Source organism: Paenibacillus thalictri (assembly GCF_004307995.1).
Lineage (GTDB): Bacteria > Bacillota > Bacilli > Paenibacillales > NBRC-103111 > Paenibacillus_AF > Paenibacillus_AF thalictri.
In genome coordinates this window covers 57,672-173,014 of the sequence record NZ_SIRE01000017.1, presented here as the reverse complement: position 1 = coordinate 173,014, position 115,343 = coordinate 57,672, and the positions used below count along the sequence as shown (strand labels likewise).

Here is a 115,343-nt window from a genome sequence, read left to right as displayed (position 1 = left end):
TTTTGCAGCGACAAGTCGCCTTTATCGTTAAAAAAGCTGTTGATGAGCAGAGAGAACAAGGGATATACGATAAATGCGAGCATAAACAAATAGACGCCAAATGTAACCCAAGACCAAAAATCCCACCGCTTGAAGTCGAAGTACGCTCTGATTCCCCGCCGGCTGCCTGTCTGCATACCGCCGGGAGTTCCTGCCGCGGCGCTTGCTTTAGAAGGCTGCACGGTACAGCACCTCCTTGCCGCTTTCATCGAACATCGTCGTTTTGTCCAGCTGCAGATTGACATGGACACGCTGCCGTTCCTGCCGCAGGTGGTGCGGCTGTACCGCATGCTCCTGCACATCGATCCGCGTGCCGCCCTCCAGCTTAACGATATAACTCACTTTTTCACCCAAAAAGGTGACCGATTCGATTTCGCCCGGGACCGTTCCGGTTTTCTCGTTATCGGAAGCCAACCGAATGCGCTCGGGACGCAGCGCAAACAATACTTTGCCTTCGTATTTTTTATTCAGTTTTAATTTGAAGTCGGTTCCGGACAGCAGCACCGCCGCTTCGCCCGTCTCTTGCTTGTAGCCTCTGCATTCCCCGCTCATAAAATTCGAGGTGCCGATAAAGTTAGCGACAAACTGATTGGCCGGATAAGCGTAAATATCTTCGGGCGAAGCAATCTGCTGTACCCGGCCTTCGCTCATGACCGCGATCCGATCCGATACGGCGAGCGCTTCCTCCTGATCGTGCGTCACGTAAATCGTTGTAATGCCAAGCTCTTTCTGCAGACGGCGGATGTCCGAACGCATCTTTACTCTCAGCTTGGCGTCCAGGTTCGACAACGGCTCATCCATCAGCAGCAGCGCCGGGCGGATGACGATGGCTCTGGCGAGCGCAATGCGCTGCTGCTGACCGCCGCTCATATCCGAAGGAACACGATCCCGCAAATGGGTCAGCTCGACCATTTCGAGCGCTTCCATGACGCGTTTTTCAATTTCGTTTTTCGGCACGCTGCGTGCCTTCAAACCGTAAGCGACGTTTTCAAACACGGTCATATGAGGGAAAATCGCATAGTTTTGAAACACCATACCGATGTTGCGCTGATGGGTCGGCACGTCGTTGATGATTTTTCCGCCAAAATGGATGTCGCCTTCTTCTTGCCGGTAGAAACCGGCAATCGTGCGCAGCAGCGTTGTTTTCCCGCAGCCGCTTGGACCAAGCAAGGTGAAAAACTCGCCCGCTTCGATTTGGAAATGCGCGTCGTTAACCGCCTTTTGCGTCCCAAAGTATTTCGTTACATGATCAAATACGATATTTTGCATGGCCTGAACCCTCCGTTTTTTCTTAAAAAAAGCGGCGCCTTAAATTCGATTAAGGCACCGCAAGGCTTGAGAGACAACTATTCTTGACCGGTTACAATTTTGCCGAAGCGTTTAATCGTTTCGTCCTTATTGTTTGCGGCCCAATCAAAATCGTAGTTGACCAGCTTGATGTCCTTCGATTGAGCGACGCCTTGCACAACTTCCGCGTCTTTGCGAACAGAACGGCGTTTGAATTCTTTTTGAATCAGGGATTGCACGTCTTTGCTGACCAGGAAGTCGATGAACTGCTTAGCCTGCTCGACGTTTTTGCCGCCTTTGATCAGCGCCATGCCGTCCGGTACGGCTGAAGTTCCTTCAGATGGATAAATGATGCCGACTTTCGCTCCGCCGTCTACATACCGCAACGCCGCTTCTTCCAGCGTAACGCCAAGCGAAAATTCTTTTTCCGCTACGCCTTTGTACACCAGACCGGAGCCGGAAAGCACTTTGCCGTCGAGATTTTTTACGAATTTTTTGACATAATCCCAGCCTTTGTCGTCTTTGCCGAAGGCAAACAGCATGGTGACCAGCTGAGTGAAAGACGAACCGGATTTGGCCGGATCGGCGAAAGCGATTTTGCCCTTCCATTTCGGATCAAGCAGGTCGTTCCAGCTCTTCGGCTCTTCGCCCGGCTTGACGAGCTCCTTGTTGTACATAATAATCATCGGCAGCGCCGCGAACGGTGTCCAAATGTTGTTTTTGTCCACATACTCCGGTGACAGGTTATCAAATTCCTTTGTTTTATACGGTTCAAAATATTTTTTGTATGCTTCCAGCGAGTCTGCGCCGCCTGCCCAGAAAATATCGCCCAGCGGGTTGGCCGCTTCGGCTTGCACGCGTTTCAGCAAATCGCCTGTGCCCCCGGAAATGAGCTGTACTTCGATGCCCGTGCGGTCTTGGAATTCCTTGATGATCGGATTGTTCACTTCCGCCGCGTTTGGCGAATACAACGTCAGCTTGCCGCCTTTCTTAGGCGCTGCCGCCGGTGCTTGCTGCTGCGCTGCGGGCTGCGGATTTCCTGCTGCGCCCTCTTGTTTTTTCTCTGGCGCTGCCTGCTGCGATCCGCAGCCTGTAATTGTGACTGCGAGCAGTAAGGAAGCAATGATGCCGGATACGGCTTTTCTCATGATTTTACCCCTCTCGGTTCTTCTATTTGACTGGCTTGACATAACTATAACCGCTGATGGTAAGCGCCTTCAATGCGACGAAATTGCTTAGTTGTTGAAATTTTTGCGGATGGGGACCCCCTAAATCCCCCTGGAAGGGGGACCCCAGGCGCTGCGCTGGCGCTGCGCCCTGGACCCGCCTGGCGGTGGAGCAGCTTTGTGTGCTTCTAGGGCCGCGCCTTGGTTCGCCGCTTATCGCTTCGCTTAAGCTTGGCGCACCGGCGTCTTACTTTGGGCGCGACTGTGTTCCTCGGGTGCCGCGCCTTGGTTCGCCGCTTATCGCTTCGCTTAAGCTTGGCGTACCGGCGTCTTACTTTTGGCGTGGTGATGCGGGGCGGGGCTGCCTGCCTCTAGCGCCGCGCCTTGGTTCGCCGCTTTTCGCTTCGCTTAAGCTTGGCGCACCGGCGTCTTACTTTCGGCGCGGTGATGCGGGGCGGGACTATGTGACTCTCATGTCGCGCCCTTGGTCCGCTGCTTATCGCTTCGCTTAAGCTTGGCGCACCGGCGTCTCTCTTTTGACGCGATGATGGGGGGCGCGACTATGTGCCTCGGGTGCCGCGCCCTTGGTTCGCCGCTTATCGCTTCGCTTAAGCTTGGCGCACCCGGCGTCTTGCTTTTGGCGCGATTTTGCACTTGTCTTTGTTCTTAGCTTTGTTATGCCCCATTTTGCGTGTACGACACAAAAAATCCCCCGCCCTATTAAAGCGGGAGATTGACGATGCCCAGTCTTTTGCGATATTCAGTCGGCGTTTCACCGGTGTATTTGCGGTAAATTTGACTGAAATAACGCGAGTCCTGATAACCTACTTGCAGCGATACCTCATAAATTTTCAGACGGGGATTGGCCAGCAGCTCCACGGCATGCCGCACGCGTTCGCCGGTCAAATACTCCATAAAGCTCACGCCGACTTGCTGCTTAAACAAGCGGCTGAAATAGCTCTCGCTCATGTGATGTTTTCTGGCCATGTCTTGCAGCGTGATTTCTTCGCCATAGTGCTCCTTGATGTACGCTTCGATGCTCTCGAAGCCGGTAGGCGGCTTGCTGTGATGCTGCTGCACGTACCGTTGATTCAACTCCAGCAGCAGGTCTTCAAACCGCTGCAGATGCGGCTCTGCTGACTCGGTTTGATGAAGCGGTGATAAGAGGAGCGGCGCGTCAAGACCGATTTGCTGGAATTCTTCGTCCTGAAGCAGCAGCGCATATAAGGCCGTCACGCCTTCAAAAAACCGCGACAGCCGTTCAGGCCCGTCCAAAGCTTCCGGGACCCATTGCGCGTGCCACTGTCTAGCCCGCGTGCGGATGTCTTCGGGCAACCCGGTTTTGATTAGATGAACCATATCCAATTCCAGCCATATGTCGGATACGGTGCGCAAGCTCCGCTCCTCCATATCTTCATGCCAATTCAACTTTAAACCGCCGGTAATCATCGTGCCATACATCGCATTAAGCGCCTCACGGTAGGCGCCCGACACGTTCTCCGTGCCGGTGCGCTTGCCGCTGATGCCGGCGCCGATTGCAGCAACGCTGCTGCGCAGCCAAGCAAGCCGTTCCCAAAAAAGCTCCAGCCCCGCACGTTCCGTCACTTTATCGGCCAGTATCGCATAGCGGGCTTCCCCCATGCGCACAAGCGGAAACGATGAAATCAGCGCAACTTCCTCTTCGATCCGGCGAATAACTTCCGCATGTCCCGACATGGGACTTGCTTTATCATGGGCTTGCAGCAGCACGATGCGGAATTCGCGAAGCTCTCCGTCGCCCTGCGCGCAATATTCACGGAACAACTCCGTCTCCCGCTCCCCGGCGTAATCCAACATCATGTCCTGCAGCATTTTGCCCATGATGATCGGTTGTCCGAGCACAAGCCGCAGTTCCAGACGTTCCGCTTGCTTCAACCGGCTGCGCTCGTCATCTAGTTTGGAGACGACGCCGGCCAATACTTCGATCAGCTCATCCGGGTTCGTCGGCTTCAGCACAAAATCCGCAGCCCCCAGCTTAACCGCTTTTTGCGCGTAAATAAAATCGTCATAGCCGGTCAAAAATACAACTTTGATATGCGGGTACTCCGTCGACAGCCGTTCGGCCAAGCCGATCCCATCCAAGGCCGGCATACGGATGTCGCTCAGAACGATATCGAAGTGCTCCCGTCCGATCAACTCCAAGGCCTCCATGCCGTCTTCGGCTTCTCCCGCCAATTCGCAGCCGATCTGCTCCCACGCGATGGTCGTCTTTAAGCCTTCGCGGACCAGCCATTCATCCTCCACGATAATGACTTTATACATGCCGTTCCTCCCCTGCTGTCGTCATGACCGGAATTTCGATGACTACTTTAGTCCCTTGTCCCGGTTCGCTTGTGATGTCCAATCGTCCTTCCCGACCGAAATAGAGCTCAAGACGTTTTTTTAAATTGCCCAGACCGATGCCTGTTTTCTGTTCATTGGAAGACATAAACCGTCCCCCTGCGATATGCGTAACGACGTCTGCCGGCATACCTACACCGTCATCCTGAATCGTAAACCGCACATGGTCTCCCGTCCGTTCACCGGATATGACGAGACGACCTTTCCCTTTTTTCATTTCCAGCCCATGCGTAATCGCATTTTCCACTACCGGCTGAAGCAGCAGCTTCAGCGTATAAAGCCGCTCCACTTCGGGAGAAATGTCGATCTCGGCTTCAAATTTATCGCCGTAGCGCATTTTCTGGATAAACAAAAAATTGCGGATTTGCTGCATGTCGTCGCGGACCGAGACGTAGGATTGCCCTTTCCGTATGCTGAACCGCAGCAGCTCGCCAAGCGCAATGACCGTCCGGCTGATGTTGTCGAGCTTATGAATACGGGCCATCCAATTGATCGAATCCAGCGCATTGTACAAGAAATGCGGGTTAAACTGGGCTTGGATCGCTTTGATTTCCGCTTCCTGCACCATCAATTGCTTGTTGTACACCTCGTCGATCAGCTGCTTGATGCGCTGCAGCATCGTATTAAAGCTGTGTCCCAACTGGCCGACCTCGTCTTTGTATTTGGAGGGGAACGCAACGTTCATGTTGCCGCTTTCCACCTGACGCATTAAAGCGCGCAGCTTGCGCAGCGGCGTCGTGATGGTGACCGCCAGCACATAGGCGAGCCAGCAGGCGACGGCCGCCCCGATCGCCATAGCCCATATCGTCACGCTGCGGATGCTTGTGCTTTCCTTGGTCAGCACGGCCGACGGAACAACGCTGACCAGCTTGAAGCCCGTCACCTCGGACGTATCGTAAATGATCATCGACGGCTCACCGTTTACTTTCATCTGCTTGAAGAAGCCTTTACTGCCTTCCAGCACCTGTTCCACATAAGGTTCGGCCAGCTTGGTGCCGACCTGATGTTTGGAAGGTGTGCTCGAGATGATATAGCCGCTCGCATCCAGCAAAAAGACTTGTCCGCCCGGCTGCAAGCGGGCCTTGTTGTATTTATCGGCCAGACCGCTTTCCATAATGTCCAGAACGATGTAGCCAAGCGGCTGATTGGTGCCGATTTTCTTCAGCTGGCGCCCGCTGCTGAGCACGATGCCGAAGTCGTCGGTTTTTTTCATGTTGTAATGCGTGTCCCATACGACGTTGCCTTGAGCCAGCCGCATTTTGCGGAACAACCCCCAATTCGGGTTATAGTCGTCGTATTGGCCGGGCAGCAATTCCCCGGTAAAATATCTGTCGCCATTTTCACCCAGCAAATAAATCGCGATATCCCAGTTCTTAAAGCCGAGAAACGTCTCCAGGATGTCGGCGATTTTTTTCTCGTCCTGATATTTCTCGGCAAGCGGCCGCTGGTGTTCCTTGGACAACACGTCCTGAATATCTCGGCTGCTGTAAATGTACATCGTCAGCTGTTCAATATCTTTGACAAAATAGTTCAAGCTGTAATTCACTTGCGATAAGTTTTCCAGAATCGTCCGGCATACTTGATCCTGAACAACCTGGGACGACTTGTAATAAGAAAAAGCCCCCAGCACGGCAAGCGGAAGAATAGCGAGCGGCAGGAACAAAAAAAGCAGCTTTTTCTGCAGGCTTGTGCCCAGCACAGCGCTTTGCATGTGCTTCCAAATGGAGTGCAACGCGATCACATCCTCAAGAAATGAGAAAAGCTTCTGATCGAAGTTCTTTCGATGAAGTACATTCGTGTCATAGCGGAAGCTTTTCTTGCGAGCAGAAAGTTTAATTTGCGCTTAGTCCAAAACAGTCTGGCTGTTGTCATCGGCGGCAAGTTTCAGCATCAACGCGATTTGCGATTCGGTCACTCTGTCCGTCGACAGGCCTGGCAGCTGATCGGGGTCGAAAAATCCGACTCCGCTTGTTTCGATGCTTGTTGCCGCCTCCCCTCCGATCAGCTCGCAAAGGATAAACATTTTATAAATATAATTGGCGTGAGGCGGATGAGGGTGGCGGCTGCGGTCCAATACGGCGAGCAGCCGGACGGAACGGACGTCGTAACCCGACTCCTCTTTCACTTCCTTAACGGCGATTTCACGAGGCGTAAGACCGATATCGGCCCAACCGCCGGGCAAAGCCCAGCCACCATCGCTATTTTCCTTGACCAAAAGAATACGTCCTTCTTTTAATACGACGGCGCGAATATCGACCTTTGGCGTAGCGTAACCCGTATCTCCGGCGAACAGTCCCGTAACTTGCTGAATATCCAATCCGGAATAAGCAGCCATAATTTCCACACTTAACTCGCGAAGCTGTTCGAAACGTTCCAAGTCGAACGGGTCCTTTGAGTAGGTTAACCCGATTTGAGAAATCGCTTGCATTTTTTGCACCCATTCCAGCCAGCGCATGTCCATATATCCATCCCCCGTCTTATTTCTTGGCGATTGCCCTTTGTAATTTGCCTGTATGTTTGGTAGTATTTTAGTGCAGTAAATACGGATCGTCAACGAAAAAACGAAATGGTGTCAACCATTTCCAGAAACGGAGCATCAGAAATGACAGACCGATTGCTGTTTTTAGGTACCGGAGATTCGATGGGCGTGCCAAGAGTATATTGCACCTGCGGCATTTGCGAAGAAGCGAGAAACGCCGGAACTAACCGGCGTTACCGGTCGTCCGTGCTGCTCGAAACCGCAGAAGGAAAGCTGGCGGTCGATTGCGGTCCCGATTGGCGGCAGCAGATGGAACGGCTGGGACAGCGGGAAATGGAGCGGCTGCTCATTACACACGCTCATTTTGACCATATCGGAGGTTTACCGGAATGGGCCGACGCATGCCGCTGGTTGTCTAAAAAAGGGCATGTTTATGCGCCGCATGAGGTCGTTGAGACGATACGAAGCCAGTTTCCGTGGCTGCACAGGCAGTTGATTTTTCACGCGCTTGACCCTGAAGGATTCGAATTTGCCGGGTGGACGATTCATCCGTGGAAAGTATGCCACGGGAAAAACGGCTTTTCCTACGCCTACCGCTTCGATAAGACCGGCTACAGTTGGGTGTACTGCCCGGACTCCATTCGCTTAAGCGAAGAAGAAAAAAAGCCGCTGCACGGACTTAATTTGCTTGTGCTCGGCACCAATTTTTATTTGGAAGAAGCGGAACCGCTCAGCCGTTCCGTTTACGATATGACGGAAGCGCTGGGGCTGATCGGCGAAGTTCGTCCGGAGCATGTCATTTTCACCCATATGTCGCATGGCGTGGACATCAACAAATCGTATCCGCTGCCGCGCCACGTGCAGCTTGCCCGTACAGGTTTGTCCTACCCATTAAACCTTGCCGATAAGGACCGCATCGTAAAATGATGCCGGTATCCGCACAAAGCCCCCATGTCCGCTTGCCGAAGCGGTTTGGGGGCTTTAACGGTTTTATTTCAGCTTTTCAGCTTATTGGTTTGCTTGTTCCGGTTCCGGTTCAGGCTGCTCCTGAGCTTGCATCTGTGCCTGCGCCTGAGCGATTCGCGCCTGCTTTGCCGCTTCGATGCTATCGTAGAAATCGGGGCTGCCGCTAAGCAGCCAATTGCGGTGACGCTGCGCCATTTCGGTCAGCTCCGGATTACCGTAAGGCCATTCCACGCCAACGCCTTCGGCGTAATCCTTCATCAGCCACAGCATAGCCGCAGCCCAATCGCGCGCGCCGGTTACGGTCGGAACCAGCGGATAATACTGATCGTAAGCCGAACGGATCAGCATATGGGCAACCTCTTGAAGGATCGGAGCTACGTCCGTTTCGCTCATTTTGTTCTTGAGCTCTTCCGAAAGCTCAACTTCGTCCGCCGTGGCGACAGCCTCGTAATCAACCGGATCCACGAGACCGATTTGTTTGGCGCACCATAACTTCATGCGGTCAAGAGCAGGACGGTATGCAGCGGGGACAGAAATCGACAATTCCGGTTCAGGATTGTCCAAATTAATGACAAACGATTCCCCGAACTTACTGATCCGCGCGTTGCCGCGTACTCCCAGCCAGCGCAGCGCCAGCACAGCGTGCGTTCTGACCTTGGCGTCGATATCTTCGTTGCGGCAAACCCGGCGAAGCAGCTTCTCGCTGCGCGGGTCGGGCAGCATACACAGCAATCTGACCCCGTAAAGCGCGGATTCGGGATCTTCCAGCCACTTTTTCCCCTGCTCAATGACATTATCAAACGACTCTGAAACGAGCCAGTCCAGCTCCATCCGTCTGCTGGCGTAATCGGTCAAGGACAACATGCCTTGATTGGTCAACGCCTCTTCTCCATGCTGCTGCAGAAGGCCGGCATAAGCCTGCTCCAATTCTTCGGCGATCTGCTCGAATACGTGGCGGTTCTCTACGTTGGAGCCCTCTTTGGCCAGCACAGCGCGCATCCACTGGCTTAAAGCGCGGGGATCGTGCTGCCAAATCATCAAAGCAAAAGAAATCAAGTCTTGGTCAAATACGGAATTGGGCTGGAGACCGTAACGTGCGAGCGCGGTCTGCGAATCGTTCTCCTTGCGCATCAAGCTGAGCGACAGCACCAAGCCGTTCCAGCCGTTCGCGCTTCCGCTTTCCTCGTGCAGCAGACGATAGAAGCAAAATGCCGCTGCGCCGTAGGATTCCGCCTGCAAGTAATGGCGGCCAAGTCCGCCGATATCTCCAAATTGACTCATCAAAAAGCCCCCATGACGTTAGTAGTGTAATATTACAGTTCATTAACTTATGAATAGTATACCTTAACAGCCTACCAGTTTAAAACAATTAAAACAAATTATCGACAGAATCCTCCCTTCCCGCTGCGGAAAGCCGTTTCCGATACATAAAAAAATGGAAAATCGGGGCAATCTATTGATGTACTCCAAATTCTTCTAACGGGAGCATCTCATGCCGAGCAGCAAAAAAATAACCGCACTGCAGATGTACTACATCATCACACTTTCAGGCGGCATAGCCAATCATGTCCTGCTCATCCCAATATTGCTGCAAATCGCCAAACGGGACGCATGGTTCGGAGCGGTTGCAGGGCTCGTCCCTTTGTGCGCGTGGTCGCTCATCATCTTGTGGATCGTTAACCGTTCCGAAGCCGGCACCTTATCCGAATGGGTAAAAAAAAGCGCCGGGAGAATCGTGCATTTGCTTGTTGTTGCAGGGGCAATCCTGCTTTTTTTCGTCTCATCCGTTGTTTCCCTCAGGGATATTGTGACGTGGACACATGTTTCCTACCTGCCGGCGACACCCGAAACGTGGATTGCCGCAACTTTTGTGCTGATGTGTTTTTTCGCAGCTGCCTCGGGTATCCGAACCATAGCCATTACGTCCGGCATTTTGCTTCCGTGTGTCGTATTTCTTGGACTGCTTGTGATGACTGCGAATTTTCAATACAAAGACTACTCGCTGCTGACCCCGTTGTTCACTCACGGCTATACACCGTCAATGATGGCGGCTGTTTACTCCTGTAGAGGCGGCGGAGAAATGTTAACCGTGTTGTTCATGAGGCAGCACGTATCGTCCAAAATTAAAATGCCCTCCGTGCTGCTGTTGACCGCTTTTCTCACCCTTTTAACGGTCGGGCCGCTAACGGGAGCCATCGCCATATACGGACCGTTCGAAGCTGCCGATTTGCGTTATCCGGCCTTTGAGCAATGGCGAATGGTCACTTTCGGCAAGTACATATCGCACCTTGACTTTTTTTCCATTTTCCAATGGGTGGCCGGCGCGTTTATCCGCATTTCTATCCTGCAGTTTATGATCCTGGACTTGATCGGGCTGAAAAAGGGGCGGTGGAGCAACATCGTTTCCGCTATCCTGTGCATCCTGTTAGTCGTGCTGGTCAAAGCGCCTTACAGCGACATGATCTTTATGAATTGGCTAAAAAACTGGTATTTCCCCGGAACGATCGCGCTTTCCGTTATGCTGACCCTGCTCATCCTGATTGCAGTCCTTCGAAATGGTAGCAGAAAGGAGAAACAAGCGACATGAATGAAGAACTCCCTCCGGAGTATAAAGAAAAGCGATTGGAGGAGTGGTTTGCCTTATCGAGTGACGTCATTACAAAAAAATACCGTCTCGGCCAAGCGGAACATCCCGTGCCGCTATTGCTGCTTTATTGTGAAGGTCTCGCCGATGTTGAAAGAATTGATCAAATTGTGCTCCCGCAGCTGTATTCCATGCTGCAGACGGAGGCAGTCATTGATTTGGAATATTTAACCGAAAACGGCACGCTGCAGCTGATTCACATCAACGGCACTACCGCCAAAGAAACCGCCATTTACCGAATTTATTCGGGCGAGCTGCTGCTTTATTTCGGCAGCCTGTCGCTGCTGTTTTCTTTAGAACTCGCGAAACTGCCTAACCGCAATCCGGAGGAATCCAGCACCGAGGTTTCGATCAAAGGCCCGCGGGATTCCTTTACCGAATCGGTTGTAACCAATATCGCCTTGGTGCGAAAACGGCTGAAAACATCTTCTTTATGCTGCGAAAAGAGCATAATTGGCGAACGCAGCCGCACCTCCGTCGCTTTGCTGTATATTGACGACATCATCAACCAGGATGTGCTCGAAGAAGTCAAGTGGCGGCTGAGCCATCTGAAGGTCGATGCGCTCATCAGCTCCGCCCAGTTGGAAGAAGGCCTCTCCGATCAAAAAATTACGCTGTTTCCCACCTTGAACTACACCGGTCGGCCGGATTTTGTCGCGCAGTGTCTGCTGCGGGGCCGTTTTGCCATATTGGCTGACGGCACGCCGCTTGCCATCATCGCCCCCGTCAATCTGACGTTGCTGCTGAAGTCGCCGGAAGACGTTCATTTTCCGTTTCACTATGTTGCATTGGAACGGGTCTTGCGATTATTGGGTTTATTTATTGCGATCTTTCTTCCGGGATTTTGGGTATCCGTCTCGGCTTACAATTTAGATCAGATCCCATTCCCATTTCTTGCTACTATCGCTTCATCGCGGCTCGGACTGCCTTTGTCCGCTCCCGTCGATTACTTGTTTATGCTTGGCTTATTTGAACTGTTCAGGGAAGCGGGGATGCGTCTGCCCAAGGCGGTCGGCCAGACTGTAGCCGTCGTAGGAGGTTTGATCGTCGGCGACGCTGCGATTCGCGCAGGCATCACAAGTCCGGTTACGCTGGTTATGGCCTCGCTCACGACCATCTCCATGTTTACGCTGGTGAACCAATCGCTAGCCGGCATCGTGACGGTATTTCGGATTATTATTCTGCTGATATCGGCAACTTTTGGGATGTACGGATTCATGTTGTCGATGATGGGCATTTGCTTATATTTAGCTTCGTTGGAATCGTTTGGAGTACCCTATCTGGCTCCTTTGTCTCCGCCCAATTTTCGCGAAATGGTCAAAGCGCTTCTGGCCAAGCCGTGGAACTACATCACCAAACGCCCGGCGTTTTTGCATCCGAAAGACGGAACCCGAAGAGGAGATGAAGCGCAATGACTCATGTTTTTCGTGTTCTTATCGCCGCTTTGATTCCGGTGTTCCTGTTAACCGGCTGCTGGGATATCAAGGGGATCGAAGACACGAATTATTTTACTGCGGTCGGAATGGACTTCAAGGACGGAAAATATGTAGTATACGCCCAAATGCTGGACTTTGCTTACGTGGCGAAACAAGAGGGGGGAAAGATGGGCCAGTCGACCAGCGTCTGGACAGGACGGGGGGAAGGCAATACGATTACCGACGCATTTAACTATTTGAACGAAACGGCGCAGCAGCGTACTTTTACAGGCCATGTCTCCTCGTTAGTGTTGTCCGAAAGCGCGCTGGAGCATGGAATTGACGAATTTCTCGACGGTCTCAGCCGTTATCGGGAAACCCGCTTTACCCAGTGGGTATTCGGAACACGTGAGCCGATCGATAAGCTGTTTATGGTCCACCCCTTCTTTGATGTTTCGCCGTTGATTTCTATTCTCCACCAGCCCGTATCCGCATACAGGCAATATTCTTACATTCGTCCTTACCGGATGTACAAAACCAACGCTTTGCTGCGCGAACCGGGCTCAACCCTGCTGCTCCCGTCACTAACCATCGAAGATAAAGTATGGAAGCAAGAAGAACGCTCAAGCCCAAAATTAAAGCTCAACGGAGTATATCCCATTTATCAAAGAAAATTGAAGTCGTTTGTGGATGAGGAACATATGCCGGGTGTCCGCTGGCTGACCCGCAGCACAAGACGCGATTCCATCCCCATCTATAAGGATGGAGAAGCGGTTGCTTCAGTCGTCGTCACCTTTCCCAAGTTCAGCATCATTCCCAAAGCAGCCGGCCAACATGTCACATTTGACGTCCATTTTAAAGCTGTCGCTTACTTGGCCGAATTAATCAATACCGATTTTAGCGAAACGGATATCAAACAAGGAACAGCTGATCAAATCAAAAAAGAAATCAAAGAAACGTTTGATTACGCAAAGGATAAATCCATCGATATTTACCAATTTGAGCACGAGTTGTACCGTAAAGCGTTTGCGGATTGGAGCCGCCTGACTGCAAACGGCAAGGAGCCGCTGGCTTACTCCCTGGGCGACATCGATATCAATATCAAGGTGTCTCACTCCGGCATGTACAGAGCCAAAAAACATTCGCCGGATTATTAAAGAAACGTTAACGCACGAAAAAAAGGAATGGACGGCGCTTTCCCGCTGATCCATTCCTTTTTTCCGCTTCAGCTGTTTTGCGTCAAGAAGCCTTCCATTGGACAAACGTTCTACATTGGACCCAACTGCTGCAGTTGTCTTGTCCAATCGCCATGCAGCGCCGCCAAACGATCCTCCAGACGGTCCTTTGCTTCATCTACGGCATGCGCGTCGCGTTCATACCAGTCGACCATCATGTCCAAACCCGCTCTCAGCGATATTTCGGCTTTGAAGGAAGGGATGTCCCGCTTCACCTTGGTGTTGTCGAACAAACCGCAGTAGCTTTTTTCATAATATAAATGCGAGAATAAGTCGGGGTTGGCCGCCTTGAGCAGATCCGAGCTGATATGTACGATCTCGGGTTCGATGCCCAGCACTTCGCCAAACGCAGTATACAGATCCTGCCAAATATGAATCTCATCGCTTGTCGCATGATAAGCTTGGCCATATGTCATCTTGTTGCCGACGGCTCCGACAAACGCTTTGGCCAGATCGGGAGCAAACGTAAAACTCCAAGGCGTCGTTCCGTCTCCGAACATGACAAGCGGCTTGCGATTTTTAATCCGGTGCACGATATTGTAATTTTGTCTCAGCACGCCGACATTAGACGCGCCGATTCCGTAAGTAAGCGACGGTCTGATGATGGTTACCGGCACAATGCCTTCAGCGGCAACCTGCTGCAGATAACGCTCCATTTCCGCTTTACCGAAAGCATAGCCGAAACTTGGATCATCAAACAAATCTTCCGCATCCTCGCGGATCGGAACGGATTTATAGGGGCGTTTGTAAGCGGCGGAAGAGGAACAAAATATAATTTGCTGAACGGTATGCTGGAATGCGTTTACCGTAACACGCGCGTCTTGTGCATCAAAGCTGATCATATCGATGACCGCATCCACATCCAAGCTGCGGGCGATCGCAGTAAAACCTTCTGCATCGGACTTATCGCCGACAACGCTGGCTACGCTGTCGCCATAAGGCAACGGGCGTTTACCGCGGTTGAAGACGGAAACATCATGGCCTGCCTCCAAAAGGCGGACGACGATCTGGCTGCTGATAAGCCCGGTTCCTCCCAGTACAAGAACTTTCATGAGCAATTCCTCCATAGCTGCGGCATGACGGAGATCCGCCGCGGTTTTATGCAAACGTGAACAATCCTATTGTAGCGCAATTCGGGCGGCTGCTCAATCCCTATTAAAAACACAAAAGAGCGCGCATCCGCACGCTCTTGCCGCTTACTCTGAAGATGACACCTTCGTAATGATCTCCAGCATTTTCTCCGCTTCAAACGGCTTGACAATATACGATTTCGCACCATGTTTGATCGCTTCCAGCACCTGCTGCTTCTGCCCCATCGCGCTGACCATCACGACTTTCGCTTGCGGGAAAGACTTCACCAGCGACTGCAGAGCTTCAATGCCGTCCATATGGTTCATACTGATGTCCATCGTCACCAGGTCCGGCTTCAAATTAATGTAATGAGGAAGCACCTCGCGGCCATCCGCAGCTTCTGCGACGACCTCATGACCGCCACGTTCGAGAATGGTTCTGATGTTTTTACGCATGACCGACGAATCGTCAACTATCATTACTCTAGCCACATTTGCAACCTCCAGTTGTTTTTTAAGCGGGCCGGATCGCCAAAATGCTGGCAAGCTCCGCTTTGTTTTCGGCAGGAATATACAGCAATTGCAGCTTGCCGTAATCGGTGATATACGAGGCGTGCCGCATTTTGCTCCGGCATTTGCTGCGGATTTCAGCGTTCCGGGCAACAAGGGTCAGCGGCGTCCCCATATAAACGCCTTGGATTTCGCATTCCGTCAGCGCATTGCCTGCAATCACGTTTGTGATTTCGGCAACGACCTCTGTCGCATATTGGTCCGCTTCTTCATCGGTAATGGCATCCAGCATATACCTCTTGGCTAACTCACGAGCCAAACCTTCCTCCAAGGTAAACAGGAAGCCGCCCGTGATGCCTCCATTCATCTGGACAAAAGCAGTCACATCCTGCAAGAACAAAACTTCGCCCGCCTCCGCCGTCTCGGCTTCCTGCTTAAGGATGCCCAGCCGGTGAAAATATTGAACCGCCGCCCTGGAAGCCGCCTCAAAGAAGCCATTTTCCTGCTGCATGGGTTATCACGCCTTTATGTGCTTTTTTGATGTGATGTTATTAAGCATGGGGCACTGTGATCGTAAATGTCGTTCCCGCTCCAGCCGTCGTCTGCACCTTCACCGTTCCCCCGCATTTTTCGGCCTCCGCTTTAACCGCAGAAAGGCCGATTCCCCGCCCCGACCATTCCGTAACTTCGCCTGAAGTAGACAGCTGCTCGGCAAACACGAGCTGGGCGATATCCTCTTCGCTTAAGAGCGGCGCAAGTTCGGGGGCCTTTAATAATCCGACTTCCAACGCTCTCTTGAAAACGGCATCCAGATCGATGCCGCGCCCGTCGTCGGACACCGAAATGACAACCCCGCTCTCCGAGCGTTCGGCGGAAATACAGACGGAAGCATATTCATCTTTGCCTGCAGCGAATCTTTCCTCCGGCGTCTCAATGCCGTGGGATACGATATTCCGCACAATATGAACCAGCGAGTCGGTGATGCCGTGCAGCCGGTCGGGGTCGACGGGAAGATCGCTGCCGCGCAACTCCGGCGGGTGCAGCAGCAGGCCGTTCCTGTCGGCCAATTCGTGCAAGTAAGCCGGATAATGGCGAATCAGCGTTTTGATCGGCTTATACCGCCATTGTTTGATCTGGCTCATCCATTCTTGATTGGCTTCCGACGTGAAGCTGCTTTCCAGCCGGCACACCAAATCATCCCACTGTACTTTGGTCAGCTTGACGTCGAATATTTGTCCTAAATGGCTGAACGTTTCGCCCAGCGCTTCCTGCAGCACCTGCATGTCCTGCGCCATCCACTCCGTCTCGCGCAGGCACCGGATCAGCTCCGATACATCGGTTTCGGTGGGCTCTTTGCCATTTTGCAGCTCGAACATCAGCCGCGATTCCAACTCGTGCAGCAAAGCGACGGTATGGGTAAATTGCAGGTAACCGAAGTTCCCTTTAAAAGTATGTATGTTTTTGTACAACCTGAACATTTTGTCGCGGGCGGACCCGCGGGTGGCGGCCAGCTCGGGCAGCTCATGGCGCAAGAAAGCCTCGAAGCTTTGCGTAATATGCGCAAAATCCTCTTCATGCGTCACGGTGTGTACGACCAATTTTAACCGGGCGCGTTCGCGCTCCATCTGGTTTTCCAGCTTGCGTGTTTCCGTAATGTCGGTAAGCATGACCATCAAAATGTCTTCGTCGGCGTTTTGTCCGTCCGCTTGAACGATGGATAACCGCACTGGCTTGTATTCGACTTTGACATATAATCCGGCGACAACGATTTCTTCCGGCAGCAAAGAGAAAATCAGTTCTTTTTTAAGCCGGTCGCGTTCCTGAAAATAGTCCTTCATAATACATTCCATCAGCTTGCGCTCTTTGGGGTCGCCGGGATAAAACAGCTCGGGAAGTTCGATTCCCGCGATGCTTTTATTAAAAATTCGCGTGCATTCCACGCTGTATTCCCCAAGCGCCTTCAAATCGGAGCCGACAGACATGAAGCCCTGCTTGGCGTTATCTAACAGATTGCGTATCTCGGCGGTGCGTCTTTGAACGGTCCGTTCCAGCGTCTGATTCCATTCCTTGATGCGATGTATGGCCGTCACAATCTGCGCTTCCGCCTGCTGTACATGCTTTGGAACCGGAGTGATCTCTTTGCCGGCCGCCACTTCCTCCATCATTGCGGTGAAATGCCTCAGCGGCAAAAAAATCCTCTGACGCAGCAAAGTGATCACCAGCAGAACAAGCAGCAGCATAATGCCTAAAGAATAAAACCCCAGCTCCCGCAGTCCGGCGGCCGCTTCAGACCAAGACCGGCTCGGCAGCTCGGTGTAAATCACCCCGATCGGTTCGCCGGACATATCGAGAAGCGGGGCGATTGTGTTGGACACGTATGCCGGTCCGCGCTGTTCCAGCCGGAACTGTTCCGGCGATTCGCCGGATACCGCAGCCAAATAACTCTCGAGCCGTTCTTGTTCGATCCCGTCCGACGACGCCAAAAATTGGCCGTTCGTTAAAAGCACGGCGATGTCCGTCTGCAGCGTATCTTTTAAACCAAGAAAGTTGTCGTTGGTCAGCAATCTGCCGGTAATGAGCAATCCGGCGGGATCGCCTTCTCCTTTATCGCCGGTCACTTGCGAAACCGCGATCACCGCAATCCCCTTAGAGGTATTCACGAGTCCGGCAAATTTCTTCTCTTTCTCGAACCTCTGCATGATCACGGGAAATTGAATCACATCTTGAAATTCACGGACGTCTCCCGCTTGAGCGAGCACCTTGCCATTCAGATCGGTTTCCGCCACAAAATCGACGTTTGGCACCACGTCGGGCATATCGCTAATATTTTTATCCAGCCATTCCTTGTCGCCGCTTAATATCGCCTGCCGGTTATCCTCCCAATACCCGTTCGTGATCGTCACGCCCAGGATGGAGTCGCCCAGCTTGACGACTGATTTTTGCGCGGTGTGGTTGGCCAGCACCGACTTTTCCCGTTCGATTTTCTCCCATTCCGCAAGCTCATGCCGGTAAAAAAACACCGAAATAGCGGCCAACGGCAGCACAATCAGCAGCATCACCCAAACAAGCAGCTCGGTCATAAAAGACCTGCTTTTGCGGGTTTTGATCATATGAGGTTCCTCCTGCGAGATTTGGCGTTGTCTACATCCAGCCGCCAAGTGATAAATACGTGCGTGATATTCATCACAATCGATTTTATGTTACCTCATATGATCCGCCCTGAACATTAGGCAAAGCGAGACTTTATAAAAATTTTGTAGAAAATTTAGATAAAATGGCGTTATGCCTGAAACCGCGCCGGCCATTCCATCTTCGGATGAAAATTATAATGGATTGCCTGAATAAACATGACGGCGTTAGCCCAACGGGTTTTGAAAAACAGCGGTTTTCTGTCCAGACGTTCGACCGGGTCGACACATACGGAAAAATCCGTGTACTGCTCCCACGAACCGGCAAAACCGGACGGCCACAGCTTTTTAAGCGGATGTTCGGGTTTCCGGCCCCCGTTTTTCACCTGCTCATAAGTATCGCCCAACCATTCAAGAATCGTTTGTCCGGTGAGCGGCACCCGCATATGCTCCCAACCGTGCAGCAGCGAGCCGTGTTTGCCCCATTCGATGCGGATTACGGCCCGGCCCCCGTTCTGGTTGGCCTCTTCCACACCGCTTTCCGACGACAGCACTCGGGAGTGGAACCAGCAGAGCACCCCGGTAACGGACTCGCTCGCCGGATCATAGCTGATCCATACTTCCTCGTGATCGCAAGGCTCATGATCGTCCGGGAAATCGTAATCGTCTTCCCAAAACAGATGATAGCCAATAATCGGCAATTCAGGGTGGTGAATGGCGACAATATCCTTCAGCGGGAACGGCTCGTCAGCTTGGGTCAGAAGCACCGGGCAAAACCGTTTCATCAGCCGGATGTCGTCTTCGGTGACCGGCAGCGGCGGGTCTTGCTCAAGCACCTGCGAGTAAGCTTCCCCCGCTTTACGCAAGTACCCGTCGAGATGGTGGCATTCTCCGAGACGCGACTTATACAGCACATGCTCCGGCTCCGCTTTGGCCAGAAGCTCCAGCAGCCCGGCCGCCAATCGCGCATATTCCGCCGTTGTCACCCGGCCGTCGTGCATCGCATGTTCCAATGCCTCATTATATTGGCGGTACTCTTTCAGAAACGTATTAATCATTGCCAATCTCCACCATCGCTTTGATAACGCCTGTCTCCGGTTTCAGCCATGCGTCGTATACCCCGATCATCTGTTCAAAGGACGATTTATGCGTAATGAACCGGTCCGTATCGACATGGCCTCCGCGGATGCTGTCGATCACCTGCTCGAAGTTGCGCCGGGTCGCATTGCGGCTGCTCATTAAGGTGAGCTCCTTGCGATGGAATTCAGGGTCGTTAAACGTAATGTCGGATTTGACCAAACCGACAAAAACAATGCGGCCGCCGTTTGCGGCATATTGGAACGAAGCTTCCATCGATTTGGCGTTGCCCGTTGCATCCAGCACCGCTGTGGGCATATCGCCGCCGGTAATCTCCGCGATATGCCGCAGCGGGTCGTTGCCGACATTGACGGTATAATCCGCCGGCGCCCATGACTTGCAGAAGGCGAGCCGCTCTTCATTAATATCCATGGCAATGACTTTGGCGCCGGCCAGTTTGGCATATTTCATCGCGCCAAGCCCAATCGGACCTGCGCCGATCACAAGCGCGAATTCATCCTGGCGCAAAGCGGCACGTTCGACGGCATGAGCGCCGATGCACAGGCATTCCACCACTGCCGCCTGATCCAAACTAAGCCCGTCGGCTTTAATCAGATGATCGACAGGCATGACATAATATTCCTGCATGCCGCCGTCGCAATGAACGCCAAGCGTAAGCAGCGAGGTGCAGCAATTCGTCCTGCCGCTCCGGCAGGCGATGCACTTTCCGCATTCCAAATAAGGCATGACGGTCACCCGGTCGCCCAAAGCAAACCCGCTTGTCTCCGGACCAAGGCCGGCAATTTCTCCCGACAACTCGTGACCCAAAATACGCGGGTAAGTAAAAAACGGCTGGTTGCCTCTGTAGGCATGCAAATCGGTACCGCAAATACCGATCCTGCGTATTTTAATGAGCGCTTCTCCTGCAGCCGGCACGGGGGTTTCCGTTTCTTTCAGCACAAACCTGTACGGCTCTTCGCAAACGATTGTTTTCATAGCTGCTCCGCCTTTCTCATCCATTGGATTGTTTGGCTGCGAGCGCTTGCTTGCCCGCTTCCAGCACTTCGATGATTTTATCGACGTCGTAGGTACTGCCACCCCATGTGCCTCCGCTAACCGCTTGCAGCGCAGCCCATAACCTGGTGTCGTCGGGCAGCTGCGGGTCGGGAGCGGCCGCCGGATGCAATGAGCGGCCGGCAAGAATGGCTGCGCCTTCCTCCGGCGTAAACGTCGTTCCGTCGCAACCGACAAAATGGAGATGTCCCTCCAGCCGATTGCGGTCAATCAACACGTCGATCACATCGCCGTCGCGCAGCTTGCCGATCGGACCTCCCGCCAGCGCCTCCGGCCCGACATGACCGATGCATGCGCCCGTCGAGACTCCGGAAAAACGCGCATCGGTAATCAGCGTGACGTATTTGCCGAAAGGCAGATGCTTTAATGCCGAGGTAAGCTGGTACGTTTCTTCCATTCCCGTTCCCGACGGCCCGCGGCCGATCAGCACCATGATGTCGCCTTTGTCAATCTTCCCTTGCTTGATCGCCGCAATAGCCGCCTTCTCCGACGTAAACACTTTGGCAGCGCCTTGATGTCTGTATATCCCGTCCTCGCCGACTACGCTCGGATCAATGGAGGTCGACTTGATGACCGATCCTTCGGGAGCGATATTCCCCGTTGGGAATGTCACCGTCGAAGTAAGGCCTCTTTGCCTCGCTTTCTCAGGGTTCATAATGACGTCGTCGGGATCTACTCCGTCGGCTTCCAAGAGCCTTTGGCGCACAAGCTGCCGGCGTTCGGACGTTTCCCACCAATCCAGCACGGTATCCAGCTTTTCGCCTGTGACGGTCAATACGCTGCCGTCCAGAACGCCAAGCCTGCGCAGATGCAGCATCACTTCCGGCACGCCGCCGGCCAAGAACACCCGAATCGTCGGATGGTACACCGGACCGTTCGGCAGCACGCTGACAAGGCGCGGCACGTCCCGGTTGATCTTGATCCAGTCCTGCACCGTCGGCACGGCCAGCTTGGCCGCATGGGCAACGGCGGGGATGTGCAGCAGCAAATTCGTCGACCCGCCAAATGCGGCGTGAACCGCCATCGCATTGCGGATCGCGGCGTCGGTCAAAATGTCGCGCATCCGGATGCCGCGCGCTTCCATCGCGATCGCGGCGCGGGCGGACTGGCGCGCTACCTCGTCCCACACCGGCTGGCCCGAAGGCGCCAGCGCCGAATGCGGCACGCTGATGCCAAGCGCTTCGGCTACCACCTGCGACGTTGCCGCGGTGCCCAGGAACTGGCAGCCGCCGCCCGGCGTTGCGCAAGCCCGGCAGCCGAGGCTGGCCGCTTCCTCCAGCGTAATTTCCGATGCGGCGTAACGCGCTCCGATCGTTTGTATTTTCCCTGCATCCTCCCCGTCCTCCGGAGGTAAGGTGACACCGCCGGGCACAAGCACGCAAGGCAAATCATGCATGGCCGCCAAAGCGAGCATCATCGCCGGAACGCCCTTGTCGCAGGTCGCCACACCGAGAACCGCCTTGCGGGTCGGAAGCGAGCGAATCAGCCTGCGGAATACAATGGCTGCGTCGTTACGGTACGGAAGGGAATCAAACATGCCCGTCGTGCCTTGAGAACGGCCGTCGCAAGGGTCGCTGACAAATCCGGCGAACGGCACCCCGCCCATGCTGCGGATTTCCTCTGCAGCCGCTTTCATCAGCAGGCCTACCTCCCAATGGCCGGTATGGTATCCAAGAGCTACCGGCGTCCCATCCTCGGAGCGGATGCCGCCCTGGGTGCTGAGGATCAAAACCTGCTTCCCGTTTAATCGTTCCGGGCTCCAGCCCATGCCGACATTTTGGGATAAACCGAAAAGATCGCCGCTAGGCGCATGAAGCAGCATGTCCGGCGTTAGCGGCAGCGATCCTGACGGACCTTGCGCTTTTGTGGCAATATGATAAAGCTCGTTTTTGCCGATTCCCATTACTGCGTCAAGAGAAGCGCTCATCGTATTTCCTCCTGTTTGCTCATGTAAACCGAATCGTTTCTTAAGATCAATTCGACAAGAGGGAAACATTTCCTCCCTGGAAGGCAAACGGTTTCATCGCTTTAAACGCAAAAACACCGCCTGCAAACAGCAAGCGGTGCGTGTCTAACGGAAGTTTATTATTTGCCGGAAGCGGTGATTGCCGAGATAATGTCTTGCAGCGCCTGCTTTTCGAAAGCAGCGCGGTCATTGACGCCATTTAATCCGCTGCCGCTTTGCAAGTCGGTTTCCCACATAGTGAGAACCCGCTGCGCCAGTTCAGTGGCAGGGGTATGCAGAATTTGCGCCAAACTGCCTCCGTTGCGGTAAGCATCGATAACATCGATATAATCGAGATCGCCGTTGTCGGTTACCATAAATGCGCTGGATACGATCGATTGCAGCTTATTGTTCAAAAAATCTTCCGTTGCCATAGCCGAATCGTCGTAGCTTCCGCCCGGCGCTTGCACAGCGGCGGTAATGGCGCTTCTGGCCTGATCTTTCAGGTCGTCGCCTTCGCTTGCGGTAAGCACGTTTGCCTGAACTGCATCATCGATTTTTTGCGTCACAGGCACCAGCAATTCATTGATGAACGCCGACTCGTTAATGCCAGCCGCTGCAGCGAGCCCCATGCCGCCATCCAAATCGTTAATGAAATCTTCATATTCTCTGGATGAATTGCCGAAAGCTGCGGCTTTAACTCCGGACAAATACTGCTTCATAAACGTGCTGTAGTTAAAAACGTCCGAAGTCTGGAATCCTTTGTACCCGGAAGCACCAATCGCCTTACGAATTTCGGCGTTCAAATCCAATTGAAGTTTGTTCGCCTGATCAGCGGAAATGATGTAATCGTTGGAAGCGTCCGTAATGGATTGTCTGGCCAAATCAATTAAGTTTTGCGCCAGTACTTCGGTGCTGACTCCGGATGCTTGCGCAAGCGATTCTCCGCCAGCTATTCTTTGGCTGATGTATTCCATATCCTGGTCAGCAATGGTTGCCGTATTGGCTACGATGTATTTCATCCAGTCGGCAATAAACTGCTGTTCGTTAAGAGCTGTCTTTACCTTTATGTAGGCAGGCCAATCATCATCCGCAAACGCCTTTGGCGTTAATGCTGCAGCGCCGCTAAAAAGCAATGCCGCGGAAAGTACCCCGACCATCCATTTTTTACTGTTTTTGTTTCTTCTCATTTTTCTCCACTCCTCACAGTTTTACTTCACAAGTGAACATTTCTCATGCGAAATATTTCTACACGAAATATACCACTTTCAGCTGAAAATTAAAATAGTGTAAATATGAACATTATATGAACAACCGCCGGCGACCCCCTTAAAATTTTGGGATAAAGAGTAACCGTCAGGAAAAATCACGAGGCCGCTGAAAAAGTAGCGAAGTGAGCGATATTATTCTGGAGAAGCGCCAGCGTTCGCTTTTGTCTCCGAATTTCACCCGCCATGAGCGGGTATAATCTAAGAAATTCGGAGACAATTGGCGATCGGAGGAATAATTTGCTCATACAGCGTTCGCTTTTTCAGTGGCCTCAAAAATCACCCTGACGGTTCTTTTTGGTACTATGAGTTACTCTTGCGCGTGGGATGGGGATGGGGACGGGGAGTACCCCAGGAGATATTTAATTTCAAAAAAAACAGGCCCCCCACTATGCCATAGTGTGGTGACCTGCTCATATCATCGAAGTATCCCTACTCCATTAACGCTTCACGGAGCTTGGTCGACATGCTGCCGCTTTTGTTCCGTGCCCGAAGCCGTCCCAGCTCCGCTTTCAAACGGATGTTTTCGGCCGAAAGCCGCTCGACTTCTTGAATCATGTTTGCCGCTTCGTCATTCAGTGCCCCGGCAGCGGCAATCAGCCGCTTCAAGCTGTCCGCCAGCCCTTCACCGGGCGGGCGCGATTGTTCTTCCATGCCTTATCCTCCGGCAGATGCCGGCCGGGCGGCGATTGTTCATGCCGCAGCGGCGCACCTGCTGCCATTTCTCATTTTGCCTTTATTGTACAGGTTTGAGGACGGCAAGTTCAAGCTTATTTAAACACGCCGCTGATATCGGCAAAATACATATGCCTCCGTCCCTCATGCGTCGAATCAAACGAGATGCCCGTGCCTGCGCGGTTCCAGCGCGGATGCAGGTCGCAGCGGTGATCGCCTTTTGCCCCCGGATCGGAGTAAAACGAGCCAAGCTTGATGCCTTTGCGCCCCGCCAAATCATATACATACAAGTGCCTGTAGCTTTGATTGTCGGGGTAGCTGTCATAAAGCAGCAGCTGCCGGTCCGGGGAATAACTGCAGTGCCCGTCCTCGCGGAAAAACGGCTCGTCGATGCTGTTCACCTCATAGGTTTTATCTTTCAGCACGTACAGCTGACTGCCGCGGGTCGAGCCCTCCGCCCCCCTGGAATAAATCACCACATGCTGCGGATCGCGCCAATGGTAATGCGAGGCGTGATTGTAGTCGGACAGCAGGAACAGATCCGAACCGTCGCTATTTGCGGTAAGCACGGCCGTTTTCCAGTGCCCCCCTGCCTGCGGAAAATTCCGCGCGAGCAGCAGAAACCGGCTGCCGTCCGTATTAAAGTTGATATGATTGATCATTAATTTTTGCGGCGTACCGGCGAAAGCGTCTTTGGTAAAATGCCAAATATCCGCCAGCGACAGCACCAGCTCGTTTTTTCCCGTGGCCAGCTCGATGCGGTAAACTCCGTCTTCCTCGGGGTAGGGGTTGTCATAAAACGGGTCGCGGATGCCGGCATACCCGTAGCCGGGGCGGAAATCGAACATCCGGCTGAAATTGACGCTGAGCGCGTATTTACCGGTCGGATCGACGTTGACGACAGGCCGCGAAAGCAGCCGCTGTTCCTTGGTGTGCACATTCATGACTACGCCTTGGAACTCTCCGCCGCTGCGTGTATTGAAAATAATTTCATCGTTTGGAGCCAGCGGGTGCCACTGCAGCATCGCTCCCTGCTGAAAATTCCATGCGTGCGTCTGCGCAAGCGGAATGTAGCTTTTCGTCAGCATATCGATCATGCCCAGCCCGGCCTCATCCGTCTCCTCCTGCAGCCGGTTCCAGAAAGCCGTTTTATGGCATAGGTGGTACCGGTCGTCGCCGCTCCAGGCGGGATTGTCGTAATACCCGTAAAAATAGTGCCCGTCTTCACCCGTAAGTTTTTCCACCCGCACCTTGAGATCCATTTCCTGCTGCCGTTCCATACCCTCACAACCTCCATTAATCGTAATTTTTTCGATTTTATAATGATGCCGGACCGGCGGAATTCGCCTCGTCTGCACTAAATCGCTGCACCCGAAACTAATTCCACTGTCCGAAACTTGTTAACAGCTTAAACGGCGTAATATCCGGCTCTTCCTCACATACGTGTTATTCCTTTAACGCGCCGATGAGTACGCCTTTGACAAAAAAACGCTGCACAAACGGAAACACAAGCAGCAAAGGCGCAATCGCCACAACCATAATCGCAAATTTCAGCGTTAACGCAACAAGCACACGCTCATCTGTAACATCGCCCATCATATCGGTATTCTGATCGAGAATAAGCATTTCTCTCAGGAACACCTGCAGCGGATACAGGTCCCTCTGGCGAATATAAATCAGCGCGTTAAAATAAGCGTTCCAGTGCCCGGATCCATAAAACAGCGCGATAACGGCAATAATCGGCCGCGACAAGGGCAGCGCGATTTTCGTAAAAAAGGTGAACTCCCCGGCCCCATCCACTTCGGCGGCATCGCGCAGCTCCTGCGGTATGTTCGTTTCCAGAAATGTGCGTGTAATCAGCAGGTTCCAGGTCGTTACAGCCCCGGAAACGATCAACGCCCACCTCGTATCGAGCATGCCCAGCGTTTTGACGACCAAATACGTCGGAATCATGCCCCCATTAAAGAACAGTGTGATAACGATAAAAAACAGCACCACTCGTCTCCCGGCCAGCTCCTGCCGGGATAATGCGTAAGCCGCCAACAGCGTCACCGTTACGTTCAGCGCCGTGCCGCACACGGTGTAGATGATGCTGTTATAGTAGCCAAGCCATATTTTGCTGGTGGAAAGCAGTAGCTTGTAGGCCGTCAGCGTGAATTTGACGGGATACAGCAGCAGCGGGTTTTCGATAACCGAGGCCGGATCGCTGAACGATGCCGATATGATGTAATAAAATGGGTACAGAAATACGAGCGAAGCAACCGCGAGCACGGCATAAATAGCGATGTCCGCCCCGTTACGGCCGCTTTTTGCACGTTCAATCATGTCCCGTCCTCCTTCCGTATATGTGCCGGGAATACGCTTGTCACCATAAGGAATAGCCGCTGAGACGGCGGGCAAGCTGGTTAAATCCGATAATCAGCGCAAAGGTAATGGCCGAGTTAAACAAACCGACGGCGGCGGCGAAACTGTACTGCTGATCGATCAGACCCGAACGGTATACGTAGGTGCTTAGTACGTCCGCCGTTTCGTAGGTCGCCGAGTTATACAGCAGGAACACCTTCTCGAATCCGACGTCCATCACCCGGCCGAGGTCGAGCAGCAAAATCGTAATGACGGTTGGCTTGATGCCGGGCAAGCTGATATGCCACACCTTCTGCCAGCGGTTGGCCCCGTCCATATCGGCTGCTTCATACAAGCTGGGGCTGATGCTAGTAAGCGCCGCAAAATAAATAATCGAACTCCAACCCACCGTTTGCCATACGCCGGAAGAAATATACACGGTGCGGAACCAACCCGGCTCACGCAGAAAGTCGATTTTCGCTCCACCGAAAAATGTGATGATTCCGTTGATCAGCCCCGTGGAAGGGGAAGTGAACATCACAATCAATCCGGCCACAACAACCGTGGAAATAAAATGCGGCAAATAACTGATCGACTGAACCAGCGAGCGAAACTTCCGGTGCTTCACTTCGTGCAGCAGCAGTGCAAATACAATCGGCACGGTAAAGCCAAACACGATGCTGTACAGCCCGATCAGAAACGTATTGCGGATCAGCCGGTAAAAATAAATCGATTCGAAAAACTTTTGGAAATGCTTGAGGCCGACCCACGGACTTTCCAGCATGCCGCGAAACGGGTTGTAGTCCTGAAAGGCGATCAGCGTCCCGTACATCGGCGCGTAATGAAACAATATATAATACAAGGCGGCCGGCGCCAAAAAAATATACAATACGATATTGCGCTTCGCTTTGCCGCGCAGCCATGTGCTGCTCTTGCGTTTGGCTGAGATTGCTGCGGTTGCTTCCAAGCTCGCTCCCTCCTTTCGCTTGACGGCCGGGGTGGGCGAAACGCTGACGAACTGCTGCCGCCCTCGCCCCAGCCGTACTAAAGCACGGTTATTTTTTGTTTAACACGGCGATATAACGTTCGTAAGCTTTTCCGTAAAGCTCGCCAAGCCGGTCCGAGCCGATTTTTTTCAGCCCTTGCTGGAAGGCGTCGTATTCAGCGAACGGCTTTTTGCCGCGGATAAACGCATTCATATTTTCGTCCACGAACGTATTGATATCGCGCTGCAGCGCCTGCACCTCGCTTAATTCCTCAGGGGTAAAATGCAGCGCCGGAACTTTCTTTTTGCCGGCATATTGGGTGGCGAGCTGGTTGCCCTTTTTCCCTTCGTCGCTTAAGGTGGCGAGATAATGCTCGGGAATTTGCGCCGAAGGCCAGCCGCTGACATAACCGACATACGTGTTCAAATAACCGAGAATGTCAAGTTTTGGATCCGTAGTCACTTTATTCGTATACGTCGGTACGCCGTCTTTCATTGTATACGTGTCGCCTTCCACCCCGAAATAAAGCAGCATGGCGCCATCTTTCGAATAAAAATAGTCCATCAGCTTGGTCAGCTCGACCGCATTTTTCGTCGTGCTGGAGATCGATACGCCGCGTCCCGGGTCGATTTCGTTATGCCGGCCAAGAATGTTGCGCTCCCCTGTCGGTCCTTTTGGCGGAGCCAGCGCGATAATGCCGGGATTTTTGCCTGCAGCTTGCAGCATTTTGTTGTATTTGGTCAAGTACCCCGCATTCGAGCCGTAAATGAACCCGGACAACTCCTGCATGATGCGGCCGTCGCGCACGTCGGCTTTCATCTTTTCATATTCGGGATCCAGCAGCCCTTCGCTGTACAGCTTGTTTAAATACTGCAAAGCGTCCTTATAACGCGGATCGGTCGGCCCGTATTTGATTTTGCCGTCCTCAACGAAAAAGTCGTCCGTGCTGTTCGGCCCGCGGCTGCCCACGCCAAACGCCCAAATGATCGGGTTCGGATTGTCGGTAAACGGAATTTCGTCCGGTTTGCCGTTGCCGTTTGCATCTTTCTCCTTAAACGCTTTCAAAACCTGGTACAGCTCGTCGGTCGTCTCCGGCGACTTCATGCCCACCTTCTGCAGCCAATCGCCGCGGATCATAAATCCGGCAAACGCCTGTGTGCGAGAATCGAGCAGCAGCCGCGGGAAAAAATAAATGTGACCGTCGGGGGCGGTAATTTGCCCCTTCACCGCCGGATTGGCGTCAAGCAGCTTTTGCAGATTCGGCGCATTTTTCTTGATCAAATCCTCGAGCGGCTGCACCGCTCCTTGTCTGCCGTACTGATCGGCGAGCAGCGGATCGATATGGCCGATGATGTCGGGAAGTTTGCCTGAGGCCATGATGAGGCCAAGCTGCTGCTTGTAATCGTCCGCACCCGGGGCGGCCGTCGTATCCCATTTCACAGTAATGTTTGTCCGTTTGGCGATTTCCTTCCACATGATCTGGTCGCTGTAGCTGGACACGCCTTCTGAACCGGTAGCCGGTATAAAATCGGTCCAGCCGGTGACAGTCAGCGGTTTGTCCGAGATTTTGCCGTCTGCGGCGGGGGCGGCCGCCGGAGCGGCCGTTGATGTGGAAGCAGGCGCTGCGGAATCCTTCGGTTTATCCGGAACGTTGCTTCCTGCGGCATTATCCGACGAGCATCCCGCCGCGACGGAAGCAGCGGCAAGCAGCATGGAGACGATCAGAACAGACGATTTTTTTGACATAAACACCCTCCCAAAAGTTTTTTACGAAACAACTTCCCCTTCAGTGATTTTTAGGCACAACGAAAGACAGCGCTTACAAATAAGGTTGCGAATCGCCTCCTTTGACCGCTTTCCGATTTCATTTTGTAGGTTCTCTTATATTTATGCGAATGCCCGAATGAAGTAACAATTTGATTATATTAAGTTAAACGGTATCCAACCATTGACAATCGAATCAACTTTTTGTATATTCTGCTCATTATTAGGCACTTGGCCAAACGAAGCAACGGGAGGAGATTCCGATCGAAAAGGACAGCAGTTACCTAGTGTTCGGTTTGCCGGAACCGTATGAGGAAGTGAATTTTTACAACCGCCGGGAGCTTTGGAGCATGGACGAGCATAATCATCCGTATTTCCAATTTATTTACGTCATCAGCGGCGTGCTGCTGTTTCGTATCGGCGGTGAAGAGTATTCGCTCAAGCGGGGCCATCTGTGCATCATTCCCCCCGGTCAATATCATTCGCTTGGCTCGCTCACCGGCTATTACCAGATGGGCATCAACATGCAGCAGAAAAAAGACCCGCGAGGCATGATCGCTTTGCTCGAAGACTACATCCAGGACTTCACGGTGCTGGAACTTAACGAGCTGCTGGAGCAACTGCCCGCGCTGGAGAAGGAATGCAAGGAACTGACCAAGCTGGCCAAAATCAAAGCCGCCAACATGCTGGATACGCTTGTAGCTTCTTGCGCGGAAAAAGCGGTCAACGGCACCGAAGTTAATTTTAAAAACCAGCTGCTGACGTATTTAAACAAGCATTTAAGTATGCGGGTCACATTAAGTGAGGTGGCCAAAGAACTCAGCGTCAGCCAGTCGCATCTGGAAAGGCTGGTCAAAAAAGAATTCGGCTGCGGCGTCATCGAGCTGTTCAACCAGCTCAGAATCGGCAAGGCATGTTCGCTGCTCAGCAATTCCACCGACAGCATCGAGACGATTGCGGAGCATCTCGGCTTTTACGATACGTCGCATTTTTCCCATTATTTCAAGCAGAAAATCAACATGAATCCGACCCAATACAGGAAACATAAAAATTGGACGAAATAACGTCTCCGAAAAAGAGCCCTACTCCGGCTGGAGGCCATTGAAAAAGTGAACGCTGCATGAGCGAATCATGCTTACGATCCCCAATTGTCCCCGAAGTTCTTGAAAATATCTGTTTGCGGCGGTGAAATTCGGGAACAAAAGCGAACGCTGGCGCTTCTCCAGCATGATTTCGCTCACTCCGCCACTTTTTCAGCGGCCTACTCCGTACGGCTCTTTATCAACTTTTTCGCTTACCCCTTAATCCCCGTATAAACGCAAATCGCATCCCGCAAAAACTCCGCCGTCCCCGGCTGATCGGCATCGTAATACGCCTTAAACCGCTCATCGTCGACATACATTTGCGCAAGACCCGCATGGGCTTCTTTGCTGTATTCGCTCCAATAGCAGATCAGCCACCGCTTGTGCAAATCAGCCGCCTGCTGCGCCAGCCGGCCTGCCGGATCGCCGTCCTGAAAAGCCGCGGCTAAAGCCGCCTTCACTTCCTCAGCGAGCCGGGCCGCTTCTTCGTATTGCGTTTCCGTCATGTTTTTCAGCTTATGGTTCGAACTGTCGATGGTTTCATCTCCGTATTTCTCGCGTATTTCTTTACCGTATTTGGCTTCGTTTTCGTCAATCAACGATTGCTTGAACCCTGCAAATTTCTCTTGATCGCTCATATCGATTCTCCCTTCATTAGCCGCTATCGTTTTGTCCACATTGGCAATTAACGCATCAAGCTGCTTGCGTTTGTCAAGAAGCTGCTCCCGGTGCTGCTTCAGCGTCTGCTGCGCATGAAATGCAGGTGAATTCACAATCTCCTTGACCGTTTCTAGACCAACGCCCAGCTCTCTGTAAAAGAGAATTTGCTGCAGCTTGTCGACTTCCTCCCGGCCATAGATCCGGTACCCCGACGAATTGATCCTTGCCGGATTCAACAAGCCGATTTCGTCGTAATAACGCAGCGTTCTGGTGCTGATTCCGGCCAGATGCGCCAGCTTCTGCACGGTATATTCCATCTGCCCGCCTCCTTCGGATTTAATGTACTCCTTTACGCAACGTGAAGGTCAACTGGTATCCGCTTAGTATTTTTTGGCGTGCGGATTATGATTCCTCGGGGACGCTGTACCTCAATCCAATTGAAAAAAAGGAAGCCGGCGCCGGGTACTCCCGGTCCAACTTCCTTTCATGTAACGATGCTGTTTAGCGCATGTTCACGCTTGAATAATATTCACCGCATTGTCGCGCAGCCGCTGCAGCACCGATTCGTCGGCAGCCGCATCGGTGATCAAGCTGCCGATCCGGTCCCAACCCGCAACCTGCGCAAACGACTGCTGGCCGAATTTGCTGAAATCGGCCAGCACATACGTGTGATCGGCGATTTCCACCATTTTTTGCTTTACCAGCGCCGTTTGTTCGTTGGCCTCGCTGATGCCTCGTTCTCCGTGCAGCCCCGTGCACGAAATAAACGCCTTGTCGACATGGTACGTGCTAAGCGATCTTTCGGTGAGCGGACCCACAAACGAAAGCGACCGCGGCGACAGCTGGCCCCCGGTGGAAATGACCTTCACATGTTCCTTGCCGCTGAGCTCCAAGGAAACTTTAATCGAATTGGTCAGCACGGTCAGCGGAAAATCCGGCATGATCTGCGCCATATACCAAGCTGTCGTGCTGGCGTCAAGAATGATCCGCTCTTTCTCCCGGATATGCCCGATCGCCAGTTGGGCGATTTTCCGCTTCTGCTCGGCGTTGGTCGTCTCCCGTTCCGGGTAAGGCACCTCCGGCGCATCGTCTTTGACGCTCACCGCTCCGCCATGGCTGCGCAGCAGCTTGCCTTCGTTCTCCAGCTTATCCAGATCGCGGCGGATCGTTTCCTCCGTCACCTGAAATATGTCGCTAAGCTCCGTCACCCTGCTACTACCCCGTTCATTGACGAGCTGCACGATTTTTTGCCATCTTTCCGCTGCCAACATGCAATTGTTTCCCCGCTTTCCCGCTCATTCATTTTTAGACCATTTTACAACAAGAGGGGCTTATTGCGCCAGACTCGCCGGCTTAGACCTCCTGCGAATAGCCAAATGCCGCGCAAAAACGCGAGTACGCCGTCTCCCAAATGTCCGGCTGCGCCGGCGTGTACGTTTCCGGCGGGAACGACTGCCGCAAAATGCGGCGCCCTTCCTGCACGTCCGCAATAACACCCAGCGCAATAAACTGCACGATCAGGTTGCCAAGCGCGCTGCCTTCGGCAGGCCCTGCCCATACCGGGCGGTTAATCGCGTCTGCCGTAAACTGGCAGAGCAGCCGGTTATGCATGCCGCCGCCTACAAGATGCAGGCCGCCGAACGTTTTGCCGGCCAGTGCTTCCGTCCGCTCCAGCACAAGCCGGTACTTCAGCGCCAGGCTTTCCAGTATGCAGCGGATCAGCTGGCAGTCGGTTTCCGGGACAGGCTGGCCGGCAGCCGCGCAGTAGCTGCGGATCGCATCCGGCATATTCGCGGGATGCAGGAAAGCATCGTCGTCCGGATCGATCAGCGAGCGGAACGGCTCGGCTTCCGCCGCTTCGTCCACCAGCCCGGCAAACGACTTGGCGTTTCCGGCTTTGTCGAACGCCCGCTTGCATTCCTGCACAAGCCAGAGGCCCATAATATTTTTGAGCAGCCGGTATGTGCCGTAAGCGCCGCCTTCATTTGTGAAATTCCAGTCGAGCGCCTGCTTGCCCAGCACCGGCCGGTCCAGCTCGGTGCCCAGCAGCGACCACGTGCCGCAGCTGAGGTAAGCGAAATCGCCGCCCTCCGCGGGCACGGCAATCACTGCCGAGGCGGTGTCGTGCTCGGCTACCGCAACAACCGGAATCGGGCCAACACTGAGCTCCGCGGCGATATCTTCCGTCAGCTCGCCGACCATTGTTCCCGGCTGCACCGGCGTGAGGAACATCGCTTCCGAAAGCCCCAGCTTGCGCAGCAGATCGCTATCCCACGTCTTTTGCTCGGCGCTGGCGAGCTGCGTCGTCGATGCGTTCGTCCACTCGCTGTGACGCCGGCCGGTCAGGAAATAACGCAGCAGATCGGGAATCATCAGCAGATGGTCGGCCTGCTTTAGGGCGAGGCTATCCCGCTTCTTCAGCGCCGCCAGCTGGTAAATCGTATTAAACGGCAGAAACTGAATGCCCGTGCTGGCAAAAATCGTGTTTTTGCCGAGTTCGCCGGACACGGCCTCCATCGACCCGTCCCACTCCGGGTTGCGGTAGTGATACGGATTGCCGAGAAGCTCGCCGTCCGGGCCGATCAGCCCGAAGTCTACCGCCCATGAATCGATGCCCAAACTGCCGATGTCACGATATCCGCTTAGCGCCGCGCGCGAGATGCCTGTTTTGATCTCGTGAAACAAACGCAAAATATCCCAGTAAAGCCGCCCGCCGACCCGCACCGGGTCGTTCGGGAAGCGGTGAACTTCGTCTACGGTAAGCTCGGGCAGCCCGCCGCCCGGCTTTTCCGTCAGCTTGCCGACAACCGCCCTGCCGCTGCTGGCTCCCAGATCGAAAGAAAGCGCGACCGTCGTCCGGCTCACCAGCTGGCACCTCCCTTGCCGCGGGACAAGATGCTTTCGCCGTAACCGCTTTGCAAATATGCTTTCATCGGATCCGCCGGCAAGCCCGCTTCTTCGCGGAGCGCCAGCAGCAGCGGCGCAACGTCCTGCTCGTAAGCCTCGCGAACCGCCTGCTCAGCTCCCAGCACATCCTGCTTGCTTTGCGCCTCGCGCACCTCTTCGTGATTGACCAGCAGCGCTTTCGCATATTGCGTATGCACGTTCAGCACCGAACGGATCATCGCCGGAATTTTCGGCTCGATCGCATGGCTTTGGTCAATCATGTAAGCGATATTGTCCGCCGTCTTCCGCACGCCGGCATCGGCATCTAGGGAAGCGTCGAGAATTTGATAAAAGATCAGGAACAGCTCATACGGATTGTGCGCGCCGACAATCAGATCGTCATCGGCATATTTGCGGCTGTTGAAATGGAAGCCGCCGAGCTTTTGCTCATCCAGCAAATAAGCGACGATATGCTCAACGTTGGTGCCCTGCGCGTGGTGGCCGGTATCGACCAGCACTTCGGCCTGCGGCCCCAACTTATTGGCCATATTAAACGCCATGCCCCAATCGGCCAAATCCGTATGATAAAACGCCGGCTCAAAAAATTTATATTCAATCAGCATCCGCATATTCGGCGTCATCGCGTTGTACATTTCGGTAAGCGCTTCCTGCATCCAGCCCTTCCGTTTGCGGATATCCGCTTGGCCCGGATAGTTCGTGCCGTCGGCAAACCACAAGCTGAGCGCTTCGGAACCAACCGTTTTGGCGATATCCACGCATTCCAGCAGATGATCGGTCGCCTTGCGCCGCACGGCGGGATCGGAGTTGCAGACGCTCCCGAATATGTACTCGTCCTCTTGGAACAAGTTCGGGTTCACCGCGCCGATCGACAGGCCTAGCTCCGCTGCATGCTGCTTCAGCTTATCGTAATCTTCCACTTTATCCCACGGAATATGAATCGCTACGGAAGGGCACAAGCCGGTCAGCTTGTGAACTTGCGCCGCATCCTCGAATTTTTCGAACGGATTGCGGGGAATGCCCGTCTGCTTGAACACTTTAAACCGTGTGCCGGAATCTCCGTACCCCCACGAAGGAGTTTCGATCTTAAGCGCCTTCAATTTATCCTTTACCTTGCCCAGATCAATACCTCTGTCACGCTGGCGTTCCTCAAATAATGCATAAGCGCGATCGTTCATATGCAGTTCACCCTTCCTTTACGTTTGCAAGATTGGTATTGATACCGTGTCAGCCACACGGGAGCTCGTCGTTTTATGATGAATCTATGATTGCAGCGGATAAGCCATGACCGACATCAGCGCATTGGCCGGCTGCGTGGAATCAAGCCGGCTGTATTGCACGATGACCGGAATGCTGCTCTCCACTTCCATCGCGTAAGGAACGCCCTTCGGAATCGCTTCGCCGTCCCGCTGCAGCAGCGCCGTGCGGAGATGCTGGGTGCGCCGTCCGGGCACAATCGCCGGAATCCGTTCAATCGGCGCCCGGTCTTCAAAAAACACGGTGATCGCAAGCTGCGCATCCTCATCGCTTGTGTTCAGCACGCAGATGGATTCGTGGCTTTCCAGCGATCCGGAGCTTTCCGGCGGAATGTATCCGTCGGGAATAAACCATACATGGGAACCTCTGGCTTGATGAGACGATTGTTCGGACATTTCGCTTGCCTCCCTGATTCTAAAGTTCCGTATTTAAGGGACGGTTGTCCCGCGGCGCATCCGCGGACGCGGGCCTCACCATCCGACGCAACGGTGTATTATCTTGTAAACGCGGCGGGTACGCCTCCGTCTACGGTAATCATGCAGCCAGTCGTTTTGCTCGACTTGGAGGAAGCGAGGAAAGCGATCGATTCGGCGATGTCCTGCGGGAAAATGTTGACCAGCAGCGTCGTGCGCTTGCGGTAGTATTCCTCCAGCTGATCCGGCTCGATGCCATACGCCGCGGCGCGTTCGTTGCGCCAGCTCGAATTCCAAATTTGCGAGCCTTGCAAAATCGCGTCAGGCAGCACCGAGTTGACGCGGATGCCGTATTGGCCGCCTTCGGCCGCAATACAGCGGGCGAGATGTATCTCAGCGGCTTTCGCCGTACTGTAGGCCGACGCATTTTTCCCGGCATATACCGAGTTTTTCGAGCCGACAAATACCATATTACCGCCGATGCCCTGCAGTTTCATCGATTTGAACGCTTCGCGGGCAACGAGGAAATAACCGGTAGCCAGCACGCCCATATTGAGATTCCACTCTTTCAGCGATGTGTCCTCAAACGGGCTGGAGGTGGCAAGTCCCGCATTGTTGACAGCGATATCGAGGCCGCCGTAAGCGAGCACGGTATCCTGCAGCGCGGCGATCACTTCCTCTTCTTTGGTCACATCCATCTTCACCGCGGTGACACGGCCTTCGCCAAAAGTAGCGTTTAGTTCTTCGGCCAGCTTCTGCGCGCCTTCCAGATTCAAATCGGCGATCACCACATGAGCGCCTTCCTTCAGCAATCTGCGGCAGGTTGCGCTGCCGATGCCGCCTGCGCCGCCGGTGATAAATGCAACCTGGCGAGAAAATTCCGCTTCGGCCGGTGCCAACGTCAGCTTGTAAAGCTCCAGCGGCCAATATTCCACGTTATAGGATTCATTTTCGCTGAGTGAAACAAACTTGCCAAGCGACGTAGCGCCGCGCATAACGGCGATTGCGCGGTGGTAGAGCGCGCCGCTGACCTTTGACATGCTCCAGCTTTTACCGGTGTTCAGCATGCCGACACCCGGAATCAGAATAACTCGCGGCGCCGCTTCAAACATCGTGTCGCCTTCGTTTTTGTTGCGTTCGAAATAAGCACGGTATTCGTTTTTATAAGCTTCAATTCCTTCTTGCAGTGCCGCAATCAACGTTTCTACGTTTTGAGTGGAAGGATCCCAATTGATAAATAGCGGCTTCATCTTGGTATGCACGAGATGGTCGGGACATGCCGCGCCAACCTGCGACAGCTCGGCCGCCTGCTCGCCGCCTACAAATTGCAGCACATCGTCCGCATCGTCGAACGTAACGAGCATCCGCTTGCCGTCGCTGACCGCTCCGCGGACTACCGGCATCACCTGGGCTGCGATATCACGGCGTGTCTGTGCATCCAGCGCCGCATATTTGCTGCCGCCGTAAAGCGCCGCTTCATTCACACGCGCTGCGATAAAATCTTCCGCTTCCTGAATGATCGCAAGCGTCTTCAAATAACTTTCGTGTGACGTTTCGCCCCAAGTGACAAGCCCGTGTTTCTCCATCAGCACCAGTTCGGCTTTCGGATTGCTGAGCACGCCTTGCGCAATCAGCTTGGACAATGTGAAGCCAGGACGGACATAAGGCACCCATACAAACCGGTCGCCGTAAATTTCCTTCGCCAGCTCTTTGCCATTGTCCGCGCAGCACAAGCTGATGATCGCATCCGGATGCGTATGATCGACATGTTTGAACGGCAGGAAGGCATGCAGCAGCGTTTCGATCGAAGCGCGCGGATGTTTGCCGTCGATCATGCAGTTCGATAAATAAGCGACCATTTCCTCATCGCTCATCGCTTCGCGTTCGAACAACGGGCGAATGTCTTCCATGCGCAGCGCCGTGAAATTGCCCGCCTTCATCGTAGCCAGGTCGGAGCCGCTGCCTTTGACCCACATAACCTCAACTTCGCGGCCGCGGAAATCCGTTTCCGTCGTCTTCATCGACGTATTGCCGCCGCCCCAGTTCGCTACCGAACGATCCGTGCCGAGCAGATTGGAGCGGTAAACCAGTTCGCCGAGCCCTTTGCCGGCTTGTTCCGCCTTACTTGAATCCCATAAATTTGCAACCATGTCCGTTTCCTCCCGAAATCGATGTGATTCATCTGTGTATGTTCGCCCTCATTGTATCATATGTCCGTTTATTTTTGTATATGTTTTTTTATGTCTGTTTATCTGTTTTTTTATCAATGTCCGGTTTATGGTACAATAGACAAGATTACATGACGAGATCACATTCGGAGAGGATGCTGCGCATGAAGCTGCTTAAGCAATTATGGAGCTGGACCGGGACGTTTTTGGTAGCTCTTGTTTTTGCTCTGCTGATCGGTATATTTATCATTCAGCCCTACAAGGTGGACGGCCATTCGATGGACCCGACCTTATACGATAAGGAAAGGATGTATGTTTCTAAGCTGCCGCACACCTTCTCTTATATGCCGGATTACGGCGATATTGTCATCATCGACAGCAGGGTTGACCGAACACGCACGTTTAAAGACGACATTTTGGAAAATCCGTTGTTTCAGCTGATCGTCAACACGACGGACCGCGCTTTTTTTGTCAAAAGAGTGATCGGCAAGCCGGGGGATACGCTGGAATTTAAAAATCATAAAGTGTACCGGAACGGCCAAGCGCTGGACGAGCCATATCTGAACGAACAGATGAATTACGAATCCACCCAGAAATGGGTCGTGCCGGAAGGCCATGTTTTCGTGATGGGCGACAACCGCAATCATAGCGAGGACAGCCGTATGATCGGCTACATTCCGCTTGACCACGTCATCGGCAAAAAAATATTTTAAAAGCAATAAAACGGCTTTGCCCGCACAGGATCGTGCCGGACAAGGCCGTTTTATTATGAGGCCAAACTTATTCTTTCCAAAAACGCACGCAAACCCCTCTATCGGCTTCGGCACGATAACCGGTATCTTGCGGCACGCCGGTTTCCGAATCGATTTTGAAAACGACCAGATTGCCTGTGTCCTGATGTGCGGCGATCAAGAACCTGCCGTCAGGCGATAACGAGAAATTGCGCGGCACGGCGCCCAGCGAAGGAACGATGTCGATCAGCGTCAGTTGGCCGGTTGCGGCATCCGCCGCATAAACGGCAATGCTGTCGTGGCCGCGGTTGGAGCCGTACACGAACCGCCCGTCGGGTGTGATCGCCACTTCGGCGCACGTGTTTTCGCCCTGGAAATCGCCGGGCAGCGTAGAAATCGCTTGAGCCGCCGCAAGCCGGCCGCTTTCGGTATCCTGATTCAGCACGGTAATCGTGCAGTCCAGCTCGCCAATTACGTATGCGACCGGCAATTGTGGATGGAAGGCCATATGCCGCGGTCCCGAGCCGGCAGCAACGACGGTTTCACCGGCAGGAATCAGCTTCATGGCTTCAACATCCGGTGTGTACACCTTAATCCGGTCAATCCCCAGGTCCGGCACATAAACGAGGTTGTACCGGTCGTTTACGTAAGCGGAGTGCGGATAGGAACGGGTTTGTCTTTCCGGGTGAACGCTGCTTCCCTCGTGGGCATGAGAATCCGCCAAAACCCCTAAGCTGCCGTCTTCACGAACCGGCAGCATGCCGATCAAACCGTTCCTGTAGCTTGTGGCGACGACAAACCGCTTCAGCGGATCGAGCTGGATATGGCATGTTCCCGTGCCAACCGTAGCCTGGCGGTTGATGAACGACAGCTTGCCCGTTTCCGGATCAAACGAAAATGCGGACGCCACCGCCTTCGACTCCTGCTCCCCCGGCAGCACCGCCTCACCGATGGCATACAACCTTTTATTCTCGTGATCGACATCCAGAAAACTTGGATTTTTCGTATCGCTATAGCTGTCCAGCAGCGTGAGCTCACCTGTTTCATTATTCATGGAGTACACATATATGCCCGGATTTCCCGGTTCCGCGTAAGACCCGATAAATACGATTTGTCTGTTCGCATGATTTGCCATGCAGATCAGCCTCTCTTCCGTTTCCAATTTTTAACCGTTTACATGATCATGACCAGTGTATCCCATAGGGGTCGTACCGTCAATCGATTGCCTGTCAAAAAACCATGCGTATCGCTTATTGTCAGAGTATCCGTATATATGATAAATTTCGATTATTCTAAAGATTAAGAAATTGTGGAAGGAGCGCCGCCCGCCATGTCAAACGGACAACGCAGCAATCATACCAACGATACAAATCAACCGAAGGAACAACCGCTTTCGCAAGGAAATCTCGACGCTTCAAGATGTCCTCTTGGCGTTTGGGATCACCGCTGCTCTCCTGCCGAAATCGAAACAGCCGTCAATGCGGGTCTGTTGAGCCGGGACCTCCTGAGCCGCTCGGGATCGCACATCACCAGAGAGCAATTTGCCGCCATCATGGCCAGATCGCTTGAATTGGCCGGATTTTCGTTAAAACCCGCAGCATCTGCATTTTCTGACGCCCCGTATCGCGCCGGCATGGCCAAAACTCCGGTAGCAGATCTGTTAGATACCGAGCCGGGCAAAATGCAGCCAAGCGAACCCCTCACTAGAGATGAGGCGGCTTCCATCATCCAACGGGCACTCATGCTTTTCGCACGTAAGACGGCTGCATTCGAGGAGAATGATGTATCGCTTACCGACGATACGGCTGTCCCGCCGTGTTCGAACGATCCCGTTACCGTCGAGGAGGCGGCCGCCGCTGCCCTCCGCGTCTACAATCAGCTGCCGTTTGTGCTTGTCGAATCCACAATCCCGGCGCTTCAGGCGGCGATGACAACCGGAAAAATCACCTCCCGCCAGCTGGTGCAAATGTACCTTGACCGTATCGAAGCGTACGACCGTCAAGGTCCCAAATTGAATTCCCTGCTGGCCGTCAGTCCGACCGCCCTTGAAGAGGCGGCCCGGCTTGACGAGGAACGTGTGCGGCAAGGCCCTCGCGGTCCGCTTCATGGCATTCCGATCGTTCTCAAGGACAATTTTAATACAAAAGATATGCCGACAACCGGCGGAGCTGCCGCTCTGGAAAGTTTTATTCCCTCCGAAGATGCGGCCGTGGTGGCCAAGCTGCGCGCAGCGGGGGCAATCATTTTAGCCAAAGCCAACATGCACGAGTTGGCCATTACCGGAACTACCGTCAGCTCGCTGGGCGGCCAGACGCTGAATCCTTATGACCTGACGAGAACGCCGGGTGGTTCCAGCGGTGGCACCGGTGCCGCAGTTGCAGCCAGCTTCGCAGCCGCGGGAACCGGTTCGGATACGGTCAACTCGATCCGCTCACCTTCTTCGGCGAACAATTTGGTCGGCATCCGTCCTACAAAAGGATTGATCGAAACCGACGGCATCCTGCCCGTCTCCTTCACCCAAGATATGATCGGCCCGATAGCCCGAACGGTGGAAGACGCGGCAATTTTATTGGAGGGCATGATCGGAGGCGGTAAAGAGGCGGCACCGGGCACGGCCTGCTCCTCAGCCTCCCTTACGGATTCACTCGCGGAAAACGGACTGCGGGGAGTGCGTATCGGCGTTTTTCACAACTTTTTCGGAACGCTGCCGATTCACGAAGAGGTCAACAGGGTTGCTAATCAAGCCATACATGCAATGGAAGCCATGGGTGCGGAGATCGTCCCGATTACCATTCCAGGGCTGGATTCCGATAGGCTGATCGCCGGCGTGGACGTTCAGAAATACGAGCTGAAGGAGGAATTGAACCGCTACTTCGCCGCTTACGGCACACCGGTCCAATCGTTAGAACAGTTCATTGCCATGGATCTTCACGACAAATCCATTCGGGAAGCGCTGGAATCGGCACAAGCGGTGGAACGTCCGGCTGAGCAGATGGACTACCAGGACAGGCTTGCGCGCATTCAACAGCTCAAGGCACAAGTGCTCGACGCCATGGAAAGCAGCGGCGTTGAGGTACTGCTGTATCCGCTGCAAAAAAGACTGGTCGTCCCGATCGGCGAGTTTCAAGCCGACCGCAACGGCATCTTGGGCGCGCTAACCGGCTTCCCGGCCATCACATTCCAAGGCGGTTTTTCCGCACCCACGCCAACCGCGCCGATAGGCGTTCCCGTTGGGATTGAATTTTTGGGCAGACCTTACAGCGAAGCTTTTTTGATCAAACTCGCTTATTCTTTTGAACAGCAAACCCGGTACCGTACCACACCGCCTTCTACGCCGGAACTGGGAACAAGGGACTAACCGGGCAGCAGCCGGACAAAAACGCCAAAAATGTACTAGCCACCTAAACTTCTATCCAGAAATAAGGGCAAGTATACAGGAAACCTGAGCGAATGGTGCGTATAATGCTCATGCAACCTACCACAAAGGAGCTGAAATGAAATGAGTGATTTTTGTCCGACATGCCCAGCGCAAACCGTTGTCGACCCGCCAGTTACCTACTATCAGAACTACTTTCATCCGCAAGTCGTGACGGTCGTTCATCCGATCGAAGTCGTCAACCAACATCATTGCGTTCCTGTACCGCATCACGTTTACGCCTATTCGGAAAAAGACGTTATGTGCAGCAGCGTACGCTCGCGTAAACATGCCAAAAAAACCGGCGTTTCCTCCCGTAAAAGATCCGTAAAATAATATTCCGCACACATCGCATCAAACGATTAGACACGCATGCAAAGGGCTGCACCGATGACGGGCAGCCCTTGCAAACCGTGTTGTATTGGGTTGTTGTATTGGTGGAGTTCTACCGACCGCCGCACAGCGCCACGACCCAAGCTTGGGATCGCGCACGTTGTTCGTGAACAACCCGGCGCTCGCAGCCGGTCAGTCCACCACCGGATGCACGTATGCCGCCTTCTTCTCTTTCGTGAGATGACTTGTGGGGCATTCTGCGGGGCATTGCCGCTCATCTGGCTGCTGCCGGGACAAGCCTGGTACATCCCATGTTGTCAGGATAAGAAGTCAATTGACCAAAGTATCGTTACAGGAATCAAGTTTCTTTTATGCGTCGCGACCCGTTCTGAACATGGCCCCCTTCGGATGGATAACGGACTGAGGGGTGAGACTGTCGATTCATGGTACAACCCCCAACGTTGGAGCAACTCCTCTCTAACGGACATCAGCGCTGCAATGTAACCCAAATCCGAGGTTGGCTGCACGTAACGGACACCGGCGCTCTTAATTGGCCTACCATCGCGGTCTCCCCGACTTTTTTGGGCAAATAAGGTCGCGCCTGTCCGTTAAAAATGATAACCTCGATTTTTTAGCCAAATAGCGGCGCGCCTGTCCGTTAGCGTTAGAGCATGACGTTCCCAAGCATAAGGCCAATCTAGCGACGCGGATGTCCGTTACAGACAGCTAGCCAAAGATCAACTTACTTCAAGTTGAATCGAAATGGCTTTATTTGCTGCGTTCAAGCATGTTATGGTTCTGCTTCTACATAAACCCGATATGATTGCGCTGTTGCAACCCATACGCGATCCGAATACCAGCCATTTATCGCTAACCTGATAACATTGCCGGTTTGTCCCAAGTTCCCCGGTACCTATCCCTCACTCATTGACCGCGGCCCAAGGCTGCGTAATGGTCTGAACCGTCTCTCCGCTGAGAATCGCCTGCTCGATGCACATTCCGACATAATGATCCTGCGAAGCTTCCGGCAGCCCGTAGAAGCTAGGACCGCCCGCCGCATAATCGGCCATCTTCTGAAGACAGGTCGCGATGGCGATTTCGTCGTCGTACAAGCGCGCCGGAGCAAACGGATTCCGGTACACCCAGCTCTCCCCCGCAAGAATGCCTTGAAGGAAGTACCCTTCCAGATTTTCCGCTTCGCCTTTGTTGATCCGCTTCATTTCCAAATGCAGCGGAGTGGAGAAGTCGGCCAGCGTGCTCAGCCGCGTATCGAACAATTCGCCGCGTTCGCCGCGGACGGACAAATGGTTCGAGCGTGTCCATGAACGGTGCTGATTATTTGTGAAATCGTAAATGCCCAGCTTCCCTTCAAAATCAAGCCAAGCGATGTCGCGCGGCGCGGAGATCCGCTTCTCTTCCTTTGGCGGTCCGCTGCGGTCGGGACCGGCCAGCATCGGCGATTCGAAGCGCATACCTCGAATTGAAGCGTTCTCAAAAGTAACGCCCAGCATCGTCCGCATTAAGCTGACGGCATGATACGTTTGAGAAATCGATACCGTCGCCTCCGACACCGGTCCGAGCCGATCTGCGCTAATGATGCTCCGGCGGGCTGCATGCATCGGCTGGAATTGATACTGCTCCGCTACCTGGATGCGTGCGCCCTTGCGTGTCAATCGCTCATGCAGCGTATGCAGTCCAGCCAAGTCGGACGCCGGCGGCGTCTCTGTCAGTACGGGGATCCCGCGTTCGAAAAGCTCAAGCAAATAGTCCAAGCTCGCAGCTTTGCTGACGGACAATACGACATAGTCCATCTTCACCTTGTCTGCCAGTTCATCCAAACTTCGGTAGGTCGGAACACCCCAGAGGCGTTCCATTTCCAGCCCTTTTTGCTCGTCCCGCACCACCATCCCGCCGACCTGAAACCGTTCGGGAAGCGCTTTGGCTATCCGCAAATAAAATTGTGCGCGAAAACCGCTTCCTCCAATAATGCCAAATACTGTCGGTGCCGACATGCGCTCATCTCCTATTCGTTATCTTTTTCATTCCCCGCGGCCGCATAAAGACTGCGGATTCCCGCAAGAAATGTATCCAACAGCAGCTGAAAGCTGACTTCCGAATCAATCGCCATACCAAAACCGCCCTGCTGCTCAAGCGAAGCAAAGCCGTGCAGCAGACTGCGGAAACCGCGAACCGTATGAATCGCCATTTCATCCTTCAAGCCGTAAGGTTCCAGCACCCGCAGCACAAGATCGACAACCGTTTTCGAGACACGCTGCAATTCCTCATCCCGCTTCCAATCCGCGCCGCGCGAAAGCGCCTCGTACAAGCCGGGATGCCGCCGCACAAATCCAATGTATGCAGCAGCAATCGAGCGTACCGCATCGTCCTCCGACTTGCCTACGGCGGCCATCGTCAACGCTTGGGTCAGCCGTTCGGTGCCATAAATAGCCAGCTTCTTGCGAAGTTCGGGCAGTCCGTTGACGTGATTATATAACGAAGGCGTACGAATGCCCAGCTTTTTCGCTAGTTCCGCCAACGATACATTGTCAAGGCCGGTTGTATCGGCCAGTTCGGCTGCGGCTTGCAGCACGCTGTTTGGATCCAATCCCGCTCTTGCCATCATCATTCCTCCTAATTTAACTTAAACGATTTGAAAAGCTGTATTGATGCAAGTTTCTTCCTCTCCTGCATGGCTGAAAAGGCTTATCGCTTCTGCAGGTTACTTTCCGCCTCCGCAATCGCCCGGTCAAGCGCCGCCCCCGGCTGGCGCAGCATCGTTCCGTGACCGACGGCAAGCAGCTCCGGATGATAGCCGCGCAGCTTGCGTGCGCTGCTGCAAGCCGCTTCTTTATTCCAGGTCGCCCACGCCGGAAACGGGAACCAAAACTTCACTTGCCCCGATACGGCTATACCACCCCGCAGTTGCAAGGCATCTCCGGCAATAAGCGCTCCGCTGCGCGTATCAAGGAACGCCATCGATCCCGGTGTATGTCCGGGCGCCGACAAGGCCAACAAAGAACCGATGCGGTCGCCGTCCTCAAGCAGCACGTCCGGCCGCGTCTTTACGCCCGTAGGAACGCCGCCGCGAATCGGGGTTTGCGGTTCATCGCGGTCAAGCGATCTGTCTCCGGCGAGCAGCCGGGCATCTCTGCGCGAGATGTAGACGGGAACATCGGGAAGCGCCGCCTTGAGCCGGTCGAGCGCTCCGATATGGTCGCTGTGGGCATGCGTCAGCACGATACGCGCGAGCGGTTTGCCCATGTTCCGCGCAGCTTGCAGAATCGCATCGGCACTGTTCGGCAGCGCCGCATCAATCAACGTCAGCCCGTCTTCTTCTTCAACAAAATAACAATTCACCGGAAAGATTCGCGGCATAAAAGCCAACTGGATCAAATGGTTCTCCCGAGTCATTCGCATAACTAACCACTCCTTATAATTAACTAATGTCATTAGTTTTATGATAACTAACGACATTAGTTTTGTCAATCACCAATTTCCACTTGCTGCCGATTTTCATTTTTACGGCAAAGTACAACGACAAGCAGGCGACCTTCGCTTATACTCGCATGGCCGGCAGTTGCTCAGGCGGGCCGGTCTTAATCTGGCAGAATGCGCCTCGGGCAAGTTCAGAGGACAAATTAAGCTCTCCAAGCGCGGGGATAGCATGCTGCGTAACTATTTATTCCTGGGCATACTCAACCTTGTTCGACACAATGAAGATTTCAAACCATACATGCACAGAAAACCGAATTTCGTGTCCGTCAGGGCAATAAACCGTCAACTAAGCGCGGTCAGTCTCTACACCTTTGGACAGGGGGAACGAAGAAATGTAAGGACGAAGACCCCTCGAGTCACGGGAGGGTGACCCTACAGAGGCATAGCGGAGTCGTGCAGAATAGGGTAACACTGAAGTGTTATAAAATATCCACCTCCATTTTCAGAGTTTGTTCTCTTTTCGTAAGGCAACCAGCTCATTTTTTTCGAAAAAACGATTGTCTTTCTCCTTGAAGGAACGTCCTTTGGACTTGTTTGATCCAGCAGTCTAAAGCGGAGGCTGTGATCTCATATTCCTCCACAATTGCTGCTCTGGATTTTCCGTTTTCATATTCAGCACTACATGCCCTGGCCGATGCGCTGCTGCGCAACAACCAAGGCACAGAAGGAGACCTAGCCCCCTTACTTCCATCTCACTAAAAATGTTTTGATTTCGTACGGATTGAAATTTGTGGTGATAGACTCTGAGCTTCGCTGATCATCTATCGGTTGCTCCAGCAGATCGCATTCCTGCCACGATGCCAGAGGTAAGTCGCTTCGTATGGCCACCTCACCACGGCGTCCGGCGAACTCGTGAAGTCTGACAACAAAAGCGTCCCCTTCTTCGGCGAGTTTAACCGCATCAATCATGACGTTTTCGGTATCGGCGTGGAACAACGATAACCGATTTGACCCCGCATCGCAGCCCTTGACTGCAATAAACGGATTGTTGAGCGACCAAGCTGCTTGTGGCGTCCTTCCTTCGTACCAGTCGCCTTGATGCGGAAACAACGAATACGTAAACGTATGCTCACCGAGATCGGCCGTAGGATCAGGAACGATTGCCGATTTGATAAGCGTAAGCCTAATGACATTATTTTTGATATCGTATCCGTACTTGCAATCATTCAACAGACTTACACCGTAATGCCGCTCTGATAAATCCGCCCATTGATGTCCGATCGTCTCAAATCGCGCATAATCCCAGCTCGTATTCCAATGCGTCGGCCGTTGTACATTGCCAAATTGAATATCGTACGTCGCTGTAGTTGAGCGAATCGCTGTCTCGAATGCCGCCTTCAGCAGCTGACGGCGCTCCTGCCAATTCACCTGGGTCTGGAAATCGATGCGCCGGTCATTCGCGTAAACAACCATTCGCTGCTCGATGGTGGAGTCCATATAACGATAAGTAAATGTCAGTGCGGCGAACAACGGTCCAACCTCATCTGTTTGCACAGAAAGCAGCTCGCTGATTTCTTGTTTCTTCTCCTGATAAAAAATATCGATATCCCACGCATCGAAGCGGCTTGCCGGCTTATCCTCGAATACTTGCAACACATTGCCTCTTCCGCCCTTTTCCAGAACTTCCCGCATGGCTTCTTTATCGTAAATCCGTGTCAGATGCCCTTGTTTGTTCCACTCGATCCGGTAAATAGGGCTATCTACCGAGCCTTCATCGATATCGATTTGGAAAGCCGATGGCTGCATAAGCGATGTTGATCGATTTTCTGTCTTGATGACGTTATAGCCGATCGACGGCACTTTCTCGGCAAGCACCCAGACGCCGCCTTCTCCGGCCTGATTGTCCAGCTCACTTCCGTCGGCTGTGACAAAGGATTGGTCAGCAGCTGCGCCCGGAAGGAATACGAGTCCATCTTGATGCCAAGACCCTCCGTTGAACACAGTCCAACCTTGTGAAGCCGAATGGATATCACTTTCAGAACGACTAATTCCGGCCGTCGCTTCCTGAACGGCCTTAACGCCAATTTGTTCAGCCTCCGCATATTCCATACGCGAATCTTGGTACACTTCACGAATCGACGAGCCAGGGATAATGTCGTGGAATTGATTGCGTAAAATGATTTTCCAGCCTTCAGCCAGCTTCTCCGCCGGGTAGACATCAACGCCTTCTCCTTGCTGTGTGGCACACAAAAGCACAGACAGCCATTCCGCTTCACGGTACAACAGCTCCAGCTTGCGATTCATTTTTTTCGTGTAAGCTTGACTTGTATAAGTACCCCGATGATACTCTAAATAAAGCTCGCCATCCCACGTATGCACATATCCATCCGTCTCGGCAATTCGTTTCTGCAGCTTCTGAAAAAATTCGTCCGCCCGGCCCGTTTGCACATGAGGCACTCCAGGCATAGAATCCAGCCTTCGGCGCAATTCCAGCATTTCCCGATTTACACCACCGCCGCCGTCTCCAAAACCGTATGGGAGCAGCAGGTCGCGGTTGATCGCCTTGTCCTTATATTCATCCCATGAGCCCTTAACCGATCTTGCCGTAATTTTACCGTTATACGTATAACGTTCAGCACCGGCTTCGTTTTCAATCGGCGTTGTAATGAAATGCGTCAATACTTCCGAGCCGTCAATACCCTTCCAACGGAATGTATCATGCGGCATTCGATTGTACTGATTCCAGGAAATTTTCGACGTCATGAAGGAGTTAATACCGCATTTGCGGAGAATTTGCGGCAGCGCCCAGCTGTACCCGAATACGTCTGGCAGCCACAAAAAGGTGTTAACGACGCCAAACTCTTTTTGGAAAAATCGAATTCCGTATACCAGCTGCCTGACCAAGGATTCGCCGGAAGCCAAATTGCAGTCCGCCTCCAGCCACATGGCGCCGCCTGCTTCCCAACGTCCGTCCTTCACCCGCTCACTGATCTGTTTATACAAATCGGGATAATCCGATTTGAGATATTCGTAAAGCTGAGGCTGCGTCTGCAAGAACAAATACTCCGGGAACCGTTCCATCAGACGAAGCACAGTGGAAAACGAACGAGCCGCCTTCTCCCTCGTATGCTTCAATTGCCACAGCCATGCGACGTCAATATGTGTATGCCCAACGCAGGTTACGGTAACGGCATGCGTCTTCTCGCATTTCTCGAGTTCACTATGCAGCAGCGAGCACGCCTTCTCTACCGAGCGATAAAACGCCTCCGAGTGCGGCTTAGACCAGTCCAGCTCCAATACAGCCCGATCGAGCGCAGTCAATAGCGCATGTCGTTCAGGACGCGTATCGTCCAGGTTCTGTACCACTTGCAAAACAGCCCTGCCTGTAAAATACAAATCGTCTGCAGCCTTATCCAGCCAGCCGATGCGCGCCATCCTCAAACAATGCTCCATAACGCTCTGATGAAGGCCGCCCATGCCCGACCACAGCCGGAAGACTAACTTCGCCTTGGTCCCCGCCCAAAGCTCCCCAGGGAAGAACACTTCCTTATGGTTGCTGTCTACCCCTTGATAGGGCTCGCCGTTTACGAACAGGAGCGACTCGAATCCGCTATTGACGCCTCCGCCGCCGAAGTCGAACCGGCCGACAATATCTTTATCGCGCCATTCAGCCGGAAATTCCACTTCCGTTTGCAGCCACAAATACTTGTCGTGCCCTTCCCAATGGTGATCGGCGTCAACGGTACGCCATTCTCCCTCAGAAGATGGATACTGCCCAATCTCGCCACGCTCGTCATCTTTCACTTGCAATGGGAACAAGCTTTGTTCCTCGCGATACCGCATGGATTCCAATTCCGTTAACCGGGCTGATAACTTCTCCACAAGAAAAAACATGATGTGATCCCCTCTCCTCCTGGCAGCTTTCGTAATTTCACTGCCGTTTACATCTATTCTAGCAAAGCGGCTAATGATGTTTAATAGACGTAACTGACACATCGTTATCAACAATGTCATAATAATGCTATTGTTTCTCGCCAACAAACAACTAAGAAAAACTCCAATCGGAGTTTATTCTCAGATGCCAGATATCAGAATCCTTGTGCTCCGCTCAGATCAATCACACTTCCTGCTGACCAGCTGTTGCCATCCATTTATTGGACTATGAAAGGAGCTGTTGCATGGAGAAGCCGCTATTCCTAGATGTTATAGTTCATCCTTAAGCTTAGTTTTCAATCGGTCGAGCTCCGTCTTCAGCTCCATCACGATTCCCGCATACTCCGGCTGGTTATAGACATTGTTCAATTCATGAGGGTCCTTTTCCAGATCGAACAGCTCCCATTCCTTCGGCGTCGATCTGTCCGTCGTTCCGCTAGCGCCAAGAGCTTCGCCATAGTAGTAAATCAGCTTGTATTTTTCCGTGCGGACCCCATAGTGGCTGTACACACCGTGGATTTCGTCCAGATGCATCCAGTAGCGGTAATAGACGGACGTCTGCCAGCCTTCCGGCAATTCGCCTTTCAAGATAGGACGCAGGCTGCTGCCCTGCATCTCCTCAGGGATTTCCACGCCTGCATAATCGAGGAACGTCGGAGCGAAATCGACGTTCAGCGCAAACGCCTCTGAAACGGACGAAGGTGCGATCTCTTTTGGATAACGGATGAGCATCGGCATGCGCAGCGACTCTTCGTACATAAACCGCTTGTCATACCAGCCGTGATCGCCCAGATAAAAGCCCTGGTCGGATGTATAAACGACAATCGTATTTTCAGCCAAGCCTTCTTCATCCAAGTAATCGAGCAAGCGGCCGACATTCTCGTCGATGGAAGCGACGCAGCGCAAATAATCTTTAATAAACTGCTGGTACTGCCACTTCTTGCCCTCTAACGGCGAAAGCCCTTCAGGCGCGACATATTTCGCAATCCGCTTCGGCAAATCGCGGTCAATTCTCATCTTGGCTTCCCTTGCGGCTTCCGCCCTATTCGAGTAATCATCGTAGAACGTCACCGGCTCCGGAATCTCCAGATCCTCGTATAAATGCTCATGCTTCTTATCCGGATCCCATGGACCATGCGGCGCCTTATAATGGCACATCAGCAGGAACGGCTTATCTACGTCCCGATTCTTCAGCCATTCCATGGAAAGATCTGTCGTAATCGTCGTAACATAACCCGGTATCGTCTTCTTCTCGCCCATCTCGATAAATACCGGATCGTGATATTTCCCCTGCCCCGGCAGCACGCTCCAGTAATCGAAGCCTGTCGGGTCAGAATCGCCGCCATGCCCGAGATGCCATTTGCCGATCATCGCCGTTTGGTAGCCTGCACCTTGGAGAAGCTTCGGAAAGGTAACCTGCCGACCGTCAAAATGGTCCGCAAGCGTCTTCACGCCGTTCATATGACTGTATTTTCCGGAAAGAATGACCGCCCGACTAGGAGCGCAAATCGAGTTCGTGCAGAAGCAATTGTCGTGGCGCATGCCCCCCTCTGCAATCCGGTCGAGATTCGGCGTTTGATTGATTCGGCTGCCGTAGCAGCTCATCGCCTGGTATCCGTGGTCGTCGCTCATTACATAAATAATGTTAGGTCTGCTGCTCATAAGATCAATCCTCCGTTGTTGTAATGGTAGTTGGTTTACTTCTTTTGTTCGGTACAAGCTGGCAGCGAAACCACCCGCCATATAGCTGCCAGCAATTGACGTACACGGTTGTTCAACTTTGCTCTTCACTTCTCAGTTCGAATGATTCCATTTTATTCCTGTACCAATCTTTTAACTCCTGGGCCGCTTCGTTCTGTGGAACATTTTGCGCTTCAATTTGTGCGGCCTCGACGTTTAGGTGAGTGGGCGTTACTGCATCGAATAAAATAAATTGGAGCAAATCTTCCTTAAATTCACCAATCAGCTGCCGATGTTCCGGATCCTCGTACAAATTTCTCAATTCCAGCGGATCTTTAACTAGATCGAAGAACAAATGATTCGTCTGATCTCTGGAATATAACAATTTGTGAGTTTGCGATCTGATCATATACTGATTGGATGACGCGCCTTCGCAAATAATATAATCTCGATTGGCAGTCCCCGTCTTCAGATCGATGCCCGCCATATGCTTATCGGGCTGAGCATCAGCAAGCTTCAGAAGCGTAGGAGCAAGATCAATATTATTCACGAGTTCGTCCGAATAAGCCATCTTGTTCCGTTCACCCGGATATTTAATGATAAGCGGAACTTTAACAAGCGGATCGTACATATGGTTGCTCTTCAACAGCATGTGATGGAAACCTAAATATTCGCCATGATCGCTCGTATAAATAATCATCGTATCGTCATATAAACCTTTTTCCTTGAGCAGCTCCATCATTTGACCTACATAACCATCAATATGTGAAATCGAACCGTAGTAAAGTGCCATCGCACGCTTTAATGCATCGACCGTTAATTGATCATTCGGAAAATAACCGCCGTTCATCTGAAGATCGTGCTGCAGGCAGTTCTCCGTCCAGCCGGGCAGAACCGTTAAATGCTGAGCATCGTACATCTGGCTCCAAGGTGCCGGAGGATCAAAAGGATGATGGGGTTTAATGAAGCTGACCATTAAGAAATTCGGCTCTTCCCCACCCCATTCGCCAAGTGCGGCTAACGCTTGATTACCGATCCATGTTGTAGAATGATGCTCTTCAGGTAAGTTCGACTCCACCGCTCCGAACACGTCCCAATAATGCTTGGGAGCCTGCTTCCGGTATTCGGATACTTGGTCGATCAGATCGATCCCGTCAACCAAACCTTGCTGTCTCAAATACCGGTGGTAATCGTCGTCATATCTCCCGGAGCCGTCCTGCTCAGCCAGTTGTAAATGCTCAAACCCGATGTTCATATACGTGGGAGTCAGATGCATCTTGCCTACCGCTTTCGTACGATAGCTATTGCGCCGCAAAATTTCCGGAAACGCCTTGTCCGGTGCCGGAATGGTGGCATGATTCGCCCATCCCGTATGCTGATGCGGATATAACCCCGTCAATACGGAATAACGGGAAGGCGTGCATACCGGGGCCGCGCTGAAGCTGTTCCGATAGACCGTTCCGTCGCTAGCAAGCTTATCAATATGAGGAGTTTGTATTTCTTTATTGCCGTATGCTCCCAAACAATCAAACCGATGCTGATCACTCATGATTAATAGGATATTTGGCTTTCCCAATGGTTACCACTTCTTTCTGTTAAACTACTTTTCACGCAGCTATTCTTCACTCATGTTCAAATCGATTTTGCCTGTCGCAGTATCAGCAGCAAGATATGAATGCCTAGCCCTTAACTGAGCCAAGGAGCATTCCTTTATTAAAATATTTTTGCAGGAAAGGGTATACCACCAGCAGCGGCAGAGCAGTCACGACGATTGCAGCCATCTTGACCGGCGGCCCGAACTGGTAATCAATAACGGAGGATTCGAATGAAGAGTCCGTATTTGTGATCAGCATCTGTCGTAATATCACTTGCAGCGGCCATCTATGGGTGTCGTTGATATAAAGAATAGCAGTGAAATAAGTATTCCAGTGACCTACCATATAGAAAAGCGTAAACGTGGCCACAGCCGGCATCGCCAGTGGCAGGATGATCCTCACGAGCAGCCGGAACTCACCGCAGCCGTCGATGTGCCCCGCTTCATCCAGCTCTTGTGGTATGTTCTGAAAAAAACTGCGCATCACGATCAAGTGAAATGGTGCGATCGCTCCGCCGAGCCATATTGCCCAATAGCTGTCGAGCAAGTGCAAACCTTTCATAATCAGGAAAGTCGGTATAATCCCGCCGCTGAAAATCATCGTAACCAATACAAGAAAGTTGAGTGTTTTTCTTCCTTTCAGCCACGATTTCGACATCCCATAGGCCATTAAGCTGGTCAGCACAATATTAATGAAGGTACCAATTGCTGTAATATACACCGCGTTAAACAAGGACTCGACGAAATTATCATTGTTCATCAAATATCGATAAGCCCCTAGCGTCCATTCGTGGGGTATTAAGAAGAAACCACGCGTCAGCACTTCTTGTTTGGTAGAAAATGAGCTCATCACGACGTATAGGATCGGGAGAAGAACGGCGGCCAAGACCAAGATCAAGGCGCCAAGCACTGTGGAACGATACAGGATGCTGGAACCGCTCGGATCGTATTTTTTCAACTTAGTACACCCCTTCCTCGCCGCTTTTCTTGGTTAGAAAATTAGCCAGCATGATCAAAATCAAGCCGACAAACGACTTGAACAAACCGACGGCGGTCGTAAAGCTGAACTCGCCAGCCAAAACCCCTTCTCGATACACATACGTATCGAATACGTCGGAAACACTGCGATTCACTGAATTTTGGATCAGATAAATATGTTCGAAGCCAATGTCCATGACTTGTCCCAGACGCAAAATGAATAAGATAAGAATGGTCGAGCGGAGCGAGGGCAAGCTGATGTGCCACATCTGATGCCACCTGCCTGCTCCGTCAACGACAGCCGCTTCATACTGGGACGGATCCACGGAAGCAAGCGCAGCAAGAAAAATAATGGCATTCCAGCCGGTTTCCTTCCAAATGTTCTGCAACGTATACAACATGCGGAAATATTGCGGATCGGTCATAAGCTCGATACGAGCGAACCCTTTAGTAGCCAGCAGATTATTAATCGCGCCGTCTTGCGTAGCAAACAGCACAATCGTGATGCCCGCTACGACTACCCATGAAATAAAATGCGGCATATACACGACGGTTTGCACGGTACGCTTGAACAGTGCATTCCGCACTTCATTCAGCAATAACGCAAGCACGATCGGAGCCGGGAAAAACAGGAAAATGTTCATGGCGCTTAAGATTAGCGTATTCCGAAGGAGCACCCAGAAATCCGGCGCTCCAAACAACTTCTGAAAATTCTCGAACCCTACCCATGGGCTATGCAAGAATCCGTCAAACGGATCATACTGCTGAAAAGCAATGATGATCCCGCCCATTGGAATATACCGAAAAATGATAAAATAAAGGAGCCCCGGTAAAATCATAAGGTAGAGCGGAATTCCCCTTTTCCATAGCCGTATCGACTGCTTTCGCAGCTCCTGCCGGGAATGATGGGCTTCGTTCCACTTCGTATCTGGCAACTGCAAAGCGGCGTTCGCAGTTTGTTTTTTGTTCATATTAATTACTCCTTACTATCAAATAAGTCAATCCGCGTCAGAGAATAAATTTGAGAAGGCTCCCACCAGGGAGCCCTCGATGTTTACCTAGTCACTTTGGATGAACTTTGCATACGGTTACTGCTTGCTGGCCGCGTAAGCGTCATTGATTTCTTTAATAATTTTATCCCCGCCGCCTGATTTCCAATCGGCTACGGCTTTGTCGATAGTGTCTACTGATTCTTTGTCGATAATTGCTTTCACCAAAGCTTGCGCCAGCTTCTGATCCAGGCTTGCTCCGATTTTTACGTTCGTATCCGATACCAATCCGGCGCCAGGGTTTTTCCAAGCATATTTAGCATTATTCTCAGCCCAGACGCTTAGATTTTGCGCCAACTGCGGATCGCTAAACTTGAACACCTGAATGAGCGGATCATATCTGCGGAGAAACCAAAGCGAAAGGATTTGCGGTCTGTTTTTGTCAAAGTCGAGTTTCTCGTATTTGTTGCCGTCAACTTTCTTGTAGTCGACACCTTCAATGCCGTTCTTAATCAAATCAGTTCCTTCGTCGGACATCATGTAGTCAAGCAGCTTCAGGATGCGCTGCTGCTTTTTAGGATCAATTTTCCCATTGATGACTACCTTTTGCGTTCCTCCTGTACCCGTAAGCGTTGCCTGTCCTTTCGGCCCCTTAGGCGGCAATAACTGTACAACCTTAGCTTTCGGATCTACCTTTGTGACCGAAGGAATCGTGCTGGAGTATACTTCATTAGGATTGACATAACCGGTCCCGACTTTGCTGGCCTCAAATTTATTAAGGGGATCACGAAGTTTATTGACAGCGAAATCTTTGTCCAGTACGCCTTCGTTATAAGCCTTCTGAAGGAAAGCTACCATGTCCTTCAGCTCCGATACCTGCGTTTGGTACGGAATGAGCTTCCCGTTTTCTTCTTTCCAGCCGTTCGCAAGCCCAAAAGCGCCCTGCAGGAAGGCAAGTCTCTCGAACACACCTGTCTGCGGATTGACCGCAAAGCTGAAGCCAACCGTATCCTGTTTGCCGTTCCCGTCAGGGTCTTGGGTTGCAAAAGCTTTTGCAACGCTATAAAATTCGTCAATCGTCGTCGGCATCTTCAGATTCAATTTATCGAGCCAGTCTTGGCGAATGGCGAGCGAATCACGGGTTTCAGGAACATAATACGGTAACCCATAATATTTATCCTTCGGGTTCAGTATTTTAAATCCGTCTTCGCCGAGATATTTCACTAAATTCGGGTACTGGTTCAAAGAAGGTTTTACATCCATTAAAATACCTTTTTGCTGCCATGACAGATACCGTTTGATATCTCTGATTGTGTAGAGGTCTGGCATATTATTGGCAGCTGCCAGCGTTTCCAGCTTGTTATCGTAGTTGTCGTTTGGCACCCATTGTATCTTCAAATCGATATTCAGTTTCTTATTGAGCTCTTGAACGATCTCGGCGTTATCCGGCCAACCGCCGCCATCGACGCTATAAGTCATCATGTTGATCGCGATTTTTTCATTCCCGTCTCCGCCGGCTCCATTATTTGCTGCATCTGGCTGCGTTTTGGCGCTGCTCGAGCAACCGACAACGTTGCTGAATACGAGAGCTGTCGCCATCATTGTGAATAAACTCTTTTTCATTTGTACTCCCCCTTGTAGTTTTCTACAGCTGATCAAGCAAAGCAACCGCTTTCTACAACAAGACTTACATCAAAAACACTCGCATTGGCTGCCAATGTCCATATTCTAGCCAAGATTCAGAAATTCGTCTTTAACCTAAATGATGAATTGTTAACCATTTCAACTTTCATGAAGTATAATCCTAACTATCATATTGGATTATACGTTAATAACATATAATATATAAGACACAAATCCTTTGATGTTTAGAGCGAGGAGATTACCCCATGTTTCATGTTCTGGTTGCAGAAGACGAACCGCTCGTACGCAGTGCCGTTATTGAAATGGTCGAGAATTCCAGCTGCGGATTTAAGGTTGTCGCAGAAACGGGAAATGGCGAAGATGCTTGGAACTTAATCCAGGAGTTATGGCCGACGATTGTGATTACGGATATCGTCATGCCTAAAGGTGATGGATTGTGGCTGCTCCGACAGATCGATGAACAAAAATTGCCGATCGTTACGATCATCATCAGTGGTCATGACGATTTTGATTACGCCAAGCAAGCGATTCGTCACGGCGTATCCGAGTATTTGCTGAAACCGATTTTGGAGGAGGAGCTTCTGGATGCACTGCGCCGCTCACTCAACCGCCTCCATGCGCTCAGAGATACACACGCGTACCTTGTCCGTATGCAAGAATTTTTCATCGAAATCGATAAGTTAGACCAGCAACAAATGATCCGGGAAATAATGGCCATTGTAAATTCGCTGCTGCAGATGAAGTCGGCTCCCAAGGGTGTCCGCACCAGTTTACTGAGCGTTTTTTCGAATAAGCTGATTGAGCTCCTTCAAGGCATAGATCCAGGTTACCAACCTCCAGCTAAAAGTGAAAGTGACGAAGCCATTCGCAGTTATTTTCTTCTGCTAGTGGAAGCCTGGGGCCGTATCAGTGCCGCAGCTTCCAGCCAGGATGTGAAATCGATTATTAAAAAGGCATGTGATCATATCAAACAGAACTATATGAAAAACTTAACAGTGACCGGAATGGCTGAATACTGCAGTCTGAGCACTTCGTACTTCAGACATCTCTTCAAACTGCATACGGGCCACTCCTTCGTCCATTACCTGAACATACTTCGAATCGAAAAAGCGAAGGAGCTGCTCTGGGAGTATGACATTAAAGTTTATGAAGTGTCGGAAATGGTCGGTTACGTATCACTTCCGTATTTCAACCGTGTTTTTAAAAGCGTCGTTGGCGAGTCTCCCAATGAATATCGTAAGAAAATGGGGTTATGAACATGCGTTTTCCGTACCGCTTTTCGATTAAATGGAAGATGACCGCCGGATTCTTCATCGTTAATCTTGCATCCTTGCTCATGATGCTTCTATTTTCACATAATTATTTTGGAGAAGTGATACAAAAGGATTTCTACAGGCTCTCCAGCGAGTCGGCGACAAATGTGAATCATCACTTTGACTATTATTTCAAGCAGATGATCCGCTCGACAAATTCATTAACACGCAACAGCGTTGTCCAAACGTGGCTGACCCATAAAGAAGCTCGAATAAGTTCAGAGGATACGGTGGAGAGCGAGCTAGTCCGCAGCATTGGCAACAATTATCCGGAAATCGTGGGAATGTTCTTGATGTCCGGCGATGGAGACATTGTGTCTTCATTTGGGAAGTTTTACTCCAACCCGCTTTATTATCAGCAGGAACCATGGTTCCACACACCCATTTCACCGGAAACGAAAGTGTTGTCCACACACAGGGTAAATTACCCTCAGCAATCACAAGTCCCCGTATTGTCGCTCATTATTCCGGTTTATAGCGTCAGCGATATCGAATTATGCGGCAGATTAATCATTGATTTTAATATGTCGGAAATCGGCTCAACGTTTAACAGTTCCAATCTGGGGCATAACGGCTTCTTCTTTATCCTTTCCGATGACGACACGATCGTATATCATCCCAATGCGGAGTGGCTCGGCTTGCCGAGATCGCAAACAGAGATGGTCACGCTAAATCTTGACAATCCTAACAATACGTTCATTCAAAGCTGGCATGATGGAAGTTGGCTTGTCTCGAAAAGCAGCTCTTATGTGACGGATTGGAGAATTGTCGCAGTCACCCCATTCGACGAAATGGCCGGTGGATTAAAGACAGCCAGAAACGCAACATGGTTTACATTTTTTGTAATTACTTTATGTATTTTATTTGTCGTCCCTTATGTATCCGCACGATTCGTACAACCTGTTATCATGCTGCAGAACCTGATGCGCCGGCTGGCCGGAGGGGATCTTTCGGTACGCGCCAAAATCAATGAAGGCAAGGACGAGCTTCAGGAATTGAACATCAGCTTCAATACCATGGTGAAGCAATTGAAGGAGCTAAACGAAACCGTAATTGAGCTGAGGGTAAAAGAAATCAAATTCATGCTTCGTCAAAAGGAAGCGGCGATCCGTGTACTGCAAAATCAGATTAATCCACACCTGCTTTATAATTCTCTAGAGCTTATCAAAAGCATCGCCTATCTGGAAAAAACACCCAAAATCGAGCTGCTGGCCCGCAATTTGGCAGACGTTTACCGCTACAATGCCAAATTTGCCGATGCAGAAGTGACGCTTCGGGACGAGATTCAGCATTTGATGAATTATTTAGGCATCGTAAAGATACGATTTTCGCTCTATTTTCAAAGCAATATTTATGTGCATGAGAAATTTCTAGATTGTCTGTGCGTCAAGCTGACACTGCAGCCCATTGCAGAAAATGCGGTTAAATATGCGGTCGAACCGAATGGTGGAGACGCCGCGATCTTGGTCAGCGCTTATAACGAAGATCAGGATCTAATTATCGAAATTGCCGATAATGGGCCGGGCATTACAGAGGCGAGGTTAAACGATTTGACTAGCCAATTAGCTCAAATAACCGAGCATTGTGACGCTGAATATGTGCGTAACGAGTCCTTGGGCATTACCAACGTTCACGCCCGTCTTGTTTTGAAATACGGTGAACGTTACGGGATCCGGTTAAGCTCCTTTGGCGGCAAAGGAACGGTCGTTTCCATTCGCATCCCTTTTCGTGTAGAACAACCAAATGCCCGAAAATCTTCAATTTAATGTGGAAAATCAGAATTGGCACAAAAAAAACAATCCCCTCCGAACCTGCTGCAGTTCGGTTGAGGGGATTGCTCTCTCCAATCATTTTGTCCATCGCTTGCTCTAACGCTGAAGCGGCCGCCGCCGGCGTTCAAAGCGCCGAGGCCAATCTTGCGGCAATTTCAGGATAATCCTCGGCAACGTTGTGATTTTCCCACGGATCGGCTTTAATGTGGTACAATCTTGCTTTCCTTCCCCGTTCGGCGATCAGCTTCCATTGCCCATCCGACACCATTCGCCACTCCCCGGCATGCTGCGGCCCTTCATCCAAGCCGGAAACGTGCGTTTCGCGCAGCACGGCGGTCTCGCCGGCAAGCACTTTGCGGAAGGACCATGCATCCTCGGCTTCCTCCATGGAAAGACCGGCAAAATCGAGAATGGTACCGGCCACATCTTGAAGTTCCACAAGCGCATCGCTGTACCTGTCCACTTGCACACCCGGGCCGCTGACGACCAGCGGGATGTGGGTGGAGCCGCGTTCCGGCTTGCATTTGCCGAATAAATCGAAATCGCCCAACATATCTCCATGATCGGAAGCGTAAATGACAATCGTATTGTCCAATTCTCCCCGCTTGTCGATCGCCTCCAGCAGCAGCCCGATATTGCGGTCAATGTTTTCAAGCATGGCGGTATAATTTTGCCGGATGCCGTTCCATACCTCCCGTGGCAGCGTGCAGCGGTTCGGTTCCGGAAACTGGATCTGTTCCCACGCCGCTTTCATCCGGTGCGTAATATCAAAAGGTTCATGAGGTCCCGTAAAATTAACCATCAGGAACCAAGGCGTCTCCTGCGGAAATGTGCTCAGCAGCTCAAGCCCGTTGCGCGTCAGCCAATTGTCGCAATACGCCTCATCCGGCAAATCCGTCGCATCCGTACGTTTGCCGCGATCCGTCATGTCCCTCAGGTGAACTTCCGCAAGCCCTTGATCGTATAAGTATTTCATATAAGGATCCTGCGGCGCATCTTTGCCCGACACAATAGCGTCGATTTTACCCGCATTATCGACGCCGTCGGTAAATCCGAGCTGGCCTAGCTCGTCGATCCAGCCGTCCAATCCCCACCAATGCGTCGCCTTATGAAGATCGAATTTGCCGACCCCGCCTACGCGGTAACCGCCGTCTTTCAGCGCCGAATAAAATGTTTTCCGCTCCAGCGGGTAATTCTCATGGTTCCCGGCTACACCGGCTTTGTTATATCTGAGTCCGGAAGCAAGCGATGCCCTGGCCGGCGCACATAACGGCGAGGAGGTCACGGCCTTGGTGAAGGTCGTACCCCGCCGCATCAGCGCCTCCAAATGAGGCATACGCAAGGGCAGCGGTTCCATCCCCAGCTCGGACCATACATGCGGCGCAAACGGCAGCCAATCTCCGCGGTGCGTATCCGGAAACAGAAAAAGAAAATTAGGGCGGCTCACGGTACCATCACCTCTCAATGTGCGGTTTCAATTAATAGCGGGTCTCCCACATTCCGCTGCCACTGCAGCAGCTGCGCCTCCAAGCGCCGCAAGTGCGGCTCATGCGCAGATTCCCCGGACAAATCGCTGACTTCCCAAGGATCGGCCTGCAGATCAAACAGTTGGGTTCGCTCGGAGCCGCCCCCTCCCGAGCGGTAATAACGAATCAGCTTCCAACGGTCGTCCCTCACCATACGCTGCAGCGATTTATAGGCTGCAAACACGTTTTCCCTCACTGCAGCCGCTTGGCCCAGGAGCAACGGAGCAAGACTTCGCCCCTCTGCCGTCTGCGGACAAGAAATGCCGGTCAAATCGCATAATGTCGGAAAAATATCGATTTGGCAGCCCAGCGCTTCGATTCCCGCCGCTTGCGGCAAACCGGGTCCGCGCATGACAAGCGGAATGTGCACGCTGTGCTCATACAAGTTTTGTTTGCCCAGCAAGCCGTGTTGTCCCAAGGCAAGCCCATGATCCGCCGTATATACCACAATCGTATCATCGGCGCGCCCGCTGGCTTCCAGCGTATGCAATATACGTCCGATCTGCTCGTCCATATGCGTAATCATGCTGTAGTAGTCGGCCAAATGGCGGCGGATTTCTTCCGGCTGCCGGGGAGTGACGGCCAATTGCTCGTCTCGCACTTGCAGTTCTCCATTATCGAAAGGATGTTCGGTCATAAAATTGCCGGGAAGCGGCAAACCTTCCGGCGAATAAAGCTCGGAGTATCCCGGGGGCGGCGTTCTCGGATCATGAGGGGCGGTAAACGCCACGTACAAAAAGAACGGCTCGTCGCTTTCATAACTTTGAATAAAATCACTGGCGGTCTCGGCAAACAATTCCGACGAAAATACACTGCTCATTTGCGCCGCTTCTTGGGGGTAAATCCCGTCAAGATCATATCCATGCACGGGCAGGCCGACATGGTCTCCCATCCCGCCAAAGAAAATATTAGCGCCGTCCGAGAAGCTGCGGGCAAAAGCCGCTTTGCCGTTATGCCATTTCCCGGTGCCAAACGTGCGGTACCCTTCCTGACGCAGCACCTCCGGCAAAATGGCGAGCGCAGGATTCAGCTCCCAAAGGCTGCGATCTTCGGTCTCCGCAAGCGTGACCTCCTTATTCGAAACGGTCGAGCGAAACGCATTCGCTCCCGTTAATAAACTGGCACGGCACGGCACGCACAACGCCGCCGTCTGACCGCCCATTGTATATACGGATTGAAACAACACCCCTTCCGCCGCCAGCCGATCCAGATTGGGGGTCCGCACGTGCGGATTCCCGTAAACGCCGATACTGTCCGAACGATGATCGTCGGCAATGATAAATAAAATATTCGGCTTCTTGTTCCCGGATTTTTGTTCGCTCATAGTATCCTCCAAGTCTTATGCGGTCTTCAATTCATTTGATGGCCCCGCTTGTCAAACCGCGCTGCATGTATTTTTGACCGAAGATATATAGAACTACGATCGGAATGGTAATCAACACCAGCGCCGCAAATACTTTGTGATAATCCGACGTATATTCCTGGATGAAAAATTTAGGAGCCATTGTTACCGTAAGCATCGCTTCTTTATTAATAAACGCCAGCGGAAACAAATATTGGTTCCACGAATTCAGAAACGTCAAGATGCAAATCGTAGTTAACACCGGCACGGCCAAAGGCAATATGATATGGAAAAACCTTCCCCACGCGCCGGACCCGTCCATTTCCGCCGCTTCCAGCAGTTCTCCCGGGATTTCGTCAAATGAATTGCGGACGATAAGCAGCGTAAACGGAATGCTTAACGCCACTTCCGGACCGATCAGCGACATGTACGTATTGATCCAGTGAAATGCTTTGACCGTGTGAAACAGCGGAACCAGCATAGCTACCGGCGGAATCATCAAACCGATCAAACAGAGCGCAAACAAAGACGAGTCGCCCGGAAACCTCAGCTTGCTGAAGCCGTATGCGGCCAGCGAAACAACGGCCAGCAAAAGCGCAACAACACACACCGATACGATAAAGCTGTTCATCAGAAAATACGGAAACTGCTTGAGGCTGAGCACCGCTTGATAATTGGCCCAGCCTCCTCCCTCAAACGAATACATGACAAGGTAGACGAGCGGCACGACCCACACCGCAGCAAGCAGCAGGAGAAGGCCGTTCATAACGAGCTTTTCGGACAGCTGCAATCGGACGAACATGGCGCTACCTCCTGATTTTGTTATAAACGCGCAGCTGAACCACCGTGTAGCCGAACGCGATCAGCAGCAAGATGACGGAAATGGCGCTGCTGTAACCGGTATGGTATTTTAACAGCGATTCGCGGAACAAAAACGTCGACAGCAGCTCCGTTGCGTCTCCCGGTCCGCCTTCGGTCATAATCCACACGAGGTCAAACACCTTCAGGGCAAAGATGATGCCAAGAATCATCAGTGTCACGTGGGTGCCGGTCAGCATCGGGAAAATAATGTGGCGAAACTGTCGGACCACCCCGGCTCCGTCGATTTTGGCCGCCTCGAATATTTCCTGCTCCATGTTCAGCATGCTCGTATAATAGATCAGCATGTAAAATCCGGCATTGGCAAAAATATAAGCGGCGGCGATCGCGCTCAGCGAAGTCGCCGGATCGGATAACCAGGAATGCGCCCAGTCGTTTAACCCGGCCGCCCTCAGCAGCGTGTTCAGCAGCCCGAAATTCGGCTCATAAATGCCGGAGAAGGTCGTTCCGATCGTCACGACGGCAATGACATGCGGCAGGAAAAAAATCGATTTGAACATTCCGTCCAAAGCCCATACGCCGTTCAGCAAAACAGCCATCAGCAGGCCGATTGCCATCGAAGCGGGAAGCGTAAGGAGGAGGAAATATACCGTATTGCCAAGCGCCTTATAGAAGGCGGAATCCTGGAACAATTGGATGTAGTTGTCCAGTCCGATGAACGTTTTGCTGCCGATTCCCGTCCATTCGAAAAAACCGATGTACACATTGTAAAAGATCCCGAAAAACGTAAACACACCTACAAAGAGCAGTAAAGGAAGCGTGAAAAAAAATCCTGTGAACCGGTTTCGTTTCCGCTTCTTGACCGGCTTCGCGCTCCGCTTGTTCCATTTCCTCAAAGCGAATTCCACCTGTATCCTCCCCGCATGCGTATTTGAGAGAGGCCCGGACCGCCGCAGCACCTGTCGCCCATTTAGCGCCGCCAGCCTCTCATTTCCCGTTCGCCGGAAGCCGGCGGCTTACCGTTTCACCGCATCCGACGCTTTTTGCACCTCGGCCATCGCTTGTTCAGCAGTTGCCGCTCCGGAGGCTACCTTCTGCAAATTCACAAAAATCGCCTGTTCAATCGAAGCGTTATCCAGGAACCGGATGCCGCCGACATCTTTGGTGAGCGAGTTCACAATCACATCGACCGACTGTTTCTCAATGTCCGTCTTCAAGTTTGCTTTATCCATCGACAGCCCTTCCTTCACCGGAAGGAATTGCAGCGCCTTGCTTAATATCGTCTGGTAATCGCCGGTAGCCATAAACTCCACGAACCGCCACGCCGCCGCTTTGTTTTTCGATTCTTTGCTGATTCCAAGCGGCACGTCGCCGTTAATCAGCACGCTTGTTTTGCCGCCGGAAATCACCGGCATAGGCACAAGCCCGAAAGTGCGGTCGCCCATCTTCAGACCGTCCTTGTTGGCGACGTCGTTCATGATCCAAGCGCCTACCAATATCATCGGGAGCTGTTTTTTCTGCTCGTACATGTCCCTTAAATCCGGGTCGTATTTGGTTGTCAAGTTGCCGTCCTGAAATAATTGATCCGTATAAAATTGCTTAAAAGCATTGGTCGCTTGAATAAACACAGGATCCGTAAATTTCGCTTTCCCGGCATCCGCCTCGTACAATTTGCCCGGCGCGATCTGATTAACCAGCGTATAAAACACGTCCGTTACCGTAGCGCTTTTGCCCCCGGCAAAACCTACCCGCGGAATAATGCCCGGCAGCTTGGCATCTTCGAACTTTTTCACCACCTGCTTCAGCTCGTCGTACGTTTTCGGAGGATGCGCCCCCACTTTGTTGAACATATCCACATCGTAAGAAAGAAACGGGGTGACCGCTACGCCGGTCGGGATCGTCTTATAATCGTTTTTCTTTGACGATTCCATCGGTGTCGCTTTAAACGTCTTTTCCCAATCCTTGCCCAACGTTTTCTCCGCCAGCGGGGCGAGCGGCTCCAAAATCGGGGAATAATTTTTAATCATCGGCCCGTTTTGGAACGCCATGACATCGGGAACCTCGCCTCCCTGAATGGCGACTTGGATTTTCTTCTCGTAATCGGCGGAAGGAGTGCGCACATAGTTCACTTTGATTTTCGGGTATTTCGCATTAAAAGCTTTGATCAGATCCTGCCACACATTGTCTTCCGGCGACCAGGACCAAAATGAGATTTCCCCCGCAACCTCCTCCGGTTTCTGTGCGGCGACCGCTTCAGCTGTTTTTGAATTGCCGGATGCGGCCGGAGCGGCATCCTTGGATTGCGGCGAGCAAGCCGACAGCAGCAGTAAACTCGCCAGTATAGCGCTGGCTAAATTCCGTTTCTTCATGAGTTAAACACCCCTTAGATAAAATGATGAAGCGTTTTCATCCCCTGTAATTTAGTATATATCTTATACTAATAAAATGCACGATTTTTTTATTCTAAACTTGATTGTCCCTTTTCGACTATGTAGAAATCAACTTTTATTTGTATAAATAATATACTAAACATGTGCGATGAGCGATTTATTCTTGCACGGCCCGTGTCTACAAACTTGCAAATCCCTTGCTTTAAGCTTTCTGCTCCTTATCGCCGGCTCGTTTCCCGCCCTTTCTTCTGACAGCATTATGGACTCATGGTCACACCGCCTCGTTATTTAGTATATGATTTATACCAAGTTTACAACTTGGAATACTGTTTATTAATATAATAACTTTTCGTTATTGTGTCAATAACTGGCTTTATCCAAAACACCTTATCCCGAAAACCCGCACAGCGCTTGGCATATAAGGTTTTGACAACGATTTTATTTTAATATAGTATTTATACTTATTAGGACTTAAGTGCGAGTTCAAAAAGTCGGCTTTTCAGCACCGAGGCTGGTCGTTCGCCTGATGGCGAACTGCTCGCCCATGCAACCAGGAAGGTTGCGAGAACGCAAGATTCGATGCTGATTCGCTTCCTGACTTCCTTCGTGATTAAATGACGACTTTTTTGAACTACCTCTTAAAGCAAGCCGAAAGTAAGGTAGTGATAACGATGCAATCCAAAGGCCTGATCGGCAATCATGACCTCGTCAAAAAAATCAATATGGAACATACGATCAAAACGATCCTTCAACACCGGCCTTTGTCCAGGGCCAAAATTGCGGCGCTGACCGGCCTGAATAAAATGACCGTGTCCAGCTGTGTGGATCTGTTTTTGCAAAAAGGCATTGTCGTTGAACTGGGCACGACGGGCACTTCAAGGGGACGCCCCCCGGTATTGGTCGATATTAACGAGCAAGCCGGCGTTTGTATCGGGGTGGACGTGGAAATCAATCAGTTTACGGTGCTTGTTACCGATCTGCTCGGCAAAATTGCGGAATCCCGGGTTTATCCGCTGGACAACAAAAATCCGCATTACTTCGTGGACAAGATCTCGCGTATATTGGCCGATCTCGAGAAATCCCACGCGCATCGGGAGCTTGGCGTCGTTGGGGCGGGCATCGTCATTCAAGGTTATTACAACATCGAAACCAATATGGTCGAATACAGCGCCAATCTTCAAGAATGGAACAGCTTCCCGCTGATGGAAGAGCTGTCGAAGAGAAATCCGTCGCTTGCGATGTGGATTAATCCCGCACCGTATGCCGGTGCAATGGGTGAAGTTCATTTCGGGCGCGCCAAATCGACGGATCATCTCGTATATGTCACCAGCTCCTGGGGGTTGTCCGTCGGCGTGTATCATAAAGGGGAACTGTTTACCGGAGCAACCGGCACCGCAGGCCGCCTGGGCCATTCCACCATCCATATGAACGGGAAAAAATGCTCCTGCGGCAGCAGAGGCTGCTGGGAGATGTACGCCTCGGTTAAGGCGCTTTACGAATTGCTGGACACCACGCCGCAGCAGCTGTCTTTTGCCGATATCGTCGCCGGAGTGAACAGCGGAGACGCCAAGCTGACCAGCGCGATCCATGAGCTGGGGCATTATCACGGCATCGGATTGGCCAACGTCGTCAACGCTTACAATCCGAAGGTCATTTGTATCGGCGGACTGCTCGCGCTGTTGGGATCGCCGCTGATCAATTCCATCTGGAACACGCTGAGGGAGATGATTCCCGATCGTTTTCTGAAAAACCTGGACATTTATTGTTCGGATTTGGGCGAGCTGGGTGTCGCTCACGGAGGGGTTTCGATGGTGATGGACCGGCTCTCGAATACGATCATCCACCATTCCTTAGCGGAGTAGTTTGGCTCGATTGCGCCGGCGGCGGTGCTTGTTTTCGTTCGACCAACCGCCGTACAGCGCTGCAACGCGCGCTTAGGGAAATATGGAAGGGTGCAGATGGCGTACGGTCTTGCCTCACATAATATGAAAAGGTTGAGAAGCCGCAGCGCTCCCCAACCTTTTTTTTGCGTAGATAAGCCGGCCCATTCGTTCAGACGCCTTATACGGCTTTCATTTCCGCTTTCCCTTGCGAATGGCGGTACAATTGCTCATAATAACCTTCTAATTCAAGCAGCTCCTGATGGGTTCCCTGCTCAACGATCCGCCCTTGGTTCATCACCAGAATCCGGTCGGCCTGCATCACGGTGGACAGCCGGTGTGCAATGACCAGTGTCGTTCTGCCCTGCGATACGATGTTCAGCGCCGTCTGGATCAGCTGTTCCGTATGGGAGTCCAGGTTGGCGGTCGCTTCATCCAGAATCAATATTTTCGGCTGGAACACAACGATCCGCGCGAATGAAATCAGCTGCCGCTCGCCCGCCGACAGTCCGCTGCCCCGCTCGGACAGATGCGTGTCGTAACCATCCGCCAGCCTGCCGATCAGGCTGTCTACCCCGACGAACCGGCAAGCCTCCATCACTTGATCGCGGCTGATCCGCGTATCGAACAACCTCACATTATCGACGATGCTGCCGGAGAATAAATAAGGCTCCTGCTGAACGAGTCCGATCATCCGGTGAAGCGAGCTCTGAGCGATGTCCCGCACATCGGTGCCGTCGATTAGTACGCTGCCCTTCTGCACATCGTAAAACCGGCAGAGCAGGCTCATCAGCGAGCTTTTCCCGGCCCCCGTCGCACCGACGACACCGACCATTTCGCCGGGACGAATATGCAAATCGAGGTCATGGATGACCGTCGTCCCTTCCTGATAGCCGAATTGGATGCGATTGTAGTCGATTTTCCCTTCCACTTTTGCCAAATCGGGTTTTTTGGCTTTAGCTGAATCGGTTATGTCCGGCATGGTCGTAAACAAGCGGTATAGACGGTCCATCGACACCGTTGTCGATTGCAGCGTGTTCCATTGTTGGGTGATCGAGTTGATCGGCTGAAAAAATTGCCGGATATAGGTGATGAACGCATAAAGTACGCCAAATTCGATAGAACGGTGAAATACGGCCATGCCGCCAATCCATACCAGAAAGGCAACGGACAAGTTGGCCAATATATCAAAAGAACGGTTAAACAACACATTTGTTCTAATTTCACGCAGATTGGCGCGAAAATACCGGTTGTTTTGCTCGGTAAACAGCTTTTGCTGCTCCTTCTGCTGATGGAACGCCTGGATCAGATTCATCCCCGCCAAATTTTCCGCAACAAAAGCGACCAGCCGCGACAGCTGCGTTCGCGAAATTTGATACGTCTTGCGCATATAGGAGCGAAAAGCAATGGCGATCGCCGCGATAATCGGAATCAGAATGAGGCTGTAGCACGCCAAAATCGGATCCAGCTGAAACATCAGCACGATGATAAACAGCAGCGTCATGCCGTCGCGGATCAAGCTCAGAAACACTTGGGTAAAAAACTGGTTGAGCGCTTCGGTGTCGCTGGATATATGAGTCACCAGACTGCCGCTCGGAAAGCGGTCGAAAAAAGACATCGACAGCTTCGTAATGTGCTGGAACAAATCTTTGCGGATACGGCCCACAATGCTTTGGCCGGCGTACTGCAGCAAATTGTTCTGCAAGTAGGTGAAGCCAAAGCTCAGCACCGATAAGCCGAGATAAACGCCGCATATCACAAGCAGCATGTGAAAATCGTTTTTCCCGATCAGCAGGTTATCGTCAATCGCAATTTTGACAAGGTACGGCTGCAGCAAATCCGCCGAGATCGCAACAATCGTACATAAAAACACGTAAATAAACGTCATCCGGTGCGGTTTCGCAAACGCGATGATCGCCTTGAAGGCGGCCCGGCGCTGCTCCTTGCTGACCTTGTAGGCGCCGCTGATTTCCTCGCCCGGCCGGACGTCGGCGCTCACGATGTTATGATCCCTCGGCATGACGGGTCCCCTCCTCTTGGATGGCGTGAAGGGAAGCGTAAAGACCTTCCTCGGCAAGCAGCTCCTGATGGGTGCCGCGCTGCGCAATACGCCCTTCGTCCAATACGATGATTTCATCGGCATGCTGGAGCGCGCTGATCCGGTGGGCGATGATGATCGTTGTTTTGCCCGTGCGCTCCTCGCGCAGCTTTTCGATGATGCGGGTTTCGGTTACCGCGTCGACCGCGCTGACGCTGTCGTCCAATATGAGTATCGGAGCTTCTTTAATAAATCCGCGCGCCAAACTGGTCCTCTGCCTTTGGCCGCCTGACAGCGTGATGCCACGCTCGCCCAGCTTGGTCTCAAACCGCTCGGAAAAATCGATAATATTGTTGTACAGCTGCGCCTGGCGCGAAGCTTCCTCGACAGCCTCTGCCGGCAGATGCTCCCGGTCGGAGAACGCAATGTTCTCGCGCAGCGTGGTGCTGAACAAAAATCCGTCCTGCGGCACATAAGCGATATGGCTGCGCAAGCTCTCCAGCGTCGCATGGCGGATATCCTGCCTGCCGATGCGGATGGTTCCCTCCGGCGGCTCATATATGCGCAGCAGCAGCTTGACCAGCGTCGTTTTGCCGCTGCCGGTCTTGCCGATAATGCCCAGCGTAGTGCCGGGCCGCACGACGATGTCGATGTCTCGCAGCACCTGCTGGCTCGCACCCGGGTAAGCGAACGATAAGCCGCGGATGGATATGTCCGAGGCCGATTGCTCCAACGGCTTAGCATGCTGGGATTCGCGGATGTCCGCAGGCACGTCGAGCAGCTTTTTAATCCGCTCCAAGGAGGCGCGGGACCGCTGCATCGTGTTGATGACATTGCCGATGTTTTGCAGCGGATTGACCATCATGCGTAGATACAGCGTCAGCGAGACAAAGTTGCCGAGCGTGATGCGATGCTGAATGGTCAAATATCCGCCAAAAATGACGGTAATGACCAGTGACAGCGCTCCCAGAAACGGCAGCGCCGCTTGGAACAGCGAAGATATCCGGACGAGCCGCAGCTGATTGTCGCGGATGGTGTCCACCGTTCGCCCGAACCGCTGCTGCATAACGCCTTCGACGGCGAATTTTTTCGTGACCCGTATGCCTCCGAACTGCTCTTCTGCCGACTCGGTCATTTTGGCCAGGGACTCCTGCACTTTAAGCGACCTTTTGCGGATCATCGGCCCCAAATAAACGACCACCACCGGAATTGCAAGCAGCGGCAGCACGCATACAAGAATTAAGTAAATCGGTATCGAGCTGAGCGACATCATGACCATCGCCGACAAAATCAATATGATCGCATTGGTCGTCTGATTGAAGCCGATCGATATCGATTCGCGCACGGCGGTGACATCGTTCATGACGTAACTGAGCAGTTCTCCGACCCCATGCTTGGAGTAATAATTTTCGCTGAGTCCGGTAAAATGCGCAAACAGCTTCCTCCGTGTCGTAAACTCGAAATACCGGCCCAGCCGCATCACGGTGTACTGGCCAACAGCAAACATCACGCCGTACGTCACACCGATCCCAAGCAGCAGCAGGCTGTAGTGCTCAATAGCTTCGGGGGTAATGCCGGTTGTCTGCAGCTGGTCGGCAAATTGCCCGAGCACCCTAGGATAATAAGACTGAATCACGTTGGAGATGCCTAAAGCAATGATCGCAGAACCGTAAAAATACCAATACTTCCGCATAAATCCGAGCAGCAAACGTTCATTGCCCAATACTGACCACATCCTGTTGTTTATTGATCCCGTTTCATTATACTTTGCTAAGCTAAACATTTCATCAGTATTTTATGTCTTCACGGTTTAATTTTCCATAATTCCGGCCATTAATGCGGCATAATCCGCGTTTTTCTTATTTGGGCTCGCTTATTGCGCGAACTGCCGGGATTTTGCTGCAAATTTGAAAAATAACTTCTTCGGGAGTGACTGCACGTATGCGTTCGTGAGGGATCGGCACGGGATTTAGGTTTCTTGTTCAAAAATGAACCGTTTCCGCTTGCCGTTCGTTATAATAATAGCGGAAGTACTAATTGCGGAATCTCCAAAACTTCCGATTTGCCAATCGGCGCCTGTCTGCCCAATCGGCATGTAATGGGGACGCCGCTTTAGAATAAGAAGGGTCAATCGTTCTGCAACCGGGGGGGAATTTGATGTCTAGAAGGCAATTTATCAAACTGCTGCTTACGATGCTGACATTGGCAGTTGCAGCCGTCAGCGGGCTGTGGAAATGGTTTGCAAGCGGTATAGAGGCCCATGAACAGCCGAAATCGCCCGGAGCCGGGGAAAGCCGCGGAGCTGAAGCCAATATAGAGAGTACGCAAGCGCCGGTTCAAACGGAACCCTTGCTAAGCTTTATGATTATGAGCGACACCCATATTAACGGCGGGCTTTCCGAGCAAAGCGACAAGCTGCGCAAAGCGCTCGACGATGTGATCTCCTTTGAGCCCAAGGTGGAAGCGCTGCTGATCACCGGAGACATTACAGATTCGGGCAGCGAATCGGACTACCGTGAGTACAACAAGGTCATGAAGGGATACAAGCACCTTCCGCCGCTTCATGTTAATATGGGCAACCACGATTACTATAACATCTGGATCGACAAACACGGGCAATGGAATAAAGACGCGATGCCAAACGGCCATTCCGACGAGAAGTCGCGCACAACATTTATGGCGCAATTCGGCATGGATCAGGTATATCACGACTTCCGCGTGAACGGCTGCCATATCATTATGCTGTCGCAGGAAACGTACGTGCAGGAACGCCCTGAAGTCGGCGAAGGCGCTTATTACTCCGACACCCAGCTGGCATGGTTCAAGCAAAAGATGGAGGAACATCGCGACGGCAGTCCGGTTTTCGTGATGATCCACCAGCCGCTGCCGGCCATGGGCCAAGACGGCGGCAGCCATTCCTTAATCCGGGCCAAAGAATTCCGTTCCATCCTGCAGCCTTACAAAAATGTGTTTGTGTTCTCCGGCCACCGTCATCAGGATTTCCGCGGCGGGCAGCATTATACGCCGGAATCGTTCCACTGGTTCCATAATGCGTCGGTCGGGCGCACGCGCAGCGTGCAGCCGGCCATTTCCATCACCTCTCAAGGATTATACGTGCAAGTGTACCAGGATAAAGTCGTGCTGCGCGGGCGCGAGTTTATGGACCGCACCTGGATCAAGGAAGCCGACTGGTCTATTCCGCTTCAGGCGTAGTTCAGCTGCTTGCCTGCCATCATTGTGTCAAAGCAGCTATCCGGTAACTGCGATCCCCGCGGCGGCCTATCTTTAGTAGGCGCCTGCAACGTTTTGCATGTAGTTATCCCTATAAAAAAAGCGCCGTGATGCGATAAGCACCACAGACGCTCATGAAAAGCCAACTATAACTTGGCGATACCGCTTCATTCTCCGAGCAGCGTTTTATACGTATACCGCATAACCCGCTTCCGCGCTTTCACCGTTCACCGGCAGACGCAGACGCTGCGTCTCCTTCACACGGATGACCGGTGTCGCCGGGTGGCGGGTGCGCATGCGGAGACCGTCAACGTCGGCGTCGCTGACGTTTTCGAGCAGCAGCGCCGGACCTTGCCGCGTCTCGATCGTCACCTGATGCAGCTCCAGCCCTTTTACGTGCTTGCACAACATGCCTTCTCCAGCCATCACACGCTCCTCGCGCACCATGTCCGGCTCTCCGCCTTTTTCCTCAGGGTCCAGCGTCGTCTCCAGCGTCATATGGCGAAGCACGACGTTTTCGATCGGCGCTTCCGGCAAACCGTATATAAACCCGGCCGAAGCAAGGCAGTTTTTCGCCAAAATATCGCTGATGTAAATGTTTTTAATGACCGGGGTGCCCTCCCACACGGGAACCGCCTCCGATGTGGTCATCATCGGATTCGACTCATCCACTCCGTGCTTGTAGAAGCCGTTGATGGCGAGCGGACACAACACATCCTGCATAAAAATGTTGTTGATCCGGATATCCTCGACCCCGCCGCCGCGCTGCCGGTTGGTCTTGACGCGGATGCCGCGGTCGGTGCCGATAAAGATGCAGTTGGAAATGACGACGCGGCGGATGCCTCCCGACGTTTCGCTGCCCATGACGACACCGCCGTGGCCGTGAAGCATCGTACAGTTCGTAACCGCCACATTTTCCGTCGGGCGCCCGACACGGCGGCCGTCTTCGTCAATGCCCGCCTTGAGGCACAAACAATCGTCGCCAACGTCGAAGTGGCAATCCGAGATCCGCACATTGGAGCAGGAGTCGACGTCGAAGCCGTCGCCGTTTGGCGTAGTCGACGGATTTTTAAACGTAACGCCGCGCACATTGACATGATCGCAATATACGAGGTGTGTATTCCAGAACGGCGAATTTTGCAAAGTCACGCCTTCCAGCACCACCTGCTCGCAGCCGATCAGCTGCAGCAGCGGCGGACGCAAAAATTGCGAATCCCACTCCACGATATTGCTTTTGACCGATTCGGCCAGCGCTTGGTTAAGCACCATCAGCTCGTGGCGCACCGACGATTCCGGGGCGGAACCGCCTCTTCGGATTTCACGGTACGCTTCCCACCATGCTTCGCCTTGGCCTTCGATGATACCTTCCCCTTTGATCGCGACTTTCTGGATATCTTTTCCATATATAAGCGGCGAGTAACCGTAACATTCGTACCCCGACCATCTTGTCGGCACTGCCGGGTAGCCGTCAAAGCGGGTATGGAATCTTAAAGTTGCTCCGGCTTCTACGTATAACGTCATCCGGCTCTTCAGCACGATCGGTCCGGTTATATAATTTCCCGCCGGGACGTACACCGTGCCCCCTCCGGCTTGCTCGCATGCCTCGATGGCTGAAGCTATTGCGTGTGTATTGTCTGCGGCGCCGTCTCCGACGGCCCCAAAATCGGTAATATGGAAAACCGCCATGCGGCGTTCAGCCCCCTGTGTATGAACATATGTCCGTATTATTATTTTTGGATCAAATCTTCCATTTCAACGCAAGCCAAAATGAATGCGCCAACCCCATGAAGATCGTTTTCGCTGACCGGACGGGTGACATAATTGTGATAATCCCCGGCGGATGTGCCGATGCAAATTTCCGGAACGATCAGATGCCCGTTTTCGTCAAAACGCACCCGGTTAATCAATCCTTCATATCCTTTGACGGCCGCGGCCAAATATTGCTCGCCGATAACGCCGTGTTTGATCGCCTTCGCAATCGTATAAACAAACAAGCTGGTGCAAGATGTCTCCAGCCAGTTATCCGGCTGATGTCCCTTGTCCACGACTTGGTACCAGATACCGCTTGCTTCGTCCTGGTAACGGAGCAATGCTTCTACAAACGGCTTTAATGCCGCACTGAGCTGCTCGCGTCCAGGGTGCCCGGCAGGCAGTTCATCCAAAAAGTCGACGACGGCCATGCCATACCAGCCCAAGGAGCGGCCCCAAAATTCCGGCGAGCAGCCCGTTTGCGGGTCGGCCCACGGGAAATTGCGGGATTCGTCCCATGCATGGAAAAGCAGTCCCGTCGATTCGTCTGTCATATACTTCCTCATTAATTGTTCCTGATACAGCACCATGTCATACAATCCCGTTTCACCGTACTGCGATGCGTATTGCATGGCAAACACGCCGCCCATGTACAGCCCGTCCAGCCACATCTGGTACGGATATTTATCTTTGTGCCAATAGCCGCCTTCGCTTGTTTTATTCAGCGTATTAAACAAGTTTCTTAATTTATCGGCGGAGATACGGTAACGCGGTTCGCCATATTGCTTGTCGAGAGCAAGCAGCAGCAATCCCGGCATCATCGCATCCAGCTCATCGCGGGCGTAATACAAGTTGCCGAGACGGTCTACCAGCTTGTCGACATACTCCTTCGGGTAGGATACATATTGCTCCTCTCCGCTCCATTTCCATACTTGCAGCATGCCATACAGGAAAATGCCTTGGTGGTAATGCCATCTTTTTTCCGGCGGCAGCTGCTCCGGAGTATATTTCGCCATAAGTGAATCACACGCCGCTTTCGCCCACTCGGCCGGCGACAGTTTGTTCGCTTCAAGTGCTGTCATAAGTTTCGATATGCCCCTTTCAGTTCTAAGCTGATCATTTAACTCCTGCCTATCATACAAGATAAAAGTTATATTGTGGCGGTTTGCAGCCTATCTAGTTAAATCCGGCATATGTTTTGGTTAAACGAAGCTCATACCTCGGCTCGTGTATATGCCCGCTTCTGAAAATGGATGCAAGCGCCACGTCGGAAAATGGATGCTGCCTGAAACACCGCCATGCGGCGCCGGAACGCGGCGCCTGCTCGGAATTCGTGCGTTTAGCAGAGGCAGATGAACGCGAATGCCTTCCGAAGCAGTTGAAGAAGCTCCTACTCGAGGCTCGCACACGTAGCGGAGGCATACGGGCGCTGTACCCCGGAGGTTACTCTCCTCGCTGAGATTATCGATGATATCAACACCGGGGGCATATGTTCGCTGCATCCCGGAGGTTACGGGCGCCCACCGAGTTTTTCCGCAAATTGCCCGGTATATTGGGCGAGCGGCTTATGGGGAATACCGGCCAGCAAGTGGCAATTTTCACGGATCAGCAGCGCCTGGGTGCCTGCGTTCATATCCCCTTCCACGAGTCCTCTGCCAATCGGAACCGCAGCGGGCATATTCGGGTACCCATCGTCTTTTTTCACTTGGGCTACGTTCGGCGCAGGCGGCGATTGTTTGATTTCTCTGGAGAAACCGCCGTCCTGGCGCAGCAGCTTGCGCATGTTCGATAACGTGATCTCCACAATTTCCCGCAGCTCATGAACGGGAACATGCAAATCCCCCCGGAACGTCTCCAGCAAATCGATCGGATTGCGGATCCAGCACATATCATCGGCTTCATCGCCGCGCAGACAGCGGAGCATCGTCGCATAAATCCGGTCCATATTCGGCATCTTGACGCCAAACCGCTTGTAGAAGGAGCTCAGCTTAAACGTGCCGGATATTTGTATGTACAGATTGCCGCCGCCCCACAGCCCGTTTTCATTTTGGATCGATGCCAAATAATGCGCGGCAGCTTCCACATACGGCTGGCGTTCCGACACGCCAAGACGGGCTACGTATTGATTGGAGCTGCTCATTAAATCGCAGCCCCGCCAACTGCTGCATAAATCGACGGATCGCAGCCAGCCGACATAAGCCGCCGGAGCCGACATCCATTCGGGAAGCGGAGCGGCCTCGCCCGGCAGCGGATGCAGCGGCTTGCCGCCCAGCTTTTGCAAGGAATGCGTACTATATGAGAACGCCCTGGCCACCATGACCTCGTCCCGGCGCATATTGGCATCTTCGTCGTAAAAATAACCGCTTACCGGGTCCTGCTTGCACTGGAAAAACGTGATCAGCTTACTCTTCACGGACATTGGCAGCGTATCCAGCAATCCCGACCGCTCCAAAATATTGACCGCCTGCGCCGTCGATTCGATATCCGGGTTGAACCCTTCCATCTCAAACGAGCTGCGGGCATAATAAAATCCTCCCGTAACCGGACTGTATTGTCCGGCAAGCCATTCGTAGAACTTGGCAAACAAATCGTCCATATCTACGAGCAAACCGGCAATTTCCCTAAGCTGATCCGCCGTGTTCATCCCTTTCATCTCCCCATTGATTGTTGCTGGAAACTGCCCCTAGTGATCCTCATAGCGAAACCAGTCCACATCGGCGGCAATACGCCGACCCGAACCCCCGCCGGTTGCAAAGACGCCGACCAACGTGCCGGTAAACGCCTTTTTCTCCATCGTTCCCTCGTCGCTCAAAAAAACCGCATCGGCAATTTCCCCGGCTTTATGCCACTTGACGTTATCGCTGCTGTAATAAAACGTACGCCGCACTCCATCCACTTCAACCTTCAAATAAATTGGCGCGGCGGTGTCAACGGCGATGCCGCCGCTTCCTGACGCTTGACCGTACTGCACACCCCGGTCACTGGCCGGCTCAACCTGCCCGGATTGATCGGCTGATTCTCCCAGATCGCCCAGATAGCTCGGATCACCCGGATAACTTGGATCACCCGGGACATATGCTGTTTCTGCAAGTCGGGTCATCGTCCTAGCGCGATGTTCCGTCAGCCTGACGACAAGTCCCCCGTCGTAAGCCAGCGCCAGCTTGATGAAACACCTCGTATCGTAGTAGCAAACCAAGCCCGCCTCTTCCCCCTGCCGGGCAGGAGCAAATTCCAGCTTCATCGACGCCGAATAGCGGTGGCTTGTCTCCCGGCGCACCAGCACGTTGCGGCTGTCGATCGATTCCAGCCCGGCGTCCCGGGTCCAGATGCGCAGGTGGCCCGGCCTTTCCGTAAGCGACCAGTCGCCGTCCGCGGGATTGCGGGCAAACTGCCAATGAAACGGCAGATTGCCTTCATCAAAATCGTCGAATTGCGGCTTGTCGTAACGTTTCGTTTCAAGCCGCGGCAGCCGCTGTGTATCGCTGGGCCCGCGTCCCCCATTGACGGTAAACCATCCGTCTGCCGTCCACTCCACCGGCTCCAGAAACGTTTCCCTGCCCAACGTGCAAAAACCGCCGGCAAGCGGACGTCCGCCCAGATGCATGATCCACCATTCCCCATGCTGCGTCTGCACGATCTTGCCGTGTCCGGCGCGCTGAATAACCGCATTGCGGTCGGTTTGCTCATGCACCGGATTAAGCGGGCACGGCTCGTATTCGCCAAACAGCTCCCGGGAGCGGGCGACGGTGATGCAGTGGCCGTATTCGGTGCCGCCTTCCGCCAAAATGACGTAATAAAAGCCGTCTTTTTTCAGCAGATGCGGACCCTCCGGCGAGTGCCGTCCCGTTCCCGGCCACAACAGCCGCGGTTCGCCGGCAGCTTGCATGCAGTCGTCCGACAGCCGCTGTATCCATGCCCCGCCTCCGCCGTACACCATATAATGCGCGCCGTCATCGTCGATAAAATGCGAAGGATCGAGCCCAGTCGTATTCAGCACAACCGGCTTGGAATAAGGTCCTTCGGGCCGGTCCGACTTCATCATGATGTTCTGCCGGCCCATGCCATGCAGCCGGAGCGTGGCAAAAATATAATAAGTCCCTTCATGATAAGAAATATCCGGCGCCCATATGCCAAACGAATCCGGCAAATCGGCCAGCGGAATCCATTCGCTGCGGGTAATCCCGTGCCCGATATACCGCCAGTTCACCAAATCGCGGGAATGCGATATCACAATGGCCGGAAAAAATTGAAACGTGGAATTCACCGCATAATAATCATCTCCCACCCTGACCACCGACGGATCGGGATGAAACCCGGGCATAACCGGATTCGTGTACGTTCCCTTCGACATGCATTCCATCTCCTTACCTTAATCTCGGCCCGCGGATCCTACTCTCCCTTATCCCTCTCGGCCCACAGATTCTGCCCGCGGGTTTGCGCTAGTGAATTTTTATTCATTGTGGTGATGGAGGGAAAAAGATGGGTACGAAAAGCGGATGCTTCCGAAGCTAGTTTTCCTGCGGAAAACTCTCAAGTCTACGTCCGCTTTGAAAAGCGCATTTTTACCACATAGTAAATTCAAAAAAAACGCGGTTTTCATTAGCGGTGGAGTGCCATCCCTTTCCCGCAATCCCCACAAGTATGAATAAAAATTCCCGTTGCTTCCACGGACAGAATCCGCGGCCTCCCTCAAAATCAAAAGCACCGCCAGATCAAGCCGGAAATACACATGATTTCCTCGCAAGTCTGCAGGGTGCTTTCCCCGCCGGATCAGCCTTTGACAGAGCCGACCAAAGCGCCTTTGGCGAAATATTTTTGCAAAAACGGATAAGCGATCAAAATCGGCACGGTCGAAACAACGATAACCGCCATCTTCACCGTTTGCTCCGGCGGCTTGACGAAGTCGTCGCCGAAAGAAGAAGTGTCCGCAGCAAATCCGCTGGCCACGATGACGATTTGGCGCAGCAGCACCTGAATCGGCCATTTGTTGGCATCGTTTAAATACATAATTGCGTTAAAATACGTATTCCAGTAGTTTACCGCGTAAAACAGCGAGATCGTGGCGATCGCCGGCATCGACAGCGGAATGACGATGCGGAACAAAATGCCGACATCGTTGCAGCCGTCGATTTTGGCCGATTCTTCCAGACCGTCGGGAAGGTTTTGGAAGAAGCTGCGCATAATAATCAGGTTAAAGGCATTGATCGCCGTTGGCACGATTAAAGCGAAATACGAGTCAATGAGCCCAAGTTCTTTGACGATAATAAACGTCGGAATCAATCCGCCGTTAAACAGCAGCGTAAATACGATCATCAAGTTGATCGCCTTGCGGCCGTCCAAGTCTCTTCTCGTTAAGCCGTAAGCCATCAATGCGGTCAGCAGCATGCTGATGAACGTTCCGACGATCGTAACGCCTATCGATACGCCAAGCGCACGAAAGATCGCTCCGGTAGACAAGATGTATTGATATGCCTTCAGACTGTATTCCGTCGGAATGAGCAGAAACGGCTTGCGCGTCAGTTCCTCCACCGTGGCGAAGGAGGTCATGATGACGTGCAGGAACGGTATGAAGGTGACAAGGGCGATCAGCGTTAGCAGCACGATGTTGACGATATCAAACATCCGGCTGCCCAAAGTTTTATCTTGTACCATAAGGTTTGCTCCTTAACAATTTAGTAGATGCCTTCTTCGCCCATCTTTTTGGCCAGACGGTTGGATACGACGACAAGGAACAAGCCGACAAATGATTTGAAGAACCCTACCGCCGTGCTGAAGCTGAATTGTCCTTGCTTAAGTCCCGTCGTATATACGTAGGTATCGAGAATTTCCGCGACTTGACGGTTCATGGAATTCAGCAGCAAATACACATGCTCGAAACTAAGATCGAGAACGTTGCCTATTCTAAGAATGAGCAAGACGATAATGACACTGCGGATCGAAGGTAACGTGATGTGCCATATTTGCTGAAATCTGCCCGCTCCATCCATTCTGGCCGCCTCGTAAAGCTGCGGATCTATCGCCGCAATCGCCGCCAAATAGACAATCGTTCCCCAGCCTGCTTCTCTCCAGATCACCTGAATAATGTACATCGGATGAAACCAGCTTGTGCTCATCAGGAAGTTCACCTTCTGAAAACCAAGCAGCACCAGCATTTCGTTGATGATCCCCCCGTCCAGCGTCAGCATCACAAACGAAATCGAAACGATAATAACCCAGGAAATAAAGTGCGGTATATATACAATCGTCTGCACGAAGCGCTTGAAGAAAGCGTTAGCCACCTCGTTAAGCATGACCGACAATAGGATCGGAACCGGAAAATAAAACAAAATGTTGATGACAAACAAGATCAGCGTGTTTTTGAAAATGACCCAAAATTCCGAATCCGTAAACAAACGTTGGAAATGCTTTAAACCGACCCAGTCGCTGCCGAAAAAACCTTTGTACGGCATATAGTCTTGAAACGAGATGATTAATCCCCACATCGGCAAATATTTGAAAATGATAAAATAGATAAGTCCCGGCAAAATCATCAGGTACATGTACCGGTTGCGGATCAATCGCTTCATCAAAGAGCCCCGCGCCCCCGGAGCCCTTAAGGCTTTGGGCTGAACGGCCGTATTGTTCATGTTCTGTTCATCCTTTCTGCGTTGTAAGCTGCACTAACCGAAACGATCAGGAGAAAGGCCGCCGAAAGGTAAGCAGCCTTTTCCTGTCTTTCACCGGTTATTTCTTGACGTTTTTGTACGCCGCGTTGTACTCTTCGATAATTTTGGAACCGCCGTCGTCCTGCCATTTTTTCACTGCGGCTTGATAGCCCTTCTCATCGATATTGCCGGTCATAAATTTATAGGAGGCGTCTTTAATCACTTCTTGAAGTCTTGCACCTTTTTCGTTAAACGTTTTGGAATCCAGCGAATAAGTCGGATCTGGAATACCGTATTTAATCGCTTCCTGCGACAGTTTTTCCGCTTTCTCACGCACAGCGATGGAATAGTTCGCCGGCGAGATGTTTGTCGAATCGGCAAGCGCGATGCTTTGGTACGCCTTTAGCTCTTTTTCGTACACTTTTTGGTCCGGGTTCGGCACAACTTTGCCGTCTTTTTTCGTGTAACTTGTGCCTTCCACGCCGTATTTCAGCAAATCCGCGATATCCGGATTGAAGAATTTGTCATAGAACGATAAGATTTGCTTCAGCTCTTTTTCCGATTTAACCGCCGATTTCGGGAATACAACCAGCGTTCCGTAGCCTGGAAGCGCCCAAGTGACCGGTTTGCCGTCAGGACCGTTAATCGCGCTGACTACGTCGTATTGAGCTTCCTTGATGTTTTTCGACGTCTTGTCCTGCATCGATTCGGAGTCCGGCATGGAGCCGATATACGTGCCCGCTCTGCCCGTGTACATCAGGTTTTGCTGGTCGGTTTTGGAAGTAACCGGGAAGTCTTGGTTAATCAAACCTTCATCGCGCAGCTTTTTGATAAACTTCATGGTGTCCATGTAACCTTTGGTCATGAAGTCAGGTACCAGATTGCCGTTTTCCACTCCCCAACCGTTAGGCGTGCCAAACCACATGCTCAGCGTCTTAAAAGAACCGTAGATCAGATCGTTGCGATCCGCCAAACCAAGCGTTTTACCGCCGCCGGCCAGATCCGCTTCCTTGAATTTCTTCAGCATGTTGTAATATTCGTCGGTTGTTTTTGGCGCCTGCAGGCCCAGCTTGTCGGCCCAGTCTTTGCGGTAAATCAAACCTTGACGGGTAAGCGGCCGTTCCTGGAATAAAGAGTAGATTTTGCCGTCGACGCTTGTGTTTTTCAGCACGTCCGGATTCAGCTTGGCTAGATTCGGGTAATCTTTCAAATACGGCCCGATTTCCCAGAACTGCCCGTTTTTAATCGCATCGCGCAATAAGATAAAGGAAGATTGGTTCTTAATGTACGCCGCTTGCGGCAAAGATCCTGTAGCAAATGCAGCCTGGAATTTCTCATCGTACGATCCGTCCGGCACCCATTGGAATTCAATGGTTGCCTTCGTTTTTTCTTCTAGTATTTTCTTGATCGTATCCGAAGGAACTTCCGGTGCTTGCAGATTCGCCATAATCGTAATTTTCAGCGGAGTTTCCGGGGCCGGTGCTGCAGCTTTGCTGCTGTCCGCTCCTGCGCTTGGATTACTTTGCGCTGCTGGAGGTGCGTCCTTGCCGCAACCTGCTAGCGCTGTTGCGGCGAGCATGCTGGTGCAGATGATTGCCGCCCATTTGCCGCGAGTCGTTAATTGTTTCAAATCGTTCGACCTCCCAAGAAGATGTGGTGTGTTGTTTCACACGCTTATCTTAAGATGCGCACAGTCGTAACGTAAACAATCAACGGCTCATACTTCGCCGAAAAACCTTGTCATATCAACGATTTGCCGGCAAATCAGAGCTAATGATTATAGGTGATATGCCCCGGGATATGCCGCAGCCGCGGTATAACCAAGCCCGACTTACAAGTACGACGGAAATGCTTCCATGTGGAGGTGAAGGATTACACATAAAAAAAACGCCAAGTCCGTTGCCGAACCTGGCGTTTTTTTACTTTTTCCTTGCCATATTGTTTTTTAACGCTTCGTTATATTCGTCCAGCACTTGCGAACCGCCTTTGCGCTCCCAGTTGGCGATTTCACTTTGGAAACCGGCGCCGTCGATCCGTCCGATGATATAATTGTAAGTTGCGTTGTAGATGATCTGCCACAAATCGGCGCCTCTTGCATCGTAGGTTGCCGAGGACAAGTTTTCGGCGGGATCGGTGATCAGCATCCGGCTGTTGTCCGTCGTCAGTTTATCGGCGAGCACAATAAGCGGATCCTGCGCTTCCTCATGCACCTTGAGGATGCCCGGATTGCTTAGATTGGCGATCAGCAGCGCCTCCAGCGGCATCACCTCGGCGTTGCGGGAATCGGCCGTCACGTTGATGATCAGCGCTTTGCCGTCTTTGACCGTATAATGCTTGCCAAGCAAGCCGTACTGAAGCAAATTGCTCGCATCGGGGCTCATCATCCGGTCATAGAAGGCCAGCACCTTCCGCAGCTCTTCTTCCGTCGGGATCGCTTTTTTGGAGAACAGAAAAATGCCGCTGAAACTGGGTATTGACCAAACGCCGTAACCCTTGGGGCCGGAAATCCGGTTGACCAGCGTAAGCTCCGCTTGAGGATTAATTTTTTTCAACTCGTCGGAAAGTCTTGGGGCATCTGTCATGCTGCCGATGATCGCTCCCGCTTTACCGCTGATGAGCATATAACGCTGCACTTGCTTGCTGGTGACCGGGAAATCTTTGTTGACCAGATTTTCGTTGTACAGCCTTTTCATAAAATTCATCGTGTCCAAGTATTCCGGCGTCGTGAAATCGGGGATCAGTTTGCCGTCCCGAACCACCCAGTTGTTCGGCGTGCCGAAGTAAGAGCTAAGCGTTTTAAATGCACCAAAAATCAAATCGTTGCGGTCCGCAAGACCAAACGTGTCGTCCCTGCCGTTCCCATCCGGATCGCCATACGTAAATTGCTTTAATACTTGATACAATTCCTCGGTTGTTTTGGGTTCCTTGAGCTGCAGTTTGTTCAGCCAGTCCTTGCGCAATATGATGCCTTGCCTGGACGCCGGGCGCTCTGTATAGATACCGTAAATCTTGCCGTCGATTGTCGTTTCGTCCAAAATATGCTTGTCCAACGTTTTCAAGTTCGGGAACGAATCCAAATAGGATCCGATTTCCCAAAACATGTTGGAGCGGATCGCATTTTTGACGGCTACGTAGTCGAGTTGGCTTACGTAAGTCACTTTTTTCAGTGAATTCGTTTCCAGCGCATTAATTAACCGGTCCCGATAAATGTCGTTAGGAACCCATTCGATATTGAGTTTGGTTTGCGTCGTTTTCTCCAGCTCTTCAATCAGTTCATCCTTCGGAGGACGAGCCTGGTGCAGCGGCGCCATGATGCTGAGAGAGAACTGCTCCTTCTCCCGGTTGAGTTCGGCTTTATCCTGCCCTTTGCTGCAAGCGCTTACCGTAAGAACGGCGATAAAAAGAACGGCGAATATCCGGTGCAATCCGCTGTACCGTGTTCTGTTTTGCATGAACCCGCCCCCTTCGACGCTTGGTCAAATAATGTATTTCCCACTAGATTATACACGAAAGATAGATTTTAAGGAATGCCGGAGAAACGCGGGGCATTGTCCCGAATCCCGTGTTACAATATAATGATACTTGAAGTATGCAAGAAATGACCGGAGGTTCGGATGCGCAACCACAGTTATTTAAGAAAACTAATCATATTCGGCTGCATTTTATGTACGCTCCCGGTCATCTTTTTCGGCTTATTTTCCTATTTTCAGGCAAGTACGGAAATTCAGAAGCAGGTCAACCGCGGACAGATGCAGCTGCTCACACAAATGAATTCGAATGTGGAACAGACGCTGCGGACCGTCAATCACGCCCTGAATCAAGTAGTAAATTCATCGGTCATGAATAAGGTGCTGAGCGAGCCTTTTTCTTCAAGCGATTTTATGCTGTATAAGGATTTGCGCAAAGAAATGAGCGGCACCCAATCGACTTATACGAAGGTTGAAGATGTCGTTATCGTGAATTTCAATCAGAACTGGATGATCAAAAATTCCGGTTTTTACCGTTTTGACGAATATCTTCACCATTCGCAAATTTCCAATCAGCTGCTGCTGCCCAGCACCACCTCGTGGGTGCTGAATCCAAGCATATGGTTTTACAGCGAAGAGAAGGCCAATTCCAGCTCATGCCCTTATACGATCAGTCTGGTGAAAAAGCTGCCCGACCAAAGTTTGGACAAGATCGCACTTGCGTACGCCAACATTCCGACCTGCAGCCTGGCGGAGCTGCTCAACTACTCGCCGCGGGAATCGGAGACGGTGATGATTTTGGACGATCAGGAGCGGATCTTGTTTCATACCGACGCTTCCATGATCGGCAAATACGCCACCAATACCGGCTTCATCAAGACGGATACGGAGCTGGAGAAACCGAAAGGCCAATTTCAGGCCGAACTGGACGGACAGCTTTATACCGCAAGTTATATTCGCTCCTCCTATAATAACTGGGTTTACTTATCGATTATTTCCATCGACAGTTTGACGCAGGAGTCGAAAAAAATCGGCCGTTATACGATCTGGGTGTGCCTCATCATCGTAGCCGTATTTGTCGTTATCGCGTGGCTTGGTTCCCGGCAGATGTATTCCCCTATCCAGCGGCTGATGATGCAAATCGGCGGCCGAAACTTGCAGAACGGCAGCGAACCCGTCAACGAGTTCGATATTATCGGCGACCGGCTGCAGGATTTGTTCCGCTCCAAAACCGAGCTGGAGCAGGAGGCCCAGCGGCATCTCCAGCAGGCGCGCAGCTATTTTATGATCAAAATGTTTCAAGGCACGCTGCGGCGCAGCGATCTGCTGGAAAAGCTGGAGCAGTTCGGGTTCGGCGAGAAAATGAACGAATGGAAGGTCCTGTCCGTCATTACGCTGCAGATCGATACGCTGGAACATACCCGCTACCAAAAAGAGGATACCGAGCTGCTGTTGTTCGCTATCAACAATATCATCGAAGAGATCATTCCGGCTGAAGTTCGGCTGCAGCCGTTGTTCATCGACCAGACGCAAGTAACGCTCATCGGCGGAAAAAGCGATGATTTGCCGGAATTCAACAGCTTCATTTACGCCATCACGGAGTCGGTGCAGCAAACGGTCGACCAAGTTCTCGGGCTGCGGATCAGCATCGGCATCAGCTTGCCGTTCACCGACCCGAAAAACGCCTCCATCGCCTATAAAGAAGGTCTGGAGGCGCTGAAACACCGCATTCATCTCGGCGGCGGCGTCATTATCCGTTATGCGAACATTAACGCCGGCCAGCATCATCTGCACTTGGACTATCCTTTCCTGACGGAAAGCGAGCTGTTCGACGCCATTCGGCTGGCTGAAGAAAGCAAAGCCCGCGATCTGCTGAAAAAGCTGATGCATGTGGTGTTCGAACATCATATGTCGCCGCAGGAGTACCAAGTCCCAATGTTCCGCTTGCTGAACAATCTGCTGCTGGCGATGCAGGAATCCGGCATTGCGCTGAATCAGCTGCATACGGACGGTTCTTCGCTCTACGAGGAGCTGAACAAGCTGCCGATCGCCGCGGAAATCGAGGAATGGTTCTGGTCGCGGATTATTAAGCCGGTCATCGGCATTTACGAAGACAGGCAAAACTCGGAATATCAGAACATCTCGGAAAAAATCATCGACAAAATCCATAAATTTTACGATACCGAACTCACGATTGAGCAGTGCGCATCCGAGCTGCATTACAACGCGAACTATTTAAGCGGGGTTTTCCGTAAAGAAACGAATATGACGTTCAGCGAATATTTGACGTCTTATCGCTTCTCTATGGCTAAAAAATGGCTGATTTCAAGCGATATGACGATTAAAGATATCGCCGAAAAACTGCAGTACATGAACTCGCAAAATTTTATCCGTTCGTTCCGCAAGCTTGAAGGCATGACCCCGGGCCAATACCGGGAAACTTACAGGAAAATGAATTAGGGAGGCTTACACTTATGAAGATCGGTTTTATCGGACTAGGCACTATGGGAAGACACATGGCCGCTAACTTGGCGAAAGCGGGCTTTCAATTGACTGTATACAACAGGGACCGCAGTAAAACGGAAGGCTTCGGCCCTTCGGTCGAAGTCGCCAATTCCGTCGCGGAGGCCGCCCGGCAAAGCGACATTCTGTTTACGATGCTGACCGACGACAACGCCGTGAAGCAGGTTTATCTCGGCGAAGACGGCATCGTAGCGGCATTGCGCGGCCAACAGGCTGCATCCTTGGTCATTGACTGCAGCACCATTTCGCCGGAGACTACGCTGGCCGTTGCCGCCGCCCTTGCGGAAATCGGCGTCGATCTGCTGGATGCGCCCGTAACCGGAAGCGAACCGCAAGCGCGGGACCAAAAGCTGACCTTTATCGTAGGCGGGCAAAAAGCGCTGTACGAGAAATGCAAGCCGCTGTTTGCCGCAATGGGCCAAAAAGCGGTATATATCGGCGAACAAGGGGCCGGGGCCAAAGTAAAACTCGCCAACAATTTGCTTGTCGCCGTGACGCTGGCCGGATTGTCCGAGAGCATGACGCTGGTGCGCAAGTCGGGCATCGATCCCGCCTTATTTTTGGAAGTGGTATCCGGCGGCGGCGCACGCAGCGGCATGGCGGAAATGAAGGGACCAAAGATGCTGGCCGGAGACTATTCGCCGCAGTTTATGACACGGCTGATGTTTAAAGATTTGAAGCTCGCGGGAAATTTCGCGGAAGCGCAGGAAGTTCCGATGCCGGCTTTTGCCGCCGTGAAGGAGCTCTTTCAAATGGCTTGCAGCTCAGGTTACGGCGATGAAGATATGAGCGCTATTATCAAGTGTTATGAACAATGGGCGGGACTTGGGGAGTAATCTCGAATCCGGCTTCGCAAAAAAGGCCTCCGAAACCGGCGCATACCGGTCTTGGAGGCTTTTTTTCATTGATTATGAAGCTGTTTATTAAGCGATGGTTACCCCGGCGCTTGCATATCCGACCGCCGTTGTCGCAAGTGTGATCCCCGTGGCCGTGGCCGTATACACCATCATCAGACGGGTTTGTTCCGTTACGGCTATGGACAGCCCATTGACAAAACCTGTGCTGATGCCGCCCAAAGAAATCAAAGAAGTCAAAGTCGGCGCAAGTACGACGGTAGCTCCTGGAACCGCAGTAAAAGAGTTGCTGCCTGACGGCGCGCTGAACAATTGTGCGGTAATGGTGACAACGCCAAGGCCAACGATAACGGACGCCGTATTGCTGAACATTGCGGCTATAGAAGTGATCGTTCCGTCGCGTGGCATTACAAATGCAAAGTCAAGGACCGGACCGGCTGGTACACCTGTAAGATCAATAATCGTTCCACCGGCCACCGTAACGTTACTGGCAGAGAAACCGAAACCTACAAGACCTGCGGTGCCTACTAGACCGGCAATCGTAGTTGTGGTAGTAATTGGCCCGCCGGAAGCAAACGGTATGATTGTGCCGGCACCTGTGGCTCCGCCTGCTCCGGTTACGCCTGTCGCTCCCGTTGCACCCGTTGCACCCGTCGCTCCGGTTGCACCTGTTTCGCCGGTTGCGCCTGTCGCTCCCGTTTCGCCGGCTCCGGTCACACCCGTCGCTCCCGTTGCACCGCCGCCTCCGGGTTCCCCAGTCGCTCCGGTGGCGCCTGTCTCACCCGTGGCACCTGTCTCGCCCGCTCCGGTCACACCCGTCGCTCCGGTGGCTCCTGTCTCGCCCGTGGCTCCCGTGGCTCCCGTTTCGCCGGCTCCGGTTACACCCGTCGCTCCTGTCGCTCCGCCGCCGCCGGGTTCCCCGGTCGCTCCGGTAGCTCCTGTAGCTCCCGTCTCGCCGGCTCCGGTCACACCCGTCGCCCCGGTGGCGCCTGTCTCGCCCGTGGTTCCCGTGGCTCCCGTTTCGCCGGCTCCGGTCACACCTGTCACGCCGGTGGCTCCCGTGGCTCCCGGATCACCTGTCGCTCCTGTCGCCCCCGTCTCGCCGGCTCCGGTTACGCCTGTCGCACCCGTCGCTCCCGTGGCGCCTGGATCACCCGTGGCTCCTGTCGCTCCGGTCTCGCCGGCTCCGGTGACACCTGTCGCGCCGGTGGCTCCTGTAGTTCCCGGATCACCCGTCGCTCCTGTCGCTCCGGTTACGCCCGCCCCAGTTACACCGGTGGCGCCCGTATCCCCTGTGGCACCCGTCGTTCCGGTCGCGCCGGTGACACTTACCGTTGGCCCCGCGATCGACAACACGCTGTCCAGCTTATTACTGAGTACGAACTCTTTCTTCGTCAAGTCGCGCATCGTCGCCCGTACACTCTCGTTTACAAGCAATAAATCGCTAATTGTTGAAACCGCCGGCGCTGTTACACCCGGCAGCGTACCCAGTGCGTATTGAATTTTTTCCCCTTCTGCATTAATGATGTGGCTTATCCCGAGCTCCTCCAAAGCGATTGAAGACAGCAGCAAGTTAATTGCATCGTCCCTAGTTATGGATATGTCAGGTGTTATGTTAGGAATATTGGATTGAGACACGTGCAAACCTCCTTTTTAAATGAATATCGGTTTTAAGCAGCCGTGCATCGTTCTGCATTTCTGCTATGAAATAAAATATGATAGAACAGCTCCCTTCGTACTAGGGCATCCGCCAGATTTGCAGTCCAGAAAACCAAGCCGGATAATAAAAGATCCGACAGCAAAATAATCTTCAACAGGGATAGGCACCCATTTTTCCAATGCTCCATACGATATAGTGAAATAAGAACTGCTTCCGGCCGAAGCCAGTCATAAGTCATGATTCTACTTAAATTTAGGAGCTGATGCTCATGTCCATGCCCGTTATCCCTCCGATGTCGCCTCCCCCGCATATTCCTTTAAGCGACGCTATCAGTCTGATTCTGGTATCCATTGCGTTAGAGGAAATCGGGTTATCCCACATCATTAACGCCGAAGGGGAAAAAATTCAAAGAGCGATTCAATTGTCCGAAAACATTCCCCAACTGATTTTAGTCAACAACAGCGTTAGTCAAACGTTAAGAACGATTATCAAAAAAGAAGTTTTACTAGAACTGAAGATGGTCGAAGCGCTCGAAGCCTTGAGACCTTTGGGTTAACTGAATGTGTGCTGGATTTTCGCGGATGCGGATATCCGGCCTTTTTTTATGGGCATACATTCTCTTCGTAATTCTGTAACCGATGCAGGTTCTTACATTATTAATGGATGAATATGATGAATTAATAGGTAGCCTGTACAGGAGGAATTCGATATGAGCATGCCCAAATATCCGGAAGAACGCAAAATCAGAAGTTATAAATCCATTGTCAAAGATATCCTTGAGTCCGCCGCCTTGGAAGAACTGGCCATCGCCCATCTAATTAATGCCGAAGCCGAAAAAATCCAGGCGTTTACCGGGCATTACGGCGGATTCCCCACATCTCCGAGCAATAAGCAGATTAACGAATTTCAAGGCCATGTCGCCAAAATTCTCCAAGCGTTGTCCGAAAAACAAAAAATATTAGTAAGAACGATAGAACTCAGCAAAGAATTGATAGACGAATCGGAAGAAACGGAAGAAGGTTATGAATAAGCCGATCAGCAAGCTGAACTATGAAACTATAGCAGCGGTCATCAAATCCAATCCGTATGCCAAGTCAAAAATAACGACTATACACGAGGCCGCTACGGAAACGATGAAAATCATCGATAAGCTGGCCGCATCCTGCACCATTCTGGGCAAAACCTTGGACGCCCCCTTGGAGGAGTTAAAGGAGAGCACCCGGAAGCTGCTTCAGATGTCCAAACCGCCCGTTCCCGGGATGAAATCCGAGTTAAAACACGGGACCAGACCCGAACCCAAACCAAACCACAAGACTGAGTTTGCACCGCCGGCTTCCTCGAACAAAACAATACCGTGGTTCAACATACATAACAACGACAAGAAATGACCGGTAACCGGTCCGTTACGGCCGCAAATCCATTTGAAAACCGGACTTGCTTTCACTGATTCTTGGGGAAAACACCGGCAAAACCGCACATATTGGAAAAGCCGCTCCTCATACATTAGCAATACAGCCTGATGCGGAAACGGGGAGGGAAAAACAATGTCACTGCCGAATATCCCTAACATTACGCCCGAAATTCACTTAAACCGCGAGGAAGCGATCCATTTATTGCTGACCTCCATTGCAATGGAGGAGATTGGCATTTCGCATATTTTAAATGCGGAAGGCGAGAAAATTCAGCATGTATTAAACCAATGCCCCTCGATTTATGAAATTGTTCAAATCAACAAAAGCGTGGAACGGCTGATCGAAGATTTAATTATTAAAGAAATGCTGCTTTTTATGAAACTTCAGACGGTGTTGGAATTGGACTCCGAAAAAGAAATACCGATGGAAGAAGAAATGGGAGAATGACCGTCCGGCGCCAATGTCTGCGACGTCAGCGGTTCGTAATGACGTTCGGGAATAAAAAAGCTTTCGCGAGCCACGATGTCCGAAGGATTGTAGCCATGTTGGCTGATCTCGAAGGCGGATAAGCCGATGTTCCATTTCTCCCGAAATTTTTCGGCGTTGGCTAGCGTGGATAAGCGGTAATCTACGCCGTCCGACCGGAACGTCCCTTGACCTTCATGGTGAATAAATACGTCTTGGGCGACCCATAACCGCTTGCCGGCAATCCGCGCGCGAATGCTGAAATCGTCGTCCTCGTAATTACCCGGAAAAAACCGCTCGTCAAATCCGCCGATCTTATCAAGCAGACTTTGATGAAACAACATGCAAAATCCGATCAGCTTATGCGAATAAAACCCGGCGCCTTTATTTTGCGCCCTGCACAAATAAGCCGTTGCGTTTAATTCATCCATCGAACGAAACGGCGGCGTTTGAATCCGTTGAATCGGAGCGACGTTATCCGAGACCGGACCGGCGATACCGATCGACGGATCCCTTTCCAGACAGGAGTGCAAACCGCTGAACCATTCCGGGGTCACAATCGTATCGTTGTTTAATAACAGGATATGCGTCCCTCTGGCCGCCGCCATACCTTGGTTATTACCCGCCGCGAACCCTTGATTGGCAACGTTGGCGATCAGCCTCGATTGCGGCACGGTTTCCAGATAAGACAAGGTTCCGTCGGTCGAACCGTTATCGACAAAAATGAATTCGTATTCGCCTTCCGGCGAATGGCGAATGACACTCTCCACGCAGCGGGCAGTCAAGTCTACCCTGTTGCGGGTTAACATAATGATCGACGTTAATGTCACCTGCGTTGCTCCCCTCTATCATCGATTCCTCATTGCAGGACAAGGTTTTGTTTACAACCCGGAAGTTGCCAAAATATAAGGCAGCACCTTGCGGATCGGCGAATGATCCGGCACAAGAATGCCAAGACCGTTGTTTGAATGTAATTTATGAAAGTGCAGCTTAAAGGACGTTTCCCCCATAAAATCCTCAATGGCCGTCAACACTCCGTTTTGCGCTCCGTTCTCGTAAAGCGCATTATTGGCCGGCACGTTGAATCCGCCTGCTGCAAGCAGCTCCGATCTGCCTGGCTCCATCCCTTTTTGGGCGTAAGGTTTACGGTATTGTTCCGGAATCGATTCGGGAAAGTAGTACATATCCCTCCGTCCGTATGGCCAATCCGTATCATGAAACAGCACGATCGGAAAACTTCCCGACTTTGCCGCCATATTCTCAACAAGCTTGAGCTCATGGTACACGGTATACCAGTTATGGTCGCCGTCGATCAGCATCAGATCGCATCGTTCCACGTCAGGCAGCGCATCCAGGCTGAATTGTTTCATAAAACGGACATGCTTGCCGTACAGCAAGCTTGCCAGCTCCGCATCGTACCTCGGCATCGGCTCAATGACGATGCACTGCGCATCGCAATGTTTGCTGTAATCCAACAGCTTGAACGTATTTAACCCTGTGAGCGAACCGATTTCCACAATGACGTTCGGCTGCGCCGCAATGATGATTGGCCTAATCACTTTTTCCCAAAAACGGTGCATCTTGTTCCCCCGTCCTACCGGATAATTTATCAGTCACATGTAGATGCACTATCATATGCCTGACAATAGCAAAAAGATCGCCTTCATTGCCGCAAAACGGGGCACGAAAAGGCGATCCTGGTAAATTTGTAATATTCGACTAGATGCTTCTCAATACAATGACGGCATTATGTCCGCCAAAACCGAAGGAGTTGGACATGCCAACTTGCAGTTGATCTTGGCGTGCCGTATTCGGCACATAATCCAAATCGCAGGCCGGATCGCTCCGCAGCAGATTGATGGTCGGCGGTATTACCCCTTGCTGCAAGCTTTTGGCCAGCGCAATCGCTTCGATTCCTCCGGCCGCGCCCAACATATGGCCGGTCATCGATTTATTGGCCGTGACCGGAGTGCTGTAGGCCGCGTCGCCCAGCAGTCTTTTGATCGCGGCGGTTTCCGATCTGTCCCCGATTTCCGTGCTTGTGGCATGGGCGCTAATGACGTCGACATCCGAAGGTTTAAGACTGGCCTCGTTCAGCGCTTGCTTCATCGCCAGGTACGCCCCGGTGCCTTCCGGATGTGTCGCCACCATATGATAAGCGTCCGAAGAAGCGCCGTAACCGATCACTTCACCGTAGATCGGCGCGTTTCTGCGCTGCGCATGGGAATAAGCTTCGATGATCAGAATGCCTGCCCCTTCGGCCATGACAAATCCGTCCCGGTCCGCGTCAAACGGACGGCTTGCTTGGGCCGGTTCATCGTTGCGGCACGACAGCGCTGTAGCATTGCCGAAGCTGGCCAGCGAGATTTCCGTAATCGCGGCTTCGGTCCCCCCGGCGATCACAACGTCGGCTCCCCCGGCGCGTATTAAACGGAAGGCTTCGCCAATAGCCGTGTTTCCGATGGAGCATGCCGTGACCGGCGATAACGTCGGGCCCATCGCTCCGTAACGAATGCTGATCAGCGCCGCGGCCATATTGGAGATCATCATCGGAACGAGCACCGGGCTTACCCTCTCCGCGCCGCGTGCAAGCAGCACGGAATGCTGCTCCAGCAAACTTTGGATACCGCCGATGCCGGAACCTACATAAACGCCGAAACGGTCCTTGTCGATACGGTCCAGCTGTAATCCCGAATCTTCCAAAGCTTGTTCTGCCGCGGCTAACGCAAATTGGCAGAAACGGTCCATTTTTCTCGCTTCCTTGCGGCCGAACCTGGCTTCCGCGTCAAAGTCCTTCACGAGGCCGGCAATTTTGGCCTTGTGCCGCGATGTATCAAATGTATCGATCAGCGAGATGCCCGATTCCCCCCGAAGCATCCGCGTCCACATCGTATCCACGTCGTTGCCGAGCGGGGAGATCGCTCCCATCCCGGTAATCACTACTCTTTCCATACGGATTCCTCCTTCGTATCATGACAAACGATCTATTCCTATGGTGTCACACTTATTATCCTATTACAAGTTGCTGCTTATCATAGTATAATTACTACTATGACCCGATAAGCCGGCAAGAAAGGAACGATCGCCATGAACCGTCAAGCCCGATTGCAAGCTCTCTCAGCTTTTTTAAAAACGCAGCGCGCCAAAATTCTCCCGCAATCGGCTGGCTTGCCGTCAGGAATCCGCAGAAGGACACCGGGACTGCGAAGAGAAGAAGTCGCTCAACTGGCGGGTGTCAGCACGACCTGGTATACATGGCTTGAGCAAGGAAGGGATATCAAAGTATCCGCTTCTGTGCTTGATTGTATAGCCGCGGCGCTGCGCCTGACCGTCGACGAGCGCAAATATTTATTTGCTCTGGCGCTGGACTCCAGCCCGGTAGCCGGCCTTGAGCACGAAGAACCGCTTGAGATCAGCCCCTCATTGGAAAAAATACTGCAAGAACTTCACTCGTGTCCCACGATTATCTCCGACCGGCGATGCCATATCGTAGGCTGGAACGAAGCCGCCGCCCACGTATTTCTGGATTTTAAAGAAATTCCTGCCGAGCAGCGCAACATGATCGGTTTAGTGTTTACCCGAAAGGAATTCCGCAGGCTGGCTGTCAATTGGGAGCATTTCGCCAAAGGTTTCTTGGCTATTTTCCGCGCCTATTACGGGCAATATGTCGAAGACGATTGGTATGAGCGGTTTTTGCAGGAAATGAAAGACAACCACCCCGAGTTCACTCATTTATGGGAGCAAAGCGAGGTCCGTTCAGCCCCTGAGGTGCTGATTGAGTTTCGCCATGCCAAAGCCGGCAAAATGCAGTTTCACTTGACTTCTTTGCAAGTCCACGGCAGCGCCGATTTGCGCTGCAGCATTTACACTCCGGCGCCGGAAACCGCAACGGAAGCCAAGCTGAGGCAGCTGATGGAGCGCCATATCGGGGAATCATAAGCCGTTTCTGGAGGAATGCAACTGAACCTCGCAAAGCGGGGGCTCGGCTTCAAAGCTAGTAGATCGATCCTGATCTAACGTTACTTTCAGGTAGTTGATGGGCGGATACGCCTAATTCGCTTCAACGGACCACGGAGACCGGGTCCATTCATTGTGCATAACCCAATATGCGATCAGCCTGCCCCCTCTAAACGGACGTGAGCGACGCAATTTAAGCAAAATCGGGGGTTTGCCAAATGTGACGGACATCAGCGACCTTATTTTGCCTACCACCTGTGGTTTCCTTGACTTTTTGAGCAAATAAGTGCGGGCCTGTCCGTTAAAAATGATAACCTCGGCTTTTTTGCCAAATAAGCGCGCTCCTGTCCGTCCCTCGTTGGGCCGTGACGATTCGTATGTGAATGGTCTTCAAAGCTGCCATTAAGCCGCCATCTCATATGGTTCAGATGAAATCGAACAGAAATAGAATTGACGTTAAGCCTTATCCGTTAGCCATACTAACAGAATTCCGGATCGACCTCCTATATAAATTGAACAAGAGAAGTTCCGGAAGAATAGAGTGAAATGGAGAAAGGAAATTGTCTTGCCAGCGAGTTTTGGCTTTGAATTCCTACGAACCGCAGGCCCATTAATAAAAGGAATTCAAGACAAGATGTTTGAAGCGGGTAAGACAATTCCTTTCGGAATGGAACGGCTTCCACACCTTTCGTTCAATTTATATAGACACTTTGCGGGGAATGCCAAAAAGGAAGGGTTCCCCCTTCCTTCATACGCCGGATCGCTTGCGCGATAGCGGAATCGTTAAGCCGTTGTGACGCCTTGGCTGTTTTTTGACGTTTTTCGGTGATGCAGACTGTAATATAAGATCGCCGTACAAGCAACGACAAGAGCGGCGATAAAATACATCGTATGGTAGTTGGTTCTGGCGGCCAATATCCCCAGCATATAGGAGCCTAGCCCATAACCGGAATCAAACAGCGTAAAATAAGTGCCCGTTGCCGCTCCCCTGCGATGACCGGGCGACGATTGCACAGCAATCGTCTGAAAGCTTGGCAGCAGCGCCCCGAAGCCCAGTCCGATCACCGCTCCGGCCGCCAAAAACACAGACGAGGTATGGGCAAGGCTGAGCAAAATCATACCTGCGGTGAACAGCAGGATCCCCGGATACACCAGGACATTGGGACCTTTGCGGTCAAACATTTTTCCCGTAAACGGTCTGGAAATTACGATCATCGCGGCAAACACCATAAAAAAGTAGCTGGCCATCGGCCCGATCCCCATATCTTTGGCATATACGGATATAAACGTCGTAATCGCTCCATAAGAAAACGCCAGGATGCTGCCGGCAAGCGCAATCGGTACGGCCCCTGGTTCGATCAGGCTTTTCCAGCCTTTGGCGCTTGGCGTTTTGGGCATGCCGCTTTTTTTCGGAATGTTTAAGCTGACCCCAAGGAAACAAGCGATTAATGCAAACACAAGGCACAATATAAACATCACGCCGGAGCTGAAGTGGTCCATGACCGTCAGGCCCACCGTAGGCCCGATAACCATCGCCAGGCTCATAAACAAGCTGAAATAACCGATACCTTCCCCTTTTCTTTCGTCGGGAACAAGATCGACAGCGACTGCCCCCGTTGCGGTTGAGGCCATTCCGAAGCCGATGCCGTGAATAAAGCGCAGCAGCAGCAAAGCGCTTAAGCTATGAACAAGCGTGTAGGCAGCCGAGCATAACATGAAAATAACAAGCGAGACGATAATGATTTTTTTCTTGTCAAAATCGTCCAGCCATTTCCCGGCAAGCGGTCTGAAAATAACCGCAGCTATAATAAAGACGGTGGTCACGAGGCCGATCTGCTGTTTACCTCCCTGCAGTGTATCCATGACATAAATCGGCAGTGTTACGGCCAAAATATAAAAGGTCATAAACAAAAAAAAGCTGCTGAAACAAACAGCAACAAAATTGCGATTCCATAACTTCTGCTCTGTGTTAGTCAAGATGGTTCCCCGATTCTTTGATGTAGTTGTTCGCATGATTGGTTACGTGAACCAGCATGTCACGCAAAGCGATACGCTGCTCTTCCGACAGTCCGTCCAAGACGGCTTCGACAACCTCCTTTTCAATAGGCGTAAGCACGCCGATTAGCGATCTGCCTTTGTCCGTAATATAAGTCAGGAACGATCTGCGATCCGACACATTGGGTCTCCGCTCCGCCAAACCTTTCCGTTCCAGTTGATCCAAAATCCGCGTAACATTCGTCTGGTCTTTTTCCGAGCGGATGGCAAGCTCTTTCTGGGTAATCCCGTCCTGCTCGTCCAGCCTGTTCAACACCGACCACTGTTCCGTCGTCATATCGTAAGGCTGGTACCGAAGCGTAAGCATTTGGGTCAGCTTGCGCCCCGCATGGTTTAATATAAACCCGAGTGAATTGTCGATACTCAAAAACATCACCCCAAAGATTTGTTTGCTATAGCAATTATATATATAACATCTACAATGGTCAATGTTTATTTTCAAAGTTTTTTCATTTACACTGGAAATAACAGGTTCCAGGAGAGGAGGGTCTGCCGTAATACGATGAATCACGAAACGGGACGCAACGATAACAACACCAAACCCGCTTTGTTTGGCAGCTTGCACATGCGCCGCTTGTCCGGCCCTGCTGCTTCCATTGTGCAGAGCTTCAAGAGTCATCGCATGAGGGCGGTCGGTCCTATTGTTTTTTGTATCGTTATCCTGCTGGCGGCAGCTTATTGGATGTATGACGGTTTTAGTCATCCCCGGCAATACACCTACGAAAAACACATTTCGGCAAGCGGAATTGAACTGCACGTGCTGGAGACAGCGCCGGATAATGTGCAGCTAACAACCATTGAGCAAAATGTGACCAACACACCCTTTTACGGCATCAACGGCGGATTTTTTTGGGAAGGCGCTTTGCTCAGCATTGCCGTCGTTAACGACCGGCCGCTTAAAGGCGAACCCGGCGACTACGGCTCAGGCTGGTACAATACCGGTGTTAACGCCGACTTAAAGCGGGGTACGCTCGTATGGGACGAACTGACCCGGCGATTTACCGTGCAGGTCGCTACGGATGCAAGCGAACTGTCCGTAACGGACAAACAGCATTATTGGGCGCAAGGCGGGGTCAGCATGGGGTTAGGCGACGAATATGGCTGGGAGAACCACATGATCTCCGAAGAAATGCCGGCGTACGACGAAGAGCGGATGCGGTCCGCCCTTGTGTTTGACCGCAATCAGCGGCTGTATATGGTCGTTACGCCAACGCCCAGCACCGTCTACGACTTCCGCTTGGCTATTATGGAGCGGCTGGGCGGCCGCGGCCTGGTTGACGGCATCTTCCTGGACGGGGACGGTTCGTCCCAGCTTCAGTGCAGGGCGAGGAGCCTGTCCGGCGACGGGCGGCCGGTGTATCAGATGCTGGCGATGAAACAATAATACAAGTTCGGCTTACCCGCATGGCATGATTGCTCATAAACAGCGGAAAGCCGCCTTCTGCAAGGCAGCTTTCCGCAACAAACGCTGATTCCACTTTAGGTTCCATAACTTGCACAATTGGATTGTCTCCCTTTGAGCAAGTGACTCTAGAGTATGCCTACGCTCTGATTGTCGGCTCCGACTTCATATGCATCATGCTGATGCAGGCCGCCCCAAGCAGCTGCAGAATGCCCTTCACCAGCATCTGCCCGAGAATCGCCATCGGCACCGCTTCCCATGGCAAAAATCCGGCCCCAAGCGGCGACAAGCCGATAATGACGAACACGGCGCTATCCACCGTACCTCCGGCAAGTCCGCTGACCATAACCCTTTTGACGACAGAAGCGCGCAATCGGGTAAATACCTCCGTATCCACCGTTTCCGACAAAACAAACGTCGCCGCACTCGCTGCGGTAATCCACAACGTATCTCCCAGTATATAAGACGATACACCGGACAACAGCAGCGCAGTCAAAATGACGAGATACGTATGTCTGCGGCCGATCGCTTGCTGCACCAGATCGCGGAATATAAATGTAGCGCCGATAATAAACGTGCCGGCCGGGATAATAAATATGCCCCAATGAAACGGCTGTGTCGCCGACGTAATGATATTTGCGCATACGATGGAACATAAATAAAGCATAATTTTAAACCATTTCATAACTTCTCGCCTTTCTTTCCTTACGCCGCGTTTCTAACCTGCTCGTCTTTCGGCAAAAATATAGCAAGTACGCCGAGCAGCGGCAAATAGGAACACAATTTCATCATAAATGCAATGCTGGTCGCATCCGCAATCGAACCAAGCACGGCCGAACCGAGACCGCCAAGACCAAACGCCAGACCAAAAAACAAACCTGAAATCAAGCCGACCTTGCCGGGAAGCAGCTCTTGGGCATAAACAACGATGATCGAAAATGCCGAAGACAACACAAACCCGGCGCATACGCACAGCACACCCGACCAGAACAGATTGGCATAAGGCAGCAGGATGGAAAACGGCGCCGTTCCCAAAATTGACAGCCAGATAATGTTCCTCCGCCCGTACCGGTCCGCAAGCGGTCCGCCAAAAAACGTGCCCGCCGCCGCCGCGACCAGGAAAGCAAACAGGAACAGCTGCGCTTTCTCTACCGAAATTCCGTAATCTTCAATTAGGAAAAACGTATAATAGCTGGTGACGCTGGACATATAAACATGCTTGGAAAATGTAAGAAATACGAGCAGCACGACCGCCGTGACCACTCTGGTCTGCGTCAAACCCGTGCCGCTGCGCGCCACCGTTTTTTTTGCGGCGGGACGCGGCTGCGACTGTCTGCGGCTGTACCAGCCGGCCACATAATATTGGATGCCGATCGCAAGCACGGCGGCAATCGTAAACCACATGACGCCGAATTGGCCCAGCGGCACAAAAATAAGCGCCGTCATGATCGGCCCCAGCGAGCTGCCGATGTTGCCGCCGACCTGGAAGATCGACTGCGCCAGCCCTCTCCGGCTGCCTGCGGCCAAATAAGCGACCCGTGACGATTCCGGGTGAAAAATCGCCGAGCCGACCCCCATGCAGATCACCGATAGTAAAATGAGCGCAAAATTCGGCGCCAGCGCCAGACCGACAACACCGGCCAGCGTAAAGCAAACGCCCAGCGGCAAAATATATGGCCGCGGCTTCAAATCCGCTGTGAGCCCAACGATCGGCTGTAGGAACGAAGCGGTGATGTTCATGGCGAAAGCAATGAGTCCGACCTGGGTATAACTCAAATGAAGCGAGTCCTTAAGTATAGGAAAAAGCGCCGAAACGGTCGACTGCATCGCGTCGTTGAGCAAATGTACCATACTGATTGCAAACAGTATCGGAAACACTGTCGCGCCTAGCGGCAGTGGGTTGGGACTAGGATTGGTAATCGTTTTAGCCATATGGTTTCCCCCTTTCAAACGGTGCCGGCTAACCGCACCTTGAGCGATTATATCATGGGTGTTTGGCAAGTCAATACAATCCGAAAAAAAATCGCGCCCTTGAAATGTCCATGCCGGATCATGTATACTACATAAAAATAAAACAGCCAACATGCCGTTGATGAGATTCCAACTCGGAGGCGTTTTCGTTAAAGGGTTTTCCCTCAAGTTAAACGGCCCGCCCGTTATCGCGGAACCAAAGCGGATCGGACATCACCTGATGTCCGGTCAAATTGGGTGGCACCGCGAGAAAAGCGCTCCTCGTCCCATAAGGACAGGGCGCTTTTTGTGTTTTTTTAAATAAAAGGAGCTGGACGGCATGTTGGATGTAAAATGGATTTTGGACAATCAGGAGACGGTTCAAACCGCCGCAAATCAGAAAGGTATTGCCGTATCGGTAGCCGAGCTGGCCGCCGCGCAGCAAAAAAAATTGGAGCTGCTGCGCGAGGTCGAGCTGCTGCGGCAGGAGCGCAATACGCTGTCGCAGCGGGTGGCCGCACTCGTTCGCGAGGAACGTGCGCAAACCGCGGAGCGGTGGCAAACGGCTCATAAGGAGGAACGCCCCGATCACGAACCTCCGGAAGGCAGTGATAGCGTTGCTCAAACCCCTGCCTTGTCTGACGTACTCAAAGATAACGTCAAGCAAATCAACAACCGCCTTACGCTGCTTGAAACGGAGCTGTCGGAAACACAACATACGGTGGACCGTTTGCTGCTGCGCATGCCGAATATTGTTTCGCCGGATTCGCCCGTCGGACGTTCGGATGCCGATAATGTGGAAGTCCGTAAGGTAGGAGCGCCGCGGGAATTCGATTTTGCCTACCGGGACCATGTATCGCTTGGCGAGCTGCATCAGATGATCGATATTCCCCGCGGCGTCAAGACCGGCGGAACACGCAGCTATTTCCTCAGAGGCGCAGGTGTCTTGCTGCATCGTGCCGTACAGCAGCTTGCCGTCGATCTGCTCGTGGAGGCGGGCTTCACCCTGCTGGAAGTGCCGCTGATGGTCACTTCCGATGTGATGACCAATGCGGGATTTTTCCCGCTTGGCGAAGACCAGACTTATAAGCTTGAAGGCGAAAACAAGTGGCTTGTCGGCACATCGGAGGCATCGCTGGTATCATACTTCGGCGGCGAGATGTTGGATTTGTCGCAGCCGGTCAAGCTGGCCGCCGCCTCGACCTGCTTCCGCAGCGAAGTCGGATCAAGCGGCAGAGACGTACAAGGTTTATACCGCGTGCATCAGTTCGCCAAGGTCGAGCAAGTTGTGTTATGCCAAGCCGATCCCGAGCTCGCCGAGCGATTGCTGCAGGAAATTACAAGCAACGCCGAACAATTGCTTCAACTGCTGGAGCTGCCGTATCGGGTTATGGCCGTCTGCACCGGCGATATGTCGCAAAAAACGTATAAGCAATACGATATCGAAACATGGATGCCAAGCCGCAACGCTTACGGGGAAACCCATTCGTCGTCAAGCTTGCTTGACTTCCAAGCCCGCCGGGCCATGCTCCGTTACCGCGGCGAAGACGGCAGGCCGGTGTACTGCTACACGCTCAACAACACGGCGGTCGCATCGCCGCGGATACTCATTCCGCTGCTGGAAAACCATCAGGAGGAGGACGGCGCCATTCACATCCCTCCGGCGCTCAGACCTTACATGAACGGAGCGGAGCGGCTTGTGCCGCAAGGCGCTCGCAGTCGGCCCCTCCGCTGAAAGAGAATACTCAGGCCGCACGCGATAAAAAAACAGGAGATTGGCCCTTTTACGGAGCCAATCTCCTTGCTTGTTTCCGCTGCCGCTAGGGGACTGTTATGCCCAGCGCCTACCTTAGCTACTTCAGCTATTTTAGCTATAGCTCGTTGACGCTGTTATCCGCCGTGATTTCAGCCTTTTTGCAGCTGCCGGGCTCTCCGCTTGTATAATCCAGCAGATCGCGGGAACGATCGGTCAAAAGCACGCTTGCCCCATGCTCAAGGCACCAGTCCCAGCCGGACGGTTCGTCCGTCAAGCCGCCGGCAAACTGCTTGAACATCATATTGATCCAAATGCGCCTGCCCGTTGCTTTGATTTTGGCAAATGTCGCCTCGGAAACACACGGTTCCTCCATATCGGCGAAAACCAACTCGTATGCATCCGGAGCGGCTCCGGCGATAACGGCGTCCAAATCGCCGATATTTTTGTCCAAAACGATGTGCATATAGACCGGGCGCGGTTGTTTGGCGTTAAGCCACACCTCAACTTCGCTATTCGCCGCAGTACCTTTGAAAATCGCCTGCTCAGCAGTACCGGTTTCTATCAGTACGTCCCATACCTCGTCTCTGAACGGCCACACCTTATCGATATTGACCAATATCCGATCTTTTGCAAGCAGCATCGCTTCCCGCAAAGTCGGGATGTGCTCGTCCGTCAGCTCCGCACGGTCCCCGCCTTCGCCTTTTTTCAGGCGCAACGACTTGATCTCGGATAAGATCAGCTCGGAAATTTTGCCTGCTCCGTTGGTCGTGCGGTTTACCGTGCGGTCGTGCATCAAAATCAATTCGCCGTCTTTCGTTTTCTGAACATCGATTTCCACAATGTGAGCCCCGATGTCGATCGCCGCTTGAATGGCAAGCAGCGAGTTTTCGGAGAACCTGTTCCACTCGCCCCTGTGCGAAGCGATCAGAACGCCTTTCCCCAATTTCGTAAAATGTTCGATGGCATGTCTCATGGCCGCCGGCTCCTTTGATGTTGTCCGTTATGTCCCTTATGTAACCGCTCCTTTATTATAGAGGCGCCGGCTCGAAAAATGGATACGTATTTTAACGGACTTTATAGCCGATTTATCGATTTCGCTTCAAACTCGCCAACGGTCAGAGACCCAGCTTTTCAGACATTTTGATCAAATTGGTGAGGCTCAGCTCCAGGCTGTCGAACGGACTGCCGGGGCAATAGTCCTGCTCCACCGCATACCATTCCACCCCGCTGCGCTCTCCCCAAGCCAAGATCGGCTCAAAATCGATCGAACCCGTACCCACCTCGGCAAAATACCGGCGTTCGTCACGGGTCATATCTTTTAGATGGAGAACCGGAATCCGGTTTACGAACGGCTCCATATAAGCAAGCGGATCGCGTCCGCCCATTTTGACCCAATAGGTGTCGATCTCCGGATACAGCGCCAGGCCGTCCTCCGGCTCGAGAATAAAGTCGAGCGCCGCTTTCCCTTCGACTTCGGTCTTAAATTCGAAATCGTGGTGATGGTAACCGACCCGGAAGCCCAGCGGCGATACTTTGCGCGCCACGGCAAGCAGCTCACGTTTGGCTTGCTTGTACCCTTCCACATGCTGCATATTCTCCTCAAGGTAATGGCAGAAGAAATCCGTCGTACCAAACAGCCGCGCTTCCTCCAGCACCTTCTCCAGCTCGCCGTTCATCCGGTCCAGCCCGATGTGCATGCCTGCCGCGCGCAGCCCCGTCTCTTTTAGCACCGCGGCGATCTCGCCGGCCGGGTAACCGTGCAGCCCGTCGATCTGCACAGCGTGCCAGCCCATTTTTTTCAGCGTGCGCAGCGTTTCGTAAAAATCTTGCTTCAGCTCGTTTCGCAGTGTATACAGTTGAGCCGCAAATTTATGTCTCAAAACCATTCAGCACCTTTCAAAGTGAATTAGGAAGCGGCTTTAGTTTCGAGGCCGCACCGGCATCCAAGTATACCGCGCAGTTGTTATGCCGCTGCAGGATGCTTGCAGGAACCCGGTTCGTCACCTCGCCGTTCAGCGCTTCGTGTACAATATCCGCTTTCTTGAGTCCGTCAGCGATTAAAATGGCCTGATCCGCCTCCATCATATGGCGAATCCCCAGCGTAATACCTTGTGTCAGCGGCAAGCTCTCGCCAAAATATTTGACGGATACGTGTTTGGTCGTCTCATCCAAGCGGCTTACGTGCGAATACGCTTCGAAACTCGCTCCCGGCTCGTTAAAACCCAAATGCCCGTTCATGCCGACTCCCAGCAAAATAAGCCCGATCCCGCCGTGGCCCGCGATATATGCATCCATTTCCTCGCATTCCCGTTCGTAGCTGCCGGCTTTGCCGTCAAAAAAACGGATATGCGGCTCGGGAACCGCCAGCGGTTTGAAGAAATGTTCATCCAGCGTCTGCCTGCAGCTTCCTTGCGCGCTGCCGTCAAGACCGGCCCATTCATCGAGGCTGACAAAACGGCACCGCGCAAAGCTGACCGTCCCGCTCTTTGCAGCCTCTATCAGCTTGGCAAACACGCCTAAGGGCGAACTGCCCGCGGCAAACGACAGCAACGCCTCCGGATTGGCTCTGACATGGTCGGCAATAAGTTTCGCCGTCGCCGCGCACATCGCGTCATAGTCGGAATATACTTTTATTTCCATAACCATCCTCCTCTTGCCTGAAGCATCGAACTCTAAAACGATTCTTATTCCACAGCCGCTCTATATGTCGTGTTACACTTGACGGCGCCGCCGGATCCCGCGTGCAGTGAACCGCGTGAGACACCAAAGCTGCCTGGGCCGCATTTGCTTTTTACGCCAGCGTCAGTGTTGCTTCTATTGTATAGCTCACATCGTCGTACGCTCGCTTCCGCTGTACGCTTGCTTCTGAGCATGCTCGATACAAGCCGCATATTTGCGCTGCTGTATGCCTGCTTGCGCCGTGTACCGCTCCCGCTTCAGCTGTATGTCTGCTGTCGCCGTGTACCAATCCTTGCTGCCGCTGTGCGCTTGCTGGCGCCGCATCACCCGTTCGGGCGGCGCCGACCACTAAAAGGCTTACCGCCGCGGCGTCCGCTTCAGCAGCTCAGCTTGTTCCAATGCATAAGCGGCGGCGCCGACCGCTCCGGCCTGCTCGCCAAGCGAAGACAAAACGATCTCGGCCGGCACCGGCGTCAACCGGGCCACCTTGGCGCGCAGCTGATCAAGCACGGCCTGCATGGAGCCGGACACGCCGCCGCCGATGACGACCATGCCGGGATTCAGCAAGCTGACCACATTGGCGATACCGGCCGCCAAATCCGAGACAAAACGGTCAATAATAACCGCGGCGCCGCTGTCTCCTTGCAAATACCGCTCAAAAAGCTGCCGCGAAGTCATTCCATGGCCGGATAAGGCGAGCCCTGACGTTTTTTTCTCAAATGTTCCGAACTGACCGAACCGGTTGACCGGTGTGTCGCCGCTCTCCTCGCCGGTCACAAAATAACCGATTTCCCCGGCCATATAACCGCTGCCCTGCACAAGCGCCCCATTAGCTACAATCGCGCTGCCTACGCCGGTGCCAATGGCGATAAATACAAAATCGGCGCAGTTTTTTGCTGTTCCGATCCATTTCTCGCCCAAAGCGGCGCAATTGACATCGTTATTGATAAAGACCGGTTTACGTACATGGACGGCGATCTGCTCCTTAAACGGAAATCGGTTCCAACCGAAAGCAGGCGCTTCGATCACAACCCCATCCCGGGTATCCGTGATTCCCGGAATACCGAAGCCAACAGCAGCAATCTTCTCCATACGGAGTCCCGCTTCGGCCGCACAAGCCGCCGTTTGTTCCGCGATCACGTGAAAATCGTCCGTCGTCTGCTCCTTCCGTGTATGAACGATCTGCCCTTCAGCATCCGCAATCGCATATAAAATTTTGGTGCCGCCGATATCGACGCCCATTACATATTGTTTCTCCGCTGCCGTTATGCCAACTTCGCTGCCGCTCAAGCTTTCCAGCCTCCTTTAACTTGAAAGCAAGTTTGTTCTAAGTCCGTACTAACTAAATTTACTATAATATGGGACCCTTTCCGCGTCAAGAACAAAGTACCTGATGTCAAAATCCCCTAGAACGAAGCCAACTCTTAAACGAATCCCCATTAGCGGTGGACGGGCTCGTTATGGACAAAGATGAGCCGTGTATCGTTTCCGGCCGCACAAACAAGCGCCTGCTTGACGAAACCCGAAGGCTGCGGCAAACAGACGCTTGTTGACGAGTATGTAATGATAACGCCTCGCGAGCGCGCTCAGCGATCCCGCATCAAATCTTGCTTCCCGCCGATCATTGCCAGCGGGCACTAACCGCGGAACTTACATCCTCACCCGTTCCAGACCGTAGGCAATTGCGCCTAATACCGATGCGCAGGTGCCCAACTGCGACAACTCAATACCGGTTCGAATGGGCGTCAGCTGCGAAACATTGCATTGCAGTTCGTTCAGAAAAGGCGCAATATACGGAGCCGTGTCCCCGCCGATAATCACCTTCTCGGGATTAAGCAGGCTGACCGAATTGGCGATGCCCAGCGATAAATCTTCGATCAATTCCTTAACAACCCGGACGTTGGGCTCGCGCCCCTCGGCAAACCCCTGAAACAACGCCTCCAACGTGTCGCCGGCGCCGCGCCCCGTTAAACCGGAGATCGACACCTTTTTTTCATATACCCCGAAGTCTCCAAGCCGATTCACAGGAATATGTCCGGATAAATCAGCCGTTTGCGCAAAATAAGCAATTTCGCCCGCCATGTAATCTTTGCCATACACCAGTTGTCCGCCGGCGACAAGAGCCATACCTACACCATGCCCGATGTAAAAATAGATGAAATCGTCGATCTGCTTTACCGCTCCGAGCCAGCGCTCGCCCAAAGCCGCGCAATTCACGTCATTGTTCAGAAAAACCGGTACGTTGATCATCGACTCGAGCTCGGCTGCAAAAGCAATGCCCTTCCAGCCAAGCACTGGGGAATCGACGATGATTCCGTTTAAGCTGTCGGTCAAACCGGGCACGCTGACGCCAACAGCGATCAGTTGCTCCATCGTCAATCCGGCTTGCCGAACGGCTTCGGCAATATGCCGGCTCACCGCTTCACTGCAATTATCGGTCGATACGGCGGTCTGCTGAAAACAGACGGCTCCGTCCAAATTAGCGATGCACAACTTCAATCCGCCCCGCTGCAGCTCGATACCGACGCCGTATCCCGAATCCGGGTTAAACGAAAGTTCGATCGCCCTCCTGCCGCCTTCCTTGGTTGATGCCCCAAGACCGCTCTCCACGACAAAATGCTTGGCGATAAATTCGTCCACAATCGCGGACACGGTGGAACGGCTGAGTCCGAGCCGTCTGGCGATTTCAGCCCGGCTGACCGGCTGTCCCGCACGAATGATGCCCAACACAAGATCGCGGTTCAGCCTTCTTATGAGTTCTAGCGTTCCTTTTTGCACAGCTCACATAACTCCTTATCCGGCTGCTACCCGTTAATATGTATATCCATTATAAGACGAACCGGCTCGGAGTATCCAGTGATATGGGAGCATCATGTTATCTTCGAACACTGTGGCGGTATCCGAGCACTATGCGATCGAACCCTTGCCGTAGCCGTATTCCAACCCAGGGCCATACCAGCACCAGCGATTGGAATCTGCGGGCGTCAAGACACGCCTTCGGGATTCGGACCTGCTCCAACAAAAAATCGCACCCGGAACGCAAAATCCCCGCTCCTCCCGGTTGTCGCGGGAAAGCGGGGATTTTTTTCAGCTCCGCGAAGGGAGAATGCGGTCGATAAACGGCGTCGTATCGATCTCGGCGAGCTTGACTCTGCCGGGCCCCCAGCCGATCGTTTCCCGCCAGCTACCCAGCGTATTCGTCTCAGCCAGCTGCTCCTCGCCGAGCTGCTGCAGCGTATCGGCAAACGGCGCTACGTACAGGGCGTCGGCCGGGCAATACGCCTCGCAAATAAAGCAGGTCTGGCAATCCTCCTGGCGTGCGATCACCGGCACGCCGTCTTCGCCGGCATCAAATACGTTGGTAGGGCATACCTTCACGCAAAGTGAACAGTTTACACAGCGGTTGGAACTTACCACTTCGATCATGTCAGTTTACCCCCTCCAGCTGCATTAGCGCAGGCACCGCTTCCGGGCGGATCCGGATATGCTCGATGCCGGACACAATCAAGCGGTGCTGCTGCTGCAAATCCGCCGTCGGATACTCCTTCAGCGTATGCATGCCACGTGTCTCCTTCCGCGCGAGCGCGGCTGTATACATCCAACGCGCCGTCGCCGCCATGGCCGACAGTTCCCTTGTGCGCACACGGTTCTGCACGGTTTGTACAATACGTCCGTCGAGCCGGGACCATATGGCGTCAAGCCGCTCCAGCGACTTTTGCAGCACCGGTTCGCTGCGGAAATAGTTGATATCGAGCGGGAACACTTCCTGCTGTACCGCTTTGACCATAGCCGGAGTATCGAGCAGTTCGGCGGTTTGCGCCCCTTCGTTTAAGCCGTATCGGCCTGCCGGCTGCAAGTTTCTGTCGCCCGCGTTGCGGCCGATCGACAGCGCGTAACGCGCCGCCGCTTTGCCCGACCAACTGCCGGAGGAAATCGCCCAAGACGCGTTAAAGGCGCCGCCGCCCGACTTGCCTCCCGTCACTCGTTCGCGGGTTGCCGCATCGCCGGCGGCATACAATCCGCCCACCGTGGTCGAGCAATCATCCCCTGTCAGCCGGATGCCCCCGGTGCCGCGCACCGTTCCTTCGTAACGGAGCGTAAGCGGGAACCGTTCGGTGAACGGGTCGATGCCGGCTCTGTCATACGGCAGAAAAAAGATCGCATGCGACTTGCGCAGTATTTGCCGTTTTTCCTCCGTATCGGCATGGTTCAGCACCGCGTACACCGGCCCCTTGCTCAGCATGTTCGGCAAAAAGTCGCCGGCCCGCGGCCCTCCCGCTTGCAGCACCGTACCATCCTCGGAGGTGTATGTCGCCCAGTTGAGCAAGCGGCCGCGGGTTACGGTGCCAAATGCGGCACTTGGCGCATACTGCCGGCTGAACTCCATACCGGAAAGCTCAGCACCAAGCTCGGCCGCCATAAGCAGCCCTTCTCCCGTCAGCACGTTGCAGCCAAGTCCCTTGCTGAGGAAAGCGCAGCCGCCTGTGGCGATCACAACCGCATTCGCGCGCACTTCCCACTCCTGGCCGGTAAGCCGCGAGATGCCGCGCGCTCCGCCGACGCCGTGCTCATCGGCAAGCAATTCCAGCGCCGGGGATTGATCGAGAATCTTCACCCCGGCCCGGCTGACCTGCCGCCGCATCAGCTTCATATATTCGGGACCCTGCAGATGATCGCGCAGCGGCGTCCCGTTTTCGTCTCGGCGGAACGGATACCCCCACGATTCCACCAGCACCAAACTTTCATATACTTGATCCAGCACACGATGAATCCAATCCGGTTCGGCCAAATATCCGCTTTCCTTATAACGCTTTGCTACCGCAGCTTCCCGCTGCTCTTTGTCGGGAGGCAAATACAATAAATTCGTGCCTCCCGGTGCAGTAGCCCCGCTGGAACCCAAATAACCTTTATCGACAAGTACGACCTTCGCCTGCTGTGAAGCGGCGCTCCACGCTGCCCATGCACCCGCGGGCCCTCCGCCGATAACAAGCACATCGGCATCCAACCGCAATCGTTGTTGTCCCGTGCTCATCAATAACTACCTCCTTAAAGCTTTCTGTTAAGAAAGCTTACTTCGTAAGCATTAGCTGAGATTATTTGAGAACCCACTGCTTCAGATCAAAATCTTTCTCGGCAAGTTTTTCTTCCACTAAAAACTGCTTGGTGCCTTCCATCAGCTTAAGCCCTTCGTCCGTAAACGGCACATCTTTAATATTGCTGATCGGCTGTACTTTTTTCATCAATTCCGGCGTCGAGTTGTTAAGCTGAGCAAGGAATGCATAATATTCATCCGGCTTGGTTTTCAGATCGTTTAAAGCTTTGAGACGCGCTTCATTCCAGATTTTCGGGAAGTCGGCGTTTTTCTTCAAATATTCCTCCGATACTACAGTAGCGCTTGTGCCCAGCAAATTCGGGTGCTTCGTGGCATCGTCCAGCAGCGTATAACCTTGGTCGATTTGCGCCAGCGCAAACACATCTGTGTTTGTCATTGCGTCGATTTCCCCCCGTGCCAGCGCCGCTTCCGAATCGACCCGCAGCATATGCACGATTTTGACGTCTTTAATGTTTTGTTCCTTCAGCAGCCCGGCCAAATAACGATGGTGGAAGGAGCCTTTCTGCGTCGCTACTGTTTTGCCTTTCAGATCCTCCAGTGTCTTCGGACCGTTCTTTTTGGCGATCAAATACCCGATGCTGCTCGTGGAAGCCTGCGTGATCAGGCGAGTTTTCGCTCCTGTCGATCTGGACAACATCGCCGGCGTATCGCCAAGGCTGCCAAAATCGAGACGCCCGCTGATCAGCGATTCGCTCAAATCGGGACCGTTCGGGAAAGCGGTCAGTTTGACTTCGGTGATTCCGTATTTTTTCAATTCCTCTTGAATAATGCCTTTATAGAGCCCCCAGCCCTCAGCGCCGCCGGGAAAATTCAGCTTGCTGGTGCCGATATAGCCGTAGTTCAGCACCGCGGGTACCGTGCCTTTGCCCCCTGACGCCGCAGTGCCATCTTTCGCAGCAGCCGCGCCGGTTTCCGGTTTGGCCGCATTGCCCGCGCTCACCGTCCGCTCGCCCGCCTTCAAGCCGCACGCTTGAATAAGCAGTACAACCGCTAATAAAATCATCAATCCCGCAAATCTTGTCTTTTTGTTGCCGCGAATAATCTTCATCTTTTGTTTCCCCTCTCTGTAGTCGCCTTTTCGGCTTATCCTTGAAAATGATCCCGCCATGCCAGCAGTCTGGTGTCCAACCAGCGGAACACCAAATCGACCGCCATGCCGATCACTGCAAACACAATCACGCCGACAAAAATCAAATCCGTGCCTGAAGTCTGTTTTCCGAAATTAATCAAAAATCCGACGCCCGCTTGCGAGCCGATCAATTCGGCAACGACCAGACCAAGCCAGGAGATCGCCACCGACAACCGCAAACCGAGCAATATATGAGGCAGCGATGCAGGCAAGATGAGCCGGAAAATTTGCTTTGTTTTGCTGAAGCCAAGCACGCTGGCGACGTCGAACAGCTTGTTGTCGACGCTGCGGATGCCCAAAAACGTATTGATATACAGCGGAAAAAACGCGCCGCTCGCAATAATAAACACCTTCGAAGACTCGCCGAATCCAAACCATAAAATGATCAGCGGCGCGACCGCAAGGTGCGGGATCATACGCAGCATCTGCATCGAAGGATCGATCAAATATTCGGCCTTCTGCGAGAAACCGACCACAAATCCGGTCAGCAGGCCAAACACGCCGCCGATCAAAAATCCGGTCGCCGCCCGCTCCAGGCTGATGGCCAAATGCGCCTGCAGCTCCCCGGTAGCGATCAATTGTCCGAAGCTGCCGGCGATTTCAACCGGCGTCGGCAGGAATACGGGCGAAACGACGCCCAGCTCTCCGAGCAGCTGCCATACCGCAAGCAATACGACAGGCAGCGCCGCACCGATCCATACCGTGCTCCATCTTTCTTTCAGCTTGACCGCAAACTGCGAAGCTTCCGCTTTCTCCGGCTGCCCGGCCGCACGCTGCAGTGCTTCCACTTGATTGCTCATTACTTTTCCCCCCAAGCCGTGTAAAGTTTAGCTTCCCTTGTAACTGTCGCGCCAGCTCAACCAGCGTCTTTCCAGTAGTCTCACCAAGGAATCGGTCAGCTTGCCGAACAACGCAAAGATGATGATGCCGACAAACACAATCGGCGTTTTGGAGAACTGCCGCGCATCCGACATCAGGTAGCCGATCCCCGCTGTCGAGCCCATTATTTCCGCTACGACCAAGCCAAGCCAAGCGACGCCCAGCGAAAGTCTTACACCCAGCAAAATGTTCGGCAGCGCCGCCGGCAGCACCAGCTGCACGATCGTTTTCAGCTTGCTGTAGCCGAGCACCCGCGTCACGTCAAACAGCTTGTTGTCGACATTGCGGATGCCAAGAAACGTATTGATGTAGAGCGGGAAAAACGCTCCCTTGGCGATCAGCAGTATTTTCGCCGTTTCGCCGATGCCAAACCATAAGATAAACAAAGGCGCGATCGCCAGATGGGGCACCATCCGAATCATTTGCACCGTAGGATCAAGCGCTTTTTCCGTCTTGCGGTACAGCCCGACGAACACTCCGAAGGCCAGCCCCAATCCGCCGCCGATCACAAAACCGGCCGCCACCCGCACGATGCTTATTTTCAAGTTGCTCAGCAGCTCGCCCGAAGACGCCAGTGTCACAGCGGCTGCGCCGATACGCAAGGGCGTCGGAAACAGCAGCGGGGAGATATACCCCGCATCGCCCATAATCTGCCACACAATCAGCAGCAGCGCCGGCAGCAGTGCCCCCAGCGCAAAAATTTTCAAACGCTGATTTAGCCGTCCCTGCTTTTCTGCGGATATCGCCGGATTCAAATTCGAAACTCCGCCCGATATCAATTCCGCTTGTTGGCTCATCACATGTTCCCCCCTTAAAGCTTTCCGAAGAAAAAGCTGTCCATTTTCCAATCCATCGCACTCCGCTGCCCCTGAAGTTGTGTCTGTTGTTTCGTTCGGCTTATCCGGCAGCCCGAGAGCAGTGACCTTTATATGCCCGAGCTGTCGATCAGCTCCAATTCTTCGATTTTCTCGAATTCGCTGAGCACCTTATACCTCAGCTCCTGGAAGGAAGATGTCGACTTCTTGCGCGGAAACGGCAGGTCGACCGGCACGATGGTGCGGATCGAACCGGGCCGCGGCTTGAGGATGACGATCCGGTTGGCCAAAAAGACCGCTTCGTCGATATCGTGAGTGACGAAAATCATCGTTGTTTTGTTTTTTTGCCAGATGTCGATCAGCACCTCCTGCATGTGCGACCTTGTAAAAGCGTCAAGCGCCCCAAACGGCTCGTCGAGCAGCAGCACCTTCGGATTGCGCAGCAGCGCCCGGGCAATCGCTACGCGCTGGGCCATGCCGCCGGAAAGCTCACGCGGATACGACTTTTCAAAGCCGGTGAGCCGCACCAGCTCGATCAGCTCGCTAACCTTAGCCCGCACCGCGGGATCTCTGAGCGATAAGTCGGCAGCGATATTTTTTTCCACCGTCAGCCACGGAAACAACCGCGGTTCCTGAAAAATAAACCCTTTATCGATCCCCGGCCCCTTGATCCATTCGTCTCCGAGCAGCGCCTCGCCGTAATATTTGGTGTCCAGCCCGGCGATGATCTTCAGCAGTGTGCTTTTGCCGCAGCCGCTTGGCCCGATGACCGTAATGAACTCGCCTTCCTTCACATTCAAGGACACGTTGGCGAGCGCATGAACGACGCCTTTGCCCGTTTGAAACGTTTTGTTTAATCCCCTGATTTTCAACAATGGTTCCGTCATAACCCTTAATCCCCCCGCCGCATGATTTACATAAGAAAAACATCTGATCGAAGCACTTTCGATGAAGTACATCCGTGCCCGAAAGGAAGCTTTTCTTGCACCATCAGGATTGTTCAGCTTCGCTGGAAATTTTAAATCTCTGATGTGATAAGAAAAACAAAACGGAGACACCCCCGGTTGTTCAGGAATGTCTCCGTTTGTACGGTAGACCATGTTTAGTTTTAATTCCAACTTAATCAATAGGAATTAAATGATTTTCACTCATATTACAGCCCATAAGAGCGGATGTCAACGATTATTTTTGGCGTTGACACTTTTTTTCATTGCTGATAGGATGTAGACACTCATAGCGGTACCGTACAAACGGAGGCTCCTTTTTCAGGACGCCTCCTTTTTGTGCGAAATTTGAGCATAGGAGAGATGAACCATGTCACATGCTGCAGTAACGAAAGATCAGTTTCAAATTGCTTTGGAGAACAATCTGGTCTTGAACGGCGAGCTTGAAACAACTCTGGACGGGACCGCCAAACCCGTATTGCTGCTGAGCCATGGCTTCCGCGGGCATAAGGATTGGGCCTTCTGGCCCTACGTATCCCGTTGGTTCGCCGAACGCGGCTACTATACGGTCCGGATTGATTTCTCGCGTATCCATGCCAAAAACAACGGAGCGGACGAAGCGGCAGTCCAGCAGGCAAGCACGCTGTCCAGGGAACTGGACGATGTAAACGCCCTGCTGTCCGAGCTTATCGGCGGCAAGCTGCCTTTGGCCGAACAAGCCGATACGTCGCGAATCGCGGTGCTCGGGCACAGCCGGGCGGGAGCAAGCAGCATTATTTTTGCCTCGGAGCATTCCGGCCTTGCGGCCGCCGTCGTCTGGAACGGAGGCGTTCATCCGTACCCGCCGGCAGGAGCCGCCCCCGCGCCCGTAGTGCTGGAGGATTTGCAGCAAAATCTGGAGCGGTTTGATACC

Annotated in this window: 96 protein-coding genes and 1 pseudogene (2 of these 97 cut by a window edge); 26 read left to right on the top strand and 71 right to left on the bottom strand. The window is 52.6% G+C overall.

Features of this window, described 5'->3' with window-relative positions; all coding sequences use genetic code 11:
- The 3 genes from EYB31_RS23410 to EYB31_RS23400 all read right to left on the bottom strand — a co-directional run.
- Positions 1-221, bottom strand: the 5' end (the start) of a protein-coding gene (locus tag EYB31_RS23410; RefSeq protein ID WP_240762768.1) for an ABC transporter permease. It extends 1,501 nt beyond the left edge of the window; the window shows 221 of its 1,722 coding nt (coding positions 1-221); its start codon is at positions 219-221; its stop codon lies beyond the left edge, outside the window.
- Positions 208-1,308 carry an ABC transporter ATP-binding protein gene (locus EYB31_RS23405; RefSeq protein WP_131015841.1) on the bottom strand — a complete coding sequence of 367 codons (1,101 nt, stop codon included), beginning with the start codon at positions 1,306-1,308 and terminating at the stop codon, positions 208-210. Before EYB31_RS23405 ends, EYB31_RS23410 begins: the two co-directional genes overlap by 14 nt.
- A 77-nt stretch (positions 1,309-1,385) precedes the next feature.
- A complete protein-coding gene (locus EYB31_RS23400) occupies positions 1,386-2,474 on the bottom strand; it encodes an ABC transporter substrate-binding protein (protein WP_131015840.1) in 1,089 nt (362 codons plus the stop codon).
- Between the two features lie 185 nt (positions 2,475-2,659).
- Between EYB31_RS23400 and EYB31_RS23395 the strand changes: the two genes are divergently transcribed.
- Positions 2,660-3,004 carry a hypothetical protein gene (locus tag EYB31_RS23395; RefSeq protein WP_165452569.1) on the top strand — a complete coding sequence of 115 codons (345 nt, stop codon included), beginning with the start codon at positions 2,660-2,662 and terminating at the stop codon, positions 3,002-3,004.
- A gap of 208 nt (positions 3,005-3,212) precedes the next feature.
- On the opposite strand, the gene EYB31_RS23390 is transcribed toward EYB31_RS23395, so the two are convergent.
- The 3 genes from EYB31_RS23390 to EYB31_RS23380 form a co-directional block, all read right to left on the bottom strand.
- Positions 3,213-4,793: a response regulator gene (locus tag EYB31_RS23390; RefSeq protein WP_131015838.1), complete on the bottom strand. Its 1,581-nt coding sequence runs from the start codon at positions 4,791-4,793 to the stop codon at positions 3,213-3,215.
- Positions 4,786-6,612: a cache domain-containing sensor histidine kinase gene (locus tag EYB31_RS23385; protein WP_240762766.1), complete on the bottom strand. Its 1,827-nt coding sequence runs from the start codon at positions 6,610-6,612 to the stop codon at positions 4,786-4,788. Before EYB31_RS23385 ends, EYB31_RS23390 begins: the two co-directional genes overlap by 8 nt.
- Before the next feature lie 102 nt (positions 6,613-6,714).
- A complete protein-coding gene (locus EYB31_RS23380) occupies positions 6,715-7,332 on the bottom strand; it encodes an NUDIX hydrolase (protein WP_131015836.1) in 618 nt (205 codons plus the stop codon).
- 141 nt (positions 7,333-7,473) lie between these two features.
- Between EYB31_RS23380 and EYB31_RS23375 the strand changes: the two genes are divergently transcribed.
- Positions 7,474-8,277 (top strand): MBL fold metallo-hydrolase, encoded by an 804-nt coding sequence (locus EYB31_RS23375; RefSeq protein WP_131015835.1) that lies wholly within the window; start codon positions 7,474-7,476, stop codon positions 8,275-8,277.
- Between the two features lie 81 nt (positions 8,278-8,358).
- Here the strand turns inward: EYB31_RS23375 and EYB31_RS23370 are convergent, their stop codons facing one another.
- Positions 8,359-9,597: a HEAT repeat domain-containing protein gene (locus EYB31_RS23370; protein WP_131015834.1), complete on the bottom strand. Its 1,239-nt coding sequence runs from the start codon at positions 9,595-9,597 to the stop codon at positions 8,359-8,361.
- 211 nt (positions 9,598-9,808) lie between these two features.
- Here EYB31_RS23370 and EYB31_RS23365 point away from each other — a divergent pair, with 211 nt between their 5' ends.
- Genes EYB31_RS23365 through EYB31_RS23355 form a run of 3 tightly spaced genes read left to right on the top strand, consistent with a single transcriptional unit; the run spans position 9,809 to position 13,532 of the window.
- The gene (locus EYB31_RS23365) at positions 9,809-10,903 is read left to right on the top strand and encodes an endospore germination permease (RefSeq protein ID WP_131015833.1); all 1,095 of its coding nucleotides are present in this window, start codon (positions 9,809-9,811) and stop codon (positions 10,901-10,903) included.
- Positions 10,900-12,375, top strand: coding sequence for a spore germination protein (locus EYB31_RS23360; protein WP_131015832.1), 1,476 nt, complete (start codon positions 10,900-10,902; stop codon positions 12,373-12,375). The genes EYB31_RS23365 and EYB31_RS23360 overlap by 4 nt, the downstream gene beginning before the upstream one ends.
- Positions 12,372-13,532, top strand: a complete 1,161-nt coding sequence (locus EYB31_RS23355) for a Ger(x)C family spore germination protein (protein WP_131015831.1) — start codon at positions 12,372-12,374, stop codon at positions 13,530-13,532. Before EYB31_RS23360 ends, EYB31_RS23355 begins: the two co-directional genes overlap by 4 nt.
- Before the next feature lie 110 nt (positions 13,533-13,642).
- Here EYB31_RS23355 and EYB31_RS23350 read toward each other — a convergent pair whose 3' ends face one another.
- From EYB31_RS23350 to EYB31_RS23310, 9 genes are all read right to left on the bottom strand, one after another.
- Positions 13,643-14,662: an NAD-dependent epimerase/dehydratase family protein gene (locus tag EYB31_RS23350; RefSeq protein ID WP_165452568.1), complete on the bottom strand. Its 1,020-nt coding sequence runs from the start codon at positions 14,660-14,662 to the stop codon at positions 13,643-13,645.
- 144 nt (positions 14,663-14,806) lie between these two features.
- Positions 14,807-15,172: a response regulator gene (locus EYB31_RS23345; RefSeq protein WP_131015829.1), complete on the bottom strand. Its 366-nt coding sequence runs from the start codon at positions 15,170-15,172 to the stop codon at positions 14,807-14,809.
- 22 nt (positions 15,173-15,194) lie between these two features.
- Complete coding sequence (locus EYB31_RS23340; protein WP_131015828.1) at positions 15,195-15,701, bottom strand: chemotaxis protein CheX; 507 nt, start codon at positions 15,699-15,701, stop codon at positions 15,195-15,197.
- A 40-nt stretch (positions 15,702-15,741) separates the two neighbouring features.
- Positions 15,742-18,300, bottom strand: coding sequence for an ATP-binding protein (locus EYB31_RS23335; protein ID WP_131015827.1), 2,559 nt, complete (start codon positions 18,298-18,300; stop codon positions 15,742-15,744).
- Between the two features lie 170 nt (positions 18,301-18,470).
- Positions 18,471-19,376 (bottom strand): hypothetical protein, encoded by a 906-nt coding sequence (locus tag EYB31_RS23330; RefSeq protein ID WP_131015826.1) that lies wholly within the window; start codon positions 19,374-19,376, stop codon positions 18,471-18,473.
- Entirely contained in the window at positions 19,369-20,391 is a 1,023-nt protein-coding gene (locus EYB31_RS23325) for a zinc-binding alcohol dehydrogenase family protein (RefSeq protein ID WP_131015898.1), read from the bottom strand. The genes EYB31_RS23330 and EYB31_RS23325 overlap by 8 nt, the downstream gene beginning before the upstream one ends.
- A gap of 16 nt (positions 20,392-20,407) precedes the next feature.
- Positions 20,408-22,372, bottom strand: coding sequence for a YjhG/YagF family D-xylonate dehydratase (locus EYB31_RS23320; RefSeq protein WP_420819467.1), 1,965 nt, complete (start codon positions 22,370-22,372; stop codon positions 20,408-20,410).
- Positions 22,373-22,554: 182 nt separating this feature from the next.
- Complete coding sequence (locus tag EYB31_RS23315; protein ID WP_131015824.1) at positions 22,555-23,604, bottom strand: hypothetical protein; 1,050 nt, start codon at positions 23,602-23,604, stop codon at positions 22,555-22,557.
- A gap of 510 nt (positions 23,605-24,114) precedes the next feature.
- Positions 24,115-24,336: a hypothetical protein gene (locus tag EYB31_RS23310; protein ID WP_131015823.1), complete on the bottom strand. Its 222-nt coding sequence runs from the start codon at positions 24,334-24,336 to the stop codon at positions 24,115-24,117.
- Here EYB31_RS23310 and EYB31_RS41290 point away from each other — a divergent pair.
- On the top strand, positions 24,335-24,460 hold the full coding sequence (locus tag EYB31_RS41290; protein WP_276322084.1) for a hypothetical protein: 126 nt from the start codon (positions 24,335-24,337) through the stop codon (positions 24,458-24,460). The two genes, EYB31_RS23310 and EYB31_RS41290, sit on opposite strands and share 2 nt — an antisense overlap.
- Here EYB31_RS41290 and EYB31_RS23305 read toward each other — a convergent pair.
- From EYB31_RS23305 to EYB31_RS23290, 4 genes are all read right to left on the bottom strand, one after another.
- Positions 24,453-25,637, bottom strand: coding sequence for a TolB-like translocation protein (locus tag EYB31_RS23305; RefSeq protein ID WP_131015822.1), 1,185 nt, complete (start codon positions 25,635-25,637; stop codon positions 24,453-24,455). The two genes, EYB31_RS41290 and EYB31_RS23305, sit on opposite strands and share 8 nt — an antisense overlap.
- A gap of 166 nt (positions 25,638-25,803) precedes the next feature.
- Positions 25,804-26,682 (bottom strand): carbohydrate ABC transporter permease, encoded by an 879-nt coding sequence (locus EYB31_RS23300; protein WP_131015821.1) that lies wholly within the window; start codon positions 26,680-26,682, stop codon positions 25,804-25,806.
- A 40-nt stretch (positions 26,683-26,722) separates the two neighbouring features.
- Positions 26,723-27,667 (bottom strand): ABC transporter permease, encoded by a 945-nt coding sequence (locus EYB31_RS23295; RefSeq protein ID WP_131015820.1) that lies wholly within the window; start codon positions 27,665-27,667, stop codon positions 26,723-26,725.
- A gap of 88 nt (positions 27,668-27,755) precedes the next feature.
- Complete coding sequence (locus tag EYB31_RS23290; RefSeq protein ID WP_131015819.1) at positions 27,756-29,432, bottom strand: extracellular solute-binding protein; 1,677 nt, start codon at positions 29,430-29,432, stop codon at positions 27,756-27,758.
- Positions 29,433-29,737: 305 nt separating this feature from the next.
- Between EYB31_RS23290 and EYB31_RS23285 the strand changes: the two genes are divergently transcribed.
- Positions 29,738-30,514 (top strand): helix-turn-helix domain-containing protein, encoded by a 777-nt coding sequence (locus tag EYB31_RS23285; protein WP_338119978.1) that lies wholly within the window; start codon positions 29,738-29,740, stop codon positions 30,512-30,514.
- Positions 30,515-30,744: 230 nt separating this feature from the next.
- Here the strand turns inward: EYB31_RS23285 and EYB31_RS23280 are convergent, their stop codons facing one another.
- The 6 genes from EYB31_RS23280 to EYB31_RS23255 all read right to left on the bottom strand — a co-directional run bounded on the left by EYB31_RS23280 (position 30,745) and on the right by EYB31_RS23255 (position 37,916).
- Positions 30,745-31,509 carry a MerR family transcriptional regulator gene (locus EYB31_RS23280; RefSeq protein ID WP_131015817.1) on the bottom strand — a complete coding sequence of 255 codons (765 nt, stop codon included), beginning with the start codon at positions 31,507-31,509 and terminating at the stop codon, positions 30,745-30,747.
- Between the two features lie 195 nt (positions 31,510-31,704).
- A complete protein-coding gene (locus EYB31_RS23275; RefSeq protein ID WP_131015816.1) occupies positions 31,705-32,463 on the bottom strand; it encodes a DeoR/GlpR family DNA-binding transcription regulator in 759 nt (252 codons plus the stop codon).
- Between the two features lie 82 nt (positions 32,464-32,545).
- On the bottom strand, positions 32,546-34,057 hold the full coding sequence (locus EYB31_RS23270; RefSeq protein ID WP_338119977.1) for a rhamnulokinase: 1,512 nt from the start codon (positions 34,055-34,057) through the stop codon (positions 32,546-32,548).
- On the bottom strand, positions 34,054-35,274 hold the full coding sequence (gene rhaI, locus EYB31_RS23265) for an L-rhamnose isomerase (protein WP_131015814.1): 1,221 nt from the start codon (positions 35,272-35,274) through the stop codon (positions 34,054-34,056). The genes EYB31_RS23270 and rhaI overlap by 4 nt, the downstream gene beginning before the upstream one ends.
- Before the next feature lie 84 nt (positions 35,275-35,358).
- The gene (locus tag EYB31_RS23260) at positions 35,359-35,748 is read right to left on the bottom strand and encodes a sensory rhodopsin transducer (protein WP_131015813.1); all 390 of its coding nucleotides are present in this window, start codon (positions 35,746-35,748) and stop codon (positions 35,359-35,361) included.
- A gap of 98 nt (positions 35,749-35,846) precedes the next feature.
- Positions 35,847-37,916, bottom strand: coding sequence for a bifunctional aldolase/short-chain dehydrogenase (locus EYB31_RS23255; RefSeq protein WP_131015812.1), 2,070 nt, complete (start codon positions 37,914-37,916; stop codon positions 35,847-35,849).
- A 182-nt stretch (positions 37,917-38,098) separates the two neighbouring features.
- On the opposite strand from EYB31_RS23255, the gene lepB reads away from it, so the two are divergent.
- Positions 38,099-38,647 (top strand): signal peptidase I, encoded by a 549-nt coding sequence (gene lepB / locus EYB31_RS23250; RefSeq protein WP_131015811.1) that lies wholly within the window; start codon positions 38,099-38,101, stop codon positions 38,645-38,647.
- Between the two features lie 67 nt (positions 38,648-38,714).
- Here lepB and EYB31_RS23245 read toward each other — a convergent pair whose 3' ends face one another.
- A complete protein-coding gene (locus EYB31_RS23245) occupies positions 38,715-39,800 on the bottom strand; it encodes a lactonase family protein (RefSeq protein ID WP_131015810.1) in 1,086 nt (361 codons plus the stop codon).
- 195 nt (positions 39,801-39,995) lie between these two features.
- Here EYB31_RS23245 and EYB31_RS23240 point away from each other — a divergent pair, with 195 nt between their 5' ends.
- Both EYB31_RS23240 and EYB31_RS23235 read left to right on the top strand, forming a co-directional pair.
- On the top strand, positions 39,996-42,023 hold the full coding sequence (locus EYB31_RS23240) for an amidase family protein (protein WP_206105488.1): 2,028 nt from the start codon (positions 39,996-39,998) through the stop codon (positions 42,021-42,023).
- A 141-nt stretch (positions 42,024-42,164) separates the two neighbouring features.
- Positions 42,165-42,416, top strand: coding sequence for a hypothetical protein (locus tag EYB31_RS23235; RefSeq protein WP_131015809.1), 252 nt, complete (start codon positions 42,165-42,167; stop codon positions 42,414-42,416).
- Between the two features lie 917 nt (positions 42,417-43,333).
- Here EYB31_RS23235 and EYB31_RS23230 read toward each other — a convergent pair.
- The 3 genes from EYB31_RS23230 to EYB31_RS23220 form a co-directional block, all read right to left on the bottom strand.
- Positions 43,334-44,425, bottom strand: coding sequence for a Gfo/Idh/MocA family protein (locus EYB31_RS23230; RefSeq protein ID WP_131015808.1), 1,092 nt, complete (start codon positions 44,423-44,425; stop codon positions 43,334-43,336).
- An 11-nt stretch (positions 44,426-44,436) separates the two neighbouring features.
- Positions 44,437-45,036, bottom strand: coding sequence for a TetR/AcrR family transcriptional regulator (locus tag EYB31_RS23225; RefSeq protein WP_170318262.1), 600 nt, complete (start codon positions 45,034-45,036; stop codon positions 44,437-44,439).
- Between the two features lie 80 nt (positions 45,037-45,116).
- Positions 45,117-45,830, bottom strand: a complete 714-nt coding sequence (locus tag EYB31_RS23220) for an MBL fold metallo-hydrolase (protein WP_131015807.1) — start codon at positions 45,828-45,830, stop codon at positions 45,117-45,119.
- Positions 45,831-45,954: 124 nt separating this feature from the next.
- Between EYB31_RS23220 and EYB31_RS41705 the strand changes: the two are divergent.
- Positions 45,955-46,140: pseudogene (locus tag EYB31_RS41705) on the top strand (transposase); the annotation flags it as partial.
- A 449-nt stretch (positions 46,141-46,589) separates the two neighbouring features.
- On the opposite strand, the gene EYB31_RS23210 reads toward EYB31_RS41705, so the two are convergent.
- The 6 genes from EYB31_RS23210 to EYB31_RS23185 all read right to left on the bottom strand — a co-directional run bounded on the left by EYB31_RS23210 (position 46,590) and on the right by EYB31_RS23185 (position 56,645).
- Complete coding sequence (locus tag EYB31_RS23210) at positions 46,590-49,742, bottom strand: alpha-mannosidase (RefSeq protein WP_131015806.1); 3,153 nt, start codon at positions 49,740-49,742, stop codon at positions 46,590-46,592.
- A 309-nt stretch (positions 49,743-50,051) separates the two neighbouring features.
- Positions 50,052-51,443 carry a sulfatase family protein gene (locus EYB31_RS23205; RefSeq protein ID WP_131015805.1) on the bottom strand — a complete coding sequence of 464 codons (1,392 nt, stop codon included), beginning with the start codon at positions 51,441-51,443 and terminating at the stop codon, positions 50,052-50,054.
- Between the two features lie 112 nt (positions 51,444-51,555).
- On the bottom strand, positions 51,556-53,037 hold the full coding sequence (locus EYB31_RS23200; RefSeq protein WP_276322083.1) for a sulfatase family protein: 1,482 nt from the start codon (positions 53,035-53,037) through the stop codon (positions 51,556-51,558).
- 103 nt (positions 53,038-53,140) lie between these two features.
- A complete protein-coding gene (locus EYB31_RS23195; protein ID WP_240762764.1) occupies positions 53,141-54,013 on the bottom strand; it encodes a carbohydrate ABC transporter permease in 873 nt (290 codons plus the stop codon).
- A gap of 1 nt (position 54,014) precedes the next feature.
- Positions 54,015-55,004, bottom strand: coding sequence for an ABC transporter permease (locus EYB31_RS23190; protein WP_131015803.1), 990 nt, complete (start codon positions 55,002-55,004; stop codon positions 54,015-54,017).
- 117 nt (positions 55,005-55,121) lie between these two features.
- Positions 55,122-56,645, bottom strand: coding sequence for an extracellular solute-binding protein (locus EYB31_RS23185; RefSeq protein ID WP_131015802.1), 1,524 nt, complete (start codon positions 56,643-56,645; stop codon positions 55,122-55,124).
- A 266-nt stretch (positions 56,646-56,911) separates the two neighbouring features.
- On the opposite strand from EYB31_RS23185, the gene EYB31_RS23180 reads away from it, so the two are divergent.
- The gene (locus tag EYB31_RS23180) at positions 56,912-57,922 is read left to right on the top strand and encodes a response regulator transcription factor (protein ID WP_131015801.1); all 1,011 of its coding nucleotides are present in this window, start codon (positions 56,912-56,914) and stop codon (positions 57,920-57,922) included.
- Positions 57,923-58,038: 116 nt separating this feature from the next.
- Positions 58,039-59,745: a cache domain-containing sensor histidine kinase gene (locus tag EYB31_RS23175; protein ID WP_165452567.1), complete on the top strand. Its 1,707-nt coding sequence runs from the start codon at positions 58,039-58,041 to the stop codon at positions 59,743-59,745.
- A gap of 130 nt (positions 59,746-59,875) precedes the next feature.
- Here EYB31_RS23175 and EYB31_RS23170 read toward each other — a convergent pair whose 3' ends face one another.
- The 5 genes from EYB31_RS23170 to EYB31_RS23150 form a co-directional block, all read right to left on the bottom strand.
- Positions 59,876-61,198, bottom strand: a complete 1,323-nt coding sequence (locus EYB31_RS23170; RefSeq protein ID WP_165452566.1) for a sulfatase family protein — start codon at positions 61,196-61,198, stop codon at positions 59,876-59,878.
- 14 nt (positions 61,199-61,212) lie between these two features.
- Positions 61,213-62,601 carry a sulfatase family protein gene (locus tag EYB31_RS23165; RefSeq protein ID WP_131015798.1) on the bottom strand — a complete coding sequence of 463 codons (1,389 nt, stop codon included), beginning with the start codon at positions 62,599-62,601 and terminating at the stop codon, positions 61,213-61,215.
- A 31-nt stretch (positions 62,602-62,632) separates the two neighbouring features.
- Complete coding sequence (locus tag EYB31_RS23160) at positions 62,633-63,421, bottom strand: carbohydrate ABC transporter permease (protein WP_131015797.1); 789 nt, start codon at positions 63,419-63,421, stop codon at positions 62,633-62,635.
- Between the two features lie 4 nt (positions 63,422-63,425).
- A complete protein-coding gene (locus tag EYB31_RS23155) occupies positions 63,426-64,334 on the bottom strand; it encodes a carbohydrate ABC transporter permease (RefSeq protein ID WP_131015796.1) in 909 nt (302 codons plus the stop codon).
- A gap of 120 nt (positions 64,335-64,454) precedes the next feature.
- Positions 64,455-65,807 carry an ABC transporter substrate-binding protein gene (locus tag EYB31_RS23150; RefSeq protein WP_131015795.1) on the bottom strand — a complete coding sequence of 451 codons (1,353 nt, stop codon included), beginning with the start codon at positions 65,805-65,807 and terminating at the stop codon, positions 64,455-64,457.
- Positions 65,808-66,442: 635 nt separating this feature from the next.
- Between EYB31_RS23150 and EYB31_RS23145 the strand changes: the two genes are divergently transcribed.
- Positions 66,443-67,690 (top strand): ROK family protein, encoded by a 1,248-nt coding sequence (locus tag EYB31_RS23145; RefSeq protein ID WP_131015794.1) that lies wholly within the window; start codon positions 66,443-66,445, stop codon positions 67,688-67,690.
- Between the two features lie 199 nt (positions 67,691-67,889).
- Here EYB31_RS23145 and EYB31_RS23140 read toward each other — a convergent pair whose 3' ends face one another.
- Positions 67,890-69,728, bottom strand: coding sequence for an ABC transporter ATP-binding protein (locus tag EYB31_RS23140; protein ID WP_131015793.1), 1,839 nt, complete (start codon positions 69,726-69,728; stop codon positions 67,890-67,892).
- The gene (locus tag EYB31_RS23135; RefSeq protein ID WP_131015894.1) at positions 69,712-71,469 is read right to left on the bottom strand and encodes an ABC transporter ATP-binding protein; all 1,758 of its coding nucleotides are present in this window, start codon (positions 71,467-71,469) and stop codon (positions 69,712-69,714) included. Before EYB31_RS23135 ends, EYB31_RS23140 begins: the two co-directional genes overlap by 17 nt.
- 434 nt (positions 71,470-71,903) lie before the next feature.
- Between EYB31_RS23135 and EYB31_RS23130 the strand changes: the two genes are divergently transcribed.
- Entirely contained in the window at positions 71,904-72,959 is a 1,056-nt protein-coding gene (locus EYB31_RS23130) for a metallophosphoesterase family protein (RefSeq protein ID WP_131015792.1), read from the top strand.
- Positions 72,960-73,163: 204 nt separating this feature from the next.
- Here the strand turns inward: EYB31_RS23130 and EYB31_RS23125 are convergent, their stop codons facing one another.
- The 8 genes from EYB31_RS23125 to EYB31_RS23090 all read right to left on the bottom strand — a co-directional run bounded on the left by EYB31_RS23125 (position 73,164) and on the right by EYB31_RS23090 (position 84,822).
- Positions 73,164-74,663 (bottom strand): glycoside hydrolase family 28 protein, encoded by a 1,500-nt coding sequence (locus tag EYB31_RS23125; protein WP_131015791.1) that lies wholly within the window; start codon positions 74,661-74,663, stop codon positions 73,164-73,166.
- A 41-nt stretch (positions 74,664-74,704) separates the two neighbouring features.
- On the bottom strand, positions 74,705-75,808 hold the full coding sequence (locus EYB31_RS23120; RefSeq protein ID WP_131015790.1) for a glycoside hydrolase family 88/105 protein: 1,104 nt from the start codon (positions 75,806-75,808) through the stop codon (positions 74,705-74,707).
- Between the two features lie 428 nt (positions 75,809-76,236).
- Positions 76,237-77,370: a hypothetical protein gene (locus EYB31_RS23115; protein ID WP_131015789.1), complete on the bottom strand. Its 1,134-nt coding sequence runs from the start codon at positions 77,368-77,370 to the stop codon at positions 76,237-76,239.
- Positions 77,371-77,409: 39 nt separating this feature from the next.
- A complete protein-coding gene (locus tag EYB31_RS23110) occupies positions 77,410-79,077 on the bottom strand; it encodes a glycoside hydrolase family 43 protein (protein ID WP_131015788.1) in 1,668 nt (555 codons plus the stop codon).
- A gap of 419 nt (positions 79,078-79,496) precedes the next feature.
- The gene (locus EYB31_RS23105) at positions 79,497-80,378 is read right to left on the bottom strand and encodes a carbohydrate ABC transporter permease (RefSeq protein WP_131015787.1); all 882 of its coding nucleotides are present in this window, start codon (positions 80,376-80,378) and stop codon (positions 79,497-79,499) included.
- A 20-nt stretch (positions 80,379-80,398) separates the two neighbouring features.
- Positions 80,399-81,352 carry an ABC transporter permease gene (locus tag EYB31_RS23100; protein WP_131015786.1) on the bottom strand — a complete coding sequence of 318 codons (954 nt, stop codon included), beginning with the start codon at positions 81,350-81,352 and terminating at the stop codon, positions 80,399-80,401.
- A gap of 97 nt (positions 81,353-81,449) precedes the next feature.
- The gene (locus EYB31_RS23095) at positions 81,450-82,949 is read right to left on the bottom strand and encodes an extracellular solute-binding protein (protein ID WP_131015893.1); all 1,500 of its coding nucleotides are present in this window, start codon (positions 82,947-82,949) and stop codon (positions 81,450-81,452) included.
- Between the two features lie 340 nt (positions 82,950-83,289).
- On the bottom strand, positions 83,290-84,822 hold the full coding sequence (locus tag EYB31_RS23090; RefSeq protein ID WP_131015785.1) for an extracellular solute-binding protein: 1,533 nt from the start codon (positions 84,820-84,822) through the stop codon (positions 83,290-83,292).
- Between the two features lie 162 nt (positions 84,823-84,984).
- Between EYB31_RS23090 and EYB31_RS23085 the strand changes: the two genes are divergently transcribed.
- A complete protein-coding gene (locus tag EYB31_RS23085; RefSeq protein WP_131015784.1) occupies positions 84,985-87,297 on the top strand; it encodes an AraC family transcriptional regulator in 2,313 nt (770 codons plus the stop codon).
- A 14-nt stretch (positions 87,298-87,311) separates the two neighbouring features.
- Complete coding sequence (locus tag EYB31_RS23080; RefSeq protein ID WP_131015783.1) at positions 87,312-88,196, top strand: NAD(P)-dependent oxidoreductase; 885 nt, start codon at positions 87,312-87,314, stop codon at positions 88,194-88,196.
- An 87-nt stretch (positions 88,197-88,283) separates the two neighbouring features.
- Here EYB31_RS23080 and EYB31_RS23075 read toward each other — a convergent pair whose 3' ends face one another.
- Positions 88,284-89,852, bottom strand: coding sequence for an exosporium glycoprotein BclB-related protein (locus tag EYB31_RS23075; protein WP_240762758.1), 1,569 nt, complete (start codon positions 89,850-89,852; stop codon positions 88,284-88,286).
- 290 nt (positions 89,853-90,142) lie between these two features.
- Between EYB31_RS23075 and EYB31_RS23070 the strand changes: the two genes are divergently transcribed.
- From EYB31_RS23070 to EYB31_RS23055, 4 genes are all read left to right on the top strand, one after another.
- Entirely contained in the window at positions 90,143-90,430 is a 288-nt protein-coding gene (locus tag EYB31_RS23070; protein WP_131015782.1) for an alpha-helical endospore appendage domain-containing protein, read from the top strand.
- A gap of 153 nt (positions 90,431-90,583) precedes the next feature.
- Positions 90,584-90,904: an alpha-helical endospore appendage domain-containing protein gene (locus tag EYB31_RS23065; RefSeq protein WP_131015781.1), complete on the top strand. Its 321-nt coding sequence runs from the start codon at positions 90,584-90,586 to the stop codon at positions 90,902-90,904.
- Entirely contained in the window at positions 90,897-91,262 is a 366-nt protein-coding gene (locus EYB31_RS23060; RefSeq protein ID WP_131015780.1) for a hypothetical protein, read from the top strand. Before EYB31_RS23065 ends, EYB31_RS23060 begins: the two co-directional genes overlap by 8 nt.
- A gap of 156 nt (positions 91,263-91,418) precedes the next feature.
- Positions 91,419-91,733 (top strand): alpha-helical endospore appendage domain-containing protein, encoded by a 315-nt coding sequence (locus tag EYB31_RS23055; RefSeq protein WP_131015779.1) that lies wholly within the window; start codon positions 91,419-91,421, stop codon positions 91,731-91,733.
- Here the strand turns inward: EYB31_RS23055 and EYB31_RS23050 are convergent.
- The 3 genes from EYB31_RS23050 to fabF all read right to left on the bottom strand — a co-directional run bounded on the left by EYB31_RS23050 (position 91,670) and on the right by fabF (position 94,703).
- Positions 91,670-92,581, bottom strand: a complete 912-nt coding sequence (locus EYB31_RS23050; protein WP_240762756.1) for a glycosyltransferase family 2 protein — start codon at positions 92,579-92,581, stop codon at positions 91,670-91,672. The genes EYB31_RS23055 and EYB31_RS23050 overlap by 64 nt on opposite strands.
- Positions 92,582-92,632: 51 nt before the next feature.
- Positions 92,633-93,331, bottom strand: a complete 699-nt coding sequence (locus tag EYB31_RS23045; RefSeq protein ID WP_131015778.1) for a class I SAM-dependent methyltransferase — start codon at positions 93,329-93,331, stop codon at positions 92,633-92,635.
- Between the two features lie 139 nt (positions 93,332-93,470).
- Complete coding sequence (gene fabF / locus EYB31_RS23040) at positions 93,471-94,703, bottom strand: beta-ketoacyl-ACP synthase II (protein WP_131015777.1); 1,233 nt, start codon at positions 94,701-94,703, stop codon at positions 93,471-93,473.
- Between the two features lie 135 nt (positions 94,704-94,838).
- Here fabF and EYB31_RS23035 point away from each other — a divergent pair, with 135 nt between their 5' ends.
- Positions 94,839-95,690 (top strand): helix-turn-helix transcriptional regulator, encoded by an 852-nt coding sequence (locus EYB31_RS23035; protein WP_131015776.1) that lies wholly within the window; start codon positions 94,839-94,841, stop codon positions 95,688-95,690.
- Between the two features lie 801 nt (positions 95,691-96,491).
- Here the strand turns inward: EYB31_RS23035 and EYB31_RS23030 are convergent.
- A complete protein-coding gene (locus tag EYB31_RS23030; RefSeq protein WP_240762754.1) occupies positions 96,492-97,685 on the bottom strand; it encodes an MFS transporter in 1,194 nt (397 codons plus the stop codon).
- The gene (locus EYB31_RS23025) at positions 97,678-98,130 is read right to left on the bottom strand and encodes a MarR family winged helix-turn-helix transcriptional regulator (protein WP_131015774.1); all 453 of its coding nucleotides are present in this window, start codon (positions 98,128-98,130) and stop codon (positions 97,678-97,680) included. The genes EYB31_RS23030 and EYB31_RS23025 overlap by 8 nt, the downstream gene beginning before the upstream one ends.
- Positions 98,131-98,265: 135 nt before the next feature.
- Between EYB31_RS23025 and EYB31_RS23020 the strand changes: the two genes are divergently transcribed.
- On the top strand, positions 98,266-99,147 hold the full coding sequence (locus EYB31_RS23020) for a phosphodiester glycosidase family protein (protein WP_240762752.1): 882 nt from the start codon (positions 98,266-98,268) through the stop codon (positions 99,145-99,147).
- Positions 99,148-99,304: 157 nt separating this feature from the next.
- On the opposite strand, the gene EYB31_RS23015 is transcribed toward EYB31_RS23020, so the two are convergent.
- A complete protein-coding gene (locus EYB31_RS23015; RefSeq protein ID WP_131015773.1) occupies positions 99,305-99,850 on the bottom strand; it encodes a VUT family protein in 546 nt (181 codons plus the stop codon).
- A 20-nt stretch (positions 99,851-99,870) separates the two neighbouring features.
- On the bottom strand, positions 99,871-101,097 hold the full coding sequence (locus EYB31_RS23010) for an MFS transporter (RefSeq protein WP_131015772.1): 1,227 nt from the start codon (positions 101,095-101,097) through the stop codon (positions 99,871-99,873).
- Between the two features lie 358 nt (positions 101,098-101,455).
- Here EYB31_RS23010 and serS point away from each other — a divergent pair, with 358 nt between their 5' ends.
- Positions 101,456-102,850, top strand: a complete 1,395-nt coding sequence (gene serS / locus EYB31_RS23005) for a serine--tRNA ligase (RefSeq protein ID WP_131015771.1) — start codon at positions 101,456-101,458, stop codon at positions 102,848-102,850.
- 136 nt (positions 102,851-102,986) lie between these two features.
- Here serS and EYB31_RS23000 read toward each other — a convergent pair whose 3' ends face one another.
- The 5 genes from EYB31_RS23000 to EYB31_RS22985 form a co-directional block, all read right to left on the bottom strand.
- Positions 102,987-103,844: a glycerophosphodiester phosphodiesterase family protein gene (locus EYB31_RS23000; protein ID WP_131015770.1), complete on the bottom strand. Its 858-nt coding sequence runs from the start codon at positions 103,842-103,844 to the stop codon at positions 102,987-102,989.
- 142 nt (positions 103,845-103,986) lie between these two features.
- The gene (locus tag EYB31_RS22995) at positions 103,987-104,751 is read right to left on the bottom strand and encodes a sugar phosphate isomerase/epimerase family protein (RefSeq protein WP_131015769.1); all 765 of its coding nucleotides are present in this window, start codon (positions 104,749-104,751) and stop codon (positions 103,987-103,989) included.
- Positions 104,752-104,767: 16 nt separating this feature from the next.
- Positions 104,768-105,511 (bottom strand): glucosamine-6-phosphate deaminase, encoded by a 744-nt coding sequence (locus EYB31_RS22990; protein ID WP_131015768.1) that lies wholly within the window; start codon positions 105,509-105,511, stop codon positions 104,768-104,770.
- 186 nt (positions 105,512-105,697) lie between these two features.
- A complete protein-coding gene (locus tag EYB31_RS40340; protein ID WP_165452565.1) occupies positions 105,698-105,874 on the bottom strand; it encodes a hypothetical protein in 177 nt (58 codons plus the stop codon).
- A 33-nt stretch (positions 105,875-105,907) separates the two neighbouring features.
- Positions 105,908-106,840: an ROK family protein gene (locus EYB31_RS22985; protein ID WP_131015767.1), complete on the bottom strand. Its 933-nt coding sequence runs from the start codon at positions 106,838-106,840 to the stop codon at positions 105,908-105,910.
- A gap of 180 nt (positions 106,841-107,020) precedes the next feature.
- Here EYB31_RS22985 and EYB31_RS40335 point away from each other — a divergent pair, with 180 nt between their 5' ends.
- Positions 107,021-107,191 (top strand): hypothetical protein, encoded by a 171-nt coding sequence (locus EYB31_RS40335; RefSeq protein ID WP_165452564.1) that lies wholly within the window; start codon positions 107,021-107,023, stop codon positions 107,189-107,191.
- Positions 107,192-107,200: 9 nt separating this feature from the next.
- On the opposite strand, the gene EYB31_RS22980 is transcribed toward EYB31_RS40335, so the two are convergent.
- From EYB31_RS22980 to EYB31_RS22950, 7 genes are all read right to left on the bottom strand, one after another.
- Positions 107,201-108,328 (bottom strand): ROK family transcriptional regulator, encoded by a 1,128-nt coding sequence (locus tag EYB31_RS22980; protein WP_131015766.1) that lies wholly within the window; start codon positions 108,326-108,328, stop codon positions 107,201-107,203.
- A 309-nt stretch (positions 108,329-108,637) separates the two neighbouring features.
- A complete protein-coding gene (locus EYB31_RS22975) occupies positions 108,638-108,976 on the bottom strand; it encodes a 4Fe-4S dicluster domain-containing protein (protein ID WP_131015765.1) in 339 nt (112 codons plus the stop codon).
- Between the two features lies 1 nt (position 108,977).
- On the bottom strand, positions 108,978-110,582 hold the full coding sequence (locus EYB31_RS22970) for an FAD-dependent oxidoreductase (RefSeq protein WP_131015764.1): 1,605 nt from the start codon (positions 110,580-110,582) through the stop codon (positions 108,978-108,980).
- Between the two features lie 61 nt (positions 110,583-110,643).
- Positions 110,644-111,711 carry an ABC transporter substrate-binding protein gene (locus EYB31_RS22965; RefSeq protein WP_165452563.1) on the bottom strand — a complete coding sequence of 356 codons (1,068 nt, stop codon included), beginning with the start codon at positions 111,709-111,711 and terminating at the stop codon, positions 110,644-110,646.
- A gap of 35 nt (positions 111,712-111,746) precedes the next feature.
- Positions 111,747-112,592 carry an ABC transporter permease gene (locus EYB31_RS22960; RefSeq protein WP_131015763.1) on the bottom strand — a complete coding sequence of 282 codons (846 nt, stop codon included), beginning with the start codon at positions 112,590-112,592 and terminating at the stop codon, positions 111,747-111,749.
- Between the two features lie 27 nt (positions 112,593-112,619).
- Positions 112,620-113,468, bottom strand: coding sequence for an ABC transporter permease (locus tag EYB31_RS22955; RefSeq protein WP_131015762.1), 849 nt, complete (start codon positions 113,466-113,468; stop codon positions 112,620-112,622).
- A 128-nt stretch (positions 113,469-113,596) separates the two neighbouring features.
- Positions 113,597-114,373 carry an ABC transporter ATP-binding protein gene (locus EYB31_RS22950; RefSeq protein ID WP_131015761.1) on the bottom strand — a complete coding sequence of 259 codons (777 nt, stop codon included), beginning with the start codon at positions 114,371-114,373 and terminating at the stop codon, positions 113,597-113,599.
- Between the two features lie 427 nt (positions 114,374-114,800).
- Between EYB31_RS22950 and EYB31_RS22945 the strand changes: the two genes are divergently transcribed.
- Positions 114,801-115,343: the 5' portion of an alpha/beta hydrolase family protein gene (locus EYB31_RS22945; protein ID WP_131015760.1), read on the top strand. 255 nt of this gene lie beyond the right edge of the window; only the first 543 of its 798 coding nucleotides appear in the window; its start codon is at positions 114,801-114,803; the stop codon falls past the right edge of the window.

What these genes read in the sequence shown, in the direction of transcription:
- EYB31_RS23405 (WP_131015841.1), bottom strand. Translation starts at nt 1,308, where the DNA reads ATGCAAAATATCGTATTTGATCATGTAACGAAATACTTTGGGACGCAA.
- EYB31_RS23400 (WP_131015840.1), bottom strand. Translation starts at nt 2,474, where the DNA reads ATGAGAAAAGCCGTATCCGGCATCATTGCTTCCTTACTGCTCGCAGTC.
- EYB31_RS23390 (WP_131015838.1), bottom strand. Translation starts at nt 4,793, where the DNA reads ATGTATAAAGTCATTATCGTGGAGGATGAATGGCTGGTCCGCGAAGGC.
- EYB31_RS23380 (WP_131015836.1), bottom strand. Translation starts at nt 7,332, where the DNA reads ATGGACATGCGCTGGCTGGAATGGGTGCAAAAAATGCAAGCGATTTCT.
- EYB31_RS23375 (WP_131015835.1), top strand. Translation starts at nt 7,474, where the DNA reads ATGACAGACCGATTGCTGTTTTTAGGTACCGGAGATTCGATGGGCGTG.
- EYB31_RS23370 (WP_131015834.1), bottom strand. Translation starts at nt 9,597, where the DNA reads ATGAGTCAATTTGGAGATATCGGCGGACTTGGCCGCCATTACTTGCAG.
- EYB31_RS23365 (WP_131015833.1), top strand. Translation starts at nt 9,809, where the DNA reads ATGCCGAGCAGCAAAAAAATAACCGCACTGCAGATGTACTACATCATC.
- EYB31_RS23360 (WP_131015832.1), top strand. Translation starts at nt 10,900, where the DNA reads ATGAATGAAGAACTCCCTCCGGAGTATAAAGAAAAGCGATTGGAGGAG.
- EYB31_RS23355 (WP_131015831.1), top strand. Translation starts at nt 12,372, where the DNA reads ATGACTCATGTTTTTCGTGTTCTTATCGCCGCTTTGATTCCGGTGTTC.
- EYB31_RS23350 (WP_165452568.1), bottom strand. Translation starts at nt 14,662, where the DNA reads ATGAAAGTTCTTGTACTGGGAGGAACCGGGCTTATCAGCAGCCAGATC.
- EYB31_RS23340 (WP_131015828.1), bottom strand. Translation starts at nt 15,701, where the DNA reads ATGCAGCAGGAAAATGGCTTCTTTGAGGCGGCTTCCAGGGCGGCGGTT.
- EYB31_RS23335 (WP_131015827.1), bottom strand. Translation starts at nt 18,300, where the DNA reads ATGATCAAAACCCGCAAAAGCAGGTCTTTTATGACCGAGCTGCTTGTT.
- EYB31_RS23330 (WP_131015826.1), bottom strand. Translation starts at nt 19,376, where the DNA reads ATGATTAATACGTTTCTGAAAGAGTACCGCCAATATAATGAGGCATTG.
- EYB31_RS23325 (WP_131015898.1), bottom strand. Translation starts at nt 20,391, where the DNA reads ATGAAAACAATCGTTTGCGAAGAGCCGTACAGGTTTGTGCTGAAAGAA.
- EYB31_RS23320 (WP_420819467.1), bottom strand. Translation starts at nt 22,372, where the DNA reads ATGGGAATCGGCAAAAACGAGCTTTATCATATTGCCACAAAAGCGCAA.
- EYB31_RS23315 (WP_131015824.1), bottom strand. Translation starts at nt 23,604, where the DNA reads ATGAGAAGAAACAAAAACAGTAAAAAATGGATGGTCGGGGTACTTTCC.
- EYB31_RS41290 (WP_276322084.1), top strand. Translation starts at nt 24,335, where the DNA reads ATGCCTTATCCTCCGGCAGATGCCGGCCGGGCGGCGATTGTTCATGCC.
- EYB31_RS23310 (WP_131015823.1), bottom strand. Translation starts at nt 24,336, where the DNA reads ATGGAAGAACAATCGCGCCCGCCCGGTGAAGGGCTGGCGGACAGCTTG.
- EYB31_RS23305 (WP_131015822.1), bottom strand. Translation starts at nt 25,637, where the DNA reads ATGGAACGGCAGCAGGAAATGGATCTCAAGGTGCGGGTGGAAAAACTT.
- EYB31_RS23300 (WP_131015821.1), bottom strand. Translation starts at nt 26,682, where the DNA reads ATGATTGAACGTGCAAAAAGCGGCCGTAACGGGGCGGACATCGCTATT.
- EYB31_RS23290 (WP_131015819.1), bottom strand. Translation starts at nt 29,432, where the DNA reads ATGTCAAAAAAATCGTCTGTTCTGATCGTCTCCATGCTGCTTGCCGCT.
- EYB31_RS23280 (WP_131015817.1), bottom strand. Translation starts at nt 31,509, where the DNA reads ATGGAATATACCGTGCAGAAGCTGGCGCATCTGGCCGGAATCAGCACC.
- EYB31_RS23275 (WP_131015816.1), bottom strand. Translation starts at nt 32,463, where the DNA reads ATGTTGGCAGCGGAAAGATGGCAAAAAATCGTGCAGCTCGTCAATGAA.
- rhaI (WP_131015814.1), bottom strand. Translation starts at nt 35,274, where the DNA reads ATGAACGATCGCGCTTATGCATTATTTGAGGAACGCCAGCGTGACAGA.
- EYB31_RS23260 (WP_131015813.1), bottom strand. Translation starts at nt 35,748, where the DNA reads ATGTCCGAACAATCGTCTCATCAAGCCAGAGGTTCCCATGTATGGTTT.
- EYB31_RS23255 (WP_131015812.1), bottom strand. Translation starts at nt 37,916, where the DNA reads ATGGTTGCAAATTTATGGGATTCAAGTAAGGCGGAACAAGCCGGCAAA.
- lepB (WP_131015811.1), top strand. Translation starts at nt 38,099, where the DNA reads ATGAAGCTGCTTAAGCAATTATGGAGCTGGACCGGGACGTTTTTGGTA.
- EYB31_RS23245 (WP_131015810.1), bottom strand. Translation starts at nt 39,800, where the DNA reads ATGGCAAATCATGCGAACAGACAAATCGTATTTATCGGGTCTTACGCG.
- EYB31_RS23240 (WP_206105488.1), top strand. Translation starts at nt 39,996, where the DNA reads ATGTCAAACGGACAACGCAGCAATCATACCAACGATACAAATCAACCG.
- EYB31_RS23235 (WP_131015809.1), top strand. Translation starts at nt 42,165, where the DNA reads ATGAGTGATTTTTGTCCGACATGCCCAGCGCAAACCGTTGTCGACCCG.
- EYB31_RS23230 (WP_131015808.1), bottom strand. Translation starts at nt 44,425, where the DNA reads ATGTCGGCACCGACAGTATTTGGCATTATTGGAGGAAGCGGTTTTCGC.
- EYB31_RS23225 (WP_170318262.1), bottom strand. Translation starts at nt 45,036, where the DNA reads ATGATGGCAAGAGCGGGATTGGATCCAAACAGCGTGCTGCAAGCCGCA.
- EYB31_RS23220 (WP_131015807.1), bottom strand. Translation starts at nt 45,830, where the DNA reads ATGCGAATGACTCGGGAGAACCATTTGATCCAGTTGGCTTTTATGCCG.
- EYB31_RS23210 (WP_131015806.1), bottom strand. Translation starts at nt 49,742, where the DNA reads ATGTTTTTTCTTGTGGAGAAGTTATCAGCCCGGTTAACGGAATTGGAA.
- EYB31_RS23205 (WP_131015805.1), bottom strand. Translation starts at nt 51,443, where the DNA reads ATGAGCAGCAGACCTAACATTATTTATGTAATGAGCGACGACCACGGA.
- EYB31_RS23190 (WP_131015803.1), bottom strand. Translation starts at nt 55,004, where the DNA reads ATGAACAAAAAACAAACTGCGAACGCCGCTTTGCAGTTGCCAGATACG.
- EYB31_RS23185 (WP_131015802.1), bottom strand. Translation starts at nt 56,645, where the DNA reads ATGAAAAAGAGTTTATTCACAATGATGGCGACAGCTCTCGTATTCAGC.
- EYB31_RS23180 (WP_131015801.1), top strand. Translation starts at nt 56,912, where the DNA reads ATGTTTCATGTTCTGGTTGCAGAAGACGAACCGCTCGTACGCAGTGCC.
- EYB31_RS23165 (WP_131015798.1), bottom strand. Translation starts at nt 62,601, where the DNA reads ATGAGCGAACAAAAATCCGGGAACAAGAAGCCGAATATTTTATTTATC.
- EYB31_RS23160 (WP_131015797.1), bottom strand. Translation starts at nt 63,421, where the DNA reads ATGTTCGTCCGATTGCAGCTGTCCGAAAAGCTCGTTATGAACGGCCTT.
- EYB31_RS23150 (WP_131015795.1), bottom strand. Translation starts at nt 65,807, where the DNA reads ATGAAGAAACGGAATTTAGCCAGCGCTATACTGGCGAGTTTACTGCTG.
- EYB31_RS23145 (WP_131015794.1), top strand. Translation starts at nt 66,443, where the DNA reads ATGACGACTTTTTTGAACTACCTCTTAAAGCAAGCCGAAAGTAAGGTA.
- EYB31_RS23140 (WP_131015793.1), bottom strand. Translation starts at nt 69,728, where the DNA reads ATGCCGAGGGATCATAACATCGTGAGCGCCGACGTCCGGCCGGGCGAG.
- EYB31_RS23130 (WP_131015792.1), top strand. Translation starts at nt 71,904, where the DNA reads ATGTCTAGAAGGCAATTTATCAAACTGCTGCTTACGATGCTGACATTG.
- EYB31_RS23125 (WP_131015791.1), bottom strand. Translation starts at nt 74,663, where the DNA reads ATGGCGGTTTTCCATATTACCGATTTTGGGGCCGTCGGAGACGGCGCC.
- EYB31_RS23120 (WP_131015790.1), bottom strand. Translation starts at nt 75,808, where the DNA reads ATGACAGCACTTGAAGCGAACAAACTGTCGCCGGCCGAGTGGGCGAAA.
- EYB31_RS23115 (WP_131015789.1), bottom strand. Translation starts at nt 77,370, where the DNA reads ATGAACACGGCGGATCAGCTTAGGGAAATTGCCGGTTTGCTCGTAGAT.
- EYB31_RS23110 (WP_131015788.1), bottom strand. Translation starts at nt 79,077, where the DNA reads ATGTCGAAGGGAACGTACACGAATCCGGTTATGCCCGGGTTTCATCCC.
- EYB31_RS23105 (WP_131015787.1), bottom strand. Translation starts at nt 80,378, where the DNA reads ATGGTACAAGATAAAACTTTGGGCAGCCGGATGTTTGATATCGTCAAC.
- EYB31_RS23100 (WP_131015786.1), bottom strand. Translation starts at nt 81,352, where the DNA reads ATGAACAATACGGCCGTTCAGCCCAAAGCCTTAAGGGCTCCGGGGGCG.
- EYB31_RS23095 (WP_131015893.1), bottom strand. Translation starts at nt 82,949, where the DNA reads ATGCTCGCCGCAACAGCGCTAGCAGGTTGCGGCAAGGACGCACCTCCA.
- EYB31_RS23090 (WP_131015785.1), bottom strand. Translation starts at nt 84,822, where the DNA reads ATGCAAAACAGAACACGGTACAGCGGATTGCACCGGATATTCGCCGTT.
- EYB31_RS23085 (WP_131015784.1), top strand. Translation starts at nt 84,985, where the DNA reads ATGCGCAACCACAGTTATTTAAGAAAACTAATCATATTCGGCTGCATT.
- EYB31_RS23080 (WP_131015783.1), top strand. Translation starts at nt 87,312, where the DNA reads ATGAAGATCGGTTTTATCGGACTAGGCACTATGGGAAGACACATGGCC.
- EYB31_RS23070 (WP_131015782.1), top strand. Translation starts at nt 90,143, where the DNA reads ATGTCCATGCCCGTTATCCCTCCGATGTCGCCTCCCCCGCATATTCCT.
- EYB31_RS23065 (WP_131015781.1), top strand. Translation starts at nt 90,584, where the DNA reads ATGAGCATGCCCAAATATCCGGAAGAACGCAAAATCAGAAGTTATAAA.
- EYB31_RS23060 (WP_131015780.1), top strand. Translation starts at nt 90,897, where the DNA reads ATGAATAAGCCGATCAGCAAGCTGAACTATGAAACTATAGCAGCGGTC.
- EYB31_RS23055 (WP_131015779.1), top strand. Translation starts at nt 91,419, where the DNA reads ATGTCACTGCCGAATATCCCTAACATTACGCCCGAAATTCACTTAAAC.
- EYB31_RS23045 (WP_131015778.1), bottom strand. Translation starts at nt 93,331, where the DNA reads ATGCACCGTTTTTGGGAAAAAGTGATTAGGCCAATCATCATTGCGGCG.
- fabF (WP_131015777.1), bottom strand. Translation starts at nt 94,703, where the DNA reads ATGGAAAGAGTAGTGATTACCGGGATGGGAGCGATCTCCCCGCTCGGC.
- EYB31_RS23035 (WP_131015776.1), top strand. Translation starts at nt 94,839, where the DNA reads ATGAACCGTCAAGCCCGATTGCAAGCTCTCTCAGCTTTTTTAAAAACG.
- EYB31_RS23020 (WP_240762752.1), top strand. Translation starts at nt 98,266, where the DNA reads ATGAATCACGAAACGGGACGCAACGATAACAACACCAAACCCGCTTTG.
- EYB31_RS23015 (WP_131015773.1), bottom strand. Translation starts at nt 99,850, where the DNA reads ATGAAATGGTTTAAAATTATGCTTTATTTATGTTCCATCGTATGCGCA.
- EYB31_RS23010 (WP_131015772.1), bottom strand. Translation starts at nt 101,097, where the DNA reads ATGGCTAAAACGATTACCAATCCTAGTCCCAACCCACTGCCGCTAGGC.
- serS (WP_131015771.1), top strand. Translation starts at nt 101,456, where the DNA reads ATGTTGGATGTAAAATGGATTTTGGACAATCAGGAGACGGTTCAAACC.
- EYB31_RS23000 (WP_131015770.1), bottom strand. Translation starts at nt 103,844, where the DNA reads ATGAGACATGCCATCGAACATTTTACGAAATTGGGGAAAGGCGTTCTG.
- EYB31_RS22990 (WP_131015768.1), bottom strand. Translation starts at nt 105,511, where the DNA reads ATGGAAATAAAAGTATATTCCGACTATGACGCGATGTGCGCGGCGACG.
- EYB31_RS40340 (WP_165452565.1), bottom strand. Translation starts at nt 105,874, where the DNA reads ATGCGGCGCCAGCAAGCGCACAGCGGCAGCAAGGATTGGTACACGGCG.
- EYB31_RS40335 (WP_165452564.1), top strand. Translation starts at nt 107,021, where the DNA reads ATGAGCCGTGTATCGTTTCCGGCCGCACAAACAAGCGCCTGCTTGACG.
- EYB31_RS22975 (WP_131015765.1), bottom strand. Translation starts at nt 108,976, where the DNA reads ATGATCGAAGTGGTAAGTTCCAACCGCTGTGTAAACTGTTCACTTTGC.
- EYB31_RS22970 (WP_131015764.1), bottom strand. Translation starts at nt 110,582, where the DNA reads ATGAGCACGGGACAACAACGATTGCGGTTGGATGCCGATGTGCTTGTT.
- EYB31_RS22965 (WP_165452563.1), bottom strand. Translation starts at nt 111,711, where the DNA reads ATGAAGATTATTCGCGGCAACAAAAAGACAAGATTTGCGGGATTGATG.
- EYB31_RS22960 (WP_131015763.1), bottom strand. Translation starts at nt 112,592, where the DNA reads ATGAGCAATCAAGTGGAAGCACTGCAGCGTGCGGCCGGGCAGCCGGAG.
- EYB31_RS22955 (WP_131015762.1), bottom strand. Translation starts at nt 113,468, where the DNA reads ATGAGCCAACAAGCGGAATTGATATCGGGCGGAGTTTCGAATTTGAAT.
- EYB31_RS22950 (WP_131015761.1), bottom strand. Translation starts at nt 114,373, where the DNA reads ATGACGGAACCATTGTTGAAAATCAGGGGATTAAACAAAACGTTTCAA.